General features: G+C 61.9%; 106 protein-coding genes, 4 tRNA genes and 5 pseudogenes. 69 read left to right on the forward strand and 46 right to left on the reverse strand.

The features are described from left to right. Positions 1–6: 6 nt before the first annotated feature. A tRNA-Val gene (locus tag PPA02S_RS13145) sits at positions 7–83 on the reverse strand. Positions 84–284: 201 nt separating this feature from the next. On the opposite strand from PPA02S_RS13145, the gene PPA02S_RS13150 reads away from it, so the two are divergent. After that, positions 285–1568, forward strand: coding sequence for an NAD(P)/FAD-dependent oxidoreductase (locus PPA02S_RS13150; protein ID WP_028633378.1), 1284 nt, complete (start codon positions 285–287; stop codon positions 1566–1568). Between the two features lie 53 nt (positions 1569–1621). On the opposite strand, the gene PPA02S_RS13155 is transcribed toward PPA02S_RS13150, so the two are convergent. After that, entirely contained in the window at positions 1622–2305 is a 684-nt protein-coding gene (locus PPA02S_RS13155; protein ID WP_042141750.1) for a peptidase C39 family protein, read from the reverse strand. A 224-nt stretch (positions 2306–2529) separates the two neighbouring features. On the opposite strand from PPA02S_RS13155, the gene PPA02S_RS23195 reads away from it, so the two are divergent. Then, complete coding sequence (locus tag PPA02S_RS23195) at positions 2530–2706, forward strand: hypothetical protein (protein ID WP_169338812.1); 177 nt, start codon at positions 2530–2532, stop codon at positions 2704–2706. Positions 2707–2769: 63 nt separating this feature from the next. Here the strand turns inward: PPA02S_RS23195 and PPA02S_RS13160 are convergent, their stop codons facing one another. After that, a complete protein-coding gene (locus PPA02S_RS13160; protein WP_028633380.1) occupies positions 2770–3522 on the reverse strand; it encodes a TerC family protein in 753 nt (250 codons plus the stop codon). Between the two features lie 28 nt (positions 3523–3550). Then, positions 3551–3790: a hypothetical protein gene (locus PPA02S_RS13165; RefSeq protein ID WP_028633381.1), complete on the reverse strand. Its 240-nt coding sequence runs from the start codon at positions 3788–3790 to the stop codon at positions 3551–3553. A gap of 135 nt (positions 3791–3925) precedes the next feature. Between PPA02S_RS13165 and nhaR the strand changes: the two genes are divergently transcribed. From nhaR to PPA02S_RS13180, 3 genes are all read left to right on the forward strand, one after another. After that, positions 3926–4819 (forward strand): transcriptional activator NhaR, encoded by an 894-nt coding sequence (nhaR, locus tag PPA02S_RS13170; protein WP_028633382.1) that lies wholly within the window; start codon positions 3926–3928, stop codon positions 4817–4819. Positions 4820–4890: 71 nt separating this feature from the next. Next, on the forward strand, positions 4891–6102 hold the full coding sequence (gene sstT, locus PPA02S_RS13175) for a serine/threonine transporter SstT (RefSeq protein WP_028633383.1): 1212 nt from the start codon (positions 4891–4893) through the stop codon (positions 6100–6102). Positions 6103–6176: 74 nt separating this feature from the next. Next, positions 6177–6824 carry a YceH family protein gene (locus PPA02S_RS13180; RefSeq protein WP_028633384.1) on the forward strand — a complete coding sequence of 216 codons (648 nt, stop codon included), beginning with the start codon at positions 6177–6179 and terminating at the stop codon, positions 6822–6824. Between the two features lie 5 nt (positions 6825–6829). Here the strand turns inward: PPA02S_RS13180 and PPA02S_RS13185 are convergent, their stop codons facing one another. From PPA02S_RS13185 to PPA02S_RS13220, 8 genes are all read right to left on the reverse strand, one after another. Further along, positions 6830–7018 carry a hypothetical protein gene (locus tag PPA02S_RS13185; protein ID WP_028633385.1) on the reverse strand — a complete coding sequence of 63 codons (189 nt, stop codon included), beginning with the start codon at positions 7016–7018 and terminating at the stop codon, positions 6830–6832. A gap of 101 nt (positions 7019–7119) precedes the next feature. Continuing rightward, the gene (gene ahpF, locus PPA02S_RS13190) at positions 7120–8682 is read right to left on the reverse strand and encodes an alkyl hydroperoxide reductase subunit F (RefSeq protein WP_028633386.1); all 1563 of its coding nucleotides are present in this window, start codon (positions 8680–8682) and stop codon (positions 7120–7122) included. 124 nt (positions 8683–8806) lie between these two features. Further along, positions 8807–9370, reverse strand: coding sequence for an alkyl hydroperoxide reductase subunit C (gene ahpC, locus PPA02S_RS13195; RefSeq protein WP_004375926.1), 564 nt, complete (start codon positions 9368–9370; stop codon positions 8807–8809). A gap of 208 nt (positions 9371–9578) precedes the next feature. Beyond that, positions 9579–10934, reverse strand: coding sequence for a glutathione-disulfide reductase (gorA, locus tag PPA02S_RS13200; RefSeq protein WP_028633387.1), 1356 nt, complete (start codon positions 10932–10934; stop codon positions 9579–9581). A 91-nt stretch (positions 10935–11025) separates the two neighbouring features. Further along, positions 11026–11865 (reverse strand): UTP--glucose-1-phosphate uridylyltransferase GalU, encoded by an 840-nt coding sequence (gene galU, locus PPA02S_RS13205; protein ID WP_028633388.1) that lies wholly within the window; start codon positions 11863–11865, stop codon positions 11026–11028. 220 nt (positions 11866–12085) lie between these two features. After that, positions 12086–13000: a c-type cytochrome gene (locus tag PPA02S_RS13210; RefSeq protein ID WP_028633389.1), complete on the reverse strand. Its 915-nt coding sequence runs from the start codon at positions 12998–13000 to the stop codon at positions 12086–12088. After that, complete coding sequence (locus tag PPA02S_RS13215) at positions 12997–13647, reverse strand: c-type cytochrome (protein WP_028633390.1); 651 nt, start codon at positions 13645–13647, stop codon at positions 12997–12999. The genes PPA02S_RS13210 and PPA02S_RS13215 overlap by 4 nt, the downstream gene beginning before the upstream one ends. A 77-nt stretch (positions 13648–13724) precedes the next feature. Further along, a complete protein-coding gene (locus PPA02S_RS13220; RefSeq protein WP_028633391.1) occupies positions 13725–14090 on the reverse strand; it encodes a hypothetical protein in 366 nt (121 codons plus the stop codon). Positions 14091–14249: 159 nt separating this feature from the next. Between PPA02S_RS13220 and PPA02S_RS13225 the strand changes: the two genes are divergently transcribed. From PPA02S_RS13225 to csrA, 8 genes are all read left to right on the forward strand, one after another. Then, on the forward strand, positions 14250–14552 hold the full coding sequence (locus PPA02S_RS13225; RefSeq protein ID WP_028633392.1) for a DUF1883 domain-containing protein: 303 nt from the start codon (positions 14250–14252) through the stop codon (positions 14550–14552). A 7-nt stretch (positions 14553–14559) separates the two neighbouring features. Then, a complete protein-coding gene (locus PPA02S_RS23200) occupies positions 14560–14730 on the forward strand; it encodes a hypothetical protein (RefSeq protein ID WP_169338813.1) in 171 nt (56 codons plus the stop codon). A 44-nt stretch (positions 14731–14774) separates the two neighbouring features. Beyond that, positions 14775–15851: an NAD(P)H-dependent flavin oxidoreductase gene (locus tag PPA02S_RS13230; protein WP_028633393.1), complete on the forward strand. Its 1077-nt coding sequence runs from the start codon at positions 14775–14777 to the stop codon at positions 15849–15851. 85 nt (positions 15852–15936) lie between these two features. Continuing rightward, positions 15937–16692: a molybdate ABC transporter substrate-binding protein gene (gene modA / locus PPA02S_RS13235; RefSeq protein ID WP_028633394.1), complete on the forward strand. Its 756-nt coding sequence runs from the start codon at positions 15937–15939 to the stop codon at positions 16690–16692. Beyond that, the gene (modB, locus tag PPA02S_RS13240) at positions 16692–17372 is read left to right on the forward strand and encodes a molybdate ABC transporter permease subunit (RefSeq protein ID WP_028633395.1); all 681 of its coding nucleotides are present in this window, start codon (positions 16692–16694) and stop codon (positions 17370–17372) included. The genes modA and modB overlap by 1 nt, the downstream gene beginning before the upstream one ends. 1 nt (position 17373) lies before the next feature. Next, entirely contained in the window at positions 17374–18465 is a 1092-nt protein-coding gene (gene modC, locus PPA02S_RS13245; RefSeq protein WP_028633396.1) for a molybdenum ABC transporter ATP-binding protein, read from the forward strand. Positions 18466–18535: 70 nt separating this feature from the next. Further along, on the forward strand, positions 18536–19558 hold the full coding sequence (locus PPA02S_RS13250) for a DNA topoisomerase IB (RefSeq protein WP_028633397.1): 1023 nt from the start codon (positions 18536–18538) through the stop codon (positions 19556–19558). 351 nt (positions 19559–19909) lie between these two features. Further along, positions 19910–20101 (forward strand): carbon storage regulator CsrA, encoded by a 192-nt coding sequence (gene csrA / locus PPA02S_RS13255; RefSeq protein ID WP_028633398.1) that lies wholly within the window; start codon positions 19910–19912, stop codon positions 20099–20101. A 45-nt stretch (positions 20102–20146) separates the two neighbouring features. Here csrA and PPA02S_RS13260 read toward each other — a convergent pair whose 3' ends face one another. Genes PPA02S_RS13260 through PPA02S_RS13270 form a run of 3 tightly spaced genes read right to left on the reverse strand, consistent with a single transcriptional unit; the run spans position 20147 to position 23122 of the window. Next, complete coding sequence (locus tag PPA02S_RS13260; protein ID WP_028633399.1) at positions 20147–20500, reverse strand: response regulator; 354 nt, start codon at positions 20498–20500, stop codon at positions 20147–20149. A 10-nt stretch (positions 20501–20510) separates the two neighbouring features. Then, positions 20511–21956: an ATPase domain-containing protein gene (locus PPA02S_RS13265; RefSeq protein ID WP_028633400.1), complete on the reverse strand. Its 1446-nt coding sequence runs from the start codon at positions 21954–21956 to the stop codon at positions 20511–20513. 5 nt (positions 21957–21961) lie between these two features. Next, the gene (locus PPA02S_RS13270) at positions 21962–23122 is read right to left on the reverse strand and encodes a two-component system sensor histidine kinase NtrB (protein WP_033727999.1); all 1161 of its coding nucleotides are present in this window, start codon (positions 23120–23122) and stop codon (positions 21962–21964) included. 294 nt (positions 23123–23416) lie between these two features. Here PPA02S_RS13270 and PPA02S_RS13275 point away from each other — a divergent pair. After that, positions 23417–23501 (forward strand) — tRNA-Leu (locus tag PPA02S_RS13275). A 104-nt stretch (positions 23502–23605) separates the two neighbouring features. Further along, a complete protein-coding gene (locus PPA02S_RS13280) occupies positions 23606–24019 on the forward strand; it encodes a DoxX family protein (protein ID WP_028633401.1) in 414 nt (137 codons plus the stop codon). Position 24020: 1 nt separating this feature from the next. Here PPA02S_RS13280 and PPA02S_RS13285 read toward each other — a convergent pair whose 3' ends face one another. Next, on the reverse strand, positions 24021–24212 hold the full coding sequence (locus tag PPA02S_RS13285) for a hypothetical protein (RefSeq protein WP_028633402.1): 192 nt from the start codon (positions 24210–24212) through the stop codon (positions 24021–24023). Between the two features lie 430 nt (positions 24213–24642). Between PPA02S_RS13285 and adhP the strand changes: the two genes are divergently transcribed. Beyond that, the gene (gene adhP / locus PPA02S_RS13290; RefSeq protein WP_028633403.1) at positions 24643–25653 is read left to right on the forward strand and encodes an alcohol dehydrogenase AdhP; all 1011 of its coding nucleotides are present in this window, start codon (positions 24643–24645) and stop codon (positions 25651–25653) included. Positions 25654–25681: 28 nt separating this feature from the next. On the opposite strand, the gene PPA02S_RS13295 is transcribed toward adhP, so the two are convergent. Further along, positions 25682–25900, reverse strand: a complete 219-nt coding sequence (locus tag PPA02S_RS13295) for a hypothetical protein (RefSeq protein WP_028633404.1) — start codon at positions 25898–25900, stop codon at positions 25682–25684. A gap of 346 nt (positions 25901–26246) precedes the next feature. Between PPA02S_RS13295 and PPA02S_RS13300 the strand changes: the two genes are divergently transcribed. Continuing rightward, complete coding sequence (locus PPA02S_RS13300) at positions 26247–26927, forward strand: SOS response-associated peptidase family protein (protein WP_028633405.1); 681 nt, start codon at positions 26247–26249, stop codon at positions 26925–26927. Positions 26928–26990: 63 nt separating this feature from the next. Here PPA02S_RS13300 and PPA02S_RS13305 read toward each other — a convergent pair whose 3' ends face one another. Beyond that, a complete protein-coding gene (locus tag PPA02S_RS13305) occupies positions 26991–27788 on the reverse strand; it encodes an SDR family NAD(P)-dependent oxidoreductase (protein WP_028633406.1) in 798 nt (265 codons plus the stop codon). After that, positions 27788–28516, reverse strand: coding sequence for an alpha/beta fold hydrolase (locus PPA02S_RS13310; protein WP_245614695.1), 729 nt, complete (start codon positions 28514–28516; stop codon positions 27788–27790). The genes PPA02S_RS13305 and PPA02S_RS13310 overlap by 1 nt, the downstream gene beginning before the upstream one ends. Positions 28517–28767: 251 nt before the next feature. On the opposite strand from PPA02S_RS13310, the gene PPA02S_RS13315 reads away from it, so the two are divergent. From PPA02S_RS13315 to PPA02S_RS13365, 11 genes are all read left to right on the forward strand, one after another. Further along, the gene (locus tag PPA02S_RS13315) at positions 28768–28998 is read left to right on the forward strand and encodes a hypothetical protein (protein WP_033728001.1); all 231 of its coding nucleotides are present in this window, start codon (positions 28768–28770) and stop codon (positions 28996–28998) included. Between the two features lie 25 nt (positions 28999–29023). Further along, entirely contained in the window at positions 29024–29260 is a 237-nt protein-coding gene (locus tag PPA02S_RS13320; protein WP_028633408.1) for a hypothetical protein, read from the forward strand. Positions 29261–29409: 149 nt separating this feature from the next. Then, positions 29410–29715, forward strand: a complete 306-nt coding sequence (locus PPA02S_RS13325; RefSeq protein WP_033728003.1) for a (2Fe-2S)-binding protein — start codon at positions 29410–29412, stop codon at positions 29713–29715. Then, on the forward strand, positions 29712–31106 hold the full coding sequence (gene hcnB / locus PPA02S_RS13330) for a cyanide-forming glycine dehydrogenase subunit HcnB (protein ID WP_028633410.1): 1395 nt from the start codon (positions 29712–29714) through the stop codon (positions 31104–31106). The genes PPA02S_RS13325 and hcnB overlap by 4 nt, the downstream gene beginning before the upstream one ends. 1 nt (position 31107) lies before the next feature. Then, positions 31108–32346: a cyanide-forming glycine dehydrogenase subunit HcnC gene (gene hcnC, locus PPA02S_RS13335; protein ID WP_028633411.1), complete on the forward strand. Its 1239-nt coding sequence runs from the start codon at positions 31108–31110 to the stop codon at positions 32344–32346. Positions 32347–32477: 131 nt separating this feature from the next. Next, entirely contained in the window at positions 32478–33464 is a 987-nt protein-coding gene (locus tag PPA02S_RS13340; RefSeq protein ID WP_028633412.1) for a DUF1852 domain-containing protein, read from the forward strand. 27 nt (positions 33465–33491) lie between these two features. After that, complete coding sequence (locus PPA02S_RS13345) at positions 33492–34532, forward strand: methionine synthase (RefSeq protein ID WP_028633413.1); 1041 nt, start codon at positions 33492–33494, stop codon at positions 34530–34532. An 8-nt stretch (positions 34533–34540) separates the two neighbouring features. Beyond that, positions 34541–35476 carry a LysR family transcriptional regulator gene (locus PPA02S_RS13350; RefSeq protein ID WP_028633414.1) on the forward strand — a complete coding sequence of 312 codons (936 nt, stop codon included), beginning with the start codon at positions 34541–34543 and terminating at the stop codon, positions 35474–35476. A gap of 58 nt (positions 35477–35534) precedes the next feature. After that, on the forward strand, positions 35535–36038 hold the full coding sequence (locus tag PPA02S_RS13355; protein WP_028633415.1) for a sigma-70 family RNA polymerase sigma factor: 504 nt from the start codon (positions 35535–35537) through the stop codon (positions 36036–36038). A 3-nt stretch (positions 36039–36041) separates the two neighbouring features. Continuing rightward, positions 36042–36971, forward strand: coding sequence for a FecR domain-containing protein (locus PPA02S_RS13360; protein WP_028633416.1), 930 nt, complete (start codon positions 36042–36044; stop codon positions 36969–36971). A gap of 93 nt (positions 36972–37064) precedes the next feature. Continuing rightward, a complete protein-coding gene (locus tag PPA02S_RS13365; RefSeq protein ID WP_050577091.1) occupies positions 37065–39539 on the forward strand; it encodes a TonB-dependent siderophore receptor in 2475 nt (824 codons plus the stop codon). A 46-nt stretch (positions 39540–39585) separates the two neighbouring features. On the opposite strand, the gene PPA02S_RS13370 is transcribed toward PPA02S_RS13365, so the two are convergent. The 10 genes from PPA02S_RS13370 to PPA02S_RS13415 all read right to left on the reverse strand — a co-directional run bounded on the left by PPA02S_RS13370 (position 39586) and on the right by PPA02S_RS13415 (position 45803). Further along, complete coding sequence (locus PPA02S_RS13370) at positions 39586–39825, reverse strand: PA2433 domain-containing protein (RefSeq protein WP_028633417.1); 240 nt, start codon at positions 39823–39825, stop codon at positions 39586–39588. Positions 39826–39860: 35 nt separating this feature from the next. Continuing rightward, a complete protein-coding gene (locus tag PPA02S_RS13375; protein WP_042141756.1) occupies positions 39861–40124 on the reverse strand; it encodes a hypothetical protein in 264 nt (87 codons plus the stop codon). Between the two features lie 85 nt (positions 40125–40209). Beyond that, positions 40210–40482, reverse strand: coding sequence for a hypothetical protein (locus tag PPA02S_RS13380; RefSeq protein WP_028633419.1), 273 nt, complete (start codon positions 40480–40482; stop codon positions 40210–40212). A gap of 118 nt (positions 40483–40600) precedes the next feature. Next, the gene (locus PPA02S_RS13385) at positions 40601–41296 is read right to left on the reverse strand and encodes a lipopolysaccharide kinase InaA family protein (protein WP_080667838.1); all 696 of its coding nucleotides are present in this window, start codon (positions 41294–41296) and stop codon (positions 40601–40603) included. 379 nt (positions 41297–41675) lie between these two features. Next, on the reverse strand, positions 41676–41852 hold the full coding sequence (locus PPA02S_RS23050) for a hypothetical protein (protein ID WP_154660064.1): 177 nt from the start codon (positions 41850–41852) through the stop codon (positions 41676–41678). 115 nt (positions 41853–41967) lie between these two features. After that, on the reverse strand, positions 41968–42786 hold the full coding sequence (gene aroE, locus PPA02S_RS13395) for a shikimate dehydrogenase (protein WP_028633421.1): 819 nt from the start codon (positions 42784–42786) through the stop codon (positions 41968–41970). Further along, on the reverse strand, positions 42783–44015 hold the full coding sequence (locus PPA02S_RS13400) for a CaiB/BaiF CoA transferase family protein (protein WP_028633422.1): 1233 nt from the start codon (positions 44013–44015) through the stop codon (positions 42783–42785). The genes aroE and PPA02S_RS13400 overlap by 4 nt, the downstream gene beginning before the upstream one ends. Next, a complete protein-coding gene (locus PPA02S_RS13405) occupies positions 44012–44467 on the reverse strand; it encodes a MaoC family dehydratase (RefSeq protein WP_028633423.1) in 456 nt (151 codons plus the stop codon). Before PPA02S_RS13405 ends, PPA02S_RS13400 begins: the two co-directional genes overlap by 4 nt. A gap of 2 nt (positions 44468–44469) precedes the next feature. Continuing rightward, entirely contained in the window at positions 44470–44862 is a 393-nt protein-coding gene (locus tag PPA02S_RS13410; RefSeq protein ID WP_028633424.1) for a VOC family protein, read from the reverse strand. After that, positions 44859–45803, reverse strand: a complete 945-nt coding sequence (locus PPA02S_RS13415) for a ketopantoate reductase family protein (protein WP_028633425.1) — start codon at positions 45801–45803, stop codon at positions 44859–44861. Before PPA02S_RS13415 ends, PPA02S_RS13410 begins: the two co-directional genes overlap by 4 nt. A 93-nt stretch (positions 45804–45896) precedes the next feature. Between PPA02S_RS13415 and PPA02S_RS13420 the strand changes: the two genes are divergently transcribed. After that, complete coding sequence (locus PPA02S_RS13420; protein WP_028633426.1) at positions 45897–46802, forward strand: LysR family transcriptional regulator; 906 nt, start codon at positions 45897–45899, stop codon at positions 46800–46802. Positions 46803–46839: 37 nt separating this feature from the next. Here the strand turns inward: PPA02S_RS13420 and bla are convergent, their stop codons facing one another. From bla to PPA02S_RS13435, 3 genes are all read right to left on the reverse strand, one after another. Further along, a complete protein-coding gene (gene bla / locus PPA02S_RS13425) occupies positions 46840–47676 on the reverse strand; it encodes a class A beta-lactamase (protein ID WP_080667840.1) in 837 nt (278 codons plus the stop codon). A gap of 1574 nt (positions 47677–49250) precedes the next feature. Beyond that, positions 49251–50717: a surface lipoprotein assembly modifier gene (locus tag PPA02S_RS13430; RefSeq protein ID WP_028633427.1), complete on the reverse strand. Its 1467-nt coding sequence runs from the start codon at positions 50715–50717 to the stop codon at positions 49251–49253. 90 nt (positions 50718–50807) lie between these two features. Further along, a complete protein-coding gene (locus PPA02S_RS13435; RefSeq protein ID WP_028633428.1) occupies positions 50808–51560 on the reverse strand; it encodes a Slam-dependent surface lipoprotein in 753 nt (250 codons plus the stop codon). 307 nt (positions 51561–51867) lie between these two features. Here PPA02S_RS13435 and PPA02S_RS22710 point away from each other — a divergent pair. Then, positions 51868–52987 (forward strand): annotated as a pseudogene (locus tag PPA02S_RS22710) (IS3 family transposase). A gap of 20 nt (positions 52988–53007) precedes the next feature. On the opposite strand, the gene PPA02S_RS13450 reads toward PPA02S_RS22710, so the two are convergent. Continuing rightward, positions 53008–53313 carry an NIPSNAP family protein gene (locus PPA02S_RS13450; RefSeq protein ID WP_028633556.1) on the reverse strand — a complete coding sequence of 102 codons (306 nt, stop codon included), beginning with the start codon at positions 53311–53313 and terminating at the stop codon, positions 53008–53010. 479 nt (positions 53314–53792) lie between these two features. Here PPA02S_RS13450 and PPA02S_RS13455 point away from each other — a divergent pair, with 479 nt between their 5' ends. From PPA02S_RS13455 to PPA02S_RS22720, 3 genes are all read left to right on the forward strand, one after another. After that, the gene (locus PPA02S_RS13455) at positions 53793–54266 is read left to right on the forward strand and encodes an OsmC family protein (protein ID WP_028633557.1); all 474 of its coding nucleotides are present in this window, start codon (positions 53793–53795) and stop codon (positions 54264–54266) included. A gap of 111 nt (positions 54267–54377) precedes the next feature. Then, positions 54378–54737 (forward strand): nuclear transport factor 2 family protein, encoded by a 360-nt coding sequence (locus PPA02S_RS13460; protein WP_028633558.1) that lies wholly within the window; start codon positions 54378–54380, stop codon positions 54735–54737. Positions 54738–54930: 193 nt separating this feature from the next. Continuing rightward, a complete protein-coding gene (locus PPA02S_RS22720; protein WP_080667845.1) occupies positions 54931–56007 on the forward strand; it encodes a sensor domain-containing diguanylate cyclase in 1077 nt (358 codons plus the stop codon). A gap of 144 nt (positions 56008–56151) precedes the next feature. Here the strand turns inward: PPA02S_RS22720 and PPA02S_RS13465 are convergent. Both PPA02S_RS13465 and sohB read right to left on the reverse strand, forming a co-directional pair. Beyond that, positions 56152–56225, reverse strand: a tRNA-Cys gene (locus PPA02S_RS13465). A 154-nt stretch (positions 56226–56379) separates the two neighbouring features. Next, positions 56380–57399, reverse strand: a complete 1020-nt coding sequence (gene sohB, locus PPA02S_RS13470) for a protease SohB (RefSeq protein ID WP_028633559.1) — start codon at positions 57397–57399, stop codon at positions 56380–56382. 197 nt (positions 57400–57596) lie between these two features. On the opposite strand from sohB, the gene PPA02S_RS13475 reads away from it, so the two are divergent. From PPA02S_RS13475 to PPA02S_RS13490, 4 genes are all read left to right on the forward strand, one after another. Then, complete coding sequence (locus tag PPA02S_RS13475) at positions 57597–58307, forward strand: histidine phosphatase family protein (protein WP_028633560.1); 711 nt, start codon at positions 57597–57599, stop codon at positions 58305–58307. Positions 58308–58364: 57 nt separating this feature from the next. Beyond that, positions 58365–58682 (forward strand): SCP2 sterol-binding domain-containing protein, encoded by a 318-nt coding sequence (locus PPA02S_RS13480; RefSeq protein ID WP_028633561.1) that lies wholly within the window; start codon positions 58365–58367, stop codon positions 58680–58682. A gap of 192 nt (positions 58683–58874) precedes the next feature. Then, positions 58875–59942: a phosphotransferase family protein gene (locus tag PPA02S_RS13485; RefSeq protein ID WP_028633562.1), complete on the forward strand. Its 1068-nt coding sequence runs from the start codon at positions 58875–58877 to the stop codon at positions 59940–59942. 41 nt (positions 59943–59983) lie between these two features. Continuing rightward, a complete protein-coding gene (locus PPA02S_RS13490) occupies positions 59984–60751 on the forward strand; it encodes an SDR family oxidoreductase (RefSeq protein ID WP_028633563.1) in 768 nt (255 codons plus the stop codon). A 39-nt stretch (positions 60752–60790) separates the two neighbouring features. Here the strand turns inward: PPA02S_RS13490 and PPA02S_RS13495 are convergent, their stop codons facing one another. After that, positions 60791–61141, reverse strand: a complete 351-nt coding sequence (locus PPA02S_RS13495) for a hypothetical protein (protein WP_028633564.1) — start codon at positions 61139–61141, stop codon at positions 60791–60793. A gap of 116 nt (positions 61142–61257) precedes the next feature. Between PPA02S_RS13495 and PPA02S_RS13500 the strand changes: the two genes are divergently transcribed. Then, entirely contained in the window at positions 61258–61548 is a 291-nt protein-coding gene (locus PPA02S_RS13500) for an RcnB family protein (protein ID WP_028633565.1), read from the forward strand. Here PPA02S_RS13500 and PPA02S_RS13505 read toward each other — a convergent pair whose 3' ends face one another. Continuing rightward, positions 61549–62709 (reverse strand): GGDEF domain-containing protein, encoded by a 1161-nt coding sequence (locus tag PPA02S_RS13505; protein WP_028633566.1) that lies wholly within the window; start codon positions 62707–62709, stop codon positions 61549–61551. 224 nt (positions 62710–62933) lie between these two features. Here PPA02S_RS13505 and PPA02S_RS13510 point away from each other — a divergent pair, with 224 nt between their 5' ends. The 3 genes from PPA02S_RS13510 (at position 62934) to PPA02S_RS13520 (ending at position 66838) form a co-directional block, all read left to right on the forward strand. Next, on the forward strand, positions 62934–63320 hold the full coding sequence (locus PPA02S_RS13510) for a glycine zipper domain-containing protein (RefSeq protein ID WP_028633567.1): 387 nt from the start codon (positions 62934–62936) through the stop codon (positions 63318–63320). Positions 63321–63455: 135 nt separating this feature from the next. Then, complete coding sequence (locus tag PPA02S_RS13515) at positions 63456–65285, forward strand: SLC13 family permease (RefSeq protein WP_028633568.1); 1830 nt, start codon at positions 63456–63458, stop codon at positions 65283–65285. Between the two features lie 128 nt (positions 65286–65413). After that, positions 65414–66838 carry a GGDEF domain-containing protein gene (locus PPA02S_RS13520; protein WP_028633569.1) on the forward strand — a complete coding sequence of 475 codons (1425 nt, stop codon included), beginning with the start codon at positions 65414–65416 and terminating at the stop codon, positions 66836–66838. A 199-nt stretch (positions 66839–67037) separates the two neighbouring features. Here PPA02S_RS13520 and PPA02S_RS13525 read toward each other — a convergent pair whose 3' ends face one another. Beyond that, on the reverse strand, positions 67038–67232 hold the full coding sequence (locus tag PPA02S_RS13525) for a hypothetical protein (protein ID WP_028633570.1): 195 nt from the start codon (positions 67230–67232) through the stop codon (positions 67038–67040). A gap of 396 nt (positions 67233–67628) precedes the next feature. Then, entirely contained in the window at positions 67629–67982 is a 354-nt protein-coding gene (locus tag PPA02S_RS13530) for an SH3 domain-containing protein (protein ID WP_028633571.1), read from the reverse strand. 233 nt (positions 67983–68215) lie between these two features. Here PPA02S_RS13530 and PPA02S_RS13535 point away from each other — a divergent pair, with 233 nt between their 5' ends. The 5 genes from PPA02S_RS13535 (at position 68216) to fdhE (ending at position 74365) form a co-directional block, all read left to right on the forward strand. After that, positions 68216–68401 (forward strand): hypothetical protein, encoded by a 186-nt coding sequence (locus PPA02S_RS13535; RefSeq protein WP_028633572.1) that lies wholly within the window; start codon positions 68216–68218, stop codon positions 68399–68401. 482 nt (positions 68402–68883) lie between these two features. After that, entirely contained in the window at positions 68884–71934 is a 3051-nt protein-coding gene (gene fdnG / locus PPA02S_RS13540) for a formate dehydrogenase-N subunit alpha (RefSeq protein WP_080667846.1), read from the forward strand. Between the two features lie 12 nt (positions 71935–71946). After that, positions 71947–72828, forward strand: a complete 882-nt coding sequence (gene fdxH / locus PPA02S_RS13545; protein WP_028633574.1) for a formate dehydrogenase subunit beta — start codon at positions 71947–71949, stop codon at positions 72826–72828. Next, positions 72828–73460 (forward strand): formate dehydrogenase subunit gamma, encoded by a 633-nt coding sequence (locus tag PPA02S_RS13550; RefSeq protein WP_028633575.1) that lies wholly within the window; start codon positions 72828–72830, stop codon positions 73458–73460. Before fdxH ends, PPA02S_RS13550 begins: the two co-directional genes overlap by 1 nt. After that, positions 73457–74365: a formate dehydrogenase accessory protein FdhE gene (gene fdhE, locus PPA02S_RS13555; protein WP_028633576.1), complete on the forward strand. Its 909-nt coding sequence runs from the start codon at positions 73457–73459 to the stop codon at positions 74363–74365. Before PPA02S_RS13550 ends, fdhE begins: the two co-directional genes overlap by 4 nt. Positions 74366–74401: 36 nt before the next feature. Here fdhE and PPA02S_RS13560 read toward each other — a convergent pair whose 3' ends face one another. Both PPA02S_RS13560 and PPA02S_RS13565 read right to left on the reverse strand, forming a co-directional pair. Then, positions 74402–75358 carry an aliphatic sulfonate ABC transporter substrate-binding protein gene (locus PPA02S_RS13560; protein ID WP_028633577.1) on the reverse strand — a complete coding sequence of 319 codons (957 nt, stop codon included), beginning with the start codon at positions 75356–75358 and terminating at the stop codon, positions 74402–74404. 13 nt (positions 75359–75371) lie between these two features. Beyond that, positions 75372–76337 (reverse strand): ABC transporter substrate-binding protein, encoded by a 966-nt coding sequence (locus tag PPA02S_RS13565; RefSeq protein WP_042141764.1) that lies wholly within the window; start codon positions 76335–76337, stop codon positions 75372–75374. A 208-nt stretch (positions 76338–76545) separates the two neighbouring features. Here PPA02S_RS13565 and PPA02S_RS13570 point away from each other — a divergent pair, with 208 nt between their 5' ends. From PPA02S_RS13570 to PPA02S_RS13610, 9 genes are all read left to right on the forward strand, one after another. Next, the gene (locus PPA02S_RS13570; protein ID WP_028633579.1) at positions 76546–77436 is read left to right on the forward strand and encodes a LysR family transcriptional regulator; all 891 of its coding nucleotides are present in this window, start codon (positions 76546–76548) and stop codon (positions 77434–77436) included. A 152-nt stretch (positions 77437–77588) separates the two neighbouring features. Then, positions 77589–78722: an acyl-CoA dehydrogenase family protein gene (locus PPA02S_RS13575; RefSeq protein WP_028633580.1), complete on the forward strand. Its 1134-nt coding sequence runs from the start codon at positions 77589–77591 to the stop codon at positions 78720–78722. A gap of 57 nt (positions 78723–78779) precedes the next feature. After that, positions 78780–79574, forward strand: a complete 795-nt coding sequence (locus PPA02S_RS13580; protein WP_028633581.1) for a class II aldolase/adducin family protein — start codon at positions 78780–78782, stop codon at positions 79572–79574. Positions 79575–79612: 38 nt separating this feature from the next. After that, positions 79613–81232 carry an ABC transporter substrate-binding protein gene (locus tag PPA02S_RS13585; protein WP_033728015.1) on the forward strand — a complete coding sequence of 540 codons (1620 nt, stop codon included), beginning with the start codon at positions 79613–79615 and terminating at the stop codon, positions 81230–81232. Next, positions 81229–82179 (forward strand): ABC transporter permease, encoded by a 951-nt coding sequence (locus tag PPA02S_RS13590; protein WP_028633583.1) that lies wholly within the window; start codon positions 81229–81231, stop codon positions 82177–82179. The genes PPA02S_RS13585 and PPA02S_RS13590 overlap by 4 nt, the downstream gene beginning before the upstream one ends. Before the next feature lies 1 nt (position 82180). Then, positions 82181–83110 carry an ABC transporter permease gene (locus PPA02S_RS13595; RefSeq protein ID WP_028633584.1) on the forward strand — a complete coding sequence of 310 codons (930 nt, stop codon included), beginning with the start codon at positions 82181–82183 and terminating at the stop codon, positions 83108–83110. Continuing rightward, positions 83107–84723, forward strand: a complete 1617-nt coding sequence (locus PPA02S_RS13600; RefSeq protein ID WP_028633585.1) for a dipeptide ABC transporter ATP-binding protein — start codon at positions 83107–83109, stop codon at positions 84721–84723. Before PPA02S_RS13595 ends, PPA02S_RS13600 begins: the two co-directional genes overlap by 4 nt. A gap of 93 nt (positions 84724–84816) precedes the next feature. Beyond that, positions 84817–85917, forward strand: a complete 1101-nt coding sequence (locus tag PPA02S_RS13605) for an LLM class flavin-dependent oxidoreductase (protein WP_028633586.1) — start codon at positions 84817–84819, stop codon at positions 85915–85917. Between the two features lie 174 nt (positions 85918–86091). After that, on the forward strand, positions 86092–88566 hold the full coding sequence (locus tag PPA02S_RS13610) for a TonB-dependent receptor plug domain-containing protein (protein WP_028633587.1): 2475 nt from the start codon (positions 86092–86094) through the stop codon (positions 88564–88566). A gap of 46 nt (positions 88567–88612) precedes the next feature. On the opposite strand, the gene PPA02S_RS13615 is transcribed toward PPA02S_RS13610, so the two are convergent. Next, positions 88613–89932, reverse strand: coding sequence for an LLM class flavin-dependent oxidoreductase (locus PPA02S_RS13615; RefSeq protein WP_028633588.1), 1320 nt, complete (start codon positions 89930–89932; stop codon positions 88613–88615). Positions 89933–89961: 29 nt separating this feature from the next. Then, positions 89962–90915, reverse strand: coding sequence for an ABC transporter substrate-binding protein (locus PPA02S_RS13620; protein WP_028633589.1), 954 nt, complete (start codon positions 90913–90915; stop codon positions 89962–89964). A gap of 244 nt (positions 90916–91159) precedes the next feature. Here PPA02S_RS13620 and PPA02S_RS13625 point away from each other — a divergent pair, with 244 nt between their 5' ends. The 4 genes and pseudogenes from PPA02S_RS13625 to PPA02S_RS23650 all read left to right on the forward strand — a co-directional run. After that, positions 91160–91768 (forward strand): cysteine dioxygenase family protein, encoded by a 609-nt coding sequence (locus tag PPA02S_RS13625; RefSeq protein WP_028633590.1) that lies wholly within the window; start codon positions 91160–91162, stop codon positions 91766–91768. Further along, complete coding sequence (locus PPA02S_RS13630; RefSeq protein WP_028633591.1) at positions 91765–93348, forward strand: rhodanese-related sulfurtransferase; 1584 nt, start codon at positions 91765–91767, stop codon at positions 93346–93348. Before PPA02S_RS13625 ends, PPA02S_RS13630 begins: the two co-directional genes overlap by 4 nt. A gap of 617 nt (positions 93349–93965) precedes the next feature. After that, positions 93966–94505, forward strand: a pseudogene (locus PPA02S_RS23645) (MCP four helix bundle domain-containing protein); the annotation flags it as partial. A 78-nt stretch (positions 94506–94583) separates the two neighbouring features. Next, a pseudogene (locus PPA02S_RS23650) lies at positions 94584–95591 on the forward strand (methyl-accepting chemotaxis protein); the annotation flags it as partial. Positions 95592–95669: 78 nt separating this feature from the next. On the opposite strand, the gene PPA02S_RS23205 reads toward PPA02S_RS23650, so the two are convergent. Beyond that, complete coding sequence (locus PPA02S_RS23205) at positions 95670–95840, reverse strand: hypothetical protein (protein ID WP_169338814.1); 171 nt, start codon at positions 95838–95840, stop codon at positions 95670–95672. Between the two features lie 467 nt (positions 95841–96307). On the opposite strand from PPA02S_RS23205, the pseudogene PPA02S_RS22725 reads away from it, so the two are divergent. Continuing rightward, a pseudogene (locus PPA02S_RS22725) lies at positions 96308–96518 on the forward strand (transposase); the annotation flags it as partial. A 115-nt stretch (positions 96519–96633) separates the two neighbouring features. Here PPA02S_RS22725 and trbK read toward each other — a convergent pair. Then, positions 96634–96858, reverse strand: coding sequence for an entry exclusion lipoprotein TrbK (gene trbK / locus PPA02S_RS13645; protein ID WP_033728016.1), 225 nt, complete (start codon positions 96856–96858; stop codon positions 96634–96636). 145 nt (positions 96859–97003) lie between these two features. On the opposite strand from trbK, the pseudogene PPA02S_RS23055 reads away from it, so the two are divergent. After that, positions 97004–97147, forward strand: a pseudogene (locus PPA02S_RS23055) (DNA-methyltransferase); the annotation flags it as partial. Between the two features lie 309 nt (positions 97148–97456). On the opposite strand, the gene PPA02S_RS13655 reads toward PPA02S_RS23055, so the two are convergent. After that, positions 97457–97544, reverse strand: a tRNA-Ser gene (locus tag PPA02S_RS13655). Between the two features lie 133 nt (positions 97545–97677). Here PPA02S_RS13655 and PPA02S_RS13660 point away from each other — a divergent pair. From PPA02S_RS13660 to PPA02S_RS13695, 8 genes are all read left to right on the forward strand, one after another. Next, positions 97678–98349 carry a Bax inhibitor-1/YccA family protein gene (locus PPA02S_RS13660; protein ID WP_028633595.1) on the forward strand — a complete coding sequence of 224 codons (672 nt, stop codon included), beginning with the start codon at positions 97678–97680 and terminating at the stop codon, positions 98347–98349. 210 nt (positions 98350–98559) lie between these two features. Next, positions 98560–99939: a nucleobase:cation symporter-2 family protein gene (locus tag PPA02S_RS13665; RefSeq protein ID WP_028633596.1), complete on the forward strand. Its 1380-nt coding sequence runs from the start codon at positions 98560–98562 to the stop codon at positions 99937–99939. An 86-nt stretch (positions 99940–100025) separates the two neighbouring features. Then, positions 100026–100418 carry a sulfurtransferase complex subunit TusD gene (gene tusD, locus PPA02S_RS13670; protein ID WP_028633597.1) on the forward strand — a complete coding sequence of 131 codons (393 nt, stop codon included), beginning with the start codon at positions 100026–100028 and terminating at the stop codon, positions 100416–100418. 1 nt (position 100419) lies between these two features. Continuing rightward, entirely contained in the window at positions 100420–100779 is a 360-nt protein-coding gene (tusC, locus tag PPA02S_RS13675; RefSeq protein WP_028633598.1) for a sulfurtransferase complex subunit TusC, read from the forward strand. After that, positions 100779–101075 carry a sulfurtransferase complex subunit TusB gene (gene tusB, locus PPA02S_RS13680; RefSeq protein WP_028633599.1) on the forward strand — a complete coding sequence of 99 codons (297 nt, stop codon included), beginning with the start codon at positions 100779–100781 and terminating at the stop codon, positions 101073–101075. Before tusC ends, tusB begins: the two co-directional genes overlap by 1 nt. Continuing rightward, a complete protein-coding gene (locus PPA02S_RS13685; RefSeq protein WP_028633600.1) occupies positions 101072–101407 on the forward strand; it encodes a TusE/DsrC/DsvC family sulfur relay protein in 336 nt (111 codons plus the stop codon). Before tusB ends, PPA02S_RS13685 begins: the two co-directional genes overlap by 4 nt. Then, a complete protein-coding gene (locus PPA02S_RS13690; protein WP_028633601.1) occupies positions 101404–102414 on the forward strand; it encodes a glycosyl transferase family protein in 1011 nt (336 codons plus the stop codon). Before PPA02S_RS13685 ends, PPA02S_RS13690 begins: the two co-directional genes overlap by 4 nt. A 94-nt stretch (positions 102415–102508) precedes the next feature. Then, positions 102509–103468: a glutathione S-transferase family protein gene (locus PPA02S_RS13695; RefSeq protein WP_028633602.1), complete on the forward strand. Its 960-nt coding sequence runs from the start codon at positions 102509–102511 to the stop codon at positions 103466–103468. Positions 103469–103520 lie beyond the last annotated feature (52 nt).

Raw genomic sequence — 103520 nt, forward strand, 5'->3', positions numbered from 1 at the left:
TCGATTTGGTAGGCACAATTGGACTCGAACCAACGACCCCCACCATGTCAAGGTGGTGCTCTAACCAACTGAGCTATGTGCCTGTCGTGTGGTGCGCATTCTACGCATTCCAAAACCCCTGTCAACACTTTTTTTCGCGCTAACCTACTGAATTGCAAACCCTTTATTCCCTATGACGGGTAATCCCAGGGGCTTGGGATTTTCAACGGATGACTAGCGGGTGTTTATTATTATTGATAGCATCGGTACATTCGTTAAAAATATAAAACACGAGGTTTCGCAGCATGGCTAACACCCCCTACCCCCAGTCCTACTACGCCGCCTCGGCCAACCCGGTGCCGCCACGTCCGGCGCTGCAGGGTGAGGTGGAAACCGATGTATGCATCATCGGTGCCGGCTACACCGGACTGTCCAGCGCCCTGTTCCTGCTGGAAAACGGCTTCAAGGTGAGCATCGTCGAAGCCGCCAAGGTGGGCTTCGGCGCATCGGGCCGCAACGGCGGCCAGATCGTCAACAGCTACAGCCGCGACATCGACGTCATCGAACGCACCGTGGGCGCCCGCGAAGCCCAGCTGCTGGGCCAGATGGCCTTTGAGGGCGGCCGCATCATCCGCGAGCGCGTGGCCAAGTACAACATCCAGTGCGACCTGAAGGACGGCGGCGTCTTCGCGGCCCTCACCAGCAAGCAGATGGGCCACCTGGAATCGCAAAAGCGCCTGTGGGAACGCTACGGCCACACCCAACTGGAACTGATGGACCAGAAGCGCATTCGCGAAGTGGTTGCCTGTGACAATTATGTAGGCGGCATGCTGGACATGAGCGGCGGCCACATTCACCCGCTGAACCTGGCGTTGGGCGAAGCGGCAGCCGTTGAGTCCCTGGGCGGGGTGATCTACGAGCAAACTCCGGCCGTGCGCATCGAGCGCGGAGCCAACCCGGTGGTGCACACGCCTCAGGGCAAGGTGCGCGCCAAGTTCATCATCGTGGCCGGCAATGCCTACCTGGGCAACCTGGTGCCGGAGCTGGCCAGCAAGTCCATGCCCTGCGGCACCCAGGTGATCACCACCGAGCCCCTGGGCGACGAGCTGGCACGCACGTTGTTGCCGCAGGATTACTGCGTCGAAGACTGCAACTACCTGCTGGACTACTACCGCCTCACCGGCGACAAGCGCCTGATTTTCGGCGGCGGCGTGGTGTACGGTGCCCGTGACCCGGCCAACATCGAAGCGATCATTCGCCCGAAAATGCTCAAGGCGTTCCCGCAACTGAAGAACGTGAAAATCGACTACGCCTGGACCGGCAACTTCCTGCTGACCCTGTCGCGCTTGCCACAGGTCGGCCGCATCGGCGACAACATCTACTATTCGCAAGGTTGCTCGGGCCACGGCGTGACCTACACGCACCTGGCAGGCAAGGTGCTGGCCGAGGCCATGCGCGGCCAGGCTGAGCGTTTTGACGCCTTCGCCGGCCTGCCGCACTACCCGTTCCCGGGTGGCCAGCTGCTGCGAGTGCCGTTCAGCGCCATGGGCGCCTGGTACTACAGCCTGCGCGACCGCCTGGGCTTCTAACGGCCTTTTGCGTTCAAGGGCTGCCTGGCAGCCCTTCGACCCTCAAGCGCAACCTACTTCAAGGTATCCACGGCCTGCCTGGCCGCCAGTTCCTGGCCTGCTTTGGCCAGCTCATCCGCTGCCTGCAACCAGCGCTGGCGGTCTACCTGCGCAGGCAGCTGCCTGGGCGGCTGCACCAGCAGGGCCCAGCTCCCTTCCTTTGCCCACGCCGTGGCAAAGTCATCGAACGCCATCAGCTGGCGCCGCTGCATGCCTGAGCGCAGCAGCACCCGCTGCTTGTAGCGGTCGTAGCCGATCAGCACTGCGTAGCGCGGCTCGCTCCACCACGCCGAACCGTCCTGGTAACGCACCAGCACCGGGTAGCCCGCGGCCACCTGGGCCAGCAGGGCATCCAGCCGTTTGTCCAAGGGGTAGACCACCATGCCGTAATCCCGCGCCACACGCGGTATGCCCGTGCCCAGCGCGTCGGCGCCCTCGGGCAGGTTGAGCGGCGCATCCAGCAGCCCCGGGGTGATCGGGGCACCCTGTTGCGACAGCATGGCGGCCAGGGCCATTGCCCCGCTGTGGTTGGCGTTACCCCGGTAGAACGGCACGCTGCTGATTTCCACACGCTGCGGCAGGGCCTTGAGGCTTTCAGAGGGGGCGCTGGCACAGCCTGCCAGGGTGGCGGCCACCATGCAGGCCAACAACAGCCCGCGTGAAGCGGCAATGAGCGGCTTGGAAGAAAGGTGCGGCATGGACACTCGCTTGTACCAACGTCGGGCAGACAGCGCCCGGCTCTGCTGGCGATCATAGGTCGGACAGCGGCGGCGGTACAGCCCGACAGGCACATGAAAATAATCTCACGCAGCCATCGGGCGTTATTCGATGGAACGTCACACAGGCCGGGCTAGACTAAACAAGTGTCTGGAAGGCAAACGCTGGCGTTCAAAGCGCTCGCCGTAGAGATGGAGGCACAGATATGAGCATGACCCTGGCAATCATCATGTTGGTGTGCATGTGGCTGAGCGTGGCAGCTGCCATGCTGTGGGGTGTACTGCGCATCGCCCGTCGCCACGCCCACCCTCACGTGCAACCCAAGGCCGCCGCCAAGCCCCGGCCTGTAGTACCCGCCCGGCGCCCTGCCGGCGTTCACTGACTGGTTAACACCAAGGCCCCAAGCGCCGGAACACCGGCGTTTGGGGCGCCCAGCCTGCGCAGGTTAGCCTTCGGAAGCTTCGCGTTTCATCCGCGCCCGCCTTGCGAAAATGTTCAGCATCTCGATCACCGTCGAGAACGCCATGGCGGCATATACATAGCCCTTCGGCACATGGGCGCCAAAACCTTCGGCGATCAGCGTCATGCCGATCATGATCAGGAAGCCCAGGGCCAGCATCACCACCGTGGGGTTGTCATTGATGAAGTTGGCCAGCGGGTCGGCCGCCACCATCATCACGATCACGGCAGTGATCACGGCAATGATCATGATTGGCAGGTGTTCGGTCATGCCCACCGCAGTGATGATGCTGTCGACCGAGAACACGATGTCCAGCAGCAGGATCTGGAAGATCGCCGCCGCAAAGCCCAGGGTCACCGTTGAACCCACCTTGGATTCCTGCTTGGCACCACGCGGGTCGACGTTTTCGTGAATCTCCCGGGTGGCTTTCCACAGCAGGAACAGGCCACCGGCAATCAGAATCACGTCCTTCCACGAGAACGCGTTGCCGAACACCTCGAACACCGGGTCAGTGAGTTGCACGATCCAGGCGACGGTGCTGAGCAGCGCCAGGCGCATTATCAGCGCCATGCTGATACCAATGCGCCGCGCCTTGGAGCGGTAGGCCACGGGCAGCTTGTTGGTAAGGATGGAGATGAAGATCAGGTTGTCGATACCCAGTACCACTTCCATGGCCACCAGCGTGGCGAGAGCCACCCAGGCTGTGGGGCTAGCGGCAAGTTCCAGCAAATATTCCATTGTTCACATCCTGCTGCGGGGTTAGGGGTCAAATGTCCTGGGTTTCGGATTTTGGCTCCGGGGCCTCGGGCTTGCGGCCTTCGATGCCCAGTGCCTCGCTCAGCGCCTGCTGTGCGGCCTGGTTGGTGTCTTCGATGGCCTGCTTGGCCGATTGGGCAGCTTGGTCCAGCATCTGCTGAGCGGACTTTTCTGCCTGGTCGCAACCGGCCAGGCTCAGCAGGGCCAGTGCCATGACCAGCGGTGTACCGATGGATTTCAGATAAAGCATAGGGGCCTCGCGTGTGTATAACCGCCATGGCGCACAGGGCGCCTGATAGCTCGGAATTCTAGACAAGCCAATACATCAGTAAAATTCGTATTTTTGCAGGGTATACTTCGGTTTTAACGAATCGGGATGTTACTGATGCTCAACTATCGCCAGCTGCACTATTTTTGGGTGGTTGCCAAAACCGGCAGCATCGTGCGCGCCAGCGAGCAGTTGAACCTCACCCCGCAAACCATCAGCGGCCAGATCAGCCTGTTCGAGCAGGCTTACGGCCTGGAGTTGTTTCAGCGCGTGGGCCGGCAGTTGGAGCTGACCGAAACCGGGCGCCAGGCCCTGGCCTACGCAGAGCAGATGTTCCAGCTGGGCAGCGAGCTGGAAGCGATGCTGCGCGCAGGGCCGCAGGAGCAGATTCTGTTCCGGGTAGGTGTGGCCGACGTGGTGCCCAAGCCCATTGTCTACCGCCTGCTGGCACCGACCATGGAGCTGGACGGCGTGCTGCGCATCAACTGCCGTGAAGACAAACTGGAACGGCTGCTGGCGGACCTGGCTATCCAGCGCCTGGATCTGGTCATCAGCGACAGCCCCATGCCCAACCACCTGGACATCAAAGGCTATAGCCAGAAGCTGGGCGAATGCGGCCTGAGCTTCTTCGCCACGCCGGCGCTGGCCCAGCGGCATGCCGGCCCCTTCCCTGCCTGCCTGCAGGATGCGCCGCTGCTGATACCTGGGCAGGAAACCGTGGTGCGCAGCCGCCTGCTGCGCTGGTTGGGCGAACAGCAAATCCAGCCGCGCATCGTCGGCGAGTTCGACGATAGCGCCTTGATGCAGGCGTTTGGCCAATCGGGCAGCGGTATCTTCGTAGCACCCAGTGTGATCACCGACGAGGTGTGCCGCCAATACGGCGTGCAACTGATCGGCCAGACCGAGGCGGTGAACGAATCCTTCTACGCCATTTCAGTGGAGCGCAAGGTCAAGCACCCGGGCATCGTGGCGATTACCGAAGGGGCGCGGCGGGAACTGTTCAACTGGTAGCCAGGACGGCGCTGCCCGTGGGCGGGTGTGGTACAGTCCCGCCCTTTTGACGTATCAGGACCTTGCTGCACATGACGCCGTTTGTTCGCCTTATCAACCGCACCAGCCTGGTGACGCAGATCGTCATCGGCCTGCTGGCCGGCATCGCGCTGGCCCTGCTGGCGCCCAACGTCGCGCGCGACCTGGCATTTCTGGGCAAGGTGTTCGTCACCGCGCTCAAGGCGGTGGCGCCGGTGCTGGTGTTCGTGCTGGTGATGGCATCTATCGCCAACCACCGGCACGGCCAGCAAACCCATATTCGCCCGATTTTGTGGCTGTACTTGCTCAGTACCTTCGGCGCAGCCGTGGTGGCCGTGCTGGCCAGCATGGTGTTCCCGTCGCATCTGGTGCTGAACACCAGCGAGGCCACGCTGAGCGCCCCCGGCGGCATCACCGAGGTGCTGCAAAACCTGCTGCTCAGTGCCGTCGACAACCCCGTCAGTGCCTTGGTGAACGCCAACTTCATCGGCGTGCTTACCTGGGCCATCGGCCTGGGCATTGCCTTGCGCCATGCCAGCGACACCACCCGCACCGTGGTGGATGACCTGTCCAACGGCGTTACCTTGATCGTGCGCATGGTCATCCGCTTCGCGCCACTGGGCATTTTCGGGCTGGTCACTTCCACCCTGGCCCAGTCGGGCCTCGACGCCCTGCTCGGTTACCTGCACCTGCTGGCCGTGCTGATCGGCTGCATGCTGTTTGTGGCCCTGGTGATGAACCCGCTGATCGTGTTCTGGAAAACCCGCAGCAACCCGTACCCGCTCACCCTGCTGTGCCTGCGTGAAAGCGGTATCACGGCGTTCTTCACCCGCAGTTCGGCAGCCAACATCCCGGTCAACCTGGCCTTGGCCGAGCGGCTGGGCCTGCATGAAGACACTTACTCGGTTTCCATCCCGCTGGGGGCGACGATCAACATGGCCGGCGCCGCGATCACCATCACCGTACTCACGCTGGCGGCCGTGCATACGCTGGGCATCGCCCTGGACGTGCCCACCGCCATACTGCTGAGCGTGGTGGCCGCCATCTGCGCCTGTGGCGCTTCAGGCGTGGCCGGTGGCTCGCTGCTGCTGATCCCGCTGGCCTGTAGCCTGTTCGGCATCCCCAGCGAAATCGCCATGCAGGTGGTGGCCGTTGGCTTCATCATCGGCGTACTGCAGGATTCGGCCGAAACCGCGCTCAACTCCTCCACCGACGTGCTGTTCACCGCCGCCGCGTGCCAGGGCGAAGCACGGCGCAGCGCCTGAAACACCGGGCCGCCTTGCGGCCCATGCGTGCTTTACCTACGCTAGTGGCCTTTTCCTACAGATGAGGCAGGGCCATGTCCGACCACGAAAGCGCAGGCGAAGGCCGCTTCAACAGCATCGAGATCCGGGTGCTGGGCGCGCTGATCGAAAAACAGGCCACCAGCCCGGAAAGCTACCCGCTCACGCTCAACGCGCTGCTGCTGGCCTGCAACCAGAAGACCAGCCGTGAACCGGTGATGAACCTGACCCAGGGCCAGGTCGGCCAGGCCCTGCGCAGCCTGGAGGGGCAGGACATGGCGCGCCTGCAGATGGGCAGCCGTGCGGACCGTTGGGAGCAGCGGGTAGACAAGGCGCTGGAGCTGGTGCCGGCGCAACGGGTGCTGTTGGGCCTGATGTTCCTGCGTGGGCCGCAAACCCTGAGCGAACTGCTGAGCCGCAGCAACCGCCTGCATGAATTCGACGACACCGAACAGGTGCAGCACCAGCTCGAGCGCCTGGTGTCCCGTGGCCTGGCCCTGCACCTGCCGCGTCAGGCCGGCCAACGTGAGGACCGCTACACCCATGCGCTGGGTGACCCGGCAGAAACCGATGCAATTCTGGCAGCACGACAGCAGGAAGGCGGCACGCGCAGCAGCAGCGCCAGTGCCTCGGAGGAGCGAATCGAAGCCCTGGAAGCGCGCATTGCAGCACTGGAGGCACGGCTGGCCGAGCTGGAAAGCTAGGCCACTCACTGTTCAGGTTCGGGGAAGTTACGGCAGCTTTTGCGCTCGGCCAGTTCGCGATCACTGGGGCGCTGGTCGACGAACACAGTGCGGCCGTCGGCGTAGATTTCCAGGTAGCCCCAGTGCAGGTCCTGCTCTTGCTGCCCGGGCTTGGGCGGCACGAGCCACCAGGGTTCGCGGCTGATCAGGGTCATGGTGCGGTGTCCTGAGGGTGTTTGCAGCTAAGCATAGACACCCTCAGGCTTTAGGGCCCCAAACCGGCAAACCCGCCCCCGCTTACGGGGGCGGGCCTGGGTCAAGCCGGCGCGGAGGTGCGGATCAGGTGGTCAAAGGCAGCCAGTGAAGCCTTGGCGCCCTCGCCCACGGCGATCACGATCTGCTTGTACGGCACGGTGGTCACGTCACCGGCGGCAAACACGCCAGGGATGCTGGTCTGCCCTTTGGCATCGACGATGATCTCGCCGCGGGGCGACAGCTCGACGGTACCCTTGAGCCAGTCGGTGTTGGGCAGCAGGCCGATCTGCACGAAGATGCCTTCCAGTGCCAGTTCGTGCTGCGCATCGGTGACGCGGTCCTTGTAACGCAGGCCGGTCACCTTCTCACCATCGCCCAGCACCTCGGTGGTCAGCGCGCTGGTGATCACCTTCACGTTGGGCAGGCTGTGCAGTTTGCGCTGCAGCACGGCATCGGCACGCAGTTGGCTGTCGAATTCGATCAGCGTTACCTGGGCCACGATACCGGCCAGGTCGATGGCCGCCTCCACCCCCGAGTTGCCGCCGCCAATCACCGCCACCCGCTTGCCCTTGAACAGCGGGCCATCGCAATGCGGGCAGTAGGCCACGCCACGGGCGCGGTATTGCTGCTCGCCCGGCACGTTCATTTCGCGCCAGCGGGCACCGGTGGCCAGGATCACGGTCTTGGCCTTCAGCGATGCCCCCCCTGCCAGCCGAACTTCGTGCAGGCCGCCGTCGGTAGCGGGGATCAGCGCTTCGCCCCGTTGCAGGTTCATGATGTCGACGTCGTACTGCTTGACGTGCTCTTCCAGCGCAGTGGCCAGTTTCGGGCCTTCGGTTTCCTGCACCGAAACGAAGTTTTCGATCGCCAGGGTGTCGAGCACCTGGCCCCCGAAACGCTCGGCAGCGACACCGGTGCGGATACCTTTGCGTGCGGCGTAGATAGCGGCCGAGGCGCCGGCCGGGCCACCGCCCACCACCAGTACATCGAACGCTTGCTTGGCGTTGATCTTCTCGGCCTGGCGTGCACCTGCACCGGTGTCGATCTTGCCGAGGATTTCCTCCAGGCCCATGCGGCCCTGGCCGAACACTTCACCGTTGAGGTAAACGCTGGGCACCGCCATGATCTGGCGTGCGTCCACTTCGGCCTGGAACAGCGCGCCGTCGATAGCCACATGCCGCACGTTGGGGTTGAGCACGGCCATCAGGTTCAGCGCCTGGACCACGTCCGGGCAGTTCTGGCAGGACAGCGAGAAGTAGGTTTCGAAGGTGAACTCGCCTTCCAGCGCCTGGATCTGTTCGATCACCTCAGCACTGGCCTTGGACGGGTGGCCACCCACTTGCAGCAACGCCAGCACCAGCGAGGTGAATTCGTGGCCCATGGGGATGCCGGCAAAGCGCAGGCTGATCTCACCGTTGGGGCGGTTCAGCGAGAACGAAGGCCGGCGCACGTCGTCGCCGTCTGCGCGCAAGGTAATCAGGTTGGACAGGCTGGCGATTTCCACCAGCAGGTCATGCAATTCGCGGGACTTCGCGCCGTCGTCGAGGGAGGCAACAATCTCGATCGGCTGGGTGACCCGCTCCAGGTAGGTTTTCAGTTGCGAGTTAAGCGTGGCGTCCAACATACGGGCGATTCCTTTTACAAAACTCGGATACAAAAACGCCCAGGCGAGGTCGCCCGGGCGTTTGACGGGGCGGTGCTGCATTCAGCTCTGGCGGCTGCACACCGCCCGCGGTTGCCACATGGCCTTAGATCTTGCCGACCAGGTCCAGCGACGGTGCCAGGGTGGCTTCGCCTTCTTTCCACTTGGCTGGGCACACTTCGCCTGGGTGGGCAGCTACGTATTGTGCAGCCTTGACCTTGCGCAGCAGCTCAGCGGCATCGCGGCCAACACCACCGTCGTTCAGTTCGACGATCTTGATCTGGCCTTCTGGGTTGATCACGAAGGTACCGCGGTCTGCCAGGCCGGCTTCTTCGATCAGCACGTCGAAGTTGCGGGAGATGACGTGGGTCGGGTCACCGATCAGCGGGTACTGGATCTTGCCGATGGTGTCCGAGGTGTCGTGCCAGGCTTTGTGGGTGAAGTGGGTGTCGGTGGACACACCGTAGATCTCCACGCCCAGCTTCTGGAACTCGGCGTAGTTGTCAGCAAGGTCACCCAGTTCGGTCGGGCAGACGAAGGTGAAGTCGGCCGGGTAGAAGAACACCACGGACCACTTGCCTTTCAGGTCGGCTTCGCTGACCTGGACGAATTCGCCCTTGTGGTAGGCAGTAGCGTTGAACGGTTTGACCTGGCTGTTGATGATAGGCATGAGTAGCTCCTTCATGGGTTGGAATCAGTTGACGGAGAGAATCCTAACCGCTGGTCCCGATAAAGGCTCATTGGCAAACATGATGTTGATGATTGGTTTTGGCTATGAAGGGAGTGGGGTTAGATCGATTGGTGAAGTTTTGGGGGGGCCGCTGGGCGGCCCCAATCGCGAGCTTTGCTCGCGCCTACGGGTTTTGTGGGGGGTTTGGTTAGCGGGTGATGGTGCGCAGGGTGACGAACTCTTCGGCGGCGGTTGGGTGCACGCCGATGGTTTCGTCGAACTGCTGCTTGGTGGCGCCGGCTTTCAACGCCACGCCCAGGCCCTGGATGATCTCGCCCGCGTCCGGGCCTACCATGTGGCAACCCAGCACCTTGTCGGTCTGGGCGTCCACCACCAGCTTCATCAGGGTCTTTTCCTGAATATCTGTGAGGGTCAGCTTCATGGCGCGGAAGCGGCTTTCATAGACGTTGACCTTGTGCCCGGCTTCCAGCGCCTGCTCCTCGGTCAACCCGACCGTCCCGATCGGGGGCTGGCTGAAGACCGCAGTGGGGATGTTCTGGTAATCCACCGGCCGGTACTGCTCGGGTTTGAACAGGCGCCGCGCCACGGCCATGCCCTCGGCCAGGGCCACAGGGGTGAGCTGTACGCGCCCGATCACATCACCAATGGCCAGGATCGACGGTGCGGTGGTCTGGTACTGGTCGTCCACGCGCACATAGCCGCGCTCGTCCAGCTCGACGCCGGTGTTTTCCAGGCCCAGGTTGTCCAGCATGGGGCGCCGGCCGGTGGCATAGAACACGCAGTCGGCCACCAGCTCGCGGCCATCCTTGAGCGTGGCTTTCAGGCTGCCGTCTTCAAGTTTGTCGATGCGCTGTATGTCGGCGTTGAACTGCAGGTCCAGGCCGCGCTTTTCCAGTTCTTCCTTGAGGTGGGTACGTACCGAACCATCGAAGCCACGCAGGAACAGGTCACCGCGATACAGCAGCGTGGTAGCGGCGCCAAGGCCCTGGAAAATACCGGCGAACTCAACGGCGATGTAGCCACCGCCCACCACCAGCACGCGGCGGGGCAGGTCTTTGAGGTAGAAGGCTTCGTTGGAGGTGATCGCCAGGTCCTTGCCAGGTATATCCGGCACTTGCGGCCAGCCACCGGTGGCGATGAGGATATGCTCGGCGGTATAGCGCTGGCCCTCTACTTCCAGTTCATGGGCGCCGGTGATGCGCGCATGGCCCTGCAGCAAGGTAACGCCGCTGTTGACCAGCAGGTTGCGGTAGATGCCGTTGAGGCGTTCGATTTCGCGGTTCTTGTTGGCAATCAGCGTGCCCCAGTCGAAGTGCCCTTCTTCCAGCGACCAGCCGTAACCGGCTGCCTGTTCCAGCTCATCGGCCACGTGCGCGCCGTACACCAGCAGCTTCTTGGGCACACACCCTACGTTGACGCAGGTGCCGCCCAGGTAGCGGCTCTCGGCCACGGCCACCTTGGCGCCGAAGCCTGCGGCAAAGCGCGCGGCACGCACCCCGCCCGAACCCGCACCAATCACGAACAGATCAAAATCGTAAGCCACGTTTACCCCCCAAAAAAAAGCTGCAAGCTTCAAGCCTCAAGCTGCAAGAAAAAGCAGCTCGGCTTGCAGCTTGCAGCTTGCGGCTTGACGCTTAGTAGGCCTTGCCGGTTTTGTAGTAGTTTTCGAAGCAGAAGTTGGTGGCGTCGATGTAGCCTTCGGCGCCGCCGCAGTCGAAACGCTGGCCCTTGAACTTGTAGGCGATTACACAACCGTTGCGTGCCTGGTGCAGCAGCGCGTCAGTGATCTGGATTTCGCCACCCTTGCCAGGTTCGGTGTTGGCAATGATGTCGAAGATGTCCGGGGTCAGGATGTAACGGCCGATGATGGCCAGGTTGGACGGGGCGTCCTCCGGGCTTGGCTTCTCGACCATGTTGGTGACGCGGAAGATATCGTCACGGATCATGTCGCCGGCGATCACACCGTACTTGTTGGTTTCCTGCGGGTCGACTTCCTGGATGGCAACGATCGAGCAGCGGAACTGGTTGTACAGCTTGACCATCTGGGTCAGTACGCCGTCACCTTCCGGGTTCACGCACAGGTCATCGGCCAGTACCACGGCGAACGGCTCGTCACCGATCAGCGGGCGGCCGGTGAGGATGGCGTGGCCCAGGCCTTTCATCTCGGTCTGACGGGTGTAGGAGAACGAGCACTCGTTCAGCAGGCGACGGATGCCTACCAGGTACTTCTCCTTGTCAGTGCCCTTGATCTGGTTTTCCAGCTCGTAGCTGATGTCGAAGTGGTCTTCCAGGGCGCGCTTGCCACGGCCGGTGACGATGGAGATTTCGCTAAGCCCTGCATCCAACGCTTCTTCGACGCCATACTGGATCAGTGGCTTGTTGACCACCGGCAGCATTTCCTTGGGCATGGCTTTGGTAGCAGGCAGGAAGCGGGTGCCGTAGCCAGCTGCCGGGAACAAGCATTTCTTGATCATAAACGTCCTTAAAAAGGCTAGGGCCTGTGGATTGGCGCAGTCTAATCAGGCGGCGGTCACCTTACAATGCCCCACCCGCGGCCACACATTGGGAAAATAGAGGGAACGCGGGCGGGATAGTTCAAAAGGGGCCCCAACTTTCATGTGCCCGGCAGCGCCCATTGGCGATGAAACAACCGGCCCCGCCCCTTAACGGCGGCAAGGCCGGTTGTTCAATCAGTCACCCCCCAGTGCCCTGCCCGATCAGTACACCGTCCACCTTCTGCCCGTACAGGTTGACGCCGTCGTTGGCGTGGAACTTCACACGGGTCTTCTCGATGGAGCCTTGCACCAGGCGCGGGTCCTGGGGCCGTTCATGGCGGTTGATCCATGCCGCCACGTCCCAGGCCTGCTGGTCGGTGAGGCTGCCGGGCTTGCCCAGCGGCATGTTGTACTTGATGAACGACGCTGCGGTGTTGATGCGGTGCATGCCGGCGCCCCAGTTGTAGGAGTCCTTGCCCCACAGCGGCGGCATCACGTACTCGCCAGCCACTTTTTGCCCTTCGCCCTGGTCACCGTGGCAAATCGCGCACTGCGCCTGGTACACCTGCTGGCCACGGGCGAAGTCGTAGCCACCCGTGGGTTGGGGCACCTCCGGGTAACCGCGCCCGGCCAGTTCCACCCCCGTGGGCGCCTGGGTCGACAGCCAGTACGAGTACACCGCCAAAGCGGTCATCTGCGGGCTGTCGGCCGCGGGCGGCCTGCCGTTCATGCTGAACTGGAAGCAGCCCTGTATGCGCTCGGCATAGGTGTTTACCTTGTTGTTTTTCTTGCGATAGGCCGGGTACATCGGGTACGCACCCCACAGCGGCGCCGAATGGGGCATGCGCCCCTGGTCCAGGTGGCAGTTGCTGCAGTTCATGCCGTTACCCACCGCATCGGGCATCAGGCGTCGGGTGTCGACGAACAGGGCATGCCCGTCGCGCACCATCTTGCCGAACGCATTGTCGGGCAGCTCGCCCTCGGCGGGCGGTACGAACTGCGGCGCGCGCTGGGCATCGGGCACGTTGAGCTGGGTCTGGTCTTCCATGGTGACGGGGCTGGCCTGGCTGGTGGCGGCGGCAAGCAGGAGCGTGGCGGGTATCAGCAGCTTCATGGGTTGACCTCCTGGCTGGCAGAACGGGCGAAGAACTCGGCCACGGCCTTGATCTCGTCAGCGGTCATGGCCTTGGCCACGCCTACCATCAGCTGGTTGGGGTCATTGCTGCGGCTGCCGTCGCGCCATGCGTCCAGTTGCGCCACCAGGTAACTGGCAGGCTGGCCGGTCAGTGGCGGGAAGTGCTCGCCGAGCCCTGCGCCACCCGGCCCGTGGCATTGCACGCACCCCGGGATCTGGCGGCTCCAGTCGCCGTACAGGGCCAGCCGTTCGGTTGGGTCATTGGCAATTTGCTGGCGCCGCAGGTGGCCGGCTGGTGCTTGAGGAAGGCTGGCCAGGTAGGTGCTGACTGCCTTGATTTCATCCTCGGTCAAGGCCTTGGCCACCGGCTCCATCACCGCCTGACGGCGGCTACCGGTGCGCCAGTCACGCAATTGCTTACCCAGGTAAGCGGCCGGCAACCCCGCCAGGCGCGGGAAGCCGGCTGCCGCCATGCCCCCGCCGTCTGCACCATGGCAGGCGATGCACGCCAGTGCGGCGGGGTCGGCACCGCCCTGGGTAAATACCTTCTGACCATCGGCCGCCTGGGCGGCCGGCCAACTCAGCGCCAGCAGGCTGCCGAGCACCGCGCGTTTGAAGGGTGTCATCGCGAATCTCCTTTTCTATTGTTATATGCTTAGACCTAAAACATATAAGCAAAAGGAGCGCGACCCGTTGCGCTAGATCAACTTCCTGAAATGCACTGGGTGGTTGCCTTGCGCACGTCACCTGGACGCAACGGGAAGTTGCTCAGGCGCTCGTGCAGCTTCACGCTGCTGCCATTGCCACTGCCCCGCTCACCAATATCCAGCACCGCGGCCGGGCCAGCGCCTGGCGAGAACTTTTGCGGCACGATCAGCCGCAGGCCATCACCCCGTTTTTCTTCCAGCAGCGGCCCGCGGGAATCCGCAAGCCCGGCCTTCACGCAATCGGCGAATTCGCGGGGTGTCTTGCCCGAGATAACGTCCATCGTCTCGTGCGACTGTTCAATGTCCGACACGCTGGCACAACCTGCCAACGCCAGGGTCAGCGCTGCCACCATCCACTTCATCTGTTGCACCTCAACCATTACCAGCCCTGTTCGACCGTGCCCGGGCGCATTTGCTCCCTGCTTTGGCAGATTTATCCGCGCCCGTTGCGCGGGGCGGCGGCGTGCGTGCACATCGTGGTATCTTGCGCATTTGCAGAACCAGACTTTGCGGAGCCCCTCATGAAATTCGTACACCAGCGCGAGCACCTCAACGAGGACGACATCGTCGTCGTCGAGTGTTCCCAGCGCTGCAATATCCGCCTGATGAACGACGCCAACTTCCGCAGTTTCAAGAACGGCGGCCGTCACACCTACCACGGCGGGCATTTCGACAAGTTTCCAGCCAAGATCACCGTGCCCAGCACCGGCTTCTGGAACATCACCCTCGACACGGTGACCACGCGCCCGATCTCGGTCACGCGCAAGCCCAGCCTGACCCACAAGATCAAGATCATCCGCCGTTCATCGTCGAAACTCAGCTAAGGCCACCATGACCCAGACCATCAAGTACGTGATCAAATACAAACTCGACGGCCAGCGCCGCTGGGATTTCGCATTGATGCAGGATGATTCGCAGGCTCAGGCCTTGGACGCCCTGCGCAAGATCCATGGCGAGGACGCCGACAAGATCAGCGACATCCAGGTCAGCAAGGCCCTCTGACAACCGCTGCCGTCCCCCGCCTGTTGCACCACAAGGAGCATTGCATGAGCCGTTGGCCCGATCGCCGTATCCTCGATTTGCTGGGCATCGAAGTGCCCATCTTGCAGGCGCCGATGGCGGGGGCGACAGGTTCGGCCATGGCGATCGCCGTGGCTGAGGCAGGCGGGCTGGGGGCTTTGCCGTGTGCCATGCTCACTGGCGAGCAGGTACGGCAAGAAGTGGCCACTTTTCGCCACGCCTGCCCGGGCCGCCCGTTGAACCTCAACTTCTTCTGCCACACCCCACCCGCCCCGGATGCCGCAGCAGATCAACGCTGGAAGCAGGCGCTCGAACCGTACTACCGGGAGCTGGGCGCTGACTTCGATGCGCCAACGCCGGTGTCCAACCGTGAACCGTTTGACGAGCAGAGCTGCCAGCTGGTGGAGCAGGTACGCCCAGAGGTGGTCAGCTTCCACTTCGGCCTGCCCTCTGCCGCCTACCTGCAGAGGGTCAAAGCCACGGGTGCCAAGGTGCTGTCCAGCGCGACCACCGTTGAAGAGGCTGTGTGGCTGCAGGGCCACGGTTGCGATGCCATCATTGCCATGGGCGCCGAAGCGGGTGGCCACCGGGGCATGTTCCTGAGCGAGGACATCACCACCCAGATCGGTACCTTCGCGCTGGTGCCGCAGGTGGTTGATGCGGTCGGCCTGCCGGTGATCGCCGCAGGCGGCATTGCCGACCACCGCGGCCTGGTGGCGGCGCTGGCGCTGGGTGCGTGTGCGGTACAAATCGGCACTGCCTACCTGTTCAGCCCCGAAGCCAAGGTGTCGCCAGCACATCGCCAGGCGCTGGACACCGCCCCGGCCAGCGATACGGCAATGACCAACCTGTTCACGGGCCGCCCGGCACGCGGCATCAACAACCGCATCATGCGCGAGCTGGGGCCCATGAGCGCATTGGCACCCCGCTTCCCGCTGGCTGGCGGCGCATTGATGCCCTTGCGGGCAATCACCGACCCGCAGGGCGACAGCGCTTTCAGCAACCTCTGGGCCGGCCAGGCATTGCGGCTGGGCCGGCACGAAGCGGCCGCTGTGCTGACGCGTGAAATCGCCGCACGCGCCTTGGCGGTGGTGGGCGTTTAAACAGCGCTTTATCTACCCTCTTCCCGCTTCATGGCCTATCGCTATATAGTTGAGGTTATAACGATAACCCCAAGGAGCTGTATCGATGCGTATTCGCCCGTCTCACCTGGTCACTGCACTGGCCGGCCTGTTCGCCCTCAACGCTGCCTGGGCAGACGAAGTTCAGGTTGCAGTTGCAGCCAACTTCACCGCCCCCATTCAGGCCATTGCTCAGGACTTCGAAAAAGACACCGGCCACAAGCTGGTAGCCGCCTACGGCGCCACCGGGCAGTTCTACGCACAAATCAAGAACGGCGCGCCATTCGAAGTGTTCCTGTCGGCTGACGACAGCACCCCGGCCAAGCTCGAAGAAGAAAAAGCCATCGTGCCAGGCTCGCGCTTCACCTATGCCATTGGCACCCTGGCCCTGTGGTCTGCGCAGCCTGGGTACGTCGACGCAAAAGGCGACGTGCTGCAGAAAAACCAGTTCAAGCACCTGTCCATTGCCAACCCGAAAACCGCCCCCTACGGCCTCGCCGCCACTCAGGTATTGGCGAAGCTGAACCTGACCGAGGCCACCAAGCCTAAACTGGTGGAAGGTCAGAACATCACCCAGGCGTTCCAGTTTGTCTCCACCGGCAATGCCGAACTGGGCTTCGTGGCCCTGTCGCAAATCTACAAGGACGGCAAGGTACAAAACGGCTCGGCCTGGATCGTTCCGGCGTCGATGCACGACCCTATCCGCCAGGACGCGGTGATTCTGGAAAAGGGCAAGGACAACCCAGCCGCCAAGGCGCTGGTGGATTACCTCAAAGGCCCCAAGGCCGCGGCGGTGATCAAGTCTTACGGTTATGAAATCTGATGCCACTGGACGCCAGTGACCTGGGTGCAATCTGGCTGACCTTGAAACTGGCCAGCCTGACCACCCTGATTCTGCTGGTGGTTGGCACGCCGATCGCCTGGTGGCTGGCCCGCACGCGGTCATGGTTGCGCGGGCCCGTGGGCGCGGTGGTGGCGTTGCCACTGGTGCTGCCCCCTACGGTCATCGGCTTCTACCTGCTCATCGCACTGGGCCCCCACGGCTGGCTTGGCCAGGCCACGGCAGCACTGGGCCTGGGCAGCGTGGTGTTCAGCTTCAGCGGCCTGGTCATCGGCTCGGTGATCTATTCCATGCCGTTCGTGGTGCAGCCCCTGCAGAATGCCTTCGGCGCCATTGGCCAGCGCCCGCTGGAAGTGGCCGCCACACTGCGGGCCAGCCCGTGGGACACATTCGTGCATGTGGTGCTGCCACTGGCGCGCCCAGGCTTCGTCACGGCCAGCATCCTCGGCTTTGCCCATACCGTGGGGGAGTTTGGCGTGGTGCTGATGATTGGCGGCAACATTCCCGACAAGACGCGCGTGGTCTCGGTGCAGATCTTCGATCACGTCGAAGGCATGGCCTACGCACAAGCCCACTGGCTGGCTGGCGCCATGCTGGTGTTCTCTTTCCTGGTGCTGCTCCTGCTGTATGCCGGGCGACGCGGCAAGGCTGGCTGGAGCTGACATGACCCAAGCGATTGTGGCGCGCCTGAAACTGGCACGCGACGACTTTACCCTGGACGTAAACCTGCACCTGCCCGGGCGCGGTATCAGCGCGTTGTTCGGCCACTCCGGCTCGGGCAAGACCAGTTGCCTGCGCTGCCTTGCCGGGCTTGAACGCGCTACCAGCGCATACGTGGAGGTGAATGGCGAAGTCTGGGAAGACAGCGCCCGGGGCCAATTCGTGGCACCGCACCTGCGGCCAGTGGGTTATGTGTTCCAGGAAGCCAGCCTATTCCCACACCTTAGCGTACGCGGCAACCTGGAGTTTGGCTGGCGCCGCGTCGCACCTGCGCAGCGCAAGGTCAGCCTTGAACAGGCCAGCGCGCTGCTGGGCATAGGCCACCTGCTGGCGCGCCGGCCGGCGACCTTGTCCGGCGGCGAAGCGCAGCGGGTAGGTATCGCCCGCGCCCTGCTCAGCAGCCCAAGGCTGCTGCTGATGGACGAGCCGCTGGCTGCGCTCGACGGGCCACGCAAGCGCGAAATCCTGCCATACCTGGAGCGCCTGCACGACGAACTGGACATCCCGTTGGTATATGTCAGCCATGCCCAGGACGAAGTGGCGCGCCTGGCAGACCACCTGGTGCTGCTGGAACAAGGCCAGGCGGTTGCCAGTGGCCCCATCGGCGAAACCCTCGCCCGCCTTGACCTGTCGCTGGCCCAGAGCGAAGACGCAGGCGTGGTGTTCGAAGGGCTGGTGGTTGGCCATGACCCGCAGTACGACTTGCTCGACCTGCGCCTGCCTGGCAGCAGCGGCCCATTGCTGCGCTTCGCGCACCCGGCCCACGTAATGGGCAGCACCCTGAGGGTGAAAGTGCAGGCCCGGGACGTCAGCCTGGCGCTGGATGCCGACAGTGCGTCCAGCATCCTGAACCGCGTGCGGGTACGGGTGTGCGAAACCCGCCCTGCCGACAACCCGGCGCATGTGCTGGTCAGCCTGGACGCCGGAGGTAATGCCCTGCTGGCTCGCGTTACCCGCTACTCGGCGCACCAGCTCGGCCTGCACCCCGGCCAGTTGCTGTTCGCGCAGATCAAGTCGGTGGCGCTGCTGGGCTGAGCATTTGAATGGAGCAACGGCCAAGCGGCTGATGTCCATTGATCAGTGACCTGATCGAGGCCTGCCGCCCATGCTTGACTGCCCGCTTCCCGCATCCCTGCACTACGTAGACGACAGCCAGCCTGGCCTGACCCGCCGCCGCTGGCGGGACCGCTTCATCTACCAGGACGCTGACGGCGAGCGCGTGCGCGACCCCGAGGTCCTCGCGCGCATCGCGGCCCTCGTCATACCGCCCGCGTATACCGATGTGTGGATATGCGCCGACCCGCAGGGCCACCTGCAAGCCACTGGCCGCGATGCCCGGGGCCGCAAGCAGTACCGCTACCATGCGCAATGGCGCGAAACCCGGGACCAGCACAAGTACGGGCGCATGCTCGCCTTTGCCCAGGTGCTGCCTAAACTGCGGGCACAACTGGAAACCCACCTGGCCCGCCCGGGGCTGGACCGGGAAAAGGTGATGGCGTTGGTCGTGAGCCTGCTGGACCACACCTTGATCCGTATCGGCAACCAGCGCTACATGCGCGACAACCGCTCCTACGGCCTGACCACCCTACGCAACCGCCACGTGGAGGTGAAAGGCAGCACCATTCGTTTTCAGTTCCGCGGCAAGCGCGGTGTGGAACACGACGTCACCCTGCGCGACCGGCGCCTGGCCAACCTGCTCAAACGGTGCATGGAGCTGCCGGGCCAGGCGTTGTTCCAGTACCTGGATGACGAAGGCCAACGGCACAGCATTGGCTCAAGCGACGTGAACCAGTTTCTGCAAACGCTCACCGGAGCCGACTTTACCGCCAAGGACTACCGCACCTGGGCAGGCAGCAGCCTGGCCCTTGACCTGCTCAAGCCGCTTGCCTGGGAGCCGGAAACCGAGGCCAAGCGCCAGGTGGCGTCGATCGTGCGCGAGGTGGCAGCGCGCCTGGGCAATACACCGGCCGTTTGCCGGCGCTGTTATATTCACCCGGCCGTGCTTGAGCATTATGCACTCGGGCGACTGGCTGCGCTGCCCAAAAACCGGGTACGCAAGGGGCTGGACCCGGAAGAGGTTGCCCTGCTGCTGTTTTTGCAGGCGCTGGAGGAACAGCAGGCGGGGTGAGGCTGTGTTGAGCGCCGCTTGCGCGGCGCATCGCGAGCTCTGCTCGCTCCTACAGTTGCCCGGCGTTATTAGCCCGCGCCGCCGGGGTTGAACATTAACCCCGTCTATCCCCATCATCATGCAAAGAAATTTCCCATTGGCCAGCAACCCCCCTATTCTTGCCACCGAGCACCTTGGCCGACAGACCCGCAGGGGTTTGCCTCGGCGCCTGCCTCCTGAACACGCGACAGTTTTTGTCTCCCCAGGGGAATTACTAGCCGCCGAAAGCGTCTTTAATGAGAAGGAAGAGGGACACGCTCCCACCGCCAGGGCACTGGCTCAGCGGACTTTTTTATCACCAAGGAGAACTACATGCTGATACTCACCCGCAAGGTTGGCGAGAGCATCGTCATCAACGATGACATCAAAGTCACCATTTTGGGCGTGAAGGGGATGCAGGTGAGGATAGGCATCGATGCCCCCAAAGATGTCCAGGTTCACCGCGAAGAGATCTTCAAGCGCATCCAGGCCGGCAGCCCAGCCCCGGAAAAGCACGAAGACTAACGTCCAAGGCACACGCCAGGCAGCATGGATGCGCCTGCTTGCCGATCAGTTGCCCAGCAGGTCGCGAACCGTCGCGATCATGCGGTCCATGTCGAAAGGCTTGTCAAAAACGGCTGCGAACAAATCAGGGCAACCCTGGTTGGCCTGGGCACCGCTCATGAGAATGATCGGCAGCGTGCGCCACGCCGGGTCCTTGCGCAGTGCACGGGCCAGTTCCTCCCCATTGAGCAGCGGCATCATGTAATCGGTAATGATCAGCTGCACCGGTGCATCCTTCAACGCTGCAAGCGCCTTGACCCCGTTGCTGGCCTTTCTCACCTGAAAACCTTCATCCTCCAGGGCATAGCCCAGAATCTCGGCGATCAAGTATTCGTCATCAACGATGAGGATGGTTTTCATGGGCTGGCCATCATCCGCTGGGGTTCGCCACAGCCGTGCCCGAAAGCATGCCGCTGGCCCCTTCGAAGGCCTTGTGCAGGCTTATGCCCCGCGTGCCTATTATCAGCTCGTGTGGGGACGTATGGTGCTGCCCATCGCGCACCTTGAGTATGGAGAGCATGCGCCGCAGGCTTGAGTCGAGTTCCACGAAGCGCATCAGCATGAGGTTGTCGACAATGCTGGAAAGGTCGGGCGCCGGGGCGCTGATTTCTGCCCCGAAAATATCGCGCATCTCCCACGTGAGCATCACACTCACATCGCGGGCCCTGAGCTCGCCGGTCAATGCCCGGAAAAACGCGTTGAGGCGGGCGGGCTCCATGGCAAGCCGGCTAAAAGCACCCAGGCTGTCGATCACCACCCGCTTGGCGCCCATGGCATCCACCTGCTCGATCAGGCGTGCGCCCAATTGGTCCAGCAGGCCTTCAGTAGTAGGCTGCCAGCACAACTGCAGGCTACCCTCCTGCTCCATCGAACGAAAATCGAAGCCCAATGAGGCCGCCTTGTTGCGCAGACGTTCTGGCGGTTCGTAGAAACCGAAATGCAACCCTGGCACCTGCTTTGTGCTGGCACTGAGAAATGCCAGGCCCAGCGAAGTCTTGCCAATGCCGGAGGGGCCCATCAACAGGGTCACAGATGCGGCTGCCAGGCCGCCATCAAGCATGTCGTCCAGGCTGGGCACACCACTGCTGACCCGCCCTGGAGTACAACTGCCGTGCTGGCTGGGGTGGCTGAACAGCGACTCAAGCCGTGGGAATACCCGCATGCCAGTGCGATCGATCAGGCACTCGTGGCGCCCGGACAAGGCAGCGCTGCCGCGCGTCTTGCGCAGTTGAATGCTGCGCACGGCGCGGCTACCCACCATGTGCTCGCCCAGTTCGATCACACCGTCGACCATGGTGTGCTCCGGGCTGCCCTCTTCCATCCGCGCGCTGGTCAGCAAAAGCACCGTACAGCCTGCGAAAGCGGCATGGCCCTGGAGGGCGGACACGAACTTCTTGGTGTCGAGTGCACTTTCGGCACGTGCGCGGGCGTTGAGCACCCCGTCCACAACCAATAGCGTGGCCTTTTGCCGGGCAATCTCCTGACGCAGCAGCCGCACCACCGCGTCCAGCCCTTCCTGCTCCAGGGTATCGAACGCACTGACGAACTGAATCTGGTCACCTACCAGCGCCGGGTCGAAGAAATCCAGCGTGCCCAGGTACTGGAACAGCCGTTCGTGAGACTCGCTGAGCAAGGTGGCTACCAGCACCCGCCCGCCGCTGCGTACGTGGCCGCAGGCCAGCTGGTTGGCCAGAATGGTTTTGCCCGCACCCGGTGGCCCCTGAACGATGTAGGCCGCGCCGGCCACCAGCCCGCCCCTGAGCAGTGCATCAAGCCCTTCGATCCCCGTCACCAGCCGCTTGAGTTCGTGTGTCATGCTCGCTACCTGTGCGCAAGGCTGTGTGTATGGCCATGAGAGATTGGCAGATAAAGCTGCATGCACGTGCCCTCCCCGGCCACGCTGTGCACGCTGATGGCCCCGCCGCTCTGCCTGGCGAAGCCATACACCTGGCTAAGGCCCAACCCAGTACCTTTGCCGAACGCCTTGGTGGTGAAAAACGGCTCGAAGATGCGCGGCAGTACGTCCGCCGCGATGCCCTCACCGCTGTCCTGAACCTGGAAGCAGACAAAACGGCCGTGCAGGCCCTCCACTTCCCCCGACAAGCCCACTACCCCAACCGTCAAGCCGATGCGCCCCGGCCCTGCAATGGCGTCCCGCGCATTGAACAGCAGGTTGAGCAGTACCATCTGCAACTGCCCGGCATCCACCTCAATGAGCGGCAGGTCGGGTTGTACCTGCACCTCAAGCCGAATTGCATCAGGCAGCGCATGCTCCAGCAGGCCGCGGGTGGCATCCAGCAAGCTGCTGGGGTCGATGCTGGCCACATCGAGTGTGCGATGGCGCGCAAAGCTGAGCAACTGGCGGGTCAGGTCGGTACCACGCTGCCCGGCCTCCAGGATGTTCTGCAACATGCGCCTGGAGCGCTCCGGGTCGTCCGAAGTCAGCGCCATGCGCGCAGAGCTGATGATGATGGTCAGCAGGTTGTTGAAGTCGTGGGCCAGGCCGCCCGTCAACTGGCCGAGCGCTTCGAGCTTCTGCGCCTCGAACAATTGTGCCCGAACGTTATCGAGCTGCAGTGCAGCCTCGCGACGGTCTGTTACATCCCGGGTGACCTTGGCCAGGCCCACAACCTGCCCTTCGTCGTCACGGATCACATCCAGGGCCGCCAGCGCCCAGAACTGCGTACCGTCCTTGCGCACCCGCCAGCCCTCATCCTGCGCCCGGCCGCTTTCCAATGCCTGGCGCAGCAACTGCTCGGGCCGGCCGTCAGCGCAATCCTGCGGGGGGAAGAAGATCGAAAAATGCCGGCCAACCACCTCGTCGGCGGTGTAGCCCTTGATGCGCTCGGCGCCCGCGTTCCACGACACCACATGGCCAGCAGGGTCGAGCATGTAGATGGCGTAATCCACCACTGACTGAACCAGCTGTTCATATCGCGAGGCGGGTATCACCGGGGTAACCGGGCAATCGGCTGAAACCATGAGAACTCCACTGGCACAGCGGGAGGGACAAAATGAAAAATCGGGCGTCGCCCTGGACGACATGCCAAGCGCTGAAGCCTGGCCCCGCAACACCTGGCCCTACTGTTTGGATCCAGTGATCGGGCTACAGTGGGCCATCGACAACCGCCTGTCAATTCTCCATTTGACCGAACGCTCCTGTGTTGAGCATAGGTGCTAGAGTTGACTCAACTATAACGATGGGTTATAAAGCGCGCTTGATTGCAAAGCCCTTCTGCCAGGAAGCGAGCTGGTCACTGCGACCCTTTCAAGCGTGCGAGTGTGGTGGAATTGGTATACACAGCAGACTTAAAATCTGTCGGCGTGAGCCTTGCGGGTTCGAGTCCCGCCACTCGCACCACTCACTATTAAAAAGGCGCCTCAACGGGCGCCTTTTTGCTGGGCGCAGCAATGTTTCGCGCACCTGCTACAGTGGTTTTTGTCCCTGCCCACTGGAAGCTCGCCATGCGCTATTCGATGCTTGAAGGTCAACGCGACCTCGTCCTGCTGCTCGCCCGCGTTTTGCTCATGACCCTTTTCGTGTTTTCCGGCTGGGCCAAACTGACGGGTTTTGACGGCACAGTCAGCTACATGGCTTCGCTGGGGGCTCCGGCCCCTACCCTGGCAGCAGGCATTGCCGTCTGCATGGAGTTCGCGGTTGGCATCCTGTTGATTCTGGGCTTCTATACCCGGCCGCTGGCGTTGCTGTTCGCGCTGTTCGTATTGGGCACTGCACTGCTGGGCCACCCGTTCTGGACGATGATCGAGCCTGCACGCAGCGCCAACATGACCCAGTTCCTGAAAAACCTCGCCATCATGGGCGGCCTGTTATCACTGGCTGTCAGCGGCCCTGGGCGGTTCTCCGTAGACGGGCGTTGAGTCAGTCGTCGTCACAATCATCAAACCAGGCCGGGTGATCGCGCTCGTCAGCGTCCAGGTCATCCGCAGCTTGCGCATCCAGTTCGTCCTCAGCGCCTTGGGCATCGGCCTCCGGCTCATAGCCCTCATAGAGAAACTCGTGGTCGAGTAGGTGATCGTGCTCAGGTTCGTGCAGGTCATCGTCGTCGCGCATGGGGGCTCCTGGGTAGATGGGCACGCCTATATAGGCTGATGCTGCTGACGGGTCAAATATACAGCGCTTAATGCAGGCTTAACCCGCCACTTGCACCCTGTGCGTGTTCCCTTCAAGCGCATCTTGCCCGCCCACTGTGGCGGGCTCTTTTATGCCTGCGACCCTGCTGGCGCACACGCCCAAATCAATTGCTGGCCTGAACGCTCTCATCACCTGCCGTTCACGAAATACTGACATCTGCATTGGCATTCTGACCCTGCTCCGTACGTTCTTGCAGCCCGCCGCCTCCTTGCCGCGGGCTTTTCTTTGCGCGCGATTTACCAGCCGCCCTCATACGCTTCCATGACCTGTAGCAGTTTTACCGCCGCACACAGGGGCTATGCTTAGCCGGCTGTTATGCAAGCCAAACCGGATAAACACGGAGGTTCATATGAAAGCTGCTGTTGTTGCACCAGGCCGTCGCGTGGAAGTCGTGGAGAAAACCCTGCGCCCGCTCGAGCACGGCGAAGCGTTGCTGAAGATGCAGTGCTGTGGCGTGTGCCACACCGACCTGCACGTGAAAAATGGCGACTTCGGTGACAAGACCGGCGTAGTGCTGGGTCACGAAGGCATCGGCGTGGTTCAGGAAGTGGGCCCGGGCGTGACCTCGCTCAAACCGGGTGACCGCGCCAGTGTGGCCTGGTTCTACCAAGGCTGTGGCCACTGCGAGTACTGCACCAGCGGTAATGAAACCCTGTGCCGCGATGTGAAGAACGCTGGCTACACCGTGGACGGCGGCATGGCTGAAGCCTGCATCGTGCAGGCCGACTACTCGGTCAAGGTGCCAGACGGGCTGGATTCTGGCGCTGCCAGCAGCATTACCTGCGCCGGCGTTACCACCTACAAGGCCGTGAAAACCTCCAACATTCGCCCCGGCCAATGGATCGCCATCTACGGCCTCGGTGGGCTGGGCAACCTGGCCCTGCAGTACGCGAAGAACGTGTTCAACGCCAAGGTGATCGCCATCGACGTGAACCCGGAGCAACTGCGCTTCGCCAGCGAAATGGGCGCAGACCTGGTGATCAACCCGCTTGAAGAAGACGCCGCCAAGGTCATCCAGGCCAAAACCGGTGGCGCTCACGCTGCGGTTGTAACCGCTGTAGCCAAGGCTGCATTCAACTCAGCCGTAGACGCCCTGCGCGCAGGCGGGCGGTTGGTGGCGGTGGGCTTGCCTACAGAGTCCATGAACCTGAATATTCCACGCTTGGTACTGGACGGCATCCAGGTAATCGGTTCGCTGGTCGGTACGCGTCAGGACTTGGAAGAAGCTTTCCAGTTTGCTGCAGAAGGCAAGGTCGTACCGAAGGTCACCCTGCGACCGGTAGAAGACATCAATCAGATTTTCGAAGAAATGATCGAAGGGAAGATAAAAGGCCGCATGGTCATCCAGTTCAATGAGTAACTCATAGAACGCCGGCGCGGCAGAGCGCTCACGGCGTACAACGGCCGTCGCGAGCGACTACCAAGCGGTTCATTCTGGGGCGACTGTCGGCTTTCCACGACAGTTGTTCCAGTTGCTCCGATTCACAGCTATCAGCTTGTTCATCGGCGGCAACCTTTACCTCGACACTCTCACCGCGACGCTCACGCGCATCCGCTGTTGCCTTCAGCATCTTGTTCAACGATTCAACCATACTGGAATAATCCATAGCCTGCCTCCATTGCCGCAGTGATTCACCTGAAGAGCCTGACCTGAGCGAGCCAACCTTCAGAAACTGGCAACGCAAAACACGACAACTGGCGAACCCTTTCAATAGTGACCCGCTCTGCTGCGCGAGGTTCAGCCAAAAACACCGACAGGTAGTATCAGCCTAGCAGTCACGCAGGGCGGGCGCATACGGCAAACCCCCTTCTCTGCCACGTTGCGCAAACCCGCCCGTCGGTATCGCTGCACGGCCGCTGGCCTTTACTGCGCACACAGAACAAACTGTATATACATACAGATCAAATACCCTGCATGGCTGGCGCGCCAGCAGCAGCGATGGGAGGTAAACCATGTGCGGGCGCTATTCCCTCTACCAGAGCATGGACTTCTACCTGCGCCAGCTGGCCCTGGACCTGGTGGTCATCAACGGCTATGACGAAGCGCCGATTAACCGCTACAACGTAGCGCCGCGCAGCCAGGCGGCGCTTATACGTGAAGCGCCAGGTGGCTTGTGTGTGGGCAAGGTGCCGTGGGGTTGGGCGCCAACTTGGGCCACTGGCAAGGGCCCGGGGCCCATCAATGCACGGGCCGAAACGGTTACGCAATCGCCTTTCTTCAAAGCGCTGTGGCCCAATGGGCGCGCCTTGGCGCCGGCAAATGGCTGGTTCGAGTGGGTCAGCGACCCTGGCGCGTTGAAAGGCAAGCAGCCCTACCATATACAGGCGGCCAACGGGGAGGCGCTGTTCTTCGCCGCCCTGGCAGATGCGAGGCCTAAACAGGGTGGTGGTTTCGTGGTGCTTACTACGGCTGCAGATGGAGGACTTGCGGCTATTCACGCCCGCAAGCCGCTGGTGCTTACACCAGCCCTGGCCAGGGAATGGCTGGATCCGCGCACGACGGTGCAACGGGCAGAGGCCATCGTGCACAGCGCCGGCCGCCCAGCCTCAGCTTTTACCTGGCACAAGGTGGATGCAAGTGTGGGTAACGTGCGCTGCGAAGGCGCCCAGTTGATCGAGCCTCTTTGCGGATGAGGCGTTGAAACTTTGCCATGGCAGGCGCAGCGGGCCGCATTGCAGCCCGCTGCATGGCACTGGTCAGTTCTGAACGCTCTGTACCGACCCGCCATCAACCCGCAGGTTGCTGCCATTGATGAAGGACGCCCGCTCGGATACCAGCAAGGCGATGGCTGCCGCTACCTCCTCTGGCTGGCCACGCCGCTGTTGCACGATGCCCGGGCGTTCTTCTTCCAGGAAGCTCTTCACCGCCTCGTCGAAGCTGACGCCCTTTTCCTCGGCACGCTTTTTCATCATGCCGTCGGTCATGCCTGTCTCGATGAAGGCCGGGGATACGGTATTGCACAGCACACCGTGGGCTGCTTCCTTGTACGACAGGTTCTTGATGAAAGCTGCCAGCGCGGCCTTGGCCACGTTGTACACGGCCTCTTCCCAATACGGCTGCACCGCGTTTTCCGAGGTGATGCACACCAGGCGCCCCCAACCCCGTTTGCGCATGGCCGGTATGGCTGCCCGGGCGATGCGCACAGCGCTGAAGAAGTCAGTGTCCCAGGCTTCCTGGTAGTCGGCATCCGCCAGCTCGAGCGGATCGCCTTTGGCACCGGTTACCCCGGCGGTATGCACGACGATATCCACCTGGCCAAAGTGGGCTTCTGCTTGGCGCACAAGCCCGTCGACTTCCCCTTGGTCAGTCATGTCTGCAGCAATCAGCAGGGGCTCGCCCTGCAGGTCAGATGCAGCCTTTTTCAGCTTGTCCGGGTCCATGTCCGTCAATACCAGCTTTACACCCTCACCCGCCAACAGGTGTGCGGTAGCCAGGCCTATCCCGCCAGCGGCGCCGCTGATGAGAGCTACACGGTTACTCAAGCCTAAGTCCATCAACGTTCTCCTTCAGGGGTAGATGCAGCGATACGTTCAGCAAATTTGAGCATGGGGTGGGCCAACGCCTGCGGGGTTTGCAGGGGCATCAGGTGACCTGCGCCGGGGAGCGTGAGCAGCAGGTGGTCCGGGAAATGCGACAAGGTGGTGCGCTGCTGCTCGTCTGGGCCGGGGACCTGTACGTCATCACTGCCGCATATCAGCAGCGCAGGGTAAGGCAAGGTGCCGATGCGGTATTGCCAGTCCTCGCGGCTGCCGTGGTCAACCCAGGCGCGCCAGGCTTCCAGGTTTACCGACTGGGCATCGGCAATCGCGACTTCGCGCAGGGCTTCGGGCAAACGGTGGAAACTGGATTCATCAACAAACGCCTCTGCCTCTTCCCTGGAGGCGCCGTAGGTACGCTGCCGGTCACGGTCGCTGTCGCTCATCGGTTGTGGCCCGGGTGGCGATGGCGCAACCAGCACCAGCCCTTGCAGGTAGGCCGGCCGGCGCGAAGCCAGCACCACGGCTACCTTGCCGGTCATGGAATGGCCTACAAGAATGCAACGCTGCAGCCCGAGTTCACGAATGCTGAGGTCTACATGGTCCGCCATCTGCTCGACCGTATAACCCGTAACGTCGCGCGCATCGCCGTAGCCCGGCGTATTCAGCGCCACACAGGTGTGTTCGCGGTCAAGAAACGGCAGTGTGGGGCCCCACGTGCGGTGGGACCCACCCAAAAAATGCATCAACACAAACGTGATGGGGCCTTGACCTTGCTGGCTGTGTGGGAGCATCGAAATATTGCCTCAAGATATTTCTCAATTGAGGCGGCGGTACTTTGAAGAGTTCAGAAATTCAGGTGCGAGGTACGATTCCCCTCACGTCCGTCGGGTAAAAGAACCAACCGGACTGTCTTGGGCTCTAATTAATTGTGAGAGCTCATACCAGGTGTCCACCTGGGTGTGGGCGGTACTTGGTCTGGCGAGGAGCACACAGCATGACAGAAGAAGAAGCCAAAGATGTTGTAGAGCGCATCGAGTACGAACTCGGCCACCATGCCCGCGTGGCCACGCGTATCGAAATCCATGACCTGGGTTTGTGGGCTCGCCTGGAAAAAGCCAGCGGTGCACATTACGGCGTCGGGCTGACCGGTACTACGCTGTTCGAGAAACCTGTAGTGCTTGGCCCCAAGTGTGACGCGTCCTACACCATCCTGTACCTGCCCTGAGTTCGGCTGTTATCAGGAGCCTTTCATGACCATTCGCAGCCTTGCGAAAAACCTGCCCAAAGATCCTTTCAAAGAAGGCTGGGTGTTTGGGTGGGGCGTATTGCGTGATCGCCATCCGTGGCATTTGGTGGATGTGTACGCCGACCACGCGACCGCAACCGTGGAGGCCCGCCGACGCGGTGCGGATTATGTTGTGGAGTACGGATCACACCGGTTAGGTTCCGATGAGTTCGTTTGTGGCATCAGCCTTCCCGAAGGCTGATGCTGACCTCGCAAGCGGCTTGACCGGCGGTCACCTCATGTTTTTACCTACAATGGAATCCAACTGATTCACCGCTCCAGGTCAATTTTTCCTGCAACTATCTTCCGTACTCTGTGCCACCCCATGCACACGGATTGCAGGAGTACTTCATGGAACGAACCCTCGATATCCAGCCGCTTGCGGCTGACCCCATCACCCTCCATATCAACGGATCACCCGTCAACGCAGCCCCAGGCGAGACGGTGCTCAGCGTGCTCAACGCCGTGGGCTTGCGCCAGCTGGCGCGCAACGACCACGGCCAGGTCAGTGGCGCGTTCTGCGGCATGGGTGTATGCCATTGCTGCCTGGTGGCCATCGACGGCCGCGCCAAGCGTCGCGCCTGCCAGACTGTGGTACGCCCGGGCATGCGTGTCGAAACCCTGGTCAACCCAATCTGCAGCGAGGTGCCGGCATGAGCATGCGCCCAGTAATTGTCGGCGGTGGCTCGGCCGGTATGGCTGCCGCCATCGAGCTGGCCAACGAGGGGGTGGGCAGTGTGCTCATCGACGAAGCGTCGCGCCCCGGCGGCGTGGTGTTTCGCGGGCCATTGAGAGGCGGTGTAGACGTGGGTTACCTGGGCGCACGCTACAGCAAGGCCCTGGGCAAGCTGCACGCAGACTTCGCCACCTGTGCCAGGCACATCGACCTGCGCCTCAACAGCCGCGTGGTAGGCGCCGACAACCAGAGCCTGATGATGCTCGACGAGCAGGAGCAACTGCAGCCGGTGGGCTATGAACAACTGGTACTGGCGGCAGGCTGCCACGAACGCAATGTGCCATTCCCGGGCTGGACTTTGCCCGGGGTGATGCTGCTGGGCGGGTTGCAGTTGCAGATCAAGAGCAACGTAGTGAAGCCGCTGGGCCGTACCTTGATTGCCGGTACCGGCCCGTTGCTGCCACTGGTTGCCTGCCAACTGCATGCAGCCGGCGCCAAAGTAACAGGTGTATTTGAGGCCTGTGCCTTCTCCCGCATTGCCCGGGAGACCCTGGCGCTGATGAACAAGCCGCAGCTGTTTCTCGATGGCCTGAGCATGCTGGGCTATCTCAAATTGCATGGCATCCCCATGCACTACGGCTGGGGCGTGGTGGCGGCGCGTGGTGAGGGGGAGTTGAGCGAGGTCAGCGTTGCGCCCTACGACCAGGCCTGGCAGGCCGACCTGAAACGGGTGCAGCGCGAGTCGGTGCAAACCCTGGCGGTGGGTTATGGTTTCATTCCGCGCACCCAGCTAAGCCAGCAGTTGGGGCTGGCCCATGGCTACAGCGCAGACGGCTACCTGCGTGCTGAATGCAACGCGTGGCAGCAGAGCAACGTGCCGCACATTCACCTGGCCGGCGACATGGCTGGCATCCGCGGGGGTGAGGCAGCGATGCTGACCGGTCGTATAGCGGCGGTGTCTATTCTGCACCAGCGCGGCGTGCTCAACGCCGAGCAGGCCATCGAGCGGCGCGAGCGTTACCTGGGGCAACTGGCGGGCATTGGCCGCTTTCGCTCCGGGGTGGAACGCTACACCGCACGGGGCCCCGCGCAAGTCGAGTTGCCACAGGCCGACACGGTGATCTGCCGCTGCGAACAGGTCACCCGGGAGGCCATCGACCTCGCCCTGCAGCAGGGCGTGCAGGACATGGCCGGGCTGAAAATGCGCACCCGGGTCAGCATGGGCGACTGCCAGGGGCGCATGTGCGTGGGCTATTGCAGCGACCGCCTACGCGCCGCCACCGGCCGTGCCGACGTGGGTTGGCTAAGGCCGAGGTTCCCGGTGGACCCCGTCCCGTTTTCCGCATTCAAGCACTTGGGCACGGAGGCCTGACATGAACAAGACCTACGACATCGTAATCGCCGGCGCCGGGGTAATTGGCGCTTCGTGTGCGTACCAGCTGTCAAAGCGCGGCAACCTGCGCATTGCGCTGATCGACGACAAGCGCCCTGGCAACGCCACCCGCGCCTCGGCCGGGGGGCTGTGGGCCATCGGCGAATCGGTGGGCCTGGGGTGCGGGGTAATCTTCTTTCGCATGCTCTCGTCCCAGGCCAAGCGCCAGGCCCATGGCGCGGCAGTGGCGGTGGATTCGAGCACACCGCACATCCTGCCCCAGTGTTTTTTCGAGCTGGCCTTACAGTCCAATGCGCTATACCCCCAGTTGCACCAGGAACTGATCGAACGCCATGGCATGGACTTCAAGTTCGAGCGCACTGGGCTCAAGTACGTGATCCAGGACGATGAGGACCAGCTGTACGCCGAGCACATCGTGCGGCACATCCCGCACCTGCAGGCGCAGGTGCGCTGGCTGGACCGCAAGGCCTTGCGCGAAACGGAGCCCGCCGTCACCGACCAGGCCAATGGCGCCCTGGAGTTTCTCTGCGACCACCAGGTGAGCCCTTATCGCCTGGGCGATGCGTATATGGAAGCGGCGCGGCAGAACGGCGTCGACCTGTACCTCAACACCCCGGTCACAGGCGTGTTGCACCAAGGTGGGCGGGTCAAGGGCGTGCGTACGGCGCAGGCGGGGGATTTCCATTGCAACACCCTGATCAACGCAGCCGGTGCCTGGGCCGCTGAGCTGAGTGAATGGGCCACAGGGCTGTCCATCCCGGTGAAGCCGGTGAAAGGCCAGATCGTGTTGACCGAGCGCCTACCCAAGCTGCTGAACGGCTGCATCACCACCAGCGATTGCTACATGGCACAGAAGGATAACGGCGAAATCCTGATAGGCAGCACCACCGAGGAAAAGGGCTATGACGTCACCACTACATTCCCAGAGATCAGCAGCCTGGTGCAGGGTGCGACCCGTTGCGTGCCGGCATTGGCCGACGTCAACCTGAAGCGTACCTGGGCCGGCCTGCGGCCGGGCTCGCCAGATGAACTGCCGATCCTGGGCCCCGTAGATGACATGCCGGGGTACTTTAATGCCTGCGGGCATTTCCGCACCGGCATCCTGACCTCGGCCATCACAGGGGTCATGCTGGACAAAGTGATCCACGACGAAGCCCTGCCGCTGGATATCACGCCGTTTCTGGCGCGACGGTTCCACAAGGTGGCCACCCCGGCCTGAAACAGTGTGCCGGTCACGTCATGAACAGGATTGAAGGCGGGCTGAAATCGTTTCAGTTCCGCCTGGCCAATGCGCCACTTTAAGATGCCCCTCAATTTGAAGGCCTTGGCATTTGAGTGGACCTCGTGATCATGACAACTTCCCCGTTTACATTCAGCCTTAAAAGCGTCAGTTTTGACGAACATTATCGCCCCTGCGAAAACACCCGCATCACCACCAACTTTGCCAACTTGGCGAGGGGTGAGCAGCGCCAGGAAAACTTGCGCAATACCTTGGGCATGATCAATAACCGCTTCAATGCCCTGGCCCATTGGGACAACCCAAACGCCGACCGCTACCGCGTAGAACTGGATATCGTTTCTGTCGAAATGGCGATCGGCAGCGGGCGCAGCGGCACTGCCCTGCCCCTGATCGAAATTCTTAAAACCACCGTTGTCGACCAGCAAACAGGGGCCCGCCTGCCAGGCGTCGTCGGCAATAACTTTTCGTCCTACGTGCGCGATTATGATTTCAGTGTCGTGCTGCTGGAGCACAACCGCGACCGGAAGGCATTCAGCACCCCTGCGCACTTCGGCGAGTTGCATGGCAAGCTGTTCAAACACTTCCTGCAATCGGACGCCTACCGGACGCACTTTGAAAAACAGCCGGTTATTTGCCTGAGTGTCTCCAGCAGCCGCACCTACCGTCGCACCGAGAACCAGCACCCGGTATTGGGTTACGAGTACCAGCAGGACGCGTACTCCCTGACCGATGACTATTTTGCAAAGATGGGGTTGCGCGTTCGCTACTTCATGCCGCCCAACAGTGTGGCGCCGCTGGCCTTCTATTTCGCCGGGGACCTGCTTAACGATTACACCGCCCTGGAACTGATCAGCACCGTCAGCACGATGGACACCTTCCAGAAGATCTACCGGCCTGAAATCTACAATGCCAATGCCGTGGCGGGCGCCACTTACCAGCCCAGCCTCGAGCACGGTGATTACTCGCTGACGCGTATCGTGTACGACCGCGAAGAGCGCAGCCGGCTAGCCATTGAACAAGGGCGATTTGCCGAAGCGCACTTCATCACGCCCTACCACACGATTCTCGAGCAATGGTCCGCGAACTACGCGGCCTGACCGCCCCTGCATGCAAGGCTACTGTCCATGAAAACGTTATTGCCCACGTCCACCGCCGGCAGCTTGCCGAAACCCTCCTGGCTCGCAGAGCCTGAAACCCTGTGGTCACCGTGGAAGCTGCAAGACGCAGGCCTGCGCGAAGGCAAGCAGGATGCATTGCGCCTGGCGCTGCAAGAACAACAGCACGCGGGTATCGATATTGTCAGCGACGGCGAACAGACCCGTCAGCACTTCGTCACCACGTTCATCGAACACCTCAGCGGCGTTGATTTCGAAAAGCGGGAAACCGTCCGAATCCGTGACCGCTACGATGCCAGCGTGCCCACGGTGGTCGGCGAGGTAGCCCGCCTCAAGCCGGTGTTCGTAGAGGATGCGCGGTTCTTGCGCCAGCAAACCCGGCAGCCTATCAAGTGGGCATTGCCTGGCCCGATGACCATGATCGACACGCTCTACGACAGCCACTACAAGAGCCGCGAAAAGCTGGCCTGGGAGTTCGCCAAGATTCTCAACCAGGAAGCGCGCGAGCTGGAAGCGGCCGGCGTGGATATCATCCAGTTCGACGAACCCGCGTTCAATGTGTTCTTCGACGAAGTGAACGACTGGGGTGTGGCAACGCTGGAGCGGGCAATCGAAGGCCTGAAATGCGAAACCGCCGTGCATATCTGTTACGGCTACGGCATCAAGGCCAACACCGACTGGAAAAAGACACTGGGTTCGGAGTGGCGCCAGTACGAGGAAGCGTTCCCGAAACTGCAGCAGTCCAGCATCGACATCGTTTCGTTGGAGTGCCACAACTCGCGCGTGCCCATGGACCTCATCGAATTGATCCGTGGCAAGAAGGTGATGGTAGGTGCCATCGACGTGGCAACCCACACCGTCGAAACGCCAGAGGAAGTGGCCAATACGCTGCGCAAGGCACTGGCGTTTGTCGATGCCGACAAGCTGTACCCGTGCACCAACTGCGGCATGGCACCCCTGCCCCGCCAGGTGGCCAGTGGCAAGCTGCGGGCGCTGAGTGCAGGTGCCGACATCGTGCGCCGTGAGCTCGCTGCGCAGCAACTGCCTTAGCGCTGCCCGTGATCGACCTGAGACACCTGCGCACCCTACGTGCCCTGCGCGAGGCCGATAGCCTGCCCGACGCTGCCGAACGCCTGCACCTGACCCAGTCGGCGCTGTCGCATCAGTTTCGCGAGCTGGAAAGCCGGGTGGGCATGCCGGTGTTCGTGCGCAAGTCCAAACCGGTGCGTTTCACCACTGCAGGCTTGAAGCTGTTGCAGTTGGCGGACCAGGTGCTGCCGCTTATCCGCAGCACCGAGCGTAACCTGGCCAAACTGGCAGGCGGTGCGGCGGACCGGTTGCACATCGCCATCGAGTGCCACAGTTGCTACCAGTGGCTGATGCCCTCGCTGGACGAGTTTCGCAGCGCCTGGCCAGAGGTGGAACTGGACCTCGCGTCGGGGCTGTCGTTTGCGCCGCTGCCGGCCTTGGCCCGCGGCGACCTGGACCTGGTGGTCACCTCCGACCCCATCCCTCTGCCCGGCATTACCTACGTGCCGCTGTTCGGGTACGAGGCCGTGCTGGCCATCGACAAACACCATGCGCTGCGTGCAAAAGCCTACGTGGAACCTGCCGACCTCTCCGGGCAGACCTTGATCACCTACCCCATCGAGCGCGACCGGCTGGACATCTTCACCCGCTTCCTGGACCCGGCCGACCTTGAACCTGCACAGGTACGCACGGCAGAAATGACCATCATGATGATGCAACTGGTGGCCAGCGGCCGGGGTGTCTGCTGCCTGCCGAACTGGGCGGTGCATGAATACACCACCCGTGGCTACGTGCTCGCCAGGCGCCTGGGCGCTGAAGGCGTGCAGGCAACGCTGTACGCCGGGGTACGAAGCGACATGCTGGAGATGGCTTACATGAGCGACTTTCTGCTCACCGCGAAAGATATTTCGTTTACCACACTGGAGGGCGTGAATGCGGTGGGAGGCGCGACGGGCACCCTGTAGGCAGGCAATATACTAATGAGATACATTATCAGTAAAACTGCCTACGGGTTTGCTGTTGATGTCCCACACCTCCGAACCTCAATCGTTTCACGCCCTGTATGCTGAACACAGCGAATGGCTGCGCCACTGGCTAAGACGCAAGTTGGGGTGCCGTGAACAGGCTGCCGATATCGCACAGGACACATTCGTGCGCTTGCTCGCGCAGCGCCAGCAGGTTCGCCTGAGCTTCCCTCGCGGCTACCTGAGCCGCATCGCCCGCAGCCTGATGATCGACCAGTACCGACGTCGGCTACTGGAGCAAGCCTATCTGGACAGCCTGGCAGCCGCGCCCACGCCTGTTGCGATCTGCGCCGAGCAGCGCGAGATGATCATGCAAGCCCTTGTGCAGATCGACAAACTGTTGGACGGCCTGGGTACACGCACCCGCGAGGTGTTTTTGCTGGCACAGCTCGACGGGTTGAAGCACGTGGAAATCGCACGCCAGCTGGGGTTGTCGACCAATACCGTGAGCAAACATTTCGTACGGGCCATGACCCATTGCCTGCTGCTGATGGATGACTGAGCCTTGAGCGATACGCTGGACATCAAAACGCTGGAGGCAGCTGCTACCTGGTACGTTGCCCTCAACCAGGGCGATGAACAGGCCTGCAAGGCCCACGCCGAATGGGTACGCAGCCACCCGCACCACGCTCAGGCCTGGGCGCGGGTAGAACGCTTGCAGGCCAGCTTCGGGCGCCTGGACGGGGTCACGGCACGGCCCCTGCTGCAGGCCACCGTCGTCGACAGGCGCAGTGTGTTGAAAGTCTTGGGGGTGCTCATGGCAGCCAGCGCGGCGGGCCTGGCAGCAAGCGTCACACCCTGGCAAGGCGCGCTGGCAACCTATCGTACAGCCACTGCCCAGCGTCAGCAGGTGCGGCTGCCGGATGGCACGCAGGTCACGCTCAACACCCGCACGGCCATGGGCATCGACTTCAGCGCCACCCAGCGGCTGATCACCCTGCACCATGGCGAACTGCTGGTGGGCACAGCGGCTGACCCGGGGCAGCGGCCTCTGATCGTGCAGCTTGCACAAGGCCGAATTCATACCCACGCCGCGCGGTTTCTGGTGCGCAGCGAGAACGCCTGGGCCCAGGCCAGCGTGCTTGAGCAGGCCATCGAGGTGGCTAATGCAGGCGCCACGGTACACCTTGAAGCCGGCCAGCAGCTGCGCTTCACCGCCTCGTCCCACGGCGCGGTGCTGCCGCTGCAGGCAGGCACCGGCGCATGGAGTGGCGGCCAGCTGGTGGTCAGTGGCTGGCCCCTGGGGGCGTTCATCGACGAGCTGTCACGCTACCGCCCGGGGCACCTGGCCTGTGACCCTGCGGTTGCGGGGTTGCGTGTGTCGGGGGCATTCCAGTTGGGGGACACCGATCGGGTGCTGGACAACCTCAGCGGCACACTGCCTGTGCGTATCAACCGCTTCACCCGCTATTGGGCCACGGTGGAACCTGCGTGAATTCAGCGCCCAGGGGTTGGTGTTTTTGATTCTCGTCCGACTAGGTCAGTAGAGGCGCAAAGACGCCCTTCACTGCCACCTCAAGGACCCGACATGCTACAGAGTGCCCACCCCTCGCCGCCCTTCAACAAACGCGCATGCTCAGTGGTGATCACTGCAGCCCTGCTCACCGCACCGATGGCGGCCAGCGTCTATCCATTGGCGGCCTGGGCGCAGGGCAGTGCCGCACAGTACGACTTCAATATCGCTGGCGGTAACCTGGAGAACGCCATCGCTGACTATGCCCGCGTCACCGGGGCAAACCTGTCGTTCGAACCCGCCACCACGCTGGCCAAGCGCTCGATGGGGGCAAAGGGCCACCTCACTGGCGCAGCAGCGCTGCACGCGCTGTTGCAGGGTACCGGCCTGCAGGCGTTGGAGCGCTCGGCCAACAGCTACACCCTGGTTGCCAGCGACGAGCACGCCCTGCAGCTGCAGCCAACCGACGTCAATGCGTCGGCAGGCTGGTCAGGTACGGTCAGCGAAGGCACTGGTTCCTACACCACGGGGCAGGTCACCCTCGGCAAGACGCCCCAGTCGATCAAGGACACGCCGCAAACTGTCAGCGTGATGACCCGGCAAAGGATCGAAGACCAGAGCCTCAACTCCATCAACGACGTGATGCTGCAAACCACCGGCATCACGCCCTATCAGGGCAGCCTCACCAACTCCCGTTACCTGTCACGGGGGTTTGAAATTACCAGTTACCGGGTGGATGGCGGCGCACCTATCGACAACGCCACCTACTCGCCCAAAGACCACGACATGGCCATCTATGACCGGGTGGAAGTACTGCGCGGCTCCGACGGCCTGTTCTCCGGCGCCGGCGAGCCAGGTGGCACCATCAACCTGGTCAGGAAGAAGCCCACCTTCGAAAACCAGTATGGCCTGGAAACATCCGTGGGCAGCTGGCACAACTACCGCACACAGCTGGACGTGAGCGGACCGCTGGCTCTGGACGGCAAGGTCCGCGGGCGGACGGTGGTGGTCTACAACAACCGCGACATGTTCTACGGCACCGCCAATGCCGAGCGCAGCCTGTTCTATGGCGTGATCGAAGCTGACATCACCGACACCACCACCGTGCTGGCAGGCCTGACCAACGACGACGCCAAGTCCGCAGACCAGGCGTACGGCTGGCCACGAGCATTGGACGGTGCAGACTTGAAGTTGCCACGCAGCACCTTCTTGGGCGGGGCTCATGACTACAAGAACAGCAAGACCCAATCCTACTTCGCCACCCTGAACCAACAGCTGGGCGAGCGCTGGGCTGCCACCCTGGACACCACGGTGGCGGTGATGGACCAGGACCGCAGTTACTACAACTTTTATGGTGCCATCGACCCGGCAACCGGTGCCGGGTCTGCCGCCAATTGGCAGGGTCAACAGCAGGGTTACTATTCCAGGGCCTATGACCTGAACGTGAAGGGCTCGGAAACCCTCGGCGGTTTCGAGAACGACTTCCTGCTTGGGGCCAGCTGGACAAACAACTACTTTGGGTCCGATCACCGCCAGGGGGCGTACCGGGAAATCGATAATATCTATGTGTTCGACCCCCACGACTACCCCTCCTCAGCGAGCGACTCGGCGTTCAGTTATCGGGATGTCCAGCGCATCGAACAAAAAGGCCTGTACGGCAGCTGGCGGATACACATCGCCGAGCCTCTGCACCTCATTGTCGGCACCCGCTACAGCAACTATGAACAACGCTACACGCGCCGCAATGCCAACGGCTCTTCATCGGGTACGTTCTTCCGCGACCGGGACGTGTTAACGCCCTTCTACGGGGCCACCTACGCGCTTTCGCCGGCCTGGAGCCTGTACTTCAGCCGCGCCGATATCTACAAGTCCCAGGCCTCATTGCGTGACCGTTCAGGCGCACCGCTGCAACCCATCACCGGTGTGAGCAACGAGTTTGGTATCAAGGGCGAGCTGTTCGACGGCCGCGTGAATACCTACGCGGCCATCTATTACGTGAACCGCGACGGCGAAGGCATTTACGACCGCCCAGGCGACGCATCCGACTGCTGCTACCGTGACGGCGGCAAAAATGTGAGCAAGGGCGTAGACCTGGAAGTCAGCGGCCAGTTGGCGGAGGGCCTCCAGGCGACCTTGGGGTATACGTTCAACACCACCCGCAACAACATTGCCGGCAATGCCTACAACACGGTAACGCCCAAGCACCTGTTCAAATTGTTTGCCACGTACCAACTCCCGGGCGCCTTGAACAAGTTCAAGGTAGGCGGCGGCGTTGTCGCGCAGACCCCCGCCTACGTCAGCGGTACGGTATACGCCAGGGGCGCAGACGGGGAACTGGAAGAAACGTCCAACACCTACGCCTTTTCGCAGGCGGGCTATGCCTTATGGAATGCGCACGCCGAATACGCGCTGGACACACACTGGACGGTGTCACTCAACGCCAACAACCTGACGGACAAGAAATACTACTCGACGGTGGGTATGGCGGAATATGGCAACTTCTACGGGGAGCCCCGCAACTATCTGCTGACAATCCGGGCGAAATACTGAGAGTAAGTGAGCCCAGCGCATCCTGGGCTCGTTCTGAACGACTTGATCAGCCGCTCTTCTGATGCGACAGCGCCTTGTTGGCCTGATCAGCGCACTTCTTGTAGTCCCCGGATGCATGCGCTTCCTTGGCCTGCTGATGCTCATGATGACCGTTTTGCGTGAAGTCTGTTTCTGTCGCCGCCTTCAGTTTATCCAAGGCCGCCTCGCATTCATGCTGGTGGTCCTTGGCCAGTGCAAAACCTGGGGCCAGCAGAATGCCGAACGCAACTGCGATGATAGTTTTCATTCAACGCACCTCAACGTTTAGGTTGTCCAGAACGGCTACAGGTCCTTCTTGACCTCTTTATCAACGTGCTTGTCTGCCTTGTGGCGTTCCTTGTCCAGGTGCTCGGCGCCTTTCTCCATCTCCTCGCCATCGTGGTGGAGACCTTTATCGACTTCATCGGCGCTGTGGTCCACACCTTTGTCGACTTCCCGTACATCGTGCCGCACGCCCTTGCCGAGTTCGCCTTCAGCCTGGGCGGCCGACATCCCCAACATGGCCGCAAGCGCCAAGCTTGCAGCCGCAAGTGTCCTTATCTTCATGGGTAACTCTCCGTGGTTTGGACATCAGTGTTTCGACTGAAAACTCTAGACAGAGAACCCCGCACGCGCACACCTGCATTTGTCATTAACACCGTCGCCGCGTGGGCAGGCAACCGCCCGCCGATTGTGGCAGTGCGCTGCGCGTATCGGAATTGGGGCTCGAAAGAAGCTGGCCTTGAGCCTGGGCATAGATGATCCACCGCTCGAATACCTCCCGGTGGAGCCGGCAGGTTTCCTGCCAGTCGATGTGATCAAACTGGTCGTAGGCAATCTGTTTCATGGTTTCGCCGGCAGCATCACTGAGCTGCTTCAGCGCTTGGTACGCCTGATACTGACGTTCCCGTTTGATGGCACTCATGAGGTCTCCTGCACAAAAGCGGTGGTCCAGTCGTTATTGCTACCGACTGGACCCGCAGGAGAAATATCCTCAGACAAATCTGAAAGTGGGCGACCGCCCACCACGTTGATCCGAGTGGTTAGAGAAAACGCTCCACGTCAGCGCCGTAACCATAGCGGTAGCCTCTGCAGAAGGCCTCCCATTCCGCAGCCTCCCAGCCAGACCTGCGTTTGACCTGCCGCAGGTCATGGCGGCTGGCTTTGGTCGCTGTCATGCGTTGGCGGGCTTTTTCGAAATCGAGCAAGGCAACCTTGATGCTCGACTCGCTGAAATCGACGAACACATGTTTCAGGTACAGGCAACCATGCTGCCAACGCCCAAGGTTCAACCTGGCCAGCGCACGCCCGTATGCCTCAAGGATCTCGTGGTGGCGCCGAGGCCCGACGGTTTTATCCACGCCTTGCAGGTAGAAGTCCTCCAGCGACAAGTACCCGTCCAGCGCGGCGGTAACCATCACGGCCTGCCATTCGCCCGCTTGTTTGTGCACATGGCTATGCAGCAGCGCAGGCGTAGCCACCCCAAGCGAAGCGGCAGCGCGCAAGGCCTTGGCTTCGCGGGCAACCGTTGGGTAGCCGAACGGGTGCAACAGGCTGCGGTAGATATGCCCGACCTGCTGCTTTTTGTAGAAGGTGAAACCTTCCACCTCAACCTTTAGCACCCCGCTTTCGCCGCCTCTGCGGATATTGGGTTCTTCCACCCAGACACCGGGGGCATTGAGGATATCCTTCACCGGCGGGTGGTTTGGCCCCAGATCAGAGGAGAGTTGGTAAGTCATGAGGAGCCTACTACTTGTTATGAGCCACGACGTGGCGAGGGAGAAAATATATCAGCCAATTCGTACGAATGGCGAAGATATTGCCCACACCTGCTTTGAAATTCGGACAAGCGTGACTCATGGCTCACACCTCAACCCCGACGCTTTCCAAAGCGTGAGCGGAGCGATCTCCTGGTAAACCACGTTGCGGGGCATGCCGCAAGCAGCCAGATAACCCCTGTTGCCAGCACCCACGGCCACCTGCTGCCGGGGTTCAGGGACCACCCCACAAAGCCGAGGATAATCAGCAAGACGCCCGCCCAGCGCTGGCGGGCCGGGGTCATCCAGCGTCGCGACAACCAGTGCCTGGCGCGCCGCAGCACGCTTCCTGGGCGGTCCATCAGGCTGACGCGTGTTTCTCTGTCAGTTCGACGACCAGCTTGGCTGCGTCTGCGTCACTTTTCAGGTAGTGAACCTCACCCTCCCCGTCGTCGACCTCGTACAGCTCGGCGAGGTCAGGTTCGCGGTAAGCCTGCGGTATTTCGTCATCGGTCAGTGTTCTGAGTGTGACTGGCATTGCGGATCCTCCCTCTTTAACTCACCGACCCGAACTCACTAGGCGCAGTTCAATGAAACACCTCGCCACGGCGCGAGCGGGCTTCAAGCCAAGCCCGCAAGTGGCGACCCATGGCTCACTCCAGCGGGATGGTCAGTTGGTCGATCACTGCCCGGGTATCCGGGCGCACGCCCCGCCACCAGGCAAACGCTTCGGCCGCTTGCTCCACCAGCATGCCTACACCGTCGGCCAGGCGTCCGACGCCCTGCTCCCCTGCCAGCCGTAAAAACGGCGTGAGGCCTTTGCCGTAGGCCAGTTCATAGGCCAACTGTGCAGTGCCCAATACTAGACCCGGCAACGGCGGCCGTTCACCCACCAGGCTCGCCGAGGTAGCGTTGATCACGATATCGAAGGCCTGACCCTCCAGTGCCTCGTAGCGGCTGATGCGCAGCCGTGGATGGTCCAGCTCGTTGCGCAATGCCATGGCTTTTGCCATGTCGCGGTTGGCAACCACCAGTTCGGCAGGTTCAGCATCCAGGAATGGCAGCAAAGCCCCCCGCACCGCACCACCAGCACCCAGCATCAGCACCCGACGGTTGCGCAGTGGCTCACCCACGTTGACTTCAATATCGCGCAACAGGCCTATGCCATCGAAGTTCTCAGCCGTGATGCAGCCATCCTCGAACTTCAGCGCATTGGCCGCACGGGCCAGGCGGGCACGCTCACTGCGCTGGTCGGCCAGCTCGAAGGCGCGCAGTTTGAAGGGTGCGGTGATATTCATGCCAAGGCCGCCACCGTCGCGAAACTGGTGCACCTGGGCCTCGAACGCCTCCAGCGAACCTTCGATGGCGCCGTATTCCAGGTGCTGGCCAGTGGCATTGGCAAACAGGCCATGAATCAACGGGGATTTGGTGTGGTTGATCGGCCGGCCGATCACTGCATAGCGGTCGCTCATCGTGCATCTCCGTGTCTGAATAACACACCGTCCGCCTGCATTGCCGTGATTTCCTCGGGGCTGAAGCCAAGCCCAGCCGCGACTTGCGCGTTGTGCTCGCCCAGGTCCGGGGCAACCTGATGCACCGTGGTATCGCAACCCGAGAAGCGGAATGGCAGGTTGGGCAGGCGCAAGGTGCCGTAGCGCGGGTGCTCTTGCTCAAGCACCATGTTGCGCGCCTGGATTTGCGGGTCGGCCAATACCTCATCAATGCGCTGTACCTTGGCACTGGGGATGTCGACTGCATCGAGCAAGGCGAGTACATCGGCCACCGAGCGGGCGCCTACCCAGCTGCGGACCACGGCCAGAATGGTTTCGCGGTGGGTGTTGCGGCCGTTGAGGTTGTGATAGCGGGCGTCACTGCCAAAGCCTGCCGGCCCGCCGTTGGCTTCGAGCATGGCGGCAAAGCGCTGCCAGGCATCGTCGACCTGGGCTGCGATCACCAGGTCGCCATCGGCCGCGCGGAACACTCCGTACAAGGTCGAGGTGGGCATGTCGTGGCCGGTTTGCTCCGGCAACACCGTACCGTCAGACAGCGTGTAACACTGCACGGCATACTCGTGCATCGACACCAGCGTGTCGTACAGGGCCATGTCGATGTGTTGGCCAACGCCGCTGTTCACCCGCCCCAGCAGCGCGGCATTGATCGCCGCCACCGCATGAATGCCGGTGTACATGTCACCCAGCGAGATACGCAGCAACGGTGGCGCCTCCCCTGGCACACCGACCATCTGCATGATGCCGCTCTTGGCCTCGGCGATCAGCCCGAAACCGGCACGGTGTGCATCCGGGCCGGTATGGCCGTAAGCAGATATGGAGCAGTACACCAGGCGTGGGTTGCGCGCCGACAGTTCGGCGTAACCCAGGCCCAGCTTGTCCAGGGCGCCTGGGCGATAGTTTTCGATGAATACGTCCGCTGAGTCGGTCAGCCTTTGCATGAAGGCTTTGCCGCGCGGGTCCTTCATGTTCACGCTGACGCCCTGCTTGCCCATGTTCAGTTGCAGAAAATAGCCGCTCTGCTGGTCATCCAGTGCATATGCATGCTGGCGCCCGGCATCGCCGCTGCCTGGCCGCTCGACCTTGATCACTTCAGCGCCCAGGGCGGCCAGGCAACGGCCTACGTATGGCCCGGCCAGGAAGTGGCTGTAGTCGATCACACGGATACCTGCCAATGGTAGGGCCTGGCTCATGCTGCGGCCCTCCTGGGCACCATCAAGCGGTGCTCGCCGCGCTGCACCACCTGGCCGTGCTGGTTGATCAACTCGGAGGGCAGCACCACAATGCCCCAGCCTGGCCTGCTGTTGCTCGGGCGCATCGAGCCGACGCGCATGCGCACCTGCAGCACATCGTTGACCTTGATCGGCAGCACGAAGTCCCAGGTCCAGCCCAACGACATGCCCGGTACAAAGCGGTACTCGCACTGGGTTTTCAAGCCGTCGGCAATCGACAACCCAAACAGCCCATGGGCCACCAGGCAACCGAAGTGGCTCGCGTTGGCATAGGCCTCATCCACATGCACCGGGGTGTGGTCACCGGTGAGGTCGGCGTAGGCCAGGATCCGTTCACGGGTGACCGTGTAGGTGGGGCTCAGGCATTCGTCACCTTCACGGGCATCGTCCCAGTATTTTTCCACCACACTCATGCCTACACCTCCGCGCGCGGGTCAATGGCCAACGCCTTGGTCACGCAGCTCGCCGGTTGCGCCTGGATGAACTCAACAGCCAGACCGTCCGGCAGGCGCAGCCAGTTGCGCCCTTGAGGCATCTCGCTCACGTCAAAACGCTGGGCGGCTGCCAGGGCTGCTGCGAGGTCTTCGCACATGATGCCCAGGTGGGCCATGCGGCCTTCCGGGCCAGCGAAGCCGGGTTGGTGAATGAACTGCAAACCACCCAGCGTCCAGTACTGGGAGGGCTGCTCAACACTCCCCTGCACTTCGCGCATGGTCATGCCACACACCTCGCTGAAAAAGCGGATATGCCACTGGATGTCGCTCACCCAGAACGCTACGTGTTCGAGGTAGGCCTTTGGCTGGCTCATAGGGTTTCCTTCTGCTTGTCGGCCATGGCGCGTTCGATGCCCTTGATGCAGGCCACCAGTGTGGCGTTGACCGGTGTGGCCACGCCGTGGCGTTCGCCCCAGCGCACGACGGAGCCGTTGATGAAGTCGATTTCAGTCACCGAGCCTTTTTCCAGGCTCTGCAACATCGAGGTGCGAAAACTTGGCGGCAGCCCTTCAGCGGCGAGGGCCCAGACGGCGTCGGCGCTGGTGAGGCCCAGGCAAATCCCGGCACGCTCGGCAACGGCCATGGCTTCGGCCACAGCGGCCTTGGCGGTCCGTTCCAGCAGGGGTTCGCTGTACAACTGCCCATAGCTGAGGGCGGTAATGCCGGTGAGCGCGCCGGTAGCCACGTTGACCAGCAACTTGTCCCACATGGTGCCGAGAATGTTGTCGCTGACGGCGGTCGCCAGCCCCGCACCATTGAAGGCGTCGGCGATGGCCTGCACGCGGTGCGTCACGGCCCCGTCCAGCTCGCCGATGTAGGTCTGCTTGCCGGCCACGCCGGCACGGATGCAGCCCGGCGCCAGCATCACGCCACCGACGTAGGTCTTGCCAGCCAGCACCCGCTCGCGGCCCACGGCGGCTGCCAGGATGTCCTCATGCCCCAGCCCGTTCTGCAGCGACAGCACCACGGTCTGCGGGCCGATGAGTGCGGCAGCCCCGGCAATGGCCTCGGCAGTGTGGAACGACTTCACAAGCACCAGGACCAGGTCGGCTACGCCTGCATCCGCCGCATCGGACGTGGCATTTACCTTTACCCATCGCTCGCCACGTTCGTCCTGTACCCGCAGCCCCTCCCGGTTGATGGCGTCCACATGCGCACGCCCGCGGTTCAACAGCCAGGTTTCATGCCCGGCTTCGCTCAAGGCCGCGCCAATGGCGCAACCCAGGGCACCAGCGCCCAGAATGCATATTTTCAAGTCGCAAACCTCCTTCGGCTTGCGACCACGCTAGGCGGCAGCGCTTATTCGCGCTATACAATGGCCTCAATACAATCATTAAGAATCGCAATAATGAGTGAGTTGCAGCACCTTCCTGAGCCTAAGTTGCTGCAGCTGTTTGACGTGCTGTATCACTGCCGCAGCGTCACACGGGCCGCCGAGCAGCTTGGGCAGAGCCAGCCCACCGTCAGTATCTGGCTGGCACGCCTGCGCGAGCAGCTCAAAGACCCTCTGTTCGTGCGCACACCTGGCGGCATGGCGCCAACGCCGCGCGCCGACCAGCTGATCGGCCCGTGCCGTGAGGTGCTGGAATCCCTGCGGCGCCTGACCACCTGGGAGCCCCAGTTTGCACCGGCTACTGCCCAGCGACGCTTTCGCCTGTGCGTCAGTGACGCCAGCCATATCACCTTGCTGCCCCGGATCCTCAACCACCTGCGCAACCATGCACCGGGCATACGCCTGGATGCCGTGCGCATCGATGGCAATACGGAAAGCGCACTGGAGTCCGGCGAAGCGGACCTGGCGATAGGCTTTGTGCCATGGCTGGGCGGTGGCATGTACCAACAGGTGCTGTTCAATCAGGACTGGGTATGCCTGAGCAATCCGCAACACCTCCGCTTGCAGGGGCCCATGACCACTGCCTGCTACCAGGCCGAAGGGCATGTACAGATCAGTGCCGGCACGGGCCAGAAGCTGCTGGAAGGCAGCCTCACCCGCGCCGGGATCGAACGCAGGATTATGCTGGAGCTACCGGGTTTCCTTGGCCTGGGCATGATTGTAGGGTCTACGGATTTGATCGCGACCCTGCCCCGGCATATCGGGCAAACGCTGGCCGACATGCACGGGCTCCGGGTGCATGATTGCCCCTTTGCGGTAGAGGGGTTCACGGTCAAACAGCACTGGCATGGGCGTTATCACCAGGATGCGGGTAACCGTTGGTTGAGGGAGGTGATCCGGGCGCTGTTTCAGTCGGAGTGACCCCAGGGCAACGGTGCTTCTGCCCTGCCAGAAGGGGTTAGTGCCCCAGTACGCTGGCAACCGCTTTCATCGAGGCAGCGATGGCGTCATTGTTCCACTCAGAGGCTTTAGCCTCGGCTCGCGAGAACACCACAACGATCCAGGGGGCTTTGCCGGGCGGCCAGACTACTGCCACGTCGTTTGCCACACCGTAGTCTCCAGAGCCGGTCTTGTCGCCGACCAACCAGCCCTGCGGTACGCCGGCGCGGATGCGCTTGTCACCGGTGGTATTGCCTTTCAGCCAGCCCTGCAACTGTTGACGGGCATCCTCCCCAAGGGCACTTCCAAGCAGCAACTTCTGCAAGGTCACGCCCATGGCCAGCGGCGTCGTCGTATCACGAGGATCACCGGGTAGCGCGGTGTTCAGTGAAGGCTCGTTACGGTCTGACCTGAACACTGGGTCACCCAACGTTCGGGCGTACGCCGTCAACCCTGCTGGCCCACCGACTAGTTCAAGCAGCAGGTTACCCGCCGTGTTGTCGCTGTACTGCAGCGCTGCAGCGCAGAGTTCGCGAACCGTCATGCCGGCTTGGACGTGCTGTTCGGTAATCGGCGAATAGGTCACCAGTTGGTCTGGGGCGTAAGTGATTCGCCGGTCGAGCAGCGCCTGGTCTTCGGCACTTTTTGCCAGGATGGCGGCCGCCAGGATGACTTTGAAGGTGCTGCAGAATGCAAATCGGTCCTCTGCGCGGTACGCGACAGTCTTGCCTGATGCCGTGTCAATGGCCCAGACGCCCAGGGTTACCTTGAATGAGTGCTCGACAGTGGATAGGTCGCTGTCGATGTCGGTAACGGCCCAGGTGGGCCAGGCCGTCGCGGCAAACGTTGAAATCATGCCCGATTTGATCAACTGCCTGCGGGTTACCGGCTGGATCATTAAGCGCTCCCTGTGTTGAATGCGTGAGGTGGGATTCTACAGTGCATGGATGAGTTCGGGGCAGTGCTGGGGCCAGGGAACGGGCAATGGAGGGTGACTTTTGTAATGTACAGGCGTCGAATACCTGTTCACTTCGCTAAGGTTGGGCTATGAAAAAAGGATGTTTTCTTGTTGGCGTTACGGTATGCCTGCTAATTGGCTGTTCCCACTATTCCGGCAGCGGTCCAGGACAGTCGACCGGCCCCACGGTGCTTGCCTGCGATGCTTTTCCCCCCAACCAGCCGGGCTGTTATCAGCGGGAGCCGCGTAGTGAAGGTGCGCTCAATCGTTTGATAGGTTGGATTCGCGAGAGCCGCTCGAAATAGGGGGTTGAATGTAGGCCCGCATTCCAGTACTGGACGCTCCCTCAACCAAGCGCACACAGTAAGGATCGACTGCGGCTTCTTGCCGAAACCGTTCGTAGTCGGCAAGGCTGGAGAAGCTGAAGAGGCGATACGCAACCTTATCGGCACCTTCTGCTGGAAGTAAATCGCCATCGTCCCAAAGCGAGTGTGATGCCTGAATGGCCTTTGGCTTGGCAGCTTGAGTGCCATACGGATCCCCGGCCAAACTGAGCCCGGCGAAAAACATACCCAACGGGTCAAGCCTGCTGATCTCTACCTCTCAGTCATGCTTGGCCAGTTGGGGCGCCGCAGCACGTACTTTCAAGCGCCCACGCTGCATGACCTGAACGCATCTTTCACGCGCTCGAGTGGTGATTGCCAAGTGCGGTAAAAGTGGTAGCGAATGGTCGAACCGCGTGGCGCCGCAGTAACGTCGACCAGGTGTAGCGGGGCCTGTGCGTCAGGTGCCCAGACAGAGTAGCGGGCTCCAGATGCCTGCAGGATGCCGCCTACGCTTACACCCAGCACCGTAGTGTTCTGCCAGGCATCACGGATGCATTCAGCAACCTGTTGAGGCTGCCTCGATGACTTCAGCTCCAACAGGGGCGGGTTGCTTCGCGTGTCGCCGACACTGCGCACCCCGCCAGTGCTGCCACCACGATTGCCCCGATCAGAATTCGCATACGTCCCCTCCTGTAAAAATGAAACAACACTAAATGGTTTTCAACCTTCGGTTATCAGTGCCGCCCCTCAGTCATGAGGTCGCCAATCGAGACGGCCCGAAACACCCTGCCAAGGGGCAGGCGTTTCCCTCATGGTCGAAACCGCTCGGGGACGGCTCTTTTGGCTGATGGGAAACTGCTACGGCTCAGATCTACAATCAGCCCTGTAAAGCGGAAAGGCGTTTTTTTGCGATCCAGTTGCCAAGCACCACGTAGTATTTCGCTCCCGAGCCACCTCCCCTTGGCCTTATGTCGACAAAATACTCAGACCCAAAAGTGTGGACCCTGTGCCCAGCACATGCCCTGACTGCAGAGTGGCTCTGGGCTAACGCAGTTTGCCCCGGTCCGTTGCCGGTACGCTAATGGACAGGGATAGAAGCGTAGGGCCGCTCGACGGTTTTCAACACCGTTTGACTAAGCCCAGCACCTAGAACACTTTTTCCAACTTGACGCTGACACTGCTACGCTCATGGCTGTACAGCCAGGCTATATTGCTTCGCACATCGTTGTACTTGACGACGAGGCTGGGTACTAGCCCGCTAACAGCCAACCGCGGCGCTCGAGCGATGAAGGTATAGCCACTCTCCTCTTCGTGTCGGCGCGCATTAAGGGGCGCGCTGAAACCGGCATATTGCCGGGTCCGCCAAGAGGCGAACAGTACTGTACTCAAGCCTGAACCAAATTCCTTGGCTACCCCCGCACGCAGCCCCTTTTGGAAATAAGTTTCAACGTCATTTTTCGCGCGCCGGTCCGTGAAATCGAAGCCTCCGAACAGCAACCATTGTTGGGGCATTGCTTGCCAAAGTGTCGCGTACGTCGAGGTGACGCTACCATTGTAAGCGCTTGCATACAGCCCTCGGTAGGCGAGGTCTTTGTATTCAACCTCCAGTTTGAGCAAACGTGTGGCACTCAGGTTGTGCATCCATTCACCGCGCAGGCCCCAGGCAGTTGACATCGGATCACTGCCCATGCGGTTGAACTCGAAAAGTGGTCCTAGGCTGTATTGATTGCGTGCATTTTGGTAGCTGTAGCCTGCATGAGCAGTCAATGTATCCTCGTTATATTTGCCTTGCCCCTTATAGGCTTGGCCATACGCAAGCGCTCGGATGTAGGCGCCGTGATGCCCAGAAAGGGCTGCGCGTTTATTCAGGGTCGCCTCGTAATCTATGCCGTCTCCAGAAACGGCCTTGGGCATCCTTCTTTCTATCACGTATACACCCTCGCTGGATGCAAGGCGGTAGGTGGTTCGGCTCTCCGAGGACCGGTTGAGGTTATTACTCCACGTGGGCCCTACGGCCAACGAGCCTTGCCATTGACCTCGCCGATCGAGTGCCTGGGTGAAACTACTGATGCTCTGGAGCAACCCTCGATTTTGCGTGTCTGCAGGGTCAAGGGACGAGCGGATACGGCTGAAAGCGTCCGCCGACTCCCGATCTTTACGATTTTCAAATAGCACCCTCGCCAGTTCGAGTTGGCCTGGCAAGAAGTCTGGCTGCAGGGCCAGTAAGTGCCGATAATCAACTTCGGCTTGACTCAATTGCCCATCGGCGCGTGCGCGTGCACCATCGGCATAGGCCAGAAGCATGGGGTCATGATCTGGAAGTGCCGCGTAGCGTGCTCGAAAAAAGATCACATCCGCCCACTGCTGCCGCTGTACCGAGAGATACAGCGCCCGCCCCAGATCATCCAGGTTATTGCCAACTTGATAGGTATGGCCATCCACGGACAGGAGAGACAGGGTGCCAGGCGCCTGCTGGAAACCCCGGTCTTCCACTGTGGCACGGTAGTCAATTGTCTGATTGAGCCGCAGGTCTGTATCCTGATCGGATTGAGCATGGCTCGGAAAAAACACAGCAAAGAAGATACCAACGAACGAGCGATAGCAGTGCGGCATTACCTGACTCTATTGGGGGATTACTACGAACTTCACCGATAAGCATAAGCGCCCAGCTGCTGGGGCGCTTCTAATAGGGGGCTCAGTGCGCTACTTTTTGACGCCACCAAACGCAATATCAAAATCACGATTACCAAAGTGCGCAACGCCCGCCAAAGAGGCTGTTTCGCCCGCGCCGAAGAAACTACCCTTCGACCAGCCTTTCGACAGTTGAGCGTTGGTGTTGGGATCAATAGCGGTCGCGCCTCCATCGAACCAAACACCGTTTATGATCGCGTCGATCTCTACTTTCAATTGGGCATTAGCCAAACTGCCAACCACGCCAGAGACTGCTGTGCCGAAGGTTGCCGTTAGCTCGCCTGACATGATATTGGATCCAGCGTAATTACTAATGCCCTGCACTGCATACGTGACCGGCGTTGTAGGGAGCACCCGCCCACTGTTATCACCCGCATAGTAGACGATCCGTTCCGGCGCATTGTTCAATCCGCTCTGCGACCATTCCCCAAAGTAAACGTGCTGATTGGAAACCTGTTTGAAGTTGAACCGCCCCGCTGTCCCGTCTGCAGGCGGCAAGCCAGACCAAGACAATCGAGTTACACCGTTAGCGTCGACGGGCGTAACTGACTTCAAATTTTCGAAAGGAATTATAGCGCCGCCTTCGTGTCCTCTAATGCTGACGGCAGGCACGCCTGCACCCTCCAGTTCATTAGCATACTGAGCCTCTGAGCCACCCACCACGATCTGGCAGCAATAACTCTGTTTCGAGGCGACGTCCGCTTGAACGTGGAACGTCTGGGCCAGGAGCAACACAGCAAGGGGAGTAGATAATTTAGTAACCATGGACCGATCCTTAGTATGTGCAAATGCCATCTGTGCTTAACAAAGCGGCGCCATTCGCAGGGTTTGGCTACGACCTTGATGCTCGCGGGCATCTACTCATTCCATTGAGTAAAAATGACTTGTAACAAACCACGCGAGCTCGCGCAACAGGGAGCGTGCTCATCGGCGGTGAGGCGGTGAGTTGGGAGGGCGGCCCGTCTGATCCTATTAGCCCACTCCAACTGTAGTGGTGCGATGATATTCTGTAGTGGTCTAATGAAACCGGACACCCATTTAGGCGAGAATGCTCGCCACAGAGAGGTGTCTGATGACCAACCAACGTCGTACCTTTACCCCCGAATTCAAGCGTGAAGCTGCCTGCCTGGTGCTCGACCAAGGCTGCAGTCATGCCGAAGCAGCTCGCTCGGCTTGGTCGAGTCGGCCCTGCGCCGATGGGTTAACCAGCTTCAGCAGGAACGCGGCGGCATCACGCTCGCCAGCAAGGCGTTGACGCCAGAGCAGCAAAAAATCCAAGAGCTCGAAGCCCGAATCACGCGCCTTGAACGCGAGAAATCAATACTAAAAAAGGCTACCGCGCTCTTGATGTCGGAAGATCTCGAGCGTACTCGCTGATCCGCCAGTTCAGCGTCCATGAGGCCATTGATTGGTTGTGCGAGGTGTTGGAAATCACTCGCTCAAGTTACTACGCACATCGTCATAGAAGACGAACTCCGGACGTTGAGCGACTGCGATTGCGCAGTCGAGTGAATGAGCTGTTCACGCGAGGACGAAGTGCGCCCGGCAGCCGTAGCATCAAGGCAATGATGCAAGAAGAAGGTGAGCAAATCGGGCGGTTCAAGGTGCGCAGCCTGATGCGTGAACTGGCGCTGGTCAGCAAGCAGCCGGGATCACACGCCTACAAAAAGGCGACGGTAGAGCGGCCAGATATTCCGAATATTTTGAACCGTGCGTTTGATGTCGAAGCGCCAAATCAGGTCTGGTGTGGCGACATCACTTACGTTTGGGCGCAGGGCAAATGGCACTATCTGGCAGTTGTTTTGGATCTCTACGCACGCCGAGTAGTGGGTTGGGCCCTATCAGACAAGCCGGACGCAGACCTCGCGGTCAAAGCGCTGGATGTGGCTTAAGAACAACGCGGCAAACCTCAAGGGCTGCTGTTCCACTCCGACCAGGGGTCGCAATATGGCAGCCGTCAGTTCCGCCAGAGACTGTGGTGCTACCGCATGCGCCAGAGCATGAGCCGCCGAGGCAACTGCTGGGATAACGCGCCGATGGAGCGAGTATTTCGTAGCTTGAAATCAGAGTGGATACCGACCACGGGGTACCTGACTGCGCAGCAAGCTCAACGAGACATCAGCCAGTACCTGATGAACCATTACAACTGGATACGGCCCCACCAGTTCAACGATGGGCTGGCTCCGGCATAGGGGCAGCATCTAAGCAGGCATCACCCAAGTAAAGGGCGAAGGAAGCTTCTTTCGTAGCTCACGATGAACTTCAATTCGGACGCGTCCTCAACCAAGCGCACACATTCAGGATCGACTGCGGTTTCTTGCCGATACCTTTCGTAATCGGCAAAACTGGAGAAGCTGAAGAGACAGTAGGCAACGTTATTGGCGCCTTCTGCCGGAAGGAAGTAGCCGTGGTGCTGTCCACCCATTTTGGTGACCACGGGTATCCAAGCGCGCGCATAGCGTTCGAAAGCATCGAGTTGGTAGGGGTCGATTATGTAACGGACATGGCAGGTGATCATCAAATCGCTCCTGGATTAGGGATCTTTATTTTAAGGGTGTGACCACCCACAAAAGAAATCGCCAGCGGGCCTGTGAATGCCCGTACGTAGGTGCAATCGTTACCCAAAGCGCGACCTGTGACCATCCCCTTGGAAAAATTCTTTTCCTACCCGGCGCCTCTGCAACATTGAATTCTGGAGATCTGTCGCCGAAGCCCTCGCTACGCCAACTGCGGTGCAATACTGGGCTGGCCTCTAGCCCTGATCGCGCAATCGATGGTCGTGGCGGTGCCGAACCAATCAGCCCTGTCTCGGTTGGCCAGCGGCTGGCGGAGCTGATACCCAACGCCAGGCTGCAGGTATTCCACGAGGCGGGTCATGATCTCGGCCATACTCACGCAGAGGCAGTCGCGCAGTTGATCGACCAGTACCTTGGTAGTTGACCGCGCATGCCTGAGCAGCGGATTACTTTACGGGCATTTTTTAACACAGGATTGATCATGAAAGAACACAATTACGCTGTTACGCTGAATTGGACAGGTAACACAGGTAAGGGTACTGCCAGCTATACAGCCTACCAGCGAGACTACACTGTCGAATCACCAGGGAAAGTACCCATCCTTGGTTCAGCCGACCCTGCTTTTCGCGGCAACTCCGAACGCTGGAAACCGGAAGATATGTTGCTGGCCTCGATCTCGGCCTGCCACAAGCTCTGGTACCTACATTTATGCGCCATCAACAACGTGTGCGTACTGGAATACGTCGACTATCCCGTAGGCCGGATGATTGAAGGCGATGGCCAGCGCAAGGGCCACTTCAAGGACGCCGTGCTAAGGCCTCACGTCATTATCAATAGCCAATCCGACAGGGATCTTGCAATGCGCTTGCATGACGATGCTCACCACGAATGCTTCATTGCGAACTCTGTCAACTTCCCCATCACCTGTGAGGCGGTTATTGACCATCGAAGCTAAACCTTCCGACGCGCGGGCATGGTTATCGGGAGGGGTATCAAACAACGCGTTAGGTCGAAAGTGTATTGTGCCCTGTGAAGCCTATGCGATCACACTGAGTCGGTGAGGGAAATGGATATCCGTCTACAGATTTTAGCGCTTGAAGCGTTGTTGCTGGAACCAGAAACGCGAAAAAATGACCGGTTGCTCAAACGGCTGCTGGCCGAAGACTTCGTTGAATTTGGAGCGTCTGGCAAAGGCTGGACGAAAGCGGAGGTGATTGCTGAACTCAAATCCGAGACGTTCATCAAACGAACGATTGAGGATTTCAAGCTGCGTAGACTTGCGGATAGCGTCGCGCTGGCTACCTACCTGTGCCGCCATCACCCGGCTAACGGCGAAGAGTCATTATCACTGCGTAGCTCCGTTTGGGAAACGTACGGAGAGGGTTGGCAAATGGTGTTTCATCAAGGCACCAGGGTCTTCGATTAGTTGCCAGCGCCCATGCCGATGTGTACGAGGTATCTATTCATCGAAAGCCAAGGGTGTACTCTCATGATCGCTGATAGCCTTTTAGAAAATGAAAGGCAATGATCATTTGATGCATTCAAGCCACCGATCGACGCGCCGTTTTTTCAGTTGCCGTGTATGACATCTCGTACCGTCTACCGCCCGTAGAGATAGAATGCTTAGACCTCAAAAATGGTTCAGCAAGGGACAGCGTCAGCTGAAACCTTTTAGCGACGGATTTATCGGCATCCTCTTATACGCATTGCCCACTACTCGACCTGTTAGCATGAAGCTTACTGAAATGTTACTAGATAAAGATACGCTATTCCAAATTTACGACTCCTTGCCTGTCGCCTCATGCTTAATCAGTCGATCTCTAGCATTCGTGACCGCCAACAGGCAATATGCCAACCTTATGAGAACGCCACTTGAAAGTATAGTTGGACGCAGCATGATTGGTCTAAATCCACCAGAACATATTGCCAACGTTCGTCGAGACTTTGAGGAGCTAGACCAAGGAAAAACGATTAAAGACCATGAAATACAACTATGGGACGGGACGTATTTAGTTGCTGTCTGTCCAATTTATGACAACCGCACTGCATCAGTCGCGGCCATTTCAGTAACATTAACCAATATCACTCGACACAAAAACATCGAGACGCGTCTTACAGGTTTAGTAGGCAAACTGATTACAGAGAACAAAGGTATCCGCCGCCTATCGGAAACCGATGCACTCACGATGCTTGGTAACCGCAGAGCTTTTGACTCATACCTCGAAAAGTCAATCAGAAACAGCCAGAGACGTGGCTCGCCAATCTCGCTATTAATGATGGACGTTGATAATTTCAAGCCCTATAACGATCTCTATGGGCACCTAGCAGGGGATCAGTGTCTAAAACGGATCGCAGCATCATTTGGCAGTTCCCTACGACGTCCTTATGACGTGGCGGCGAGATACGGAGGTGAGGAATTTGCAGCGATACTGCCGAACACGCCAGACACCAGCGCCGCTACCATTGCACACTCCATACAAAACACGATCGCGACTCTGAATATGCCACACCCAGGAAGCCTATATGGATTTGTAACCCTGAGCATTGGAATATCAACGTACCATCCAAGCCCCAAGTTCAAACGCGAGATTCGCGATATCGCTGGAAAATTACTTGAAGCCGCGGACACCGCCCTGTATCAAGCTAAAGAGAGCGGCAGAAATAGAGTTGTCACTCAAGCGCTCGAGCTGCATTAACAGCGACACGCTTACTTTTCCCATTCAACCCAATGGCGCGAGAGGTGATAGGCCCAACCCCATAGAAGACTGATGCGGAAAGCTTGGACTTCCCCGCCAACAAAGAAAAACCCCGCAGACGCTAATCTGCGGGGCTTTCGAATATGGAGGCCGAGGTCGGAATCGAACCGGCGTAGACGGATTTGCAATCCGGAGCATAACCACTTTGCTACTCGGCCTCAAAGTTCGGAGTTAGCCGCTTACGCTTCGCTATCTCCTTGAAACGCTGACCCTTTTTCAAAGTTCGCTGCGTTTCGATGGGCGCCATTATGTCTGCATTCGTTTCACCTTGCAACCCCCTGATCGAAAAAAAATTTCAACAGGTTCAAGGTGTTAGCGCAGGCGGTTGAGTTTGCTCCACAACCCTACCACCGCGTTCTCGACCGTGCCGCTGGCAGCCATGCCGATGCGCTCCTGCAGACTCTTGCGCTCTGCGTAGTGCAGGTGGAACACGTTGGCGGTGCGGGCGCGGTCGCTGATGTACTCGTCGCTGGTTTGCAGGGCATCCACCAGTTGGCGGTTGAGCGCCGAGACGCCTAGCCAGACTTCGCCAGTGGCTACCTCATCGATGTGCAGTTGCGGACGATAACGGGCGACAAAGTCCTTGAACAACTGATGGGTGACGTCGAGGTCTTCCTGGAATTTTTCCCGGCCCTTTTCGGTATTTTCACCCAACACGGTAAGGGTGCGTTTGTACTCACCGGCGGTCAGCACCTCGACGTCGATGTCGTGCTTCTTCAGCAGGCGGTTCACGTTGGGCAACTGGGCAACCACGCCGATCGAACCGAGCACGGCAAAGGGTGCGCTGATGATCTTCTCGCCGATGCAGGCCATCATGTAACCACCGCTGGCCGCCACCTTGTCGATGCACACCGTGAGCGGTATGCCCGCCTGCCGGATGCGTGCCAACTGCGAGGCTGCCAGGCCATAGCTGTGCACGAGGCCGCCGCCGCTTTCCAGCCGCAGTACCACCTCGTCCCGCGGGGTGGCGAGGGTGAGCAGCGCGGTAATTTCGTTACGCAGGCTTTCGGTGGCAGAGGCTTTGATATCGCCGTCGAAATCCAGCACGTAAACCCGGCCTTTATCGTCAGCCTTGCCCTTCTTGACCTTCTTTTCCGCCTTGCCTTGCTGTTTACGCAAGGCCTTGAGCTCGGCTTTGTCGAACAGGCCTGACTCCAGGCGTTCGCGCAAATCCTTGTAGAAATCGTTCAGCTTTGTAACCTGCAAATGCCCACCCGATTTGCGCCGGCCCTTGCCGCGCAGGCCGGCGACAGCCGAAAGCACCACCAGAATGGCAATGACCAGGGTGGCGGTTTTGGCGAGAAAGCTTGCGTATTCGGCAAGAAACTCCACGTTGACTCCTTTGAATTGCTGCGCCATCTGGCGCGTAACTGTAGCAAGCATACCGGTGCGCCTGGGGTGCCGCCAGCGGTTGCAAATGCCGGCAACACCTTTCAAACAACCTTTTCAAACGCTTGTATGTTTTTCGTTGACAGCCCGATTTTCGCGTCCTAACCTCGGCAGCAATCACCAACAGGCCGGACGCTTACGTGGGCAACCTTTACCTGATCAGACATGGCCAAGCTTCTTTCGGTGCGGATGACTACGATGTCCTTTCGCCCGTCGGCGTCCGTCAGAGCCAGGCACTGGGTGAACACCTAGCTCAATTGGGCCTGCGCCTGGACCGCTGCGTGGCTGGCGACCTGCGCCGCCAGCAGGACACCGCCCGGCTCGCACTTCAAGCGTTGCATCACGGGGGTCCAGCCGTGCCGGCCATTGAGACCGACGCTGCGTTCAACGAGTTCGATGCCGACGGGGTGATTCGCACCCTATTGCCAGGCTTGATGGCAGACGAGCCCAATGCACTAGACGTTTTGCGGGACTGCGCCAACAACCGAAGCGAATTCCAACGGTTGTTCGCCATCATGGTTCAACGCTGGCACCGTGGTGAGCATGCCTTGGATGGCCTGGAAAGCTGGGCTGCATTCATCAGGCGTGTACAGGGCGGCCTGGATCGTGTGCTGGATGGTGCGGGCAGCGGCGACAATATCGCCATTTTCACCTCAGGCGGCACCATCGCTGCCCTGTTGCACCTCATTACAGGCGTTACCCCGGATCAGGCCTTTGCCCTGAACTGGCAGATAATCAACACCTCGCTCACCCAGGTTAAATTCCGCGGGCGCGAGGTGGCACTGGCTTCCTTCAACAGCCAGGCACATGTGCAGCTGTTGAGGACACCGTCGCTTGTCACCTATCGATAAGCCCCGGCTTGCAGTGTCCCCTCGGGGACGTGAAAACCACTCTATAAGGAATGCACCATGACCTCCGTAGCTGATGCCGTTAAAAAGATGCAAGAGAAGTTCAACCCATCCGCTGCCGCCGGCCTGGACCTGGTGTTCGGCTTTAACATCACCGACGAAGACAAGCACTACGCCTTGATCGTCAAGGATGGCACTTGCGCGTTGCAGGAGGGTGAAAACCCGGACGCCAATTGCACCTTGGTAATGGACAGCGAAACCCTCAAAGGTATCGTCAGCGGTGAAACCGACGGCATGCAGGCGTTCATGGGCGGCAAACTGCGCGTTGAGGGCGACATGATGCTGTCGATGAAACTGAGCGAACTGTTCCCGTCCTGATATCAGGGCCGCAACAGCGCAGAAACCGAAGCCAGCCTGGCTTCGGTTTTTTTTCGCCCAAAAAGCGCCACGCATCAACCCCGTTGATTCACCGGCAACACCCCGACCAATGAGCCACTGGCACGCTTGTTCCACTAGCTGATTGCCATTAGATTGCAAAATAGTCCTTGCGAGCGAGAATAAGGAAACCCCATGACGCTCACCGATCAGTCAGCGCAGGTCCGCCCAGGGGAAGAGCTCGATGCCGCCCTCATCGATCAGTACCTCAAGGCACACATCCAGGGCCTCGGCGGCATGCCAAAGGTCAGCCAGTTCCCAGGGGGCGCGTCCAACCTTACCTACCTGATCAGCTACCCGGACCGTGATCTCGTCCTGCGTCGCCCGCCCTTCGGGCAAAAGGCCAAGTCGGCGCATGACATGGGCCGTGAGTTTCGCATCCTCAACCAGCTGAACAGCGGCTTCCCCTACTGCCCCAAGGCCTATGCCCACTGCACCGATACCGGCCTGATAGGCAGCGAGTTCTATGTGATGGAACGGGTCAAGGGCATTATCCTGCGCTCCGACATCCCTGCAGAACTGAACCTGGACGCTGCTCGCACCCAGGCCCTGTGCCACAGTTTCATCGATCGGCTGGTCGAACTCCACCAAGTCGACTTTGACGCCTGCGGCCTTGCCGACCTGGGCAAGCCTGAAGGTTATGTACAGCGGCAGATCGCCGGCTGGACCAGTCGGTACGAAAAAGCCTTGACCCCCGATGCGCCCCGCTGGCAGCGGGTCACGGCCTGGCTGCATGACAAGATGCCCGCCGACCACCCGCAACCGGCCATCGTGCACAACGACTACCGCTTCGACAACGTGATCCTCGACGCCGACAACCCCATGCAGATCATCGGGGTGCTTGACTGGGAGATGGCCACGTTGGGCGACCCGCTGATGGACTTGGGCAACAGCCTGGCCTACTGGATCGAGGCGGGTGACCCAGCCCCGGTGCAACTGATGCGCCGCCAGCCAAGCCATGCACCTGGCATGCTCAGCCGTCGCCAGTTCGTGGAGTATTACGCACAGCGGGCCGGTATCCCGCTGGACAATTTCGATTATTACTATTGCTACGGGCTGTTCCGCCTGGCGGGCATTGTGCAGCAAATCTACTACCGCTATTTCCACGGGCAAACCCAGGACAAGCGCTTTGCCCAGTTCATCCACATGAACCGGCTGCTGGAGCAGATGGCCCTTCAGGTGATCGCAAAATCCAGCCTTTGAGCCGCCCTTCCTACACCAAGGCCCATACCAAGGAACGCACCATGTCGCAGACTCAGCTGTTCGACCTCACGGGCAAGATCGCCTTCGTTTCCGGCGCCAGCCGCGGCATCGGCGAGGCGATTGCGCACCTGCTTGCCCAGCAAGGCGCCCACGTGATTGTTTCCAGCCGCAAACAGGAAGGCTGCCAGCAGGTCGCCGATGCCATCGTGGCAGCGGGCGGCCAGGCCACCGCCATCCCCTGCCACATTGGTGAACTGGATCAGATCAGCCAGGCGTTCGCAGCCATCCGGCAGCAGTTTGGGCGGCTGGACATTCTGGTCAATAACGCAGCCACCAACCCCCAGTTCTGCAACGTCCTGGACACCGACCCTGGGGCGTTCCAGAAAACAGTCGACGTGAACATTCGGGGTTACTTCTTCATGTCGGTTGAGGCGGGCAAGCTGATGCGCGAGCACGGCGCTGGCAGCATCATCAATGTGGCGTCGATCAACGGCGTTTCCCCGGGCCTGTACCAAGGCATTTACTCGGTGACCAAAGCTGCCGTCATCAACATGACCAAGGTATTCGCCAAGGAATGCGCACAATTCGGCATACGCTGCAACGCCTTGCTGCCGGGCTTGACCGACACCAAGTTCGCGTCTGCGCTGGTCAAGAACGAGGCGATACTCAAGGCTGCGCTGCAGCAAATCCCCCTCGAGCGTGTGGCCGACCCCAAGGAAATGGCAGGGGCTGTGCTGTACCTGGCCAGTGACGCATCCAGCTACACCACAGGCACAGCGCTGAACGTCGACGGCGGTTATCTGGCTTGATCGCGTCAGCGCTGCCCGAGCCTGGAACCACGGCGCCCGTCAAAGGCAGGTGGCGGCCGCCGCGCGGTGCTGCAGGGAAACCCCGTCGTTTTTCTGTGCGTAGTAGTCCACCTGCACCCCACCTGCCTGCGGATAAACGTCGACGAACGTCTCGGCCTCACGGGTGTACACGGTAAAACCACCCTGTGGGCGGGGCTCCAGGTAGCCGCTGGCATCCTGACCGAACACGCGCTCCTCCTGCCAGCCGAACTGGATGCACTGGGCAACCCGGTCCGCTGCCTTTTGCGAGGTGAGCTTGGCGGTGGGCTCACCTTTGCGGGCTGCCTCCATGGTCGCCGAAGCACAACCGACCAGCACCAACGCTACGGCCACGGGCAAAATCGCACGCATGTTCAGTCCTCGAAGTCTTGAAAAAGAACGCGACTCTAGCACTGCCAGCATCGCGAGTGAATTGTGGCGCACGTTGCGCTGTCTGACAGGGAACATGACGCAACAAGGAAATCGCCATGAAACTGCACTACCTGCTGCTCGCCGCCCTGCCCTGCTTGCCAATGGCCGCCAACGCGGCCACCTCGACAGACGACAGTGTCCAGAACTCCTCCACCCGTAACCGGGAATTGAAAGAGGGTGACAAGGTTCCCGATCAATTCAAGCGTGAGGATGCCTCGGTCAAGGACTGGAAAGCCAAAGGGCTGCCGGCGCCTGAAAAAGAAAGCCACTGGGTGAAGATGCAAGACCATTACGTACTGGTGCAAACCACCAATGGCGTAATCCTGGCTATTCGCCCCGTCCGTTGATCACCCCTGATCGGCAAGTGCTGCCAGGTGCACGGTGTTGCGCCCGGCAGCCTTGGCCCGGTAGAGCGCCGCATCGGCTTGTGCGAGCAAGCTTGCGGTGCTGTCTTCACGCCCCGGTTTGCCGCACCACAGGCCCACACTGAAGCGCAGCTCGATCCGGTCACCTGCAAACCAGGCAGGGCTTTGCGCAATCGCCTCGCGCAAGCCGTTCACGGCCCCCATGGCTCCGGCATGGTCGGTACCCGGCAGCAGCAGCAAAAACTCTTCACCGCCATACCTGCCAAGGCTGTCCCCTTCACGCAGGCGCTGCTGCAACTGACGCACGCAGTGGCATAGCACCTCATCCCCGGCCAGATGCCCGTACAGGTCATTGATGCGCTTGAAGTGGTCGATGTCGATCATTGCCACCGCCAGGTGGGTGGCATTTGCACGGGCCCGGTCCAGCTCAACCGCAAAGCGTTCCAGAATGGCGCGCCGGTTGAAGGTGCCGGTCAGCACGTCGCGCAAGGCCAGGTGCTGCAAGCGCGACTCGCTGCGCTCCTTGGCCATCAACACCAAGCCGATCGAGTACATCATCACGGTAACGGTGCCGATGGCCACCGAGACGCTTTGTTTCAGGTTGCTGGTGTCATAACGCATGTCCGCCGCCGTGCCCGTGGCCACCGCCACCACGCGCATGCCCAGGCCCACCAGGCTGATGAGTGCCCCGATCTGCAGCAGCAGGTGAGCACGCCCGGGCCGCTCGGCATGGCGCCGCGCCCAGTACAGAATCATCGCGCACTGCACCATCAGCACCAGTGTCGCCAGCAACATCCGCGGCTCCACGGTGTGCAGCAACAGCATCAGGCCTACCAACATGCACACCGGGATAACGAAGATGGTGCGCCACGGCACCACCTGTTCGCGCACCCTGAACAAGCTGGCCGTGTAGAGCGCCAGCGCCAGCGACAGCAGGCTGTTGCCCACCCCGTAACTCAGCCACAACGGTGCCACTGCATAAACGGTGTAGCAAACATAGGCCAGTGCATGCACCAGCAGCCCGCAACCTGTGAGCAGCAGGTTGTCGCGGGGGCTGCTGCGCCCGACCAGCAACAGGCAGAAAGCCAGAATGGTTGCGACCAATGCAACGGCGGCGAACAGCGTAGGGGTATGGGCGATCATCGTGATTCACCAGGTGGCAGGCAGCCGTCTTCATTGCGGCTTGATGTGCAGTTTAGAGCCCTTCAAGGCACTCGGCCATGACTGGTTGAGACAGAAAGGCCGCTTGCCAGCACCGCCCGTCATGCACACTTCCAGATTGGCACACCTCAGGAAACCAAATGCACGTTTTGAAGTCCCAGTGGTTAACGTGGATTCGGCCACCTGACTGATTCGAGGTTTCCATCATGCGCCTGACCCTGCCTTCCCTTGCCCTTGGCCTGCTGCTCTGCCAAGGCGCGTTCGCCGGTGACGGTAGTGCAGCCATTGGCGGTGGCCTGGGGGGCGCCTTGGGCAATGTCGTTGGCCAGCAACTCGGGGGCCGTACCGGTGCCGCGATTGGCGCTGGCGTGGGCGGTGCCGCTGGCAGCGCCGTCGGCGCTCCCAAGCGCAACCGTACCAAAGCCGCTGTAGGCGGTGGCCTGGGCTCAGCAGGCGGCTCCCTTGTCGGCGGCGCGTTGGGTGGCAGCACCGGCTCAACGATCGGTGCAGGCCTGGGCGGCGCGGCTGGCGGCGCTGTGGGTAACAATATGGGCGACAATGGCGGCAAAAAACACCGCCGCCACCGCCACTGACACCCTCCGCCTGGGGCCGGAATGCGGCCCCGGGCAGGCAAAACCTGCAGCACATCAACACGCCCTTCATCACTTGCTGGCACACTGGTAGCTATCAATGCTTAACGTGCCCTGTGTGAAGGAACACCCCTCCCAATGAACCTAGAGCTGTTTTGGGTCCTCGGCCTGCTGGCCATCGTGGTCATCCTGTTTGTCATCAACCGCCCGCGCATGGACGTGGTGGCGCTGTTGGTCATTCTCGCATTGCCGCTTTCCGGCATCCTCACCGTCGAACAGGCCCTTGCAGGCTTCAGCGACCCTAACGTGGTGCTGATCGCAGCGTTGTTCGTGATAGGCGAAGGCCTGGTGCGCACGGGTATCGCGTACCGCATCGGCGAGTGGATGAGCGAACGGGCCGGCAACAGCGAAGCACGGCTGCTGGTGCTGCTGATGGTGGCAGTGGCGGGCCTGGGTTCGGTGATGAGCTCAACCGGGGTGGTGGCCATTTTCATCCCGGTGGTGCTCAGCATCGCGGCGCGCCTGAAACTATCACCCAGCCGCCTGATGATGCCACTGAGCTTCGCCGGCCTCATCAGCGGCATGCTGAGCCTGGTGGCCACGCCGCCCAACGTGGTGGTGCACAGTGAGCTGGTGCGCCACGGCGAGCAGGGCTTCAGCTTTTTCAGCTTCACCCCCTTCGGCCTGGTAATACTGGTGCTGGGCGTGGGCTACATGCTGCTGACCCGCCACTGGCTGAGCGGTGAAGTGCGCAAGGACGGGCGCGTGGAGACCCGCCGCACCCTGCTGGACCTGGTGCTGGACTACAAGCTCAATGGCCGCGAGCGCCGGCTGCGCATTCGCCCGCACTCGCCCTTGATCGGCCACACCTTGGGCGAGTTGAAGTTGCGCACGGACCACGGCGCCAACGTCATCGGTATCGAGCGCCAGCACAAATTCACCACCCGCGTGATCGCGCCCGACTCCGGCACGGTGCTGCACCAGGGCGATGTACTGCTGCTGGACCTGTTCGCCAAACGCGACGACCTGCGCAGCCTGTGCCAGACCATGCACCTGGAGCCCCTGCACTTCAAGGCTGCCTACTTCATAGATCAATCCCAGGAAGTGGGCATGGCCGAGGTATCGCTGCCTCCCGGCTCGCAGCTGATTGGCAAGAGCATCCTCGAACTGGCTTTCCGTTCGCGCTATGACCTCAACGTCGTGGGCCTGCGCCGTGAGCAGGCCGCCATCGAAGCGCAACTGGTAGAGGAGAAGCTGCGCCTGGGCGACACCTTGCTGGTGGTGGGCCCATGGAAGGCAGTGCGCCAGTTGCAGAGTAAACCCAGGGACTTTCTGGTGCTGAGCCTGCCCACTGAAATCGACCTGGTGGCTCCGGCCCGCCGACGCGCGCCACAAGCGCTGCTGAGCCTGGCGGTGATGGTTGGGCTGATGGTCAGCGGTGCTGTGCCCAATGTGCTGGCCGCACTCATCGGCTGCCTGTTGATGGGCGCAGGCCGCTGCATCGACATGAACAGCGCCTACCGATCCATTCACTGGCAAAGCCTGATACTGATCGTGGGCATGCTGCCTTTTGCCCAGGCGCTGCAAAAAACCGGGGGGATCGACCTGGCGGTCAGTGGTCTGGTCAGCCTGCTTGGCGGGGCCGGCCCCAGTGCCATCCTGGCGTGCCTGTTTGCGGTCACCGCCGTGATCGGGCTGTTCATCTCCAACACTGCGACTGCGGTGTTGATGGCCCCGGTGGCGATTACCACCGCCACGCAGCTGGGCATGTCGCCCTACCCGTTTGCCATGACCGTGGCGTTGGCCGCTTCGGCCGCCTTCATGACACCTGTCTCCTCGCCGGTAAACACCTTGGTACTGGGGCCCGGCCAATACCGCTTCGCGGACTTCGTCAAAGTCGGGGTGCCGTTCACGTTACTGGTGATGCTGGTGGCAGTGATCATGGTGCCCTGGTTCTACGGGCTTTGAGGTCACACAGCACAGCCACTAGCAAAAAGCCATGACTTAGGGCAGATTGACATCAACTAGCAGGACGAAACACACTGATCAGCATTGCCCCAGGTGCCTTCAGCCGTTGTCCTGGATTTCGTTTCCGCTTGTCGGTCGAACCAATGGTTTTTCCAGCCCAATCGCGCCTGCTTTCATATGTCGCTCTGCTCTGCCTGACCTTTGCCCTGACCCTTGGCGGCATCCTGGCACGTCCGATCGAATCCCTTTCGCTGTTCTGGCCCGTGAATGCGGTACTGGCCGGAGTACTGCTGCGCTACCCGCACCACGCCACATTGCCCGCCTTGCTGCTGATATGGCTGGGCATGGTCGCTGCGGACCTGCTATGCGGCAGTGAGTGGGCTCCGGCACTGTGGTTCAACCTGTGCAACATGGGGGTGGTAGCCACCCTTTGGCAGTTGCTGTCGCGCTTGCCACGCCTGCACCGCCGCCTGCGTACCCCACACGGGGTGCTGTGCGTATTTGGCGCCTGCGCGGGCGGTGCGATGGTGGCCGCCAGCATGGCCGCAGCCATGGCGGCCCCCTGGTTCGAACAGTCGGTGCGTGCCACCTGGCTGGCCTGGTTCAGTGAACAGTTTTCTACCAGCGTGCTGGTGCTGCCGGTGCTGCTCACCGCCCCAACAGCACAGGCGCTGATCCGCAGCGGCGGGCAGGCCATACGCTTGTCACCCCTGCTGGTGATGCTGGTGTCGCTCGCATTCAGCATCGCATTCGGCGGGCCCGGCGCCATCGCCTTTCCCATCGCGGCATTGCTGTGGTGTGCCTGGACCTACTCGCCGTTCATGGTTTCGTTGCTCACGCTCACAGCCGGCAGTACGCTGATCGTGGCAGTGGCACAAAACCTCATGCACTTCAGCGTGCCGCAGAGTGAATCAGGCGTCACGGCACTGATGTCAGCGCGCCTTGGCATCGCCATGCTAGTGCTGGGCCCGCTGGTGGTTGCCTGCGTCACTCAGGCCAATCGCAGCCTGATGGCGCGCCTGGCGCATCAGGCCACCGTCGACCACCTCACCGGTACTCTGACCCGCAGCGCCTTCACACGGCGCGCGAACGCGCTGCTCGACAGCCGGCAGCAGCACGCCCAGTTGCTGCCCATGACCCTGATGATGCTCGACATCGACCATTTCAAGTCGATCAATGATGCCCATGGCCACGCCGTAGGGGACCTGGTACTGCGCCAGTTTGCCGATACCCTGCGGGACCAGTTGCACAGCGATGAACTGCTGGCGCGCATGGGCGGCGAGGAATTCGTCGTCATCCTGCCAGGCCTTGCCCCCGACCGGGCCCAATTCACCGCCGAGCGGCTTCGCCGGGCCGTGCAGGACCTGAATGTGCAGCAGGCCGACAAGCGTGTGCAGATTACTGTCAGCATTGGTATTGCAGGTTGCGACGCCGGCCTGCCAACCCCAGCGCTGGACGCACTGCTGGCAAGCGCCGACAAGGCGCTATACCGGGCAAAGGCACAGGGCCGCAACCGTGTAGAACAGGCTGAACCGATGCGCCGGGTTATCTGAGTGGGTTGCGGCATGGCCCACTGCTTTACTGCCTGATTGCCCCGCCTAAGCCCCAACGTGCTCGCCCCAAAAAACACCCCCTGCAGTTGCTCAAATTCTGCTCAATCTAACAGAGGCCGCCGTGGGCTTGGCTTTCAGCACGTTATCCACAGACCTACCCACGTTTTTTGTGGACAGATTTCTGAGCGTGGAGAATGACTTATCCCACAGCCAGCAACGCGGCGTTCGCTAGCTTGACCAGCTCGATCCACTCCCGCGTGCTGATCAACCCCGCCCGCTCCAGCACCTGGGCATCGTGCAACGCCTGGTGATAACGCGGCTCGTCGAGCGCACCCTTAACCAAAAAACGGGCACGCCACTCCAGCATCGCTGAAGCGCCCTTTTTGCTTTCTATCAACGACTGGACTCCAAGGCATAAGTACCCGCCCGAATGAACGGCGGCAGGAGACTACACGACGCCTTGGTACTTGAGAATGACAGCTGCCTACCGCTGGTCTGCAGTGTCTGGAGAGGCGGGCCTGCCAGAGGGAAGAAGGCAGGCCGGAGGGCTGAGGACCAACAATCAGCTTGGCGGGATGGTACCCAGCAAACCGATAAGGATGGTCAGGACCAGAAAACCACCGAGGAACAGCGCGAGCTTGCCCATTGGAACCTCTACATGACGATACGGGATGCAGCTATTTTCGCGCTTCAGCTGATACGGTTACAGATGCAGGTTTGTAGAAAAAAAGCAGATCAGATTGGCCATGCAATGACAGGATCATCCCTGCGCAGCCCTCTGCGCCTCGCGTCAGGTAAGCTGCCTGAGCTTCTGAGCGGGTAGCCATCCCAGCTCGCCATTGCCATGGCGGCGGCACCATAGCCAACCATTCAAAGGGCGCAGCATCTGCACCAGTTGCCCAGGTTCAGCGTCCAGTTCATGGGCAGAATAATGGTCAAGCGCCCTGCCCTGACCAACACTCAACCGCTCGATCAGTTGCGCGGGGACCCAGCCAGGTTCCTGACCGGTGCAGCTGCACAGGTACCAGTCCTGCCACCCCGGCTCACCTTCGTAACGCGGGCCTACTTCCAGCAAGGTGCCCTTGGCGAACCGAATAGGGCGCGGGTACTCACTGCGGTGGCTCTCGATCACAACATAGTGCATAGGCCTCTCCTTGGCCGGGAAAACATCGATCGTAGCAGAGGCTGCGCAACCTGCAGCTTGCAGCAAGTTACGGGCGGTGGATTTCCCAATTTGTAGGAATAGTTACCCGGCCATGTCGGACCTTTCGCGATCAAACCCAGTCGCTGTATGAAACATCAGTTTCTCCTACAAATTCGAGCTGATACCGTCCGTCTTTCCTACATCGGCACGGAAGCTACCTACGTGAGAAATTTATGGACACATACAACGCGTCAGCCCTGAAACTGCAGAAAAACTTGCTGAACCTGCGCACTGAGCGCGACCGGCTCATTTCGCAAAACAGGCACAGCGAAGCACAGGCCCTGGAAGCGCCCATCGCACTGCTGGAAGACGCCATCAAACAATTACCGCCCGCCCTCAAACCGGGCACGCTGCAATAGCTGCTCAGCCCGGCGGCGCCTGAAACTTCAGCCCGCCGGGCGTTGCACTTTAGTCGTATTGTTTTTAGTTGCCGGGCGGTCACGCGAGGGGTTTATTGATTCAGATCAATACAGTATCTTATTATTTAACCGTATCAGTTACTTCATCGAAACGCTCTATCAATTGATCGAGCCGGCCAATTAGCCCACCCACCGCCAACCCATTAAACTCTCCCCCGCCACGTTAGCAAACGCCCCGGCACGACCGTGATTCAGTCCTTATAATTTTCGAATAACCGGCTGCGCTTTCGTCGTACGAAACAGCACCCTCTCATTGGTCAGGCAGGCCACCTGCCGCCTTCTTGCAACGGGCATACCTATTGATTGCGCCAGCCATGCAAATGGCCGGCGGGCACCCGGCTGCCTGCATTGAACCGGGGCCTTATGTGACCCAGGCCGGGCCTGCCACACCGCGCAGCCCGACGCCTGTTGGAGGAACGTTAATGGATCTTGGCAGACGGCAGTTTTTTAAACTTTGCACCACCGGTGCCGCCGCTGTTTCAGCTGCTTCTTTGGGCTTTGGTGCCACCGTGGCCAATGCCAGCCAGTCCCGGCAGTACAAGTTGTTGCGTGCCAAGGAGACCCGTAACAACTGCACCTATTGTTCAGTGGGCTGCGGCATCCTGATGTATAGCCTGGGTGACGGCGCAAAGAATGCCAAGGCGCGCATCTTCCACATCGAAGGCGACCCCGACCACCCCGTCAGCCGCGGTTCGCTGTGCCCGAAGGGCGCAGGCCTGGTCGACTACATTCACAGCGAACAGCGCCTGCTGCACCCCGAATACCGCGCAGCCGGCTCCGACAAATGGGAGCGGGTGAGCTGGGACTACGCGATCGACCGCATCGCCCGGCTGATGAAAGATGACCGGGATGCCAACTTCATCGTCCGCAACGCCGACGGCGTCACCGTCAACCGCTGGTTGTCGACCGGCATGCTGTGCTCCTCTGCCGCCTCCAGCGAAACCGGCGCCCTGGACCAACGCTTTACCCGTGCGCTGGGCATCCTGGGCACCGACAGCCAGGCCAGGGTGTGCCATGCCCCCACGGTAGCCGCGCTTGCGCCCACCTTCGGCCGCGGCGCGATGACCAACAACTGGGTGGACATCAAGAACGCCAACGTCGTGCTGATCATGGGCGGTAACCCGGCCGAAGCGCACCCTGTGGGCTTCAAGTGGGTGATCGAGGCCAAGATCCGCAATGGCGCCAAAGTGATCGTGGTCGACCCCCGCTTCAACCGCAGCGCTTCAGTGGCCGATATCTACGCACCGGTGCGTGCGGGCTCAGACATCACCTTCCTGATGGGCATGGTCAACTACCTGTTGACCCACGACCGTATCCAGCATGAATACGTACGCGCCTACACCAATGCCTCGCTCATTGTGCGCAACGACTACCACTTCGATGACGGGTTGTTCAGCGGCTACGACGCCAAGGCGCGGCGCTACGACCGCAGCTCTTGGGCCTACGAGCTGGATGACAACGGCCATGCCCGCCAGGACATGACCCTGAGCCACCCCCGGTGCGTGTTCAACCTGCTCAAACAGCACGTCAGCCGCTACACCCCGGAGCTGGTCAGCCAGCTGTGCGGCACACCGCAGGACGACTTCCTGGAGATCTGCGACATCCTGGCCAGCACCAGCGTGCCAGATCGCACTGCTACCTTCCTTTACGCCCTGGGCTGGACCCACCACACCACCGGGGCGCAGATGATTCGCGGCTCCGGCATGCTCCAGCTGCTGCTGGGCAATATCGGCATGGCCGGTGGTGGCGTCAACGCCCTGCGCGGCCACTCCAACATCCAGGGCTATACCGACCTGGGGCTGCTGTCCCAGCGTCTGCCGGGCTACATGAACCTGCCGTCGGACAGCCAGGCCGACCTGCACACCTATTTGCAGCAAACCACGCCCAAGGCCCAGCTGCCCGACCAGGTGAACTACTACCAGCACACGCCCAAGTTCTTCATCAGCCTGATGAAGAGCCTGTACGGCGAAAAAGCCACCCGCGAAAACGACTGGGGTTTCGATTGGTTGCCCAAGTGGGACGACAGCTACGACGTGCTCAACTTCGCCAACCGCATGCACGACGGTAAGGTCAACGGCTATATCGCCCAGGGCTTCAACCCCATCGCCGCATTCCCGGACAAGAACAAGGCAGCCGAGGCACTGGCCAAGCTCAAGTTCCTGGTCATCATCGACCCGCTGGCCACCGAGACCTCCAGCTTCTGGCAGAACCATGGCGAGTCCAATGACGTGGACCCCGCACAGATCCAGACCGAAGTGTTCCGCCTGCCCTCCAGCTGCTTTGCCGAGGAAAACGGCTCTATCGTCAATTCCGGGCGCTGGTTGCAGTGGCACTGGGCCGGTGCTGCGCCGCCCGGCGAGGCCTGGCATGACGGCAAGATCCTTGGCCACCTGTTCATGAAGCTGCGCGAGCTGTACCAGGAAGAAGGCGGCGCCTGCCCTGAGCAGGTGCTGAACATGGCCTGGGACTACAAAGACCCGTACGACCCGGCACCGGAAGAGGTGGCCAAGGAGTCCAACGGCTATGCCCTGGCTGACCTGCACGACGACCAGGGCAACCTGGTACTGCGCAAGGGCCAGTTGCTGGACAATTTCGGCCAGTTGCGCGACGACGGCAGCACCGCCTGTTTCAACTGGGTGTTCGCTGGCTGCTGGACCGAAGCCGGCAACCAGATGGCCCGGCGCGACAACGCCGACAGCGGGCTGGGCTGCACACCGGGCTGGGCCTGGGCCTGGCCACAGAACCGCCGCATTCTGTACAACCGTGCCTCGGCCGACCCGCAGGGCAAGCCGTGGGACGCCAAGCGCAAGGTCATCGGCTGGGATGGCAGCCGCTGGAGCGGCATCGACGTGCCGGACTTCCCGGTAACCGTGGCCCCCGGTACCGCCACCCACCCTTTCATCATGTTGCCCGAAGGGGTCGGGCGGCTGTTTTCGGTAGGCGCGATGAACGATGGCCCGTTCCCTGAGCACTACGAGCCCACCGAAAGCCCGCTGGCCAGTAACCCGCTGCACCCCACCGTCAGCAAAAGCCCCACCGCGCGGCTGTATGACAGTGACCGGGCACGCATGGGCAGCCGGGAGGCGTTCCCTTACGTGGCCACCACCTACTCCATCACCGAGCTGTTCCGCCACTGGACCAAGCATTCCCGGCTCAATGCCATCGTCCAGCCTGAGCAGTTCGTCGAGATCGGCGAGCTGCTGGCCAAGGACAAAGGCATCGTGCAGGGCGACCTGGTGCGGGTCAGTACCCAGCGGGGCTACATCAAGGCCAAGGCCGTGGTGACCAAGCGCATTCGCCGCCTGCAGATCGACGGCCAGGCGGTCGACACCATCGGCGTGCCCTGCCACTGGGGCTTCGAGGGCGCCACCCGCAAGGGCTTCCTGGCCAATACCCTGACCCCGGGGGTGGGCGAATCGAACACCAATACCCCGGAATACAAAGCGTTTCTGGTGAACGTGGAAAAGGCCTGACGGAGCCCTATTATGTCCCTGCAATCCCAAGACATCATCCGCCGCTCGGCCACCCACGCTTTCACACCGGCACCCCGCGCACGCGATCACCAGGCCGAGGTGGCCAAGCTGATCGACGTGAGCATCTGCATCGGCTGCAAGGCGTGCCAGGTGGCCTGCAACGAATGGAACGACCTGCGCGACGAGGTCGGCCATAACGTGGGCGTCTATGACAACCCGGCCGACCTTACAGCCGACACCTGGACGCTGATGCGCTTTGACGAGCACGAGAACGAGGCCGGCAAGCTGGAGTGGCTGATCCGCAAGGACGGCTGCATGCACTGCGCCGACCCCGGCTGCCTGAAAGCCTGCCCGCAACCCGGCGCCATCATCCAGTACGCCAACGGCATCGTCGATTTCCAGTCCGAGCACTGCATCGGCTGCGGCTACTGCGTGGCCGGCTGCCCGTTCGATGTGCCACGCATCAGCAAGAAGGACAACAAGGCCTACAAGTGCACCCTGTGCGTCGACCGGGTCACGGTCGGCCAGGAACCGGCCTGTGTGAAAACCTGCCCCACCGGCGCCATCAACTTCGGCAGCAAGGCCGACATGCTGGTACAGGCCGAGGAACGTGTCACCGAGCTGCATGGCCGCGGCTTTGCCGGCGCGGGTATCTACGACCCACAGGCCGTCGGCGGCACCCACGTGTTCTACGTGTTGCAGCACGCGGACAAACCCGAGCTGTACCACAAGCTCAACCCGGACCCGCGCATCAGCACGGCCATCAGTGGCTGGAAAGGCTGGCTGAAGCCGGTGGCAGCGGCGGCGTTCTTCGCCACCCTGGCCGGTACCGTATTCCATTACATCGGCGTTGGCCCGAATGAGGTGGAAGAAGACCACGAGGAACACGCGTGATGAACAAGGACAAACTGATTCTGCGTACCCGCTTCATTGACCGGGCCAGTCACTGGTTCATGGTCATCTGCTTCTTTCTGGTGGCCCTGTCGGGGCTGTCGTGGTTCTTTCCGTCGCTGAACTGGCTTAACGGCGTGTTCGGCACGCCGCAGCTCGCGCGTATCCTCCACCCGTTCTTCGGGGTGGTGGTGTTCGTGGTGCTGATGTTCCTGTTTGCGCGCTTCGTGAAATACAACCTGCCCGAGCGCCAGGACGCCATCTGGTTTCGCAACGTGAAGACCGTACTCGCCGGGGACCACAGCAAGCCGCTGCAGATTGGCAAGTACAATGCCGGGCAGAAGGTGCTGTTCTGGGGGATCATGGGCCTGATCACCCTGCTGATGCTCAGCGGCGTGGTGATCTGGCGGCCATGGTTCGCACACCTGTTCGATATCGCCCTGATCCGCGTGGCGCTGTTCACCCACGCAGTGGCCGGTATCTGCCTGATCCTGCTGATCATCGGCCACGCCTACCTGGCATTCTGGGTCAAAGGGTCGATACGCGGCATGGTCACCGGCTACGTGAGCCGTCGCTGGGCCAAGTCGCACCATGACCGCTGGTATCAGCAGATCTCCAAGGGTGACAAGCAATGAGCAGCATCACGGTGGTGCCCGTGGAACAAGCCACCGGCGGCGTCAACGAGATCACCCCGTTGCTGCTGCCGCCCGCCGGCCAGTATTACCAACAGCGGGCCGCACGCCTGCGCCACCTGGCGCAGGGGCATGAACAGGCCGGCTACCTGCTGTTTGCTGCACAGGTGGCGCAGGCTCAACAGGCCTTGTTGCAACGCTTTCCCGTGCCGGCCGACGAGGTGCAGGCGGTGGTGGCCAGCCTGGGCCCGCACGTGCCGTTGGCGGCTGAGCGCCTGGCGCGCTCTGGCTACTGGCAGGCAGCCCTCCAGCAACTGATCGAGCAACTGATGCCTGGTGCCGGTCCGGTACTGGCCGATGCGCTGGCGAGCCTGGCCAACACGCCCCCTGAGCAACGCGAGGCGGCGGCTGACCATCTGCTGCAGGGCCGCTACGACCAGGTAAACAGCGGCCAGGCCGTGCTCCTGTGGGCGGCGTTAATGCTATACGCCGGCCAACTGGCTGCGGCCCTGCCGGTCACGGCCAAGGCCGCAGTGGGCGAACATCGCCAGTATTGCCCGATATGCGGCAGCGCCCCCATCGCCAGTGTGATCATGACCGGCAAACGCAACGGCTTGCGCTACCTGCACTGCAGCCTGTGCGAAAGCCGCTGGCACATGGTGCGGGCCAAATGCAGCAATTGTGAACAGACCGGCAAGCTGGACTACTGGTCGCTGGACCGGCAGGCCAGCCCGGTGAAGGCCGAAAGCTGTGGTGACTGTGGCAGCTACCTGAAAGTGTTGTACAGCGAGCACGATCAGGGGCTGGAGGTGGTAGCCGATGACCTGGGTTCGCTGGTGCTCGATGCCGAAATGCAGCGCGAAGGGTTTGCCCGTAGCAGCTTCAACCCGTTTCTGTTCCCGGGTTGAGTGCGGGTGGGGCCGCATTGCCGGCCCCACCCAGCCTCAACGCGCAGCCGGTTCGAACAACGTCACGGCCGTCGCATCGACCGCTTTGGGTAGCAACCCCTCACGGTAGAACGCATCGGCAATCTGCTGTTGCTCCACCAAGTTTTCCGGCCTCACCGGCTGCACGTCATAGCTGCGCCGGGCGTTGGCCTGCTGCACCGTCGCGCTGTCCAGGTTGCCCCACAAAGGCCCCAGAATCCGCGCTGCCGCCACGGGGTTGGCTTTGGTCCAGGTGCCCACGTCGCGCAGGGCCAAGTACACCTGCTGCAACACCTGTGGGTGCGCCTGGGCATAGTCGCTGCCCGCCAGATAATAGCGCTGGTAGCTGGCCAACTGACTGCCATCAGCCAGAACCCGTGCGTTCTGCTGACGCTGGGCACTGGCGACGTACGGGTCCCAGGTCACCCAGGCGTCCACCTTGTGGTTCTCGAAGGCCGCGCGCCCATCGGCAGGGATAAGGTAAGCCGGGGTGATGTCCTTGAAGGTCAGCCCGGCCTTGGCCAGCGCCTGGATCAACAGGTAATGGCTGCCCGCCGCCTTGGTGACAGCAACACGCTTGCCCTTAAGATCAGCCAGTGTGCGGAGCGGCGAGTCCGCCGGCACCAGAATGGCCTGGGCAGTGGGCGACGGTGCTTCCCGGGCAAAGTAGGTAAGCCTTGCGCCGGCGGCCTGGGTGAACACCGGCACCGTGTCGGCCACGTCGGCCGACAGGTCCACATTGCCCAGGTTCAGTGCTTCGAGCAGCGGCAACCCACTGGGGAACTCGTGCCAGCTGACGCGTATGCCCTGCGTACTCAGGTGTTGTTCCAGGCTGCCACGGGCCTTGAGCAAGGTAATCAGGGTAGAGGACTTCTGGTAGCCAATCCGCAGGGTCTGCTCGGCGCTGGCCAGGTTCGGCAGCAAGGCACTGGCCAGCAACGCCAGGCCCAGTTGGCGCAGGTTCTTCAAAGGCATGTACGTCTCCGGTTCAGGGTTGCTTGGCCAGTGGGCCGTTGGCGGGCACGGTGAAGCCTGTGGCGAATGTGGGGGCGACGTCCAGGCGCTGACTCATCAGCCCGTGGGCGTGATAGAAGTCGGCGGTGTCCTGTTGCTCGCCAATGGTCTGCGGGTCGATGACCTGCCAGTGCAACTGCCGGCGCTCGAACTGCAGGCGGGCCGCCTCTTGCGGGAAACCGATGATCGCCGCCAGGGTTTTCGAGTAGCTGTCCAGGTGCTGGTAGGCCCACCCTTGTGCGCCTGCAAGGCGGTTCAGGTAGTCCTGCAGTGCCTCACGCTTGGCCACCTGCCTCAGCGCTTGATCGGTGGCTGCCAGAAAGCTGTTGCCGCTGGAAAGCCCACGCCCGTTTACCAACACCCTGCCCTGCCCGCTGGTTTCTGCCAGCGCCGTGTAGGGCTCCCAGGTCGACCAGGCATCTACCGAACCGTTGGCCAGGGCGATCTTGGCATCTACCGGCCCCAGGAAGCGGAACTCCACGTCCTTGTCACTGAGGCCTGCCTGGTCCAGTGCCTTGAGGGCGAGGTGGTGGCCTATGGAACCGCGGCCGGTTGCGATGCGCTTGCCCTTGAGCTCGGCGGCACTGTGCAACGGTGCATCGGGGCGCACCAGCAAGGCCGTGCCGTAGGGGTCGGACTTGTCCACGGCAATGGCCTTCACCGGCGCACCCGAAGCCAGCACGAACAACAGCGGGGCATCGCCGATGATGCCTGCATCAATGGCCCCCGCATTCAGCGCTTCGGCAAGCGGGGCCGCAGCGGGGAACTCGGCCCAGCGGATGTCATACGGCAGGTCGCGCAACGCATCGGCGGCCTCCAACTGGGCACGCATGTTGCCCTTCTGGTCACCTATGCGCAGGGTCAGCCGCTCGCTGGCGCCGGCATGGGCCGCTACCAGCAGCGTAGCTGCCAGGGTGAGCAGTTTGGATCGGAATGGCATGGTGGTCCTCAGCAATTGCAGCAGCGCAGGGTGCGCCGGGGATACCGACTCTAACCAATCGTGAAAAATAGATTAAATTGATTTTAGGAATAACCTAATATGCATAATTCATTATCATGCCGCGGCTTGCGTGTAACATGGCAGGCATTACGCTAATGCCCGATTATGCTAATCCCTTATTTCCCGCCCAATCTGGTGAACACAGCCCATGAAAATCGATGATATGGACGCCTTCGTCGCGGTCATTCGTTGCCAGTCCACCAACCTTGCTGCAGAGGCGCTGCAACTCACCCAGCCGGCGATCACCCGGCGCTTGCAGAACTTCGAGGAAGACTTGGGGGCCACCCTGCTCGACCGCCAGACCAAGCCGCTGAAGCCCACGCCCATGGGGCTGCGGGTATACGAGCAATGCAAGGCGATCCTGCGCGAGATCGACTCATTGCGTGAGCTGGTGGCCAACGATGGCGCGCCCTCCGGCACCTTGCGCCTGGGTGTACCGCAAACCCTGGGTGATGTGGTGTTGCTCCAGGCATTGGCGCAGATCCGTGAGGTGTACCCGCAACTGCGCACTCAAGTGAGCAGTGGTTGGGGCAGCAGCCTGGTAACCCGCATGGAAAACGGCGAACTGGATGCCGCTGCCGCGTTGTTTCCGCCAGGCAAGATCTTCCCTGAGGGCATTGCCAGCCGCTCGATCGGGCGCATGCCACTGAAAGTGGTGGCAGCCAGAAGCGGCGCCAGCAAGCGCAGCTACAAGCTCAGGGACTGCTACACCCGCGGCTGGGTGCTCAACCCCGACGGTTGCGGCTTCCGCGCCGGCTTGCAGCGCGCCTTGAGCGAACAGGGCCTGAGCCTTTCGATCAACCTGGAAACCTTCGGCACCGAGCTGCAACTGGGCCTGGTTGCCAATGGCCAGGGCCTGGGGCTGGTGCCAGAGCCGCTGCTGCAGGCCAGCCGCCACCGCGACGCACTGGAAGTGCTCAACGTCAGTGATTTCAAGCCACAGGTGGACTTGTGGCTGTTCCACCCGCGCTACCTGGGCAACCTGCAAGACCCGGTCGAACTGTTCGGAAACGTGGCCGGGCAACAGCTGCTTGAGTAAGAATCGCTCAGCTTTAAATGCGAGTTACGCATAAACATCAGAAATATAAATTAGCAGAACAAATAATTAGCTTAGAACAAATAAGCCTTTTACAGCCCCCATCCATAAGAATACGGTCTTAGCCACACACCGTCATTCAGGGATGAAGCCCCATGAGTCACCCGTCCGACAGCGCACTTGCAGAGCTGACGCTGGCGCTCGCCGCCAACGCCGAACGTTATGACCGCAGTGCCAGCTTTCCTCAGGACAACTTCGACCTGCTGCACCGCCATGGCCTGTTGGCCCTGACCGTACCCACGGCGCTGGGCGGCGGCGGTGCAGACCTCGTCACCGCCCGGCGGGTGATCGGTGCCGTGGGCAAAGGTGACCCCGCCACCGCCCTGATTCTGGTGATGCAGTACCTGCAACACGCTCGCCTGCAGGCCAATACGCAGTGGCCGGAGTACCTGCGCCAGCGCGTGGCGCGGGATGCCGTGCAGCACGGCGCGCTGATCAATGCCTTGCGCGTCGAGCCCGAACTGGGCACCCCGGCCCGCGGCGGCTTGCCTGGCACCGTCGCCCGCCGCAGCGCCGCTGGATGGCGCATCAGTGGGCAAAAAATCTACTCAACCGGCAGCCATGGCTTGACCTGGATGCTGGTGTGGGGCAGCACGGATGAAAGCGATCCGCGCGTAGGCGGCTTCCTGGTGCACCGCGATACCCCGGGTATCACCATCGTCGACGACTGGGACCACCTGGGCATGCGGGCTACCTGCAGCCACGAGGTTCGCTTCGATGACGTGCAGATTCCGCTGGACCACGCCGTGGCCCTGAGCCCCGCCAGCGCCCCCACCGCCGACCTCGATCCCCAGAGCCTGCTATGGATGGCGGTACTGCTGCCTGCCGTTTACGACGGCGTAGCCCAGGCCGCACGCGACTGGCTGGCAGGGTTTCTGAACCGGCGCGCACCCTCGAACCTGGGGGCGCCACTGGCCAGCCTGCCGCGCTTCCAGGAGGTTGTGGGGCGTATCGATACCTTGCTCTTCGCCAACCGTAGCCTGCTGGACTCGGCCGCCGCCGGCTTCATCGACCCGCTGCATGCCGGGCAGATCAAGCACCTGGTCAGCGCCAATGCCATCCGCGCGGTCGAGTTGGCAATCGAAGCCGCCGGCAACCCCGGCTTGTCACGGCGTAACCCGCTGGAGCGGCACTACCGCGACGTGCTCTGTAGCCGTATCCATACCCCGCAGGATGACGTGATCTTCGCCCAAGCCGGCCGCGCCGCCCTCGCCCAGGCCACGCCATGAACGCCCCAACCACCGCCCTGCGTAACACATGCCGTCATTGATTACTGGAGCCCCACCATGAACGCCCTGTCCGCCATAAGCCCTGTCGCCGAACATGTCCGCGACCGTGTCAGCCCCGAGGAATGGGAGGTACGGGTAAAACTGGCCGCCGCCTACCGCCTGGCCGCCCTGTTCCGTTGGACAGACCATATCTATACCCACTTCTCGGCCCGCGTGCCCGGCCCGCACGAACACTTCCTGATCAACGCCTTCGGCCTGCTGTTCGACGAAATCACCGCGTCCAACCTGGTGAAGGTGGATGTGGACGGCACCCTGATCGATGACCCGCTGGGGTTGGGGATCAACCAGGCCGGTTATGTAATCCACAGCGCCATCCACCGCGCCCGGCCTGACCTTGCTGCGGTGCTGCACACCCACACCCGTGACGGCGCCGCGGTATCGGCACAACGCGACGGCCTGCTGCCCATTTCCCAGCATGCCTTGGCGTACTACAGCCGCGTGGCGTACCACGAGTACGAAGGCGTGGCGCTGGACCTGGACGAGCAGCAGCGGCTGGTCGCCAACCTGGGTGACAGCAACATCCTGATCCTGCGCAACCACGGGCTGCTCACCGGGGGCATCAGCGTGGAGCACGCCTTTCGGGAGCTGCATGGCCTGGAGCGGGCCTGCAACATCCAGATTGCCGCGCAGGCGGGCGGCAATGACCAACTGCGCCATGCCTCGCCTGCCGCCATCGCCAAGGTCCACGAACAATCCAAGCGCTTTTCCGACGGCAAGGGCGAAGGCATCCAGCGGCACTGGGATGCGCTGGTCCGGCAACTGGACCGCGAAGGCCGCGCGTATCAGGACTGATTCAAGCACTACCTGCCCTGCCACTGAAGGATCACCCCATGCCCACCCTGCACCGCCTGTTCGCCATCGGTTCACTGGCCCTGGCCCTGGCTGCCTGCTCGCCCACTGACAACGCAGCCGCCGACAAAACCCTGCGTATCGCTTTCTGGGGTGACAACACCACCCTGGTCAGCGTCGACCCGTTCCAGGTTTACTGGCTGGAGCACCGCGTGCTGCTGCGCAACGTGGTGGAATCGCTCACCGACCAGGACCCGGACAGCGGTCGCATCATCCCCTGGCTGGCCCAGCGCTGGGAGGTTTCGGCAGATGCCTTGAACTACACCTTCCACCTGCGCCAGGACGTGACTTTCAGCAATGGCGAGCGCTTTGATGCCCACGTCGTCAAGACCGCCTTCGACAGCAACAAGGCCTTCGCCACCCAGTTGCCTGCCACCTTCGGCGCCACCTACCTGGCGGGCTATGACCACGCCGAGGTGCTCGACGACTTCACCGTGCGGCTGGTGTTGTCCAAACCCAACGCAGGCTTTTTGCAGGCCACCTCCACCACCAACCTGGCGGTGCTGGCGCCGGCCTCCTATCGGCTTACGGCGCAAGAGCGCTCGTTGGGCAAGATCATCGGCACCGGGCCGTTCGTGCTTGACCACTACACCCCTGAAGTGGGCGCCCGCCTGACCCGGCGCGCCGACTACGCCTGGGCGTCGGCCAACGTACACAACAAGGGCCCGGCGCACGTGGAGGCAGTGGACATCAGCTACATCCCCGAAGAAAGCGTACGCAACGGCCTGTTCCTGCAGGGCAAGGCCGACATCCTGTGGCCACGCAACCCATTCTCCGAGGTAGACCTCAACCTGCTGCAAAGCAAGGGCGCCACCATCCAGAGCCGCTCGCTGCCTGGCCCTGCCCTGAACCTGTACCCCAACACCCGCAACGGCCGGCTGCTGGGCGACCGCCAGGTGCGCCTGGCACTGCAAAAGGCCATCGACCGCACCAGCTACGCCCATACCGTCTACAACACTGCCTTCCCTGTGGTCACTGGCGTGTACGACGTCACCACCCCCTTCTTCAAGCCCCAGACCGAAAAACTGGCCTACGACCCCAAAGCGGCAGAGCAGCTTCTTGACGCCGCAGGCTGGCACAAGGGAGACGACGGCTACCGGCACAAGAACGGCCAGCGCCTGACCTTGCGCTACAACCTCACCCCGGCTGAAAGCGCAGGCGACGTGCTGGTGCAGGACCAGTTGCGCAAAGTGGGCATCGACCTGCGGCTGAACGTGCTGACCCGTGCCGAATGGGTGGCGGGCAATGCGTCGGGCAACTACGACCTGACCTCCACCTACATGACCCGCGCCGACCCCATCATCCTGCAGACCATTCTGGACCCCAGGGCGGCCAATAGCGCCACCCTGGCCACCAACACCTACGCGCCGGCCACCCTGGCCAAAGCCCAGGCGCTGTTCGACACCGGCATCACCGCCACTGCCGAACCGCAGCGGGCGCACGCCTATGGCCAACTGCAGGACCTGCTGGTTGATGAAGCCTCTGCGTTTCCCCTCTACGAACGCGTGTGGCAAGCCGCTACCGCAGCACGTGTGAAAGACTTCCGCTGGACCGCCGAAGGCTTCGCGCTGCTCAGCGACATCCAGGTGGCCCAGCCATGAAGGGCTACCTGGCAGGCCGCCTGGCCCAGGCCGTTCTGGTGCTGTGGGGGGCGTACACCCTCACCTACTTCATCCTCTACCTGCTGCCGGGCGACACCCTGGCAATCATGCTCAGTGCATCGGGCATGGAAGCCGACGGCCTGTCGGCCCAGGAACTGGCGCAGGCACGGGCGTTCTACGGGCTGGACAAGGGGGTGTTCGAGCAGTACTTCGCCCTGCTGTGGGGGGCGCTGCAGGGCGACCTTGGCCAGTCGCTGTCGCTGGGGCGGCCGGTCACCGCGCTGCTGGCTGAACGCCTGCCGCAGACCCTGGCGCTGGCCGGCACCGCCATCGGGCTCTCCCTGCTGGCCGGGGTCGGCCTGGCCTACCTCACGGCTTATGTGCAATGGCGGCCGCTGAAGGCTGCACTGGCGCGCCTGCCGTCGCTGGGGTTCTCCGTGCCAGTGTTCTGGATGGGCCTGCTGTTGATCCAGGTGTTCGCCTTCGGCCTGGGCTGGTTCCCGGCCACCGGCAGCCAGGGCACGGCCAGCCTTGTGCTGCCGGCCATCACCCTCGCCATTCCCAGCGCAGCCGTGTATGCCCAGGTACTACAGCGCGGCTTCCAGGGGGTATGGCAGGAGCCTTACATCGCCACCGCATTCGCCAAGGGCTTGAGCCGCGCCCAGGTGCAGGCACGCCATGGCCTGCGCAATGCCGCGCTGCCGCTGCTCACGCTGGTGGGCCTGCAGGTGGGCAATACGGTGTCAGGCGCGGTGCTGGTCGAAACCATCTTCTCGCGCAATGGCGTAGGCCGGCTGGCCCAGGAAGCGGTGCTGCGCCAGGACATTCCGGTGGTGCTGGCAATCGTCGCGGTATCGGCCGCCGCCTTCGTGGTGGTGAACCTGATCGTGGACCTGCTGTACCCGTACCTGGACCCGCGCATCACCCACACTGCCAAGGTAAGCTGACATGACCGTCGACATCCCCCTGCCCCCCATCGAAGCCGTGCCCGCTACACAGGGTCGCACCCGCCACGCCGGGCGGGCCGCTACGCCGTGGCAGCGCCGTACGCGGCTGCAACGCGCCGTGCAGGCCCTGGCGCCTTTGCTGCGCAAACCTGGGTTCAGCCTGGCCCTGCTGGTGGTGCTGTTTGCGCTGCTCGCTGCACTGGTGCCGCAGGTGCTGACCGGTTTCGACCCATACGCCACTTCGCCGGCCGACAAGCTGGTCGCACCCAACGCTGTCCACTGGTTTGGTACTGACGAACTGGGCCGCGACCTGTACACCCGGGTGGTATACGGCGCACGCCTGTCCATATTGGCTGCGCTGCTGGCGGTGGCCATTGCGCTGGTCGGTGGCCTGGGCCTGGGCGTGCTGGCGGGGTTCGCCGGGGGGCGCACCGATGCGCTGCTGATGCGCCTGGTCGACGTGTTGCTGGCGCTGCCCGGCCTGTTGCTGGCACTGGCCATCGTCACCGCCATCGGTTTTGGCACAGTGCCGGTAGCAGTGGCCGTTGGCGTCGGGATCCTGCCGGGCTTTGCCCGCACCACACGCGGCGAAGTGCTGCGCATCAAGACCCTTCCCTATGTAGAGGCAGCACGGCTGGGGGGTGCCAGTTGGGTGCGCACGCTGTGGCGCCACGTGCTGCCCAATGCCTGGGGGCCCGTGGCAGTGCTCGCAACGCTGGACTTCGGTGCAGCCATCCTGGCCACCGCCGGGCTCAGCTTTCTGGGTTTTGGCGCCGCGCCGCCGGCTGCGGAATGGGGCACGCTGATCGCCAACGGCCGGCACTTCCTCATCACAGCGCCGTGGGTATCCCTGCTGCCAGGGCTGTTTTTGGTGGCGGTGGTGTTCAGCCTCAACCACCTGGCGCGCAGCGCCGAGGAGCACGCACGATGAGCCACCCACCCTTGGTAGAAGTGCGTGACCTGGCCGTGAGCTACCGCGTGGCCGGTGAGCGTGTAAAGGCGTTGAAACAGGTGACGTTCAGCCTGGCACCTGGCGAGACACTGGCCATCGTTGGCGAGTCCGGCTCGGGCAAGTCCACCCTGGCCAACGCCTTGCTGGGGTTGCTGCCGGGCAATGCCCGTGTCGACCAGGGCCAGGTGTGGGTGGAGGGGGTCGACGTGGCCCACGCCAGCGAGCGTACCTGGCGCACATTGCGCGGGCGGACCGTCGGCCTGGTGCCGCAAGATCCGATGGTCAGCCTCAACCCTACCCTGCGCATTGGCCGGCAGGTCGCCGAGGCGCTGGTGCTGGCCCGGGGCCGACGCTACCGGGGCGTGGACGCCGACGTGCAGGCCCTGTTGGCCCAGGTAGGCCTGGACGCCCCCGCCTTGCGCGCCAGGCAGTACCCGCATGAGCTGTCTGGCGGTATGCGCCAGCGGGTGCTGATTGCCATCGCCCTGGCCGGGGAACCACGCCTGATCATTGCTGACGAGCCCACCAGCGCCCTGGATGTGACCGTGCAACGGCGCATTCTCGATCACTTGCAGCAGCTGACGGCTGAACGGGGTATCGCGCTGCTGATCATTACCCACGACCTTGGCATGGCCTGTGACCGCGCAGACCGCCTGCTGGTGATGAAACAGGGTGAACCGGTGGAGCTGGCCACGCCCCGGCAGGTGCTATGGGGCGCCCAACAGCCCTACACACGTGCCCTGCTCAATGCCGCACCGGCTTTCGTCCCACGGCGCCGGCCCCGCGCCCAACCGGGCCAGCCGTTGCTGCGCCTGCACAACGTGGGCAAACAGTTCGCACTGCCTGCACCCGCGGGCACGTTCACCGCGCTGCAGGGCCTGAGCCTGAGCCTGCATGCCGGGCAAACCCTGGCCATCGTTGGCGAATCGGGCTCCGGGAAAAGCACGGCGCTGCGTATCGCCCTTGGCCTGGAAACCCCCAGCACAGGGCACGTGGAGTATTCAGGTGTGGATGTGAGCGGCTACAGCTGGCGGCAGTTCCGCCCCCTGCGCCGGCGCGTTCAGCTGGTGCAACAGAACCCGTTCGCCGCCCTCGACCCGCGCTTCACGGTGTACGACAGCATCGTCGAGCCGCTGGTCGCCTTTGGCCTGCTCAAAGGCCCGGCACTGGAGCACAAGGCCGTCGAGCTGATTCGCCGGGTTGGCCTGCCCGAGCAGTTCCTGGACCGCTTGCCGCGCGAGCTGTCCGGCGGCCAGCGCCAACGGGTGGCCATCGCCCGTGCACTGGCCCTGGCCCCCGAGGTGCTGTTGCTGGACGAGCCGGTCAGTGCCCTGGACGTGTCGGTGCAGGCGCAGATTCTTGCACTGCTTGACGACCTGCAACGCGAGTTGAAGGTGGCGTATGTGCTGGTCTCCCACGACCTGGCCGTGGTCGCCAGCATGGCCGACCAGGTACTGGTGCTATGCCACGGCCAGGTGGTTGAACAAGGGCCGGCAGCCCAGGTACTGGGCCACCCGGGCCACCCCTATACCCAAGCCCTGGTTGCAGCGATACCCGGGCATTCACGCAGCGTACTGCCCGTGGCGGTCTGACCCACCGGCAGTGGCCGCCACACCGAGCACTCACCTCATGCGCTGCCGTGGAGCACGCATGAGTTTCCCATCCGTAACGCAGGAGCACTTTGCATGAGCCTCGAATTCATCGGCCTGATCGGCCCACAGGAAAGCAGCGAATCACAGGCACCCCGTGGCCCGGTGGTGGACCTGACGTTCATCAAGGCCTTCGCCCAGGCCCAAGAGTACGCAGGCTTTGACAAGGCGCTGCTGGCGGTGAGCACCAGCGCCCCCGACTCACTGATCCTGGCCAGCTACGTGGCAGCCGTCACCGAGCGCATCGGCCTGCTGGTTGCGCACCGCCCAGGTTTTCAGGCGCCAACTTTCGCCGCGCGCCAGTTCGCTACTTTGGACCAGCTCAGCCGCGGCCGAGCCGCTATCAACGTCATTACCGGTGGCGACAGTGGTGACCTGCAGCGCGATGGCGACTTCCTCGACAAGGATGCCCGCTATGCCCGCACTGACGAGTACCTGGACGTGCTGCGCAACACCTGGACCCAACAGCAACCGTTCGACCACACCGGTACCCATTACCGGGTGGAGGACAACCTCACGCTGGTGAAACCGGTTGGCCAGTTGCCCGTGTACTTTTCCGGCGCGTCGGACGCGGCCGTGGAAGTGGCCGCCAAACATGCCGACGTCTACATGATGTGGGGCGAACCGCTGGAACAGGTGCGCGAGCGCATTGCCCAGGTACGCAAGGCGGCGGCCCGCTACGGCCGGGAAAACCACATCCGCTTCAGCCTGTCGTTGCGGCCGATCCTAGGGGCCACCGAAGAAGAAGCCTGGGCCCGTGCCGAGCAGATTCTGGCCGATGCCCAGAACGTCATCGGCATCCGCCAGGGCAACCGCCGCGAAAAGAACTTCGGCCGCAGCAACATCGGCTCCGAACGCCTGGTGCAGTTGGCCAGCCAACGCAAGGTGCATGACACCCGCCTGTGGACCGAGATTGCCGCCCTCGGCGGCGGCGCTGGCAACTCCACGTCGCTGGTAGGTACGGCCGAGCAGGTGGCCGAGGCAGCCCTGGCCTATTACGACCTGGGCGTGACCACCTTCCTGTTCCGCGGGTTCGAGCAATTGCGCGATGCCGTGGACTATGGCCAGCACCTGATCCCACGCATCCGTGCGCTGGTGGCACAACGGGAAGCCAGCCTGGGCACCCGCAGCGCCTGAAACGGCGCACCCCCGTGGTAGGCCAGCCCAGCCCCGCAGGAACGGCGCCGTTCCTGTAGGGCTGGCGGGCGCCGCAAAAAGGCCGACAACGGCCCCCTGAACACTGCAAACCTTGAATCGTCAGGCCCATGAGGCGCCTGGCGCCTACCCCCCTGCGTGCTTTTCGAGGACATGATGCCTAAACCCCCTTTCATCGCCTTGCCGCTGGCCTGCCTGCTTGCGCCCCTGGCCAATGCCGAGCCTGCCCCCGAGGACCCACGCCTGGATACCGTCACGGTGATCTCAACCGGCATGCGCGGCAACCAGCGCACCGTGGCCGACAGCCCCGCCCCCATCGACGTCATCAGCAGCGAGCAACTGCTGCGCACCGGCCGCGCCGAGCTGTCGGAGGCCATCGCCAGGCTGCTGCCGTCGTTCAACTTCGGTACCAACATCGCCGGCTTCCAGTCCGGTGTGCGGCCCTTGAGTAATCGCAGCCTGGGCCCGGCGTACACCCTGGTACTGGTCAACGGCAAGCGGCGTCACAACAGCGCCGTACCGGCCAGCGGCTCGACCGACAACAGCGGGGCCAATGCCGTCGATATCGACATGATCCCGGTGAGCGCGGTGTCGCACATCGAGGTGCTGAAAGACAGCGCTGCAGCCCAGTACGGCTCCGATGCCGTGGCCGGGGTGATCAACATCATCCTCAAGAACGCCAGCAGCGGCGGCCATTACGAAAGCAGTTACGGCCAGCTGTACAGTGGCCAGGGCGAAACCCTCAAGCTGGCCGGCGACCAGGGCTTCGTGTTGGGTGATGGTGGCTTCCTGCACTTGTCGGGCGAGGCGCGCAAGCGAGGTACCGCCAGCTGGATCGACAAGGCTGCGCCCGGTTACCGCGCCTATTTCGAAGATGACCGCCAGGCCACCTGGGACCGCCGCGCCGTGAAGAACGGCGACCCCGACCTGCGCGCCTTCAACCTGGGCTACAACGCCGAACTGCCGCTGAGCGATGACCTGAAGCTCTACTCGTTCGCCACCTATGCAGAACGCAAGCTCGAGGCCTACAACAACTACCGTCTGCCCAACAGCAATGCGTCCATCCCCGAGCTGTTCCCTGACGGCTACTACCCGCTCAACAATATCAAGGACACCGACTACCAGTGGCTGCTCGGGGCAAAAGGGGCTGCCGGCAACTGGGACTGGGACCTGTCCACCAGCTACGGGCGCAACAAGAACCAGCAGTCCAGCGACCTCACCATCAACCCCACTTACGGCCCCGCCTCGCCCACGTCCTTCGACGACCTGGCCACCCTGCAATTCGACCAGTGGGTCAACAACCTCGACATCACCCGCGCGTTCGACGGTGTGTTCGGGCTGGCCGTACCCACCCGCGTATCGGCTGGCCTGGAACATCGCTGGGAGCGTTTCCGCACGTTCGCAGGCGACCCGCTGGCCTACAGCGTGGGGCCCTACACCTACCCGGCAACGCTGGCCGATGGCAGGCCAAACCCGCTGTATGCACTGGCCAGGGGCCAGACCGCAGTGGGTGCCCAGGCGGCGCTGACCATTCGCCCGGAAGATGAAGCGGACGTCAAACGCAACAACTACGCGGCCTACCTCGACCTGGGGTTCGACTTGTCACCGCGCTGGTACCTGGGTACGGCAGCGCGGTTCGAGCACTATGACGACGAGTCGGGCAACACGGCCAGCTTCAAGCTCAATTCACGCTACGCCCTCACCGACACGCTGGCCGTGCGCGGCACATTGGGTAGCGGCTTTCGGGCCCCTTCGCTGACACAGTCGGGCTACACCGTCAGCGACAACCGCACCGCGCTGGATGCCGATGGCAATGTGGTGCCCGCGCTGCGGCGCACCGTAGCCCCGGGCAGCGCCGCAGCGCAGGCCTTCGGCGGTGGCACCCTGGACCCGGAAAAGTCGCGCAACGCAGGCCTGGGCATTACCTGGCAGCCGGCACGCCGCACTAGCGTGACCCTGGATACCTACCTGATCGACATCGATGACCGCATTCTGCTTACCGAAAACCTCTACGACCGCGCCGGCGGTGCAGGCGCAGTGGGCGACATCCTTGCATCACTCGGCCTGGCCCGCACCACCTGGATCAACTACTACACCAACGCGTTCGACACCCGTACCCGCGGGCTGGACCTGGTGGCCGACCACACCAGCGAGTTCGGTGCCTTGGGCGATGTTCGCTGGACCCTGGGCTTCAACTGGAACAAGACCACCGTGCGCGGTACCCGTGGCACGCCACAAGCGCTGGCGGATGCGGGCATTCAGGTAGTCGGGCATGGCCGTGAGGGCGACCTGGTGGCGGCCTCGCCGAAAACCAAGTGGGTACTGGGCGGGCAATGGCTGCTGGGCAATTTCACCGGCACCTTGCAGACCACCCGCTACGGCAAGGTAGAGACCTGGCAGCAGAACGCAGCGCAGGACCGCAGCTTCGGCGCCAAATGGATCACCGACCTGGACCTGTCCTATCTGCTGTTCGACAGCCTCACCGTGAGCTTGGGCGGCACCAACATCTTCAACGTGCGGCCTGACAAGAATGGGGTCTACAACCCCAACGGCAACCAGGCCGCCTATGGCAACCCACCCTTCCATCCCGGCGGCGGCTACTGGTACACCAAGCTGGCCTACGACTTCTAAGGCAGGTGCTGAAATGGTTGAAGGCCGCATTGCGGCCTTCAGTGCACTAGCGGCTGAAACGCGGAATGCTCAGCCCAAGGCTTTCGCGCAGCGTCGTGCCCTCATAGGCAGTGCGGTAGACGCCCCGCTCCTGCAACAGCGGCACGACCTCTTCGGTGAAGCGGCGGAACTGCTCCGGGTGGCCAATGTAGATATTGAAACCGTCCAGGGCTCGCGCTTCGAACCAGTGCGCCATCTTCGCCGCCACGGTCTGGGCCGAGCCCACAAATGCCCCGGGGCGCAACTGGCGCCCGAACTCGATGGCCTGGCGCAGGGTGAACCCCTTGTCCCGTGCCTGGTCGGCGATGCGCTTGGCGTTGGTGAAGAAGCTGCTGCGCGCATGCTCCAGGCTTTGCTGGGGGAAGGGAGCGTCGAGGTCGTACTGGGTGAAATCATGCCAACCGAAGTTACGGCCAAACTCTTTCAAGGCCAGGTCGAAACTGTGGTCGGCCTGGTGGTAATGGCGCTCGATCTCACGGGCGTGCTCATCGCTGTCACCCACGTAGATTTCTGCGCCCGGCAGCACCAGTAATTGGTCCGGGTCGCGCCCCAGGCGTGCCGCGCGACCCTTGATGTCACGGTAGAACGCCTGGCCCTGTTCAATGCTGGCAGCATGGGTAAACACCACATCGGCGGTGGCAGCCCCCAGGTCACGCCCCTGTTCCGAGTCCCCTGCCTGGAAGATCACCGGTTGCCCTTGGGGCGAGCGCTGGATGTTGAGCGGGCCGACCACCGAGAAGTGCGCCCCCTGATGATTCAAGGCGTGCAGCTTCGAGGGGTCGAGAAACCGCCCGCTGGCCCGGTCGCGGGGGAACGCGTCTTCCTCGAACGACTGCCATAACCCCTGCACCACCTGCACGTGCTCCTGGGCGCGCGCATAGCGGGTGTCGTAGTCGTAATGCTCATCCAGGCCATAGTTGCCAGCCGTTCCGGCATCACCACTGGTCACCACGTTCCAGCCGGCGCGCCCTTTGCTGATCAGGTCCAGCGAAGCCAGCCGGCGGGCGACGTTGTACGGCGCGTTGTATGAGGTGGTCAACGTGCCTACCAGGCCGATGTGGCGGGTGCTTACCGCCAGGGCCGAGAGCAGCGTCAGGGGCTCCAGGCGGTTGAGGTAGTGCGAGGGCGAGCCGGGGGTGATGTACTGGCTGTCGACGATGAAGACCAGGTCGAACAGCGCGGCCTCGGCTTGCCGGGCTATTTCGATGTACCAATCGATGTTGACGCTGGCGTCGGCGGGCAGCGCTGGGTCCAGCCACAGGTTGTGCCGGCCGGGGCCACCGCAGCCCATGGTCAGGGCGCCAAGCTTGATCTGTCGTTTGCTCATGGGAATCCTTGCAAGGGGTGATGACCGGTTCAATGGTTGCTGGCCTGGGGCTGGGCGATCGCTGCCGTGAACGAGGTGTCGAACAGGATTGCTGCGGGGTAGGCCTTGATCAGGCCGAGCCCGGCGAAGAAGTCCACGGTCGTCTGTGCGTCTGCGATCACCTGCGGGTCGAGCGGGGCCAGGTCGGTACGTGCGCGGGCGAACCAGGCGCGGGCAATGTCTACGTCGGCACGGGTGCGTTTGGCCCAGTCATCGGCATAGGCCTCGGTGTTGGCCGGGTTGCCGAGGGCCCAGTCACGCGCTTTTTTCAGGCGCTGCAGGAAGTCGGCGATCTGTGGGCGCTTGTGCTCGATCGCCTTGCTGTTGGCCACCACGAAGCTCTGCGCCGGGATGATCCCTTCGGCTGTGGCCAGTACCCGTGCGCCATGGCGCTCCTGCTGGGTGACGTAGGGTTCCCACGTGGCGATCACGTCTACGGAGCCGCCATCCAGGGCATGGGAGGCATCCAGCGCACTGAGGTAACGCAGTTCCAGTGCATCGCGCGGTACGCCCGCTTTGTCCAGGGCGCTGAACAGTAATTGCTGGCTCCATGAGCCTTTCCAGATGGCCGCGCGCTTGCCGCGCAGGTCCTGCAGGCTGTGTATGGCCGAGTCCTTGCGCGCCAGTATGGCCACCCCTTCGAGGTTCTGCCGGCTGACTGCGATCACCTTGATCGGCGCACCCAGGGCCCCCAGGAACAGCGGCGGCGCATCGCCCAGCAGGCCGACGTCCAGGCTGCCCACGTTTAGGGCTTCGGCGACCGGGGAGCCCGCCGTGAACTGCTTCCACTCCAGGGTATAGGGCAGGTCGTCGAGCACGCCTGCGGCTTCCATCACCGCGCGGGCGTTGTAGCTCTGATCGCCTACTACCAGCGTCTGGGCAGCAGCGGCAACGCTCAGGGAAGACGCCAACAGGGTGGCGGCCAATCGCTTGAAATAACGCACGTACGTCTCCAGGGCCCATCGGGGCCTGTAAGGCGATCCGCGCGCGCGGTCTCGTCAGGGTGAGTGATCAAACCAGGTGGCAGCGCCACGCTTGATCGAACAGGGCATTGTGGGGAGATTTGAAAGCATGCAAGGCCATCTGTAAATGCATTATTTGCATATTAGCTTATGAATATTTTGCATTTTGATTATAGACAGACCGTTTGCTAGGGTTTACCCAATCTCACGCCGAAGAGCCCCTGTCATGAGCCACCCCTTGCGCACGGAACGCCTGCGCCACTTCATCGACAGCCTGGCCGGGCTGTTGGACCGGCAACCGGATGAAGCCACCCTGCTGCGGCATGCCCAGCCCCTGCTGGCCGACCTTGTCAGCCACGACGACTGGCTGCCAGGCGACCTCGCCAGGCCTGACCCGCAGCGCTACCAGCAATACCTGCTGCACTGCGATTCACGCCAGCGCTTCTCTGTGGTGAGCTTTGTGTGGGGCCCGGGCCAGCGTACGCCGGTGCACGATCACCGTGTGTGGGGCCTTATCGGCATGCTGCGCGGTGCCGAGGACTCGCAAGGTTTCGTTCGCGAGCCGGCAGGCGGGCTGCGCCCTGATGGCCCCGCCATACGCCTGTCGCCCGGGCAGGTGGAGGCAGTATCGCCCCAGGTGGGGGACATCCATCAGGTCAGCAATGCCTACACCGACCAGGTGTCCGTCAGTATCCATGTCTACGGGGCCAACATCGGCGCCGTCCGACGTGCCGTGTATAGCGAGGACGGTACCGAAAAGCCGTTCATTTCCGGTTACTCCAACCTTCACCTGCCCAATATCTGGGACCTGTCCAAAGAGAACCTTGCCCCATGAGCGCCGTCACCACCCGCCAATACGCTGACATTCGCCAGGCCTTGCTGGCACGGCAGGAACTGGCCCTGCTGGACGTGCGCGAAGAAGACCCGTTCGCCCAGGCGCACCCACTCTTTGCCGCCAACATCCCGTTGTCGAAACTGGAACTGGAGGTGCTGGCCCGCATCCCACGGCGCGATACCGCCATTACCGTGTATGACAACGGCGAGGGCCTGGCCGAACAGGCTGCCCGGCGCTTGCTGGACCTCGGTTACCGCGACGTGGCCACCCTTGCAGGTGGCCTGGCGGGCTGGCGGGCAGCAGGCGGCGAGCTGTTCCGCGACGTGAACGTACCCAGTAAGGCGTTTGGCGAACTGGTCGAGAGCGTGCGCCATACCCCCTCGTTACCCGCTGAGCAGGTGCAGCAACTGCTGTTGCAAAACGCCAACGTGGTGGTGCTGGATGCGCGTCGCTTCGACGAGTACCAGACCATGAGCATCCCAGGCGGCATCAGCGTACCGGGTGCCGAACTGGTATTGCGCGTGGCAGAACTGGCGCCAGACCCTTCCACCCAGGTGATCGTCAACTGTGCCGGCCGTACGCGCAGCATCATCGGCACCCAGTCCCTGGTCAACGCAGGCATCCCCAACCCGGTAGCGGCCCTGCGCAACGGCACCATCGGCTGGACCCTGGCAGGTCAGGCCCTGGCCCACGGCCAAGCGCAACGTTTTACCCAGGTGAGCGAAGGCACCCGCGCCCATGCCGCACGCCAGGCCAGAGCGGTGGCTGACCGCGCCGGTGTACAGCGGCTTGGTCTTGACGGGCTGGCACGCTGGCAAGGTGAGCCTGCCCGCACCACCTACCTGTTCGATGTGCGTACACCCGAGGAGTACAGCGCTGGCCATTTCCCTGGCAGCCGTTCGGTGCCGGGCGGCCAACTGGTGCAGGAAACCGACCATGTCGCCAGCGTGCGGGGTGCCCGCATCGTGCTGGTGGACGACGACGGCGTGCGCGCCAACATGAGCGCCTCGTGGCTGGCGCAAATGGGCTGGGAGGTCTCCGTATTGGACGGCTTGGGCCAGCAGCACTTCAGTGCCCAGGGCGACTGGCAGCCACCGCTGCCGGCCGTGCCCACCGTCGATGAAATCGATGTTCGGCAATTGGCCCAGTGGCTGGATGAAGACAGCACCGTGGTGCTGGACTTCACCACCAGCGCCAACTACGTCAAACGCCACATCCCTGGCGCCTGGTGGGTGATCCGTGCGCAACTGCCCGAAGTGCTCGAACGCACCCCGGCGGCCCAACGCTACGTGCTGACCTGCGGCAGCAGCCTGCTGGCACGCTTCGCCGCCCAGGACCTGCGAGCGCTGACCCGTGCACCGGTGCATGTGCTCACGGGCGGCACTGCTGCCTGGTTCGCGGCCGGGAAGCCGCTGGAAACGGGGGAAGCCCGGCTGGCCGTGGCCCGTAGTGATCGGTACCGCCGCCCTTATGAGGGCACGGATAACCCCCGGGAGGCGATGCAGGGCTACCTTGATTGGGAGTTTGGGCTGGTGGCGCAGCTCCAGCGGGACGGGACGCATGGGTTCCGGGTGATTTAGGCTGGAGGGCGGTGGGGCTGGGGGGGGTACATCGTTAGGTTTGCAGCGCCTGGGAGATCGAGCGCCGCCCGCGCGGCGCATCGCGAGCTGCGCTCGCTCCTACGCTTGTTTCGGGCCAGTAACGCCTGTGGCAGGCGCGCGCGACCGCCTTGTTTGTACGACGCGATATCGCGGCATGCGCCAAGGCGTTCGCGCGCAAATGGCGCAGACATAACTGGCCCGAAACAAGCATAGGAGCGAGCGCAGCTCGCGATGCGCCGCGCGAGCGGCGCTCGGTCTCACAGGCGCAGAACCTATTACGGCGAACACTGGATCACCCTCACCCGATCTTGACCCGCCTCTTGGCCCAAGCATGCGGTGCGGCTGGGAGACCTTCAACGGCGAAGACAGCCACTAACCTGCCCTATCGAAAACTTCTGCACTCCCGCGCCCCGCCCCCAACTAATTAAAACGAAAGCGTTATCGCTTTTGTTACAGAAAAATATTTCCCTTTAACCATAAAGTTTAATAGCCCCTTGGCCGAAAGCCTGAGCAAGAACGGAGTTCAAAACCGTCTGCCCTCGAGCCCGTCCCGCCTTGCTTAGATTAGCAAGTATTGCAACATCAAGGAGCTTCACATGTATTTAAGAAACCTCAAAATCGGCATCCGCGCCACTGCCATTTTCGCCGCCCTCGCCCTCTTGGTTTTAATACTCGGCCTCACCTCCCTGAACCGCATGCACACGATGGACAGCGCCACCGACGAAGTACGCACTTCGTGGCTCCCAGCCGTCATGCTGCTGGATGAAATGAGCATGAACCTGGGCCGCGCCCGCGCCCTGACGCTGCGCAGTGTGCTGGAAGACAGCCCCACGGCCAGAACTGAAACACTCGATAAGATCGAGACCATCAACAAACAATATGAAACCCAACTAAGCGACTATGAAAAGTCGATAACGGAACCCACTGACCGTTCGCTGTTTGACACTTTCTCCGCTGCAAGCACAACCTATCACGGCTTGCAGAATGCTATCCGTGAAGCCGTTCGTAATAATGATCTGGAAGAAGCCAAACGCTTGGTGAATGGGTCGCTGGCCGATTATGCCGACGCCATGATGAAAGCGTTGATTCAACTCACTCACTATAATGCCAACGGGGCAACACACGCCTCAGAGGCCAGCAGTGAAGCCTACGAACAGTCATTCGCTATTATCGCCGTGACCATCGTGATCATCGTCAGCCTGATGATCGTGCTGGCCATCTTGCTGACCCGCAGCATCGTGCTGCCACTGGCAGAAGCAGTAAATGTGGCCGAGCGGGTAGCCGCCGGGGAACTCAACCAGGACATTCAGGTGAAAGGCCGCGACGAACCCGCGCTGTTGCTGCTGTCGCTTTCAAAAATGAAGGACAGCCTGCGCGAAACGATCGCCAGCATCGCTGCCGCCTCGGACCAGCTAGCGTCCGCTTCGGAAGAGCTGTTCACCGTCACCGAAGACACCAGCCGCGGCCTGCATCAGCAAAGCGCCGAAATCGACCAGGCTGCCACCGCCGTGAACCAGATGACCGCAGCGGTCGAGGAAGTGGCCAGCAACGCCGTCAATACCGCCGATGCTTCCAAAGGCGCAGACCAGAGTACCCGGGACGGCCAACAGCGCGTCAATGAAGCGTTGCAGTCCATCGGACACCTGGTGGGCGATGTGACCACCACTTCGCAGGAAATCGAACACCTGGCCAGCAGCGCCAACGAAATCAGCCGCGTGCTGGACGTGATCGGCTCCATCGCCGGCCAGACCAACCTGCTGGCGTTGAACGCCGCCATCGAAGCCGCCCGCGCCGGCGAAGCAGGCCGGGGCTTTGCCGTGGTAGCAGACGAAGTGCGCGCCCTGGCCCACAGGACCCAGCAATCCACCGCAGAAATAGAAGGCATGATCACCGGCATCCAGACCGGCACCGAATCGGCTGTGAGCGCCATGCATGCCAGCAAGGGCCGAGCGACCGGCACCCTGGAAGTGGCCCAGTCCGCTGGCCAGGCCCTGGACATCATTGCCGAGGCCATTTCGTCCATCAACCAGCGCAACCTGGTGATCGCCAGCGCTTCGGAAGAGCAGGCGCAGGTGGCGCGTGAGGTGGACAGGAACCTGGTGAACATCAGGGACCTGGCCATGCAGACGTCAGCCGGGGCGAATCAGACCAGTGCGGCGGCGCAGGAGCTGTCGCGGCTGGCGGTCGAGCTGAATGGGATGGTGGGCAAGTTCAAGGTGTGATCAGCGGCCCTTGCTCGCCGCCATGTGCGGTGAGCAACGGGGAATGCGGTGGAAGCACTGAATGCAACGCCGGCCCTGTCACGCTCGGCGACGGTAACCGGTTACGAGCAACAGGAGCCCGGGGATCAGCAGGCCGATAGCGGTGTAGCCAAATGCAGGTTGGCCGGAGGCACCTACCGCAGCGAAAGCGGCGCCGGTGGCGAGCAGCGGTGCTGCTGCCAGGTAGAATGGTTTGGATGAAGTGCCCATGTCGAACCTCCTGTTTGGCGGGGCTGGGGAGCTCGCGCCCGACTGACGTCGGGGGTGAAGGTCGACAGTAACTGGGTGTTGTCAGTGGTGACAAGTCGGATCACTGCGATGACGTTGCAATGAGCAGTTTTGCGTGCCTCAAAAACGCAAAAAGCCCTGAATAATCAGGGCTTTGAATATGGCGGAAGCGTAGAGGCTCGATCTCAACGGAACGGTGCCGACCGGCACATGGAAACCGTCCGGGTGCCGATGCAGATGCTTTTGGCCGAGACAGCTGATTTCGGCCGCATCGGCTCAAGCTAGCTTCTTTTCTGTATAGGACTTTTAAGGAGGGCGGCGTCAAGCATTGCTTGAACTTCATCCCTCTCTTTCTTCCGACGCAGTAGCTGCTCCCGATCCAATGCGTAGTGGTCTAATGAAACCGGAAACCCGTTTAGGCGAGAATGCTCGCCACAGAGAGGCGTCTGATGACCAAGCAACATCGTACCCTCCCCTGAGCTCAAACGCGAAGCCGCCTGCCTGGTGCTCGATCAAGGCTACAGTCATGCCGAAGCAGCCCGCTCGCTCGGTTTGGTCGAGTCGGCCCTGCGCCGTCGGGTTAACCAGCTTCAGCAGGAACGTGGCGGCATCACGCCCGCCAGCAAAGCGTTGACGCCAAAGCAGCAAAAGGTCCAAGAAGCGGCGGAGCATACCACCACGTATTACTATTACTGCTCGGTGCTCACCGCCAGGGCCTTCCTCGCAAACGAAAACGCCGCCTGATGAGGCGGCGCTCACCAAGGATGAACGATCGTTACCAAGTCTTCGGCTCAGACTTTTTATATGAGCCACGAGTCATGCACTTCTCCAGCAAGGGCTCACGAGCTTCGTTCTCTGGGAGGGACTTTAGATAGTCAGGCTTGCAGTGTTCGTCCGACACTTCATAGGCAGCCTTGTCGAGAGTTTCATCTTTGCAGCCACTAATCCCGACTACCGCAGTCAAGGCGGTGGCAATAATCAGACATTTTTTCAGGGACATAATCTCGTTCCATCGAAGTGAAATTTGGTTATAGCAAACTTCGATTTTTATCGCAAAACTGGTACGCGCTGCCCTCCAGCGCCTTCCCCTATTCAACGATAAAGCCGCCACGGCGAGGGCGGCACCTGCGTGCTTGGAGCAAACCATGACCCAGCAGCACCGAATACTGGTCGGCGACTGCATCGACATGATTCGGACGCTGCCGGATCAGCCAGTGCACACCTGCATCACCAGCCCGCCTTGCTTCGGGATGCGCGACTACGGCGTCGGCGGCCAGATCGGGCTGGAGGTGGATGGTGTGGACAGCAGCCTAGGCGCCCTGATCAGGAAGATTCCAGAGCCCAACGCTCCGCATGATTCGTCATACCTGCTGCTACCCGAAAGCGGCAAGCGGGTGCCAGCGCCCATGCTGCACCTTCGCAGGGACACGCCAGGGAGGAGGCAATGAAGGAAGCAGTCGCCGCGGGCGACTAGGTGCTGGCCAGCAGAATCGGGCAGTTCCAGTTCCGCGAATAAACCATTCCGAAAGGTGTTCGAGCGGGTGACATTTGTATCCCCCATAAACGCAAAAACCCCCGATTTCTCGGGGGTTTGAATATGGCGGAAGCGTAGAGATTCGAACTCTAGGATAGTTGCCCATCGACGGTTTTCAAGACCGTTGCCTTAAACCACTCGGCCACGCTTCCAGCTTGTTTTGCGGGCGCCATCATACCGTAATGAAACAAGCTGTCAAACTCTCTGTGTCGCGGGTTGCAGGAGCTCTGGTAGACTCCTACCATCTGAACGTTCCAAACCACAGGTCCACCTAGGAGTCTCGCCATGCGCGAACAGGATTACGCCGTCCATCACGGCCAGCAGGTCGAGCAGCAGGAGATCAGCAAGGTCCTGCGCAACACTTACAGCCTGCTGGCGCTCACCCTCGCTTTCAGCGGCCTCATGGCCTTCATCTCCCAGCAAATGCACTTCGGCTATCCGAACGTGTTCGTCGTGCTCATCGGCTTCTACGGGCTGTTCTTCCTCACTGCCAAACTGCGTGATTCGGTCTGGGGCCTGGTGTCCACCTTTGCCCTCACCGGCTTCATGGGCTTCATCCTCGGCCCGATCCTCAACCGTTACCTGGGCATGAGCGGTGGCGCTGAAGTCGTCAGCTCGGCATTTGCCATGACTGCACTGGTGTTCGGCGGCCTGTCGGCTTACGTGCTGATTACCCGCAAAGACATGAGCTTCCTCAGCGGCTTCATCACCGCAGGCTTCTTCGTGCTGCTGGGTGCCGTGGTGGCGAGCTTCTTCTTCCAGATCAGCGGCCTGCAACTGGCGATCAGCGCGGGCTTCGTGCTGTTCTCGTCGGTCTGCATCCTGTTCCAGACCAGCGCTATCATTCACGGTGGTGAGCGCAACTACATCATGGCGACCATCAGCTTGTACGTTTCCATCTACAACCTGTTTGTGAGCCTGCTGCAGCTGTTCGGCATCATGGGTCGCAGCGACTGATCCATTGCCATGCTTGAAAGCCCGCTTCGGCGGGCTTTTTTGTGCCTGTCGCACGTGTCAGGCCTGAACCAGTTCCAATCATTATTCTGACTATAAAGTCAGCTAAATGAACAAAACGTCGCCGATTGCGTGTGTAGCTGGCTTGGCGCTACCACTGATGCGATCCAGCCCGTAGAATGCGCTCCTTTTTCTTCCGGGGCAGCTTGCGCAATGAGCTCGAATGAACACAGCCCAGGCGCCGTGGCGCCTGACAATGAACTGGTATTGGGCCTTGAGGACAAGCCACGGCTGGCCATCAGCCTGTTGGCGGCGCTGCAACACTTGTTGGCGATCATTGTGCCTATCGTTACCCCGGGTTTGCTGATCTGCCAGGCACTGGGGGTATCGGCGCGGGACACCAACCTGATCGTATCCATGTCCTTGGTCATTTCAGGTATCGCCACCTTCGTGCAGTGCAAACGCTTTGGTCCGTTTGGGGCTGGGTTGCTGATCGTGCAAGGTACCAGCTTCAACTTCGTCGGCCCGCTGATTGCCGGGGGTGCGCTGATGGTTAAGCAAGGCACACCGGTTGAAGGGGTCATGGCCGCGATCTTTGGCGTAGTGATTGCCGGCTCGTTTGTAGAGATGGGTGTTTCGCGCATTCTGCCGTTCGTCAAACGGCTGATCACGCCCCTGGTCACCGGCATCGTTGTACTGATGATTGGCCTCACCCTGATCAAGGTCGGCCTGATCAGCATGGGCGGCGGCTTCGGCGCCATGGCCAATGGCACCTTCGCCAATGGCGAAAACCTGCTGTTGTCGGGTGTGGTGCTGGCGATCATCGTCGTGCTCAACCGCATCCCGGTGGTGTGGCTGCGCAGTTGCGCCATCGTCATCGCCTTGGCAGTGGGCTATGCACTGGCCGGCTACCTGGGCCGGCTGGACTTTACCGGCATGCATGAAGCGGCGCTGTTCCAGGTACCGACGCCCCTGCACTTCGGCCTGGGCTTCTCCTGGGCGTTGTTCATCCCGATGCTGGTGATCTACCTGGTCACCTCGCTGGAGGCCATTGGTGATGTGACGGCTACCAGCAAGGTGTCCCGGCAGCCGGTAGAAGGGCCCGTGTGGATGCGGCGCATCAAGGGTGGTGTGCTGGTGAACGGTGCCAACTCATTGCTGGCCGGCGTGTTCAACACCTTCCCCAGCTCGATTTTTGCGCAGAACAATGGGGTGATACAGCTGACCGGCATCGCCAGCCGGCATATCGGCGTGTGGATTGCCGTGATGCTGATACTGCTGGGGCTGTTCCCGAGCGTGGCCGGGGTGATTCAGGCAGTGCCGGAGCCGGTGCTGGGCGGCGCCGCCATGGTCATGTTCGGCGCGGTTGCGGCCTCTGGCATCAATATTCTGGCCAGCACCCGGCTGGACCGGCGTGCGCTGCTGATCATCGCCGTTTCCCTGGCTCTGGGCCTGGGTGTGGCGCAGGTGCCGGAGTTCCTGGCGCACATGCCGGCGGCCATTCGCAATGTGCTGGAATCTGGCGTGGCCACCGGCGGCATCTGTGCACTGGTGCTGAACTGGTTCCTGCCAGAAGGCAAGGAACAGGCCTGACCCGCCAAGCACCGGCAAAAGCCTGCGGCAAGCGAGCGCAGGCTTTTTTGCATTATCATGGCGGCATCCCTTTGCATGAGTTAGCCATGAAATTCGCTATCGCGGTGTTCTCCCCGGCCCATGCGCCCTCCTCCCGGCGCGCCCTGCGTTACGCCGAGGCGGTGCTGGCTGGCGGGCATGAGATTGCCCGGCTGTTCTTCTATCAGGACGGGGTGCACAGTGCCTCGGCCAACCTCGTGGTGCCGCAGGACGAACTGGATGTGGCCGGGCAATGGCGGGCGTTTATCCAGGCCAACCAGCTCGACGCGGTGGTGTGCATTGCTGCTGCGCTGCGCCGTGGCGTGCTGGATGAAGCCGAGGCCAACCGTTACCAACGCCCCGCCGTGAACCTGCCGGCGCCTTGGGAACTCTCCGGCCTTGGCCAGTTGCACGAAGCGGCGCAGTTGGCTGACCGGCTCGTGTGTTTTGGAGGCGATTGATATGGCCAAATCGTTGTTGATCATCAGCCGCCAGGCCCCATGGAATGGCCCATCGGCTCGCGAAGCACTGGATATCGCACTGGCGGGCGGTGCCTTCGACCTGCCCCTGGGCATGGTGTTTCTGGACGATGGCGTGTTCCAGCTTGCCAACGGCCAGCAGCCTGCCGCGTTGCAGCAAAAAAACCTGGCGGCCAACCTGCAGGCGTTGCCCATGTTCGGCGTTGACGCATTGTTTGCCTGCGGGCACAGCCTGGCCAGCCGGGGCCTGGCAGCAGGCGACCTGGCACTGCCGGTGCAGGTGCTGGATGACGCCGCACTCACAGGGCTTATCACGCAATACGACCAGGTGGTGACCCTCTGATGGCGACCTTGCATGTAATTGCCCACTCCCCCTTCGGCGATGAGCGGCTGCGCAGCTGCCTACGCCTGCTCGGGGCTGACGACGCAGTGTTGCTGTGCGGTGACGCCGTTTACGCACTGCGGCCCGGCGCTGCACCTCATCAGCAGCTGCAACAGGCCAACCTGGCGGATCGCCTGTTTGCCCTGGACGAGGACCTGCAGGCCCGCGCAATAGAGAACCCACTGGCAACGGCGGTCGATTACCCAGGTTTCGTCGCGCTTTCACTGCACTACGACAAGGTCAACAGCTGGTTATGAACACGCTCGATAGCGGCGGCCAGGCCATCGCACTGGACAAGGACGGCTTTCTGGTGGACTTGCACGCCTGGTCCCACGAAGTTGCCCAGGGGCTCGCCGCCCGTGAAGGCATCGCCCTCACCGCCGACCACTGGGAAATCCTCGAACTGCTGCGCCAGTTCTACCAGGAGTACCAGCTCTCACCGGCCACGCGCCCGCTGATCAAGTACGCAGCGCTGAAGCTGGGCGCCGAGAAAGGCAACAGCCCCCACCTGAACCGACTGTTCAATGGCACCCCCGCCAAACTTGCCGCCAAGCTGGCGGGCCTGCCCAAGCCGACCAATTGCATATGACCCAGCCCACCCCGCCCCGCCCACTCACCCTGCAAACGCCAGCTGAGCACCCCTTTGCCGAATTCGTGCGCATTCTGGGCAAAGGCAAGCGCGGCGCCCGCGGCCTCACCCGGGATGAAGCCTACGCCGCCATGACCCTGCTGCTGGAAGGCAAGGTCGAGGACGCCCAACTGGGTGCCTTCCTGATGCTGCTGCGGCACAAGGAGGAAAGCGCAGAGGAGCTCGCCGGCTTCACCGAAGCCCTGCGCGCGCACCTGCAAGCCCCCGCCATTGCCGTAGACCTGGACTGGCCCACCTACGCGGGCAAGAAGCGCCACCTGCCTTGGTACCTGCTGGCCGCCAAGTGCCTGGCGGCCAATGGCGTGCGCATCCTGATGCATGGCGGCGGCGCACACACCGCAGGGCGGCTGTACACCGAGCAATTGCTCGGCCTGTTGCAGATTCCACTGTGCCGCAGCTGGGATGAGGTCGAGCGCACGCTGGGCCAAGACAACCTGGCGTTCTTCCCCTTGCAGGACTGGGCGCCGCAGTTACAGCGCATGATCGACCTGCGCAACACCTTGGGCCTGCGCTCCCCTATTCACTCCCTGGCCCGGGTACTCAACCCGCTGGGGGCGAAGTGCGGCTTGCAGAGCATCTTCCACCCTGGCTACCAGGCCGTGCACCGAGAAGCCAGCCGGTTGCTGGGCGACCATGCCGTGGTGATCAAGGGCGATGGCGGCGAGATCGAGGTAAACCCGGATGTCATCAGCCACCTGTACGGGGCCACCGATGGCCAGGCGTGGGACGAAGAGTGGCCAGCACTAAGCGAACGGCGGCACGTGAAACCGGCGAGCCTGCAGCCCGAGTATCTGCTGGCCTTCTGGCGCGGCAACGTCGAGGACAGTTACGGTGAGAAGGCTGTCATCGCCACCATGGCCCTGGCCCTGCGGGGGCTTGGCCAGAACCGCGACACTGCCTTCGCCACCGCTCGCCAGTACTGGGACGCCCGCAACAGATCGATTTGATCGATCATATCGCCTGACTCTTTGGGTTATTCGTTCGAACCACATGCCCTAGACTGGGCTCCAACAACAAATCGCTTTTGTTAAGGAGCTCATCATGGGCCTGTTGATCGATGGCCGCTGGCATGACCAGTGGTATGAAAACGGCAAGGACGGCACGTTCAAGCGCGAGAACGCCCAGCGCCGCAACCAGCTGCCCGCCGCCGAGGCCGGTCGTTACCACCTGTATGTATCGCTGGCGTGCCCCTGGGCCCACCGCACCCTGATAGTACGCGCCCTCAAAGGCCTGGAGCCGCTGATAGACGTCTCGGTGGTCAGCTGGCTGATGCAAGACCACGGCTGGACGTTCGATCAGCAGCAGGGCTCCACTGGCGACCACCTCGACGGCTTGCAGTATCTGCACCAGCGCTATACCGAGGACGATCCCAAGTACACGGGCCGGGTGACCGTACCGGTACTTTGGGACAAGCAGGAAAAGCGCATCGTCAACAACGAGTCGGCGGAGATCATCCGCATCTTCAACACGGCGTTCAACGGGCTGACTGGCAATACCCTGGACCTGTACCCCGAGCACCTGCACGCAGCCATCGATGGGCTGAACGAGCGTATCTACCCGGCTGTAAACAACGGTGTGTACCGGGCTGGCTTCGCCACAACCCAAGCTGCCTATGAAGAGGCGTTTGATGACGTGTTCAGCGAGCTGGACCATCTGGAAGCGCTACTCGACCGCAATCGCTACCTGGCCGGCGAGTACCTGACCGAAGCCGATGTCCGCCTGTTCACTACGCTTGTGCGCTTCGATGCGGTGTACCACGGGCACTTCAAGTGCAACCTGCGGCGCCTGTGTGATTATCCCAACCTGACCAATTGGCTGCGCGAGCTTTATCAATGGCCGGGTGTGGCAGGCACAGTGAACATGGAACATATCCAGAAGCACTATTACCTGAGCCACACCACCATCAACCCGAACGGCATCGTGCCAAAAGGCCCGCTGCAGGATTTCAGCCAGCCTCACGACCGGGCGCGGCTGCCTGGTAAGGGGATCTATACCCGGTAGCCGATACCCCGTGTGGGAGCGGGTTTACCCGCGAAGCAGATACCGCGGTGGA

The organism is Pseudomonas parafulva NBRC 16636 = DSM 17004, assembly GCF_000730645.1.
GTDB lineage: Bacteria > Pseudomonadota > Gammaproteobacteria > Pseudomonadales > Pseudomonadaceae > Aquipseudomonas > Aquipseudomonas parafulva.

What these genes read in the sequence shown, in the direction of transcription:
- PPA02S_RS13150 (WP_028633378.1), top strand. Translation starts at nt 285, where the DNA reads ATGGCTAACACCCCCTACCCCCAGTCCTACTACGCCGCCTCGGCCAAC.
- PPA02S_RS13155 (WP_042141750.1), bottom strand. Translation starts at nt 2,305, where the DNA reads ATGCCGCACCTTTCTTCCAAGCCGCTCATTGCCGCTTCACGCGGGCTG.
- PPA02S_RS23195 (WP_169338812.1), top strand. Translation starts at nt 2,530, where the DNA reads ATGAGCATGACCCTGGCAATCATCATGTTGGTGTGCATGTGGCTGAGC.
- PPA02S_RS13160 (WP_028633380.1), bottom strand. Translation starts at nt 3,522, where the DNA reads ATGGAATATTTGCTGGAACTTGCCGCTAGCCCCACAGCCTGGGTGGCT.
- PPA02S_RS13165 (WP_028633381.1), bottom strand. Translation starts at nt 3,790, where the DNA reads ATGCTTTATCTGAAATCCATCGGTACACCGCTGGTCATGGCACTGGCC.
- nhaR (WP_028633382.1), top strand. Translation starts at nt 3,926, where the DNA reads ATGCTCAACTATCGCCAGCTGCACTATTTTTGGGTGGTTGCCAAAACC.
- sstT (WP_028633383.1), top strand. Translation starts at nt 4,891, where the DNA reads ATGACGCCGTTTGTTCGCCTTATCAACCGCACCAGCCTGGTGACGCAG.
- PPA02S_RS13180 (WP_028633384.1), top strand. Translation starts at nt 6,177, where the DNA reads ATGTCCGACCACGAAAGCGCAGGCGAAGGCCGCTTCAACAGCATCGAG.
- PPA02S_RS13185 (WP_028633385.1), bottom strand. Translation starts at nt 7,018, where the DNA reads ATGACCCTGATCAGCCGCGAACCCTGGTGGCTCGTGCCGCCCAAGCCC.
- ahpF (WP_028633386.1), bottom strand. Translation starts at nt 8,682, where the DNA reads ATGTTGGACGCCACGCTTAACTCGCAACTGAAAACCTACCTGGAGCGG.
- ahpC (WP_004375926.1), bottom strand. Translation starts at nt 9,370, where the DNA reads ATGCCTATCATCAACAGCCAGGTCAAACCGTTCAACGCTACTGCCTAC.
- galU (WP_028633388.1), bottom strand. Translation starts at nt 11,865, where the DNA reads ATGATCAAGAAATGCTTGTTCCCGGCAGCTGGCTACGGCACCCGCTTC.
- PPA02S_RS13210 (WP_028633389.1), bottom strand. Translation starts at nt 13,000, where the DNA reads ATGAAGCTGCTGATACCCGCCACGCTCCTGCTTGCCGCCGCCACCAGC.
- PPA02S_RS13215 (WP_028633390.1), bottom strand. Translation starts at nt 13,647, where the DNA reads ATGACACCCTTCAAACGCGCGGTGCTCGGCAGCCTGCTGGCGCTGAGT.
- PPA02S_RS13220 (WP_028633391.1), bottom strand. Translation starts at nt 14,090, where the DNA reads ATGAAGTGGATGGTGGCAGCGCTGACCCTGGCGTTGGCAGGTTGTGCC.
- PPA02S_RS13225 (WP_028633392.1), top strand. Translation starts at nt 14,250, where the DNA reads ATGAAATTCGTACACCAGCGCGAGCACCTCAACGAGGACGACATCGTC.
- PPA02S_RS23200 (WP_169338813.1), top strand. Translation starts at nt 14,560, where the DNA reads ATGACCCAGACCATCAAGTACGTGATCAAATACAAACTCGACGGCCAG.
- PPA02S_RS13230 (WP_028633393.1), top strand. Translation starts at nt 14,775, where the DNA reads ATGAGCCGTTGGCCCGATCGCCGTATCCTCGATTTGCTGGGCATCGAA.
- modA (WP_028633394.1), top strand. Translation starts at nt 15,937, where the DNA reads ATGCGTATTCGCCCGTCTCACCTGGTCACTGCACTGGCCGGCCTGTTC.
- modB (WP_028633395.1), top strand. Translation starts at nt 16,692, where the DNA reads ATGCCACTGGACGCCAGTGACCTGGGTGCAATCTGGCTGACCTTGAAA.
- modC (WP_028633396.1), top strand. Translation starts at nt 17,374, where the DNA reads ATGACCCAAGCGATTGTGGCGCGCCTGAAACTGGCACGCGACGACTTT.
- PPA02S_RS13250 (WP_028633397.1), top strand. Translation starts at nt 18,536, where the DNA reads ATGCTTGACTGCCCGCTTCCCGCATCCCTGCACTACGTAGACGACAGC.
- csrA (WP_028633398.1), top strand. Translation starts at nt 19,910, where the DNA reads ATGCTGATACTCACCCGCAAGGTTGGCGAGAGCATCGTCATCAACGAT.
- PPA02S_RS13260 (WP_028633399.1), bottom strand. Translation starts at nt 20,500, where the DNA reads ATGAAAACCATCCTCATCGTTGATGACGAATACTTGATCGCCGAGATT.
- PPA02S_RS13265 (WP_028633400.1), bottom strand. Translation starts at nt 21,956, where the DNA reads ATGACACACGAACTCAAGCGGCTGGTGACGGGGATCGAAGGGCTTGAT.
- PPA02S_RS13270 (WP_033727999.1), bottom strand. Translation starts at nt 23,122, where the DNA reads ATGGTTTCAGCCGATTGCCCGGTTACCCCGGTGATACCCGCCTCGCGA.
- PPA02S_RS13280 (WP_028633401.1), top strand. Translation starts at nt 23,606, where the DNA reads ATGCGCTATTCGATGCTTGAAGGTCAACGCGACCTCGTCCTGCTGCTC.
- PPA02S_RS13285 (WP_028633402.1), bottom strand. Translation starts at nt 24,212, where the DNA reads ATGCGCGACGACGATGACCTGCACGAACCTGAGCACGATCACCTACTC.
- adhP (WP_028633403.1), top strand. Translation starts at nt 24,643, where the DNA reads ATGAAAGCTGCTGTTGTTGCACCAGGCCGTCGCGTGGAAGTCGTGGAG.
- PPA02S_RS13295 (WP_028633404.1), bottom strand. Translation starts at nt 25,900, where the DNA reads ATGGATTATTCCAGTATGGTTGAATCGTTGAACAAGATGCTGAAGGCA.
- PPA02S_RS13300 (WP_028633405.1), top strand. Translation starts at nt 26,247, where the DNA reads ATGTGCGGGCGCTATTCCCTCTACCAGAGCATGGACTTCTACCTGCGC.
- PPA02S_RS13305 (WP_028633406.1), bottom strand. Translation starts at nt 27,788, where the DNA reads ATGGACTTAGGCTTGAGTAACCGTGTAGCTCTCATCAGCGGCGCCGCT.
- PPA02S_RS13310 (WP_245614695.1), bottom strand. Translation starts at nt 28,516, where the DNA reads ATGCATTTTTTGGGTGGGTCCCACCGCACGTGGGGCCCCACACTGCCG.
- PPA02S_RS13315 (WP_033728001.1), top strand. Translation starts at nt 28,768, where the DNA reads ATGACAGAAGAAGAAGCCAAAGATGTTGTAGAGCGCATCGAGTACGAA.
- PPA02S_RS13320 (WP_028633408.1), top strand. Translation starts at nt 29,024, where the DNA reads ATGACCATTCGCAGCCTTGCGAAAAACCTGCCCAAAGATCCTTTCAAA.
- PPA02S_RS13325 (WP_033728003.1), top strand. Translation starts at nt 29,410, where the DNA reads ATGGAACGAACCCTCGATATCCAGCCGCTTGCGGCTGACCCCATCACC.
- hcnB (WP_028633410.1), top strand. Translation starts at nt 29,712, where the DNA reads ATGAGCATGCGCCCAGTAATTGTCGGCGGTGGCTCGGCCGGTATGGCT.
- hcnC (WP_028633411.1), top strand. Translation starts at nt 31,108, where the DNA reads ATGAACAAGACCTACGACATCGTAATCGCCGGCGCCGGGGTAATTGGC.
- PPA02S_RS13340 (WP_028633412.1), top strand. Translation starts at nt 32,478, where the DNA reads ATGACAACTTCCCCGTTTACATTCAGCCTTAAAAGCGTCAGTTTTGAC.
- PPA02S_RS13345 (WP_028633413.1), top strand. Translation starts at nt 33,492, where the DNA reads ATGAAAACGTTATTGCCCACGTCCACCGCCGGCAGCTTGCCGAAACCC.
- PPA02S_RS13355 (WP_028633415.1), top strand. Translation starts at nt 35,535, where the DNA reads ATGTCCCACACCTCCGAACCTCAATCGTTTCACGCCCTGTATGCTGAA.
- PPA02S_RS13365 (WP_050577091.1), top strand. Translation starts at nt 37,065, where the DNA reads ATGCTACAGAGTGCCCACCCCTCGCCGCCCTTCAACAAACGCGCATGC.
- PPA02S_RS13370 (WP_028633417.1), bottom strand. Translation starts at nt 39,825, where the DNA reads ATGAAAACTATCATCGCAGTTGCGTTCGGCATTCTGCTGGCCCCAGGT.
- PPA02S_RS13375 (WP_042141756.1), bottom strand. Translation starts at nt 40,124, where the DNA reads ATGAAGATAAGGACACTTGCGGCTGCAAGCTTGGCGCTTGCGGCCATG.
- PPA02S_RS13380 (WP_028633419.1), bottom strand. Translation starts at nt 40,482, where the DNA reads ATGAGTGCCATCAAACGGGAACGTCAGTATCAGGCGTACCAAGCGCTG.
- PPA02S_RS13385 (WP_080667838.1), bottom strand. Translation starts at nt 41,296, where the DNA reads ATGACTTACCAACTCTCCTCTGATCTGGGGCCAAACCACCCGCCGGTG.
- PPA02S_RS23050 (WP_154660064.1), bottom strand. Translation starts at nt 41,852, where the DNA reads ATGCCAGTCACACTCAGAACACTGACCGATGACGAAATACCGCAGGCT.
- aroE (WP_028633421.1), bottom strand. Translation starts at nt 42,786, where the DNA reads ATGAGCGACCGCTATGCAGTGATCGGCCGGCCGATCAACCACACCAAA.
- PPA02S_RS13400 (WP_028633422.1), bottom strand. Translation starts at nt 44,015, where the DNA reads ATGAGCCAGGCCCTACCATTGGCAGGTATCCGTGTGATCGACTACAGC.
- PPA02S_RS13405 (WP_028633423.1), bottom strand. Translation starts at nt 44,467, where the DNA reads ATGAGTGTGGTGGAAAAATACTGGGACGATGCCCGTGAAGGTGACGAA.
- PPA02S_RS13410 (WP_028633424.1), bottom strand. Translation starts at nt 44,862, where the DNA reads ATGAGCCAGCCAAAGGCCTACCTCGAACACGTAGCGTTCTGGGTGAGC.
- PPA02S_RS13420 (WP_028633426.1), top strand. Translation starts at nt 45,897, where the DNA reads ATGAGTGAGTTGCAGCACCTTCCTGAGCCTAAGTTGCTGCAGCTGTTT.
- bla (WP_080667840.1), bottom strand. Translation starts at nt 47,676, where the DNA reads ATGATTTCAACGTTTGCCGCGACGGCCTGGCCCACCTGGGCCGTTACC.
- PPA02S_RS13430 (WP_028633427.1), bottom strand. Translation starts at nt 50,717, where the DNA reads ATGCCGCACTGCTATCGCTCGTTCGTTGGTATCTTCTTTGCTGTGTTT.
- PPA02S_RS13435 (WP_028633428.1), bottom strand. Translation starts at nt 51,560, where the DNA reads ATGGTTACTAAATTATCTACTCCCCTTGCTGTGTTGCTCCTGGCCCAG.
- PPA02S_RS13450 (WP_028633556.1), bottom strand. Translation starts at nt 53,313, where the DNA reads ATGATCACCTGCCATGTCCGTTACATAATCGACCCCTACCAACTCGAT.
- PPA02S_RS13455 (WP_028633557.1), top strand. Translation starts at nt 53,793, where the DNA reads ATGAAAGAACACAATTACGCTGTTACGCTGAATTGGACAGGTAACACA.
- PPA02S_RS13460 (WP_028633558.1), top strand. Translation starts at nt 54,378, where the DNA reads ATGGATATCCGTCTACAGATTTTAGCGCTTGAAGCGTTGTTGCTGGAA.
- PPA02S_RS22720 (WP_080667845.1), top strand. Translation starts at nt 54,931, where the DNA reads ATGCTTAGACCTCAAAAATGGTTCAGCAAGGGACAGCGTCAGCTGAAA.
- PPA02S_RS13480 (WP_028633561.1), top strand. Translation starts at nt 58,365, where the DNA reads ATGACCTCCGTAGCTGATGCCGTTAAAAAGATGCAAGAGAAGTTCAAC.
- PPA02S_RS13485 (WP_028633562.1), top strand. Translation starts at nt 58,875, where the DNA reads ATGACGCTCACCGATCAGTCAGCGCAGGTCCGCCCAGGGGAAGAGCTC.
- PPA02S_RS13490 (WP_028633563.1), top strand. Translation starts at nt 59,984, where the DNA reads ATGTCGCAGACTCAGCTGTTCGACCTCACGGGCAAGATCGCCTTCGTT.
- PPA02S_RS13495 (WP_028633564.1), bottom strand. Translation starts at nt 61,141, where the DNA reads ATGCGTGCGATTTTGCCCGTGGCCGTAGCGTTGGTGCTGGTCGGTTGT.
- PPA02S_RS13500 (WP_028633565.1), top strand. Translation starts at nt 61,258, where the DNA reads ATGAAACTGCACTACCTGCTGCTCGCCGCCCTGCCCTGCTTGCCAATG.
- PPA02S_RS13505 (WP_028633566.1), bottom strand. Translation starts at nt 62,709, where the DNA reads ATGATCGCCCATACCCCTACGCTGTTCGCCGCCGTTGCATTGGTCGCA.
- PPA02S_RS13510 (WP_028633567.1), top strand. Translation starts at nt 62,934, where the DNA reads ATGCGCCTGACCCTGCCTTCCCTTGCCCTTGGCCTGCTGCTCTGCCAA.
- PPA02S_RS13515 (WP_028633568.1), top strand. Translation starts at nt 63,456, where the DNA reads ATGAACCTAGAGCTGTTTTGGGTCCTCGGCCTGCTGGCCATCGTGGTC.
- PPA02S_RS13530 (WP_028633571.1), bottom strand. Translation starts at nt 67,982, where the DNA reads ATGCACTATGTTGTGATCGAGAGCCACCGCAGTGAGTACCCGCGCCCT.
- PPA02S_RS13535 (WP_028633572.1), top strand. Translation starts at nt 68,216, where the DNA reads ATGGACACATACAACGCGTCAGCCCTGAAACTGCAGAAAAACTTGCTG.
- fdnG (WP_080667846.1), top strand. Translation starts at nt 68,884, where the DNA reads ATGGATCTTGGCAGACGGCAGTTTTTTAAACTTTGCACCACCGGTGCC.
- fdxH (WP_028633574.1), top strand. Translation starts at nt 71,947, where the DNA reads ATGTCCCTGCAATCCCAAGACATCATCCGCCGCTCGGCCACCCACGCT.
- PPA02S_RS13550 (WP_028633575.1), top strand. Translation starts at nt 72,828, where the DNA reads ATGAACAAGGACAAACTGATTCTGCGTACCCGCTTCATTGACCGGGCC.
- fdhE (WP_028633576.1), top strand. Translation starts at nt 73,457, where the DNA reads ATGAGCAGCATCACGGTGGTGCCCGTGGAACAAGCCACCGGCGGCGTC.
- PPA02S_RS13560 (WP_028633577.1), bottom strand. Translation starts at nt 75,358, where the DNA reads ATGCCTTTGAAGAACCTGCGCCAACTGGGCCTGGCGTTGCTGGCCAGT.
- PPA02S_RS13565 (WP_042141764.1), bottom strand. Translation starts at nt 76,337, where the DNA reads ATGCCATTCCGATCCAAACTGCTCACCCTGGCAGCTACGCTGCTGGTA.
- PPA02S_RS13570 (WP_028633579.1), top strand. Translation starts at nt 76,546, where the DNA reads ATGAAAATCGATGATATGGACGCCTTCGTCGCGGTCATTCGTTGCCAG.
- PPA02S_RS13575 (WP_028633580.1), top strand. Translation starts at nt 77,589, where the DNA reads ATGAGTCACCCGTCCGACAGCGCACTTGCAGAGCTGACGCTGGCGCTC.
- PPA02S_RS13580 (WP_028633581.1), top strand. Translation starts at nt 78,780, where the DNA reads ATGAACGCCCTGTCCGCCATAAGCCCTGTCGCCGAACATGTCCGCGAC.
- PPA02S_RS13585 (WP_033728015.1), top strand. Translation starts at nt 79,613, where the DNA reads ATGCCCACCCTGCACCGCCTGTTCGCCATCGGTTCACTGGCCCTGGCC.
- PPA02S_RS13590 (WP_028633583.1), top strand. Translation starts at nt 81,229, where the DNA reads ATGAAGGGCTACCTGGCAGGCCGCCTGGCCCAGGCCGTTCTGGTGCTG.
- PPA02S_RS13595 (WP_028633584.1), top strand. Translation starts at nt 82,181, where the DNA reads ATGACCGTCGACATCCCCCTGCCCCCCATCGAAGCCGTGCCCGCTACA.
- PPA02S_RS13600 (WP_028633585.1), top strand. Translation starts at nt 83,107, where the DNA reads ATGAGCCACCCACCCTTGGTAGAAGTGCGTGACCTGGCCGTGAGCTAC.
- PPA02S_RS13605 (WP_028633586.1), top strand. Translation starts at nt 84,817, where the DNA reads ATGAGCCTCGAATTCATCGGCCTGATCGGCCCACAGGAAAGCAGCGAA.
- PPA02S_RS13610 (WP_028633587.1), top strand. Translation starts at nt 86,092, where the DNA reads ATGCCTAAACCCCCTTTCATCGCCTTGCCGCTGGCCTGCCTGCTTGCG.
- PPA02S_RS13615 (WP_028633588.1), bottom strand. Translation starts at nt 89,932, where the DNA reads ATGAGCAAACGACAGATCAAGCTTGGCGCCCTGACCATGGGCTGCGGT.
- PPA02S_RS13625 (WP_028633590.1), top strand. Translation starts at nt 91,160, where the DNA reads ATGAGCCACCCCTTGCGCACGGAACGCCTGCGCCACTTCATCGACAGC.
- PPA02S_RS13630 (WP_028633591.1), top strand. Translation starts at nt 91,765, where the DNA reads ATGAGCGCCGTCACCACCCGCCAATACGCTGACATTCGCCAGGCCTTG.
- PPA02S_RS23205 (WP_169338814.1), bottom strand. Translation starts at nt 95,840, where the DNA reads ATGGGCACTTCATCCAAACCATTCTACCTGGCAGCAGCACCGCTGCTC.
- trbK (WP_033728016.1), bottom strand. Translation starts at nt 96,858, where the DNA reads ATGTCCCTGAAAAAATGTCTGATTATTGCCACCGCCTTGACTGCGGTA.
- PPA02S_RS13660 (WP_028633595.1), top strand. Translation starts at nt 97,678, where the DNA reads ATGCGCGAACAGGATTACGCCGTCCATCACGGCCAGCAGGTCGAGCAG.
- PPA02S_RS13665 (WP_028633596.1), top strand. Translation starts at nt 98,560, where the DNA reads ATGAGCTCGAATGAACACAGCCCAGGCGCCGTGGCGCCTGACAATGAA.
- tusD (WP_028633597.1), top strand. Translation starts at nt 100,026, where the DNA reads ATGAAATTCGCTATCGCGGTGTTCTCCCCGGCCCATGCGCCCTCCTCC.
- tusC (WP_028633598.1), top strand. Translation starts at nt 100,420, where the DNA reads ATGGCCAAATCGTTGTTGATCATCAGCCGCCAGGCCCCATGGAATGGC.
- tusB (WP_028633599.1), top strand. Translation starts at nt 100,779, where the DNA reads ATGGCGACCTTGCATGTAATTGCCCACTCCCCCTTCGGCGATGAGCGG.
- PPA02S_RS13685 (WP_028633600.1), top strand. Translation starts at nt 101,072, where the DNA reads ATGAACACGCTCGATAGCGGCGGCCAGGCCATCGCACTGGACAAGGAC.
- PPA02S_RS13690 (WP_028633601.1), top strand. Translation starts at nt 101,404, where the DNA reads ATGACCCAGCCCACCCCGCCCCGCCCACTCACCCTGCAAACGCCAGCT.
- PPA02S_RS13695 (WP_028633602.1), top strand. Translation starts at nt 102,509, where the DNA reads ATGGGCCTGTTGATCGATGGCCGCTGGCATGACCAGTGGTATGAAAAC.